Below are 115,343 nucleotides of genomic sequence, written 5' to 3'. Positions count from 1 at the left end.
TCCGTGCCCTGATGGAAAAGATCCTGGGCAAGAGCCCCTACCAGAGCCCCACGGACATGGGCGTCAATATGGTCGGTTTTGCCATTACCGATGACGATGCCTGCCGCGACGCTTCCAAGATGGAGATCGTCCGCCGCTACTTTACCGCGGTCGAAAATGTGCGCCGTACCGGCGTGGGCGATGAGCAAGTCGACCGTCTCAAGATCATTATGAAGAAGGCCGGTATCGACAAGAATTACTCGCCGGCACGCTCGGCCGCCCTTACCAGGGAGCAGCTGACGGGTGGCCCCGTAGGCGCCATGGTCATGCCCGATGGCTCCGTGGTGACCGGCAAGACTTCCACGCGCCTGGGCGCCGCGAGCTCGCTCATCATGAATGCACTTAAGCATGTCTCGGGCGTTGACCTTGAGCTCGAGGTCATTAGCGATGAGGCGATCGAGCCTATCAGCAAGCTCAAGACGCATTTCCTGGGTAGCAAGAACCCGCGCCTGCACACCGACGAGACGCTTATGGCGCTCTCGATCACCTCGGCAACGAGCGAGACGGCGGCCCGCGTCCTTTCGGGCCTGGAGCAGCTGCGTGGCTGCGATGCCTTCTTTAGCGTGATCATCTCGCCGACGGACGAGACGGTGCTGCGCAAGCTGGGCGTCAACGTGTGCTGCGAGCCCAAGTTCGAGCGCCGTGGTTTCTTCCACCGCTAAGCCTGGATAAATTGGTCTGAAAGGGGCGCATCGGGTATACATTCGGTGCGCCCCTTTATCAACAAAGCTACCGTTTAACCTAAAATTAGCCCGTTTACCTGCCTATAAGTGATTTGGGCGGTATACAATAACCCTAATTGTTTCATCCTTTTGCGGGGATGCCGCATGATGGATGTTGCCGGCCATCATGGGGTGTGCCGGTCGCGCACGGTGCAAGTGATGTCCGTGCTCGGTTTGAGGAGGCTGCCATGGCTGGCAAGGGTCGTGCGAGTGTCAACGATATGAAGCGTGTCGAGGTGCAGGTGCTGATGGAGATCGCACAGCAGTCCGAAGACAACGGCGGATTTTATGGCTTTTCGCGCAAGACGCTTGCCGAGCGTGTGGGGGTGTCTCCGTATCGCGCCCGCGCGGCAATTGAACGTCTGGAATCCGAAGACATCATCGAGGTCGTCTCGCGCTACAGCGACGACGGCGGCCAGCTCGCAAATGGTATTTGTCTCACGGAGCGTGGCGAGTGGTATCTAGAGGGCATCCGTGCCGGTATGCTCGTGCAGGACTTGATCAAGGACTAATTCGCCGATCGATAACAAGGCGCATTCATAGTCGAAACGACGCCGCCTGGGCAACCGGACGGCGTTTTGTTTCGAGATGGAGAAATGCGATTGCGCGTAAGAAAAATTGCGTGCGGCGCGCGTCGCGAGTATTACAATGAAGACCCGTAAGATGTGTATGGACAACTTCTACGGGAAGCGCAGGTAACTCAATATGACCAAGCATGTGTTCGTGACCGGCGGCGTGGTTTCGTCTCTGGGCAAGGGTATTACCGCGGCCTCGCTGGGCCGTCTACTCAAGTCGCGCGGCTACAAGGTAACGATGCAAAAGGCCGACCCGTATCTGAACGTCGACCCCGGTACCATGAGCCCGTTCCAGCATGGTGAGGTCTTTGTGACCGAGGACGGCTACGAGTCCGATCTGGACCTGGGTCACTACGAGCGCTTTATTGACGAGAACCTGACCCGCGATTCCAACTTTACGACTGGTGCCATCTATAAGAGCCTGATCGCCCGTGAACGTCGCGGTGACTTTTTGGGCGGCACCGTGCAGGTGATTCCGCACGTCACGAACGCCATTAAGGATAAGTTCCGTCGTATTGAGGAGCAGACCGGCTCCGACGTGGTCATCACTGAGTTGGGCGGCACCATCGGCGACATCGAGTCGCAGCCGTTTGTCGAGGCCATTCGCCAGTATCGCAAGGAGGCCGGCCCCGAGAACGTCTGCTACATCCACGTGTCGCTCGTCCCCTATATCGCCGCCGCCCACGAGGTCAAGACCAAGCCGACGCAGCACTCCGTTAAGGAGCTCCGCAGCTTTGGTATCCAGCCCGATATTATCGTTCTGCGCTCCGACCACCATATCGACGATGCCATCCGCGGCAAGATTGCAAGCTTCTGCGACGTCGACACCGACTGTGTCTTTACCAACGAGGACTGCGCGAGCATCTACGATGTTCCGCAGCTGCTCGCCGAGCAGGACTTTGACCTGCGCATTTGCGAGCGTCTGGGTCTTGACCCGCGTGAGCGCGACATGAGTCAGTGGAACGAGTTCCTGCGCAAGCAGAACCATGCCAACCAGCACGCCGACAAGGTGAAGATCGCCGTCGTGGGCAAGTATACGCAGCTGCCCGATGCCTACCTGTCGGTTATCGAGGCCCTGCACCACGCGGGTGTGTTCTACGATCGCCACGTTGACGTGCAGCTGGTCGATGGCGAGAGCCTCGACGAGCAGAATGTCTCCGAGGTCCTGGGTGATGCCTCGGGCATCTTGGTCCCTGGCGGCTTTGGCAAGCGCGCCCTGGAGGGCAAGATCCTCGCGGCCGAGTTCGCCCGCGAGCACAAGATTCCGTATCTGGGCATTTGCCTGGGTATGCAGGTTGCCGTGTGCGAGTTCGCCCGTAACGTGGTCGGCCTTGCCGGCGCCAGCTCTTCCGAGTTCGATCCGGATGGCCCGTATAGTGTCATCGACCTGATGAGCTCGCAGGAGGACGTGACCGAGAAGGGGGGCACCATGCGTCTGGGTGCCTATCCGTGCAAGCTTGCCGCCGATACCCTCGCGCGCGAGGCATATGGCGAGGAGCTCGTCTACGAGCGTCACCGTCACCGCTTTGAGTTCAACAACGCCTTCCGTGACCAGCTCGAGGGCGCTGGTCTGGTTATCTCGGGTCTTTCGCCCGACGAGCGCCTGGTCGAGATGGTCGAGCTGCCGCGCGACGTGCATCCGTGGTATGTGGCAACCCAGGCTCATCCCGAGTTCAAGAGCCGCCCGACCAACCCGCAGCCGCTGTTCCGCGAGTTCGTGCGCGCCTCGATCGGCCAGCATGAGGGCGTCGATCGCTTGCAGGTGACGCCCAAGAACCTCGCTACGGACTAAGGGTGCCGGCGAACCAAGAACATACCGAAGCTACTCCCTCGTCGCTCGCTGTGGCGGCGGGGGAGTATCTCGATTACCTTGCGGTCGAGCGGGGTTTGGCACGCAATACGATTGCGGCCTACCGTCGTGACCTGACGACGTACTGCGCCTATCTGGAGCGGGCTGACGTTGCGTCTTTTGAAGAGGTGACCCGTCAGGTCGTGGAGGGCTTTGTTGCCGATCGCCGCGACGGAGGCTATTCCGACGCCTCGGTGGAGCGCGCGCTTGCTGCCGTGAAGGGCCTGCATGCCTTTTTGGTGTGCGATGGGGCCGTGGCCCAAAACCCGACGGCGGCGTTGCGCCTGCCCAAAAAGGCAGATCGCCTGCCGGAATACCTTTCGGTGGAGGACGTCTCGGCACTGCTCGATCAAGACTTTCCCGAGGGCGAGATGGGACTGCGCGATCACGCCATCTTGGAAGTGCTTTACGGTTGCGGCTTGCGCGTGAGTGAGCTGGTTGGGCTCGATGTGGGCGATATCCATATCGATGACGGGTTTGTCCTGGTGCGCGGTAAGGGCTCCAAGGAGCGTCTGGCCCCGTTGGTGGGAAGCGCGGCTCGTGCCTTGGCACACTATATAGGTGACGGGCGCACGCTCCTGGCCGCCCATGCTCACGGGACGGAGACCTCGGCGGTCTTTTTAAATAAGAACGGACGTCGCCTGTCGCGCCAGGCCGTGCATGCGATATGCGAGCGGTATGGGCGCCAGGTGGGGCTGGTTGGGCTCCATCCCCACACCCTGCGCCACTCCTTTGCCACCCACATGCTCGCGGGCGGTGCCGACCTGCGTGTGCTGCAGGAGATTTTGGGCCATGCCGATATTTCGACCACGCAGGTCTACACGCATGTCGACCGCACGCAACTGACCGAGGTCTATCTGGCGGCGCATCCGTTGGCACATCGCTAGCACCTCGCTGACCTGCATATTTATAAATGTTAAAGGGGACGGGCCCCAGATTGCCGAGACGCACTTTTGCGCACATGGGCAATCTGGGGCCCGTCCCATTTTTCGCCAGACACCGACGCGTTGGTGGGCCGTGTGTACCGTGGGTGGGGGAGTTTGGGGGCGATGTGAACGGTGTGTAAAGGGACGTAAAAATCGCCTCAAGGTCAACTTGAAGGTTGAGGTTCGCGGGCGTGGTTCTACAGGTGGCATCCCGCCTTTGCTGCAAACACAACATATTGTGTTTTCGAACATATGCTCGGGGGTGTTTTACAACATATTGGGGGTGGAGTGGTGGGGTGAGGTGGGGGAAGGGGTGGGGAAAGGTGTTGAAAAATGGGGCGGTTCCCCATATTATTGATGACGTCGACAGGCGGGGTGGTTCCCCGCGTACGTGCCATCTGAGTAACCGAGGGGAGGGCGCACATGGGAATGACGGGTGCATACGAGCGCAATCTCGATGCAAAAGGTCGTCTATCCCTGCCTGCACCCCTTCGTGAGGAGCTTGGAGAGCACGTTCGCGTGTTTAAAGCCCTGGATGTCGATGCTCTGTACGTGTTCTCTGCCGAGGCCTTCGATAAGTGGGTCGAAGGACTCTTCGCGGGTCGTGAGGGCCACGAGGGTTTTAACCCGCGTGACATCAACGACCAGAAGCTCATGAGGGCGATCAACAAGCGCACCACGTCGATGGATGTGGACAGCGCGGGTCGTATCGGTCTTTCTGAGTCTCTCCGCAAGCAGGCGAACCTCGACCGCGAGGTCACGGTTGTGGGCAACTACGACCACCTTGAGGTTTGGGACCGCGCTACGGCCGATGAGGACGATGATGACGAGGCCCTGCTGGACCTCTTCTTCTCGTAAGGGCAAGGCACGAGTAACGGATGGAGCGTGGGATCTTGACACAAGAATATCGGCATGAACCTGTCATGCTCGGCGAAGTGCTTGAGTCGCTGCAGCTAAAGAGCGGTTCCGTCGTCTGCGACTGCACCCTTGGCGGTGCCGGCCATTCGGTAAAGATGGCCGCGCAGGTGGGGGAGACCGGCCTTTTGCTCGGCGTCGATCAGGACGACATGGCCCTCGAGGCCGCTGGCGCCCGTCTGGACCGCGAGGTTCCCGGCGTACCGCACCAGCTGCTGAAGGGCAACTTCGGCGACTTGGACGAGCTGCTTTGCTCGGCCGAGGTGCCCGGGGTCGATGGCTTCCTGTTCGACTTGGGCGTTTCGTCGCCGCAACTCGATATCCCTGGCAGGGGCTTTTCGTACAACGAGGACGCCCCATTGGACATGCGGATGGATCCGGGTAACAACACCTTAAACGCAGCTGAGGTCATCAACACCTATAACGAACACGACCTCGCCCGGATTCTACGCGTCTATGGCGAAGAGAAGTTCGCCTCGCAGATCGCGCGTGAGATCGTGCGCCGCCGCGAGCATGAGCCGATCGAAACCACCGGTCAGTTTGTCGAGATCATCAAGGCTGGTATCCCCGCTGCCACTCGTCGGCATGGCGGACACCCGGCCAAGAAAAGTTTCCAGGCCATTCGCATCGAGGTCAATCACGAACTCGATGTGCTCGAGCGAGGGCTTGACGCCGCCACAAGGTGGCTCAACCCGGGCGGACGCATCTGCGTCATCTCGTATCACTCGCTCGAGGACCGTATCGTAAAGAACCACTTTAAGGAGATGAGCCAGGGGTGCACGTGTCCGCCGGAGATTCCGGTGTGCGTGTGCGGCAACGTGCCGATACTCAAGGTCATCACCCGCAAACCCCTGGTTGCCCAACCCGATGAGGTTGCGCGCAACCCTCGGGCGAGATCAGCCAAGATCCGCGTGGCGCAGCGTCTGTAGACGCGACCGCGCGATATTGGACCTCCCGCTCGTACCACAAACGAAGCTTAAACACACTACCAACGTACTCGGGATGGGAGGCGGCATATCATGGGCTACAACACCTCAAACGCAGCACTCGCCTATGATATGAACGCCATGCCCGCCTATCGTGAGGCACCGCAGGCCCCCGTTGCTCCCCGCGAGCAGCGCACGCCGCGCTTTGATGTCTACACGGGCGCGGGCCGTCAGGCAAACCAGGCGGTAAGCCCGGTTTTCATGAGCGTTCTTAAAACGTTTTGCATCATTGCGGCCATCTTCATGACGATCGGTGTCGCCCGTGTGGCGCTCGCCGGCGTTACGGCCCAGGTGCTCAACAGCAACGCCGCGCTTACCAACACGCTCGAGAAGGCGACCGACGAGAGCTCCGACCTGGAGGTCATGCATTCGGTCTATGGTGCCGACACGCGCATTCGCGACCTTGCGGGCGCTTATGGCATGGTGGAGCCCAGCGAGAGCGTTACACTTGATTTTTCGCAGGATGCAGCCGCGGGCGCCAGCTCGACCGCGACCGCTCAGTAACAAGACGGTAGCTGAGTATGACAAATGACTATCGCCGCGGCTCCGACGGGGGTCGCGGTTCTGGACGTCCCTCATCGCGGGGACGTTCTGGTTATCAAGGAACGGGTCGGCCATCTTACAACGCGAGGCCGTCCTATGGCAACGACCCCGCGTCGCGTCTCCGTGGCTCGAGTGGTCCTCAAATGCATAACACCAGACCGCGCAAGAGCTCGTCGACCGAATGGCTCACGGGCACGCCGCTGCCCCGTCGCAAAGCCGTCATGGGCTTTATCGGGCTTGGCTTGGGTTTAGGCGTCCTTCGCCTTGCCGACTATCAAATCGTGGAAGCCGATAAGTTACGCGACCGCGCCGATGCACGTCGCTTGCTCGCGCAGACGCTATATGCCAAGCGCGGTACCATCTACGACCGTAACGGCAACGTGCTGACGTCGTCGGTCGAATGCCGCAACATCGCCGTGAATCCTCAGCTTATCGAGGACGTTGACAAGACGGTATCGGCACTGGTCAAAGCTACGGGCATCGATAAAAAGACCTGTCGCGAGCTCGTTGAGTCGGATGGCACCTGGGTGTATATCAAACGTCAGGTGGACGAGGATGATGTCGCGGCGCTGGAGAAGAAGAACCTGCCAGGCGTGCTCTTTGAGCAGGCCATGAAGCGCGTGTACCCCTACGGCAACCTGGCATCGCAGGTGCTTGGCGTGGTAAACGTGGACAACGACGGTCTGACGGGCCTCGAAAAACAGTACAACAAGCTTTTGACCGGAACCAACGGTTCGCTGGTGCGCGAGCGGGCGAGGGACGGTAGCTATATCGCGGGCGGCGCCTATAAGAAGGTTGCCGCGGTGGACGGCGTGGACATCGTGACGACGCTCGATGTCAATATCCAGCGTGCCGCCGAGGACGCCCTGGCCGAGGCGGTCGAAAAGACCAAGGCCAAGAATGGCTCGGCCCTGGTCACCGATCCCACGACGGGCGAGATTCTGGCGGCATGCTCGTATCCGACATATGACCAGACCGATCTGGAAAACGCCAAGACCGAAGACATGAACTTGCGCCTGGTTACCGATGCCTACGAGCCCGGCTCGGTCTTTAAGACGCTCGTGGCCGGTGCCGGCTTCGATTTGGGCGCCGTGCGTTCGAGCACGTCGTTTGAGGTGCCGGCGAGCATTAAGGTTGGCGACGATACCGTTACCGACGCCGATAAGCGCGACTACACCATGACCATGGACGTGCGCGAGATGATGCGCCGTTCGTCCAATGTGGGCTTTGTCCTGGTGGGACGCAAGATCGGTGCCGATGATTTTGCCACCTATGTGGACAAGTGGGGTATCGGTCATAGCTCCGGTGTTGATTTTCCGGGTGAGAGCCTGGGCATCGTCAAGGAGCGCGACCAGTACGACGGCGCCACGCTGGGCTCGATGAGCTTTGGCCAGGCGCTGTCCGTCTCGCCGATTGAGGTCGCACGTGCCGTGGGCGGCATCGCGAACGGCGGCGTGATGATGACGCCGCACTTCTATAAGTCCAGCAAGGGCGATGAGAAGGACTGGGGCGAAGGCGAGCGTGCGATTTCGGAGGACGCTGCCGCCCAGGTGACATCGTGCATGCAGACGGTCGTGTCCGAAGGCACGGGCGTTGGCGGTGCGGTCGATGGCTATGACGTGGCGGGCAAGACCGGTACGGCCGAGCGTGCTGACGAGAACGGCGGTTACCTCAAGGAGAACTACATGTCGTCCTTTATGGGCTTTGCGCCGGCACAATCGCCCAAGGTGCTGTGCTATATCACACTCGATGGAACGCCGAGCGGCTCGGATGCCGCCGCGGTGCCATTCCAGTCCATTATGGCCAACGCGCTCGACGTGCTGGGAATCCCGCGGACGAAGTAGGGGGTTGCAATCTTGAGCGTGGTCTGCCGTTTGATCTGAAGGGTGTTCACATGCCCTGCACCACGCGCGCATGGCACTGGGATACAATACGCCGATAGCATTATTAGGTTTACAGGGGAGCTGCAATGATAGAGATCGCCGTCAACAACCTCGCGGCCTCAACGGGGGCCCGAACCGTGACGGAAGAAGTCGACCGGGTATGCCGCGGGTGCGTTATCGACTCGCGTCAGGTCGAGGAGGGGACGATCTTTGTCGCCTTCCCCGGCGAAAAGGTCGACGGCAATGATTTTGCCTCCCGTGCCATCGAGTCGGGTGCCGGTGCCGTCGTGATGACGCGCGAGCCCGATGCCGAGCTGGTTTCGTTGGCGCAGGATAAGGGATGCGCCGTCTTGCTGACCGACGACCCCGTGGAGTTCTTGCTGCGCCTGGCGCACGTATATCGCTTGGAGCTTGGCTGCCTGGTCGTCGGCATTACCGGTTCGATTGGCAAGACGACGACCAAGGACGTGCTCGCCGCCGTACTCGCCAAACGTTATCGCGTCTGGGCCACCAAGGGCAATTTCAACAACCTGATCGGCATGCCGCTCACGGTACTTTCCGCTCCGGCCGATACCGAGGTTCTGGTGCTCGAGATGGGCATGAACCATTTTCATGAGATTGAGCGCCTGTCCCAGTCTGCCAACCCCAATCTTGCCATCGTGAGCAAGATTGGAACCTCCCACATCGGTATCCTGGGCAGCCGCGAGAACATCGCCCGCGCCAAGTCCGAGATCGTCCAGGGCATGTGCGCCGCCGGCGACTTCTCGCCGTTGCTGGTTTTGGGTGGCGAGGACGACTTTACGCCGTTCATTCGCGATACGTTCGCCCAGCCTGCGGGCATTGACGTGATGCTGGCCGGCGTCTCGGACGACGACGAGGTCCGCGCACGCGACATTCGCGTCGACGACGAGGGCCATCCGGTCTTTACGCTCGACTTTGGTCAGGGCGACACGGTCGATACCATGCTGGCCATTCCCGGCGTGCAGTCCGTGCCCAATGCCGTTAAGGCCGCCGCGGTCGCCTATCGTCTGGGCGTGACGCCCGAGCAGATCGATGCCGCCTTTAGGGGCCTTACGATCACCGGTCACCGTCAGGAGATCAAGCGCGCCAAGAGCGGAGCACGCATCATCGACGACTCCTATAACGCCAGTGCCGAGTCTATGGCTGCCGGCCTCGATTTGCTGTGCTCGCTCATCTGTGACGGTTCGCGCATGGCGATCCTGGGCGAGATGGGCGAGATGGGCGACGAGGCCCCCCGCATGCATGAGCTCGTGGGCGCCTATGCCGCCGCTAAGAAGCTCGACATGCTCGCGTGCGTCGGCGGCGAGCTGGCTCAGCTCATGGCCGATGCCGCACGCATGATGGGTATGGATGAGGACCGCATCCAGGTGTTCTCCGATTATCAGCAGGTGCTCGACCGCATAGGCGGCGCGCTTGAAAATCATGATGTTGTACTGGTCAAGGGTTCCCGTTTTGTTGAGCTCGACCGCTTTGTGGAAGGTGTGTGCTAGCCCATGTTCGGCAATCCCTCGTATCCTACGTATCAGGCCTTTTTGGGACTTGGCATCGCTGCCGCCATTGCGTTGCTGCTTATGCCGTGGTGGATCAAGCTGCTGAAGGTCGAGGGTATCGGCCAACAGGTCCGAGCCGACGGCCCCAAGCGTCATTTGATTAAACAGGGTACGCCGACCATGGGCGGTGTCATCATCCTTGTCGCGATCTCGCTGACCTGCCTGCTGATGGGCAAGCTCACCACCGAGCTCGTGCTCGTGCTGCTTGCCACACTGGCCACCGGCGTTCTGGGTCTCATCGACGACCTGACCTCCGTCACGCATGGTCGCTCGCTCGGCCTGACGCCTCACGCCAAGATGATCGGCCTGACCATCATCTGCGTCACTTTTACCGTGCTCGCCGTCAATTGGTGCGGCGTCGCCCCCGAGATTCGTTTTCCCGGCGGCCTGACAATTGACCTCGGTGTTCTTTCGACCACCATCTGCGGCCTTTCGTTCCCGTGGCTCTACATTGTATTTTGCTGGCTGATGATCGCCGGTCTTTCCAATGCCGTGAACCTGACCGATGGTCTGGACGGCCTTGCCGGCGGCACTTCCATGATCGCCATGCTCGCCATGGCCGCTATGGCGTTTTTGCACGGTGACGTGAACCTGTCCATCTTCTGCACGGCGTGCGCCGGTGCCTGCCTGGGCTTTTTGTGGTTCAACTGCTACCCGGCGAGCATCTTTATGGGCGATACCGGCTCGCTTGCCCTGGGTGCCGCTTTTGCCTGCACCTCCATCATGACCAACACCGAAGTCGTTTCCCTCATCATCGGCGGTCTGTTTATCGTCGAGACCCTGTCGGTCATGATCCAGGTTGTCTATTTCCACTTTACGCACAAGCGCGTCTTCCTTATGGCGCCCATTCATCATCATTTCGAAAAGAAGGGCTGGGCCGAGACTAAGGTCGTTATCCGTTTTTGGATTATCGCCGCTGCCTTTGGTGCCGTTGGCCTTGCCCTGTTCTTCCAGTTGGGATAGTGGTCTTTCATGCCTCTTGCTGATGTCTTTAGCCTGCTCGTTTTGGGTCAGGGCAAATCCGGTCTCGATGTCGCCCGCTGGGCGCTGGCACATCCCGAGCGCGTAAGTGCCGTTACCGTGTATGGCGGTGGCACCTCTGAGCCCAATGACGCCACGCGTGCGCTCGAGGCTGCTGGTGCGTCGTTTGTCTATGGGACCGAACAGGTCGAGGGCGCCTATGACGTATGCGTGACGTGCCCGGGCATCTCGGAGTTCTCGGGCTTCTTTAAGGCCGGGCGCGAGCATGCCGCCCAGATTATGGGTGAGCCCGAGTTTGCCTATCGCCTGTCGCCCGATAACTGGATTGCCATCACGGGCACCAACGGCAAGACGACCACCACGTCGCTGGCTGATTATCTGCTTAAGGCTGCCGGCGAGGCCAGCGTTGCTGTCGGCAACATCGGCGAGCCGCCGGTCAACGAGATTGACGGCCGAGCCCACAACGAGTGGTTTGTGGCTGAGCTCTCGAGCTATCAGATTGCTACGACAACCGAGCTCCACCCCCGCGTGGCGGTGCTGCTCAACATCACTCCCGACCACTTGGGCTGGCATAAGAGCCATAAGAACTACGCGCTTGCCAAGATCAAACTGTTTGACAATATGGTCGATGACGATCTGGCGGTTGTCGACGTCGAAGACGCCGGCATTCACGAGTTCGATGAGTACATCTACACGCCGGGTCGTCGCATCTGCAAGGTTGCCTTTGACGAGCCTGAGGGCGAGGATGCCGCCTTTGTGCGCGACGGCAAGATGGTCGTGCGCCTGAAGGGCGTCGAGACCCCGCTCATCGCTACATCCGAGCTCAAGATCTCGGGCCATCACAATGTTATCAATGCCCTGTGCGCCGCCACGGCTGCCTTGGCGGTCGGTGCCGATGTCGATGGTGTCTGCCGCGGTCTTGCCTCGTTCCAGCCGCTCGAGCACCGCGTGGAGCCGTGTGGCGAGATTGACGGCGTGCGCTACGTCAACGATTCCAAGGCGACCAACACCGATGCGGTCGAGAAGGCACTGACGGCATTTCCCGATGACGACGTGATCTTGCTGCTCGGCGGCCACGATAAGGGCACGCCGCTTGCGGACTTTGCCCGCGTCGTTATGGACAACGTGCGCTCGGTCGTCTGCTTTGGCGATGCGCGCGAGCGCTTCACCGCCGCTATGGACGAGGCCGATGTCGATGGCGATGTGGATATCGCCCAGGCGGATGACCTACGCGACGCCGTGGACGTCGCCCGTTCGCTGTCGAGCCGTGGTGACGTGATCTTACTTTCTCCTGCCTGCTCTTCGTTCGATGAGTTCTCGGGCTATGAGGAGCGCGGCCGCGTGTTTAAGGACTACGTGGCCCAGCTTGCCGCTGCAGCGAAATCACAAATGGAATAGGGGTTGCGGTGAGAGAGGAGAGCCCCCGACAAGGTATGAGGAGGCCCGACTCGGACCGTGCTTCCTCACGTCGCACCACACCGCGTTCCAGCCGCGGCGGGCAGTCGTTTAGCGAACGCTATATTGCCGGCGTTCCCGCCCGTATCATGCGCCCCCGTTTGATATTCATGGCCTGCTTGTTTACCTTGGTATGCTTTGGCCTGCTGATGGTGTACTCGGCGTCTTCGGTCGAGGCGCTGCACGAGAATGGCTCGGCGACGTTTTTTCTGGGTCGACAGGCCGCTTTTGCCGTGGTTGGTGTTCTGGCGTTGATTGCCATCGTGCGCGTTTTGCCGGACAGCTGGTTTGGGGAGGATGTGCTCAGGATCTTCCTCATAGGCATGATAGGGCTACTGTTTCTGGTGTTCTTGGTGGGCAGCGGCAGCCGTGGCGCCACGCGCTGGCTCAACATCGCCGGCATTCAGTTCCAGCCTTCCGAGTTTTTAAAGCCATTTGCCATTGCGTATTCGGCTATCATGCTTGATCGCTTTTTTTCGCCCGGTGGCAACATCAACGAATTCCTTCGCAAGATGGGCATTTACCTGGGCATTTCGCTCTTTCTGATCTTTATCCAGCCCGATTTCGGTACTGTCCTGATCATCCTGTTGACCCTCATGTGCATGGCGTTGTTTGCGGGTCTCGACCCCAGATTTATCATCGGCGTGCTAATCTTCGGCATTCTCGTGATCGTGATTGCGCTTGTCGCAGAGCCGTACCGTATGGTGCGTATTCAGGTTGCCTTGAACCCTTGGGCCGACGAGTATGGTGACGGCTATCAGGCCACGCTTGCCATCATGGCCTTTGCCTCGGGCGGTCTGTTCGGCCGTGGCATCGGCAACTCAACCATGAAGTACTCGTATCTGCCCGAGGCGCACAATGACTACATCCTGGCTATCATTGGCGAGGAAGTCGGCTTTGTTGGAACCGTGCTGTTCTTCTTGGTGTTTGCGATGCTGATCTACTCGGCGTTTCGCATTGCCGAGCAGGCGACCGATCGTCGGGGCGCGCTCATGGCGTCTGGCTCCGCGGTCATTCTCGCGGTGCAGTTTTTGATTAACGCGCTGGGCATCCTCAACGTGTTTCCCATGACGGGCAAACCGTTGCCGTTTATTAGCTACGGCGGTTCGTCGATTATTGTGTCGCTCATGCTTGCCGGGTTGATCCTGCGCGTTTCGTACGAGAGCGCCCGCCGCGATGAGTATGACCGCCGACGTGAGAGCTTTGCCGTTATGGATGAGAGTACCGCCGGCGTGCCCCACGTGCGCGGCGAGCGTTCTTCGCGTAACGGTTTTACCGTCCTGGATGGCTCTGCGACCGAGCCGGCAGCCCGCCCGCGTCAGCGAACGGCGCCGCAAGGTCGTCCTCAGCGCCCCAGCCCTCGCAACGCGGGCGGCGGATATAATCGAATCGATTTGAACTCGGACCCGTCGGCGCGCTTGCGCACCGACGACCAGGGACCGCGTGTACGAAGGGACTACCATGACCGATAAGATGACCGTTGCTATTGCAGCCGGCGGTACGGCAGGACACATCAACCCCGCGCTCGCCTTGGCCGAAGAGCTGCGTGACCGTGGCCACCACGTTGTGTTCGTGGGCCAGTCGCGCAAGCTCGAGGGTCGTCTGGTCCCCGAGGCTGGGTTTGATTTTGTGCCCATTACGGTCACGGGCTTCGACCGCTCCCGTCCTTGGACGGCGCTGACCTCGCTGTGGCGTGTCAATAAGGCCAAGCGTGCGCTCGCCAATCATTTCTCAAAGGTCGGCAAGCCCGATGCCGCCATTGGTTTTGGTGCCTATGTCGAGGTTCCGCTGCTGGGGTGGTGCAAGGGCGCAGGCGTTCCGTATCTGCTGCATGAGCAGAACTCTGTTCCGGGCCTGGCCAACAAGATGATGAATTCCCACGCCGCTCGCGTGTGCATCTCGGTGCCGGCAGCGCGTTCGGTCTTTGAGCGCGAAGGTGACCCTGACCACGTGCTCATGACCGGCAACCCCGTACGTCGCTCGGTGATCGAGGGCGATCGCGCTCGCGGCCGCAAGGCACTTGGCGTTCCCGAGGACGCTACGCTGCTGCTCGTCTTTGGCGGTTCACTTGGCGCCCAGCACCTCAACGAGCGCGTGGCTTCGCTCAAAAACGAGCTGCTTTCGCGCAAGAACCTCTATGTGTTGCATTCGACGGGTGCCGACGGCTTTGAGGAGACCGAGCGCGCTTTGGCGCTGACGCCCGAGGAGGCGAAGCGTTACCGCGTCCAGCCTTACATCGACAACATGGGCGATATGCTGGCTGCTGCCGATTTGGTGCTCTCGCGTTCGGGCGCATCGAGCGTGGCCGAGATCGCTGCGCTCGCCGTGCCTTCGGTGCTCGTGCCGTACCCGCATGCGACTGCCGACCACCAAACCACCAATGCCCGTTATCTGGTCGACGCCGGGGCCGGCGTGCTCTGCGCCGATGCCGATATCGACGGTTCTGCCTTTGCCGATGAGCTGCTGCACCTGGTCGATGACGCGGCGGCACGCGACGCCATGCGTCAGGCGGCGCGTGGTCTGGCCCAGGATAGGGCCGCCGCTCTTCTGGCGGATGCGGTAGAGGGTTTGCGTTAGTTAGACGGGATATCGTCGGTCGCCCTCGCGCTGATGCGGTAGGTGCGGTACAGTTAACGGGTTACAGGCAGTGTTTACGCAAGGAGTACACGAGCACATGGCTGATTCCCAGACTGCAACCTCCGCGCCCGAGTTTAAGAGCGCCCACTTTATCGGTATCGGCGGCGCCGGCATGAGCGGCATCGCCCTCGTTCTGCACGAGCGCGGTTATGCCGTTACCGGCTCCGACCTTAAGACGTCACGCTATATCCGCCAGCTTACCCGCGCTGGTGTGAAGGTGCATGTGGGCCATGAGGCCGCCACGATCGACGAGGTCAAGCCCGACGTGGTTGTTGTCTCCACCGCTATTCCGGAGTCCAACCCTGAGCTCGTGCGCGCTCGCGAGCTGGGCATTCCCGTGTGGCCTCGTGCCAAGATGCTCTCTGCTTTGGGTCACGGCTACACCACCGTCGCTGTTGCCGGCACGCATGGCAAGACCACCACGTCTTCGATGTGCGCCACCATGCTCGACCGCATGGGTCTGGATCCGAGCTTCTTGATCGGCGGCATTGTCGAGGGCTATGACACGAACGGCAAGAACGGCTCGGGCGACTATTTTGTCGCCGAGGCCGACGAGTCCGACAGCTCCTTCCTGTTCCTGAACCCCAACGTGGTCATTGTGACCAACGTCGAGGCCGACCACCTCGATCACTACTCGGGTATCGAGGAGATCGAGGCGACTTTCGCCAAATTCATGAGCCTGGTGGGCGAGGACGGCACCGTCATCGTCTGCGGTGAGGACTCGCATCTGGTCGAGCTCGCCAAGTCGACGGGCCGTCACGTGCTTTCCTACGGCTTTGCCGAGAGCAACGACATCGTCTGCATGCACCCGGATGTCAAGGGCATCCAGAGCGACTTTATCGTTCGCTTTGAGGACGGCACTGAGCACGCTGTGGAGATCAAGAGCAATCCCGGTCGCCACAACATGCTCAACGCCACGGCGGTGCTCACCGTCGCCCATGTTCTGGGCCTTGACATCGACGCCGCCGCCAAGGCGCTCTCGAGCTTTGAGGGCGTCCGCCGTCGCTTTACCCACGTGGGCGATATCGATGGCATCACCGTGGTCGATGATTACGGCCATCACCCCACCGAGATCAAGGCGACGCTTGCTGCCGCTTCGTCGCTGGGCTACAAGCATGTCGACGTCGTGTTCCAGCCGCACCGTTATTCGCGTCTGCAGGCCCTGTGCGACGACTTTGCCGATGCATTTGCCAATGCCGATAAACTGCTGCTGATTGATGTGTTCTCGGCTGGCGAGATGCCCATTCCGGGTGTTACCTCTAAGATGCTCGCCGATACCGTGCGCGCCAAGCATCCTGGCAAGGAGGTCGTGTACTGCTCCAGCCGTCTTGAGCTCAATCAGGAGCTCGAGCAGATGGTGGGCGAGGGCGACCTGCTGCTCACCATGGGTGCCGGTGACGTTACGACCGTCGGTCCCGAGTTTATCGAGTATCTGACTGCCAAGAAAGACGCTTAAGTCTAATGGGTCTGTTTAACGCCGTCATGGCGCTCTCGGGCATGATCGACACGGATGTGATCGAGGACGAGCGCCTTGCGCGTCATACGAGTTATCGTATCGGCGGCAAGGCCGACCTCTTTGTGACGTGCCATAGCTATCATGCCCTTCGCCGCGCCGTGGCGGTGCTCGATCGCGAGCAGGTGCCGTGGGTCATCATCGGCAAGGGCTCCAATCTGCTGGTTGCCGATGGCGGTTATCGCGGCGCCGTCATTTCGCTCGGACGTGAGTTTCAGCGCACGGTTGTTGCCGATGACGGTTGTACGCTGACGGTCGGTGCGGGCGTGATGTTTGCGCGCCTGGTCAACGATGCCCTGTCGCGTAGCCTCTCGGGCCTTGAGTTTGCCGTTGGCATCCCTGGCTCGGTCGGCGGTGCGATATCTATGAATGCCGGCACACGGACCGAGTGGATTGGCTCGCTGGTTGAGGATGTCGTAACGTTTGACCCGGTATCCGGTATCAAACATTATGCGGGGTCCGAGATCACTTGGGGCTACCGCGAATGTAGCCTTCCCCGCAATGAGATCATCCTCGAGTGCGTGCTCAAGCTTAAACCGGCGCCCAAGGCCGACATTCGCGAGCGCATGGAGCGGTACCTGACGAGGCGCAAGCGTACGCAGCCCATGGGTCGCGCATCCTGCGGGTCGGTCTTTCGCAACCCGCCCGATGCGAGTGTGGGCAAGCTTATCGAGGATTGTGGATTAAAGGGTTTTTCGATTGGCGGCGCGGAAGTTTCGCCCGTTCACGCTAATTTTATCGTTAATAACGGAACTGCCTCGGCCGATGACGTTGCCGCGGTTATCAGACATGTGCACGGAAAGGTGAGGGAGGCGTATGGCATCGAGCTCAGACCGGAAGTTAAATTCCTCGGCTTCTAGAGCATCGAAACCCACCTTCCGCCGCGCCGGAGGGCGTTCCGGCGCGCCTGCCAAACCTCAACGCAATACCGTCGCGCATTCTAAGTCTGTCGGGCATGCTCGACAGACCAGTCGTCCGGTCGTCGGCTCGCAGCTCGGTAATCGTCCGGCCGCAAAAAAGTCCTCGCGTCCCTCGGTGACGTCAAAGCCTGTTATGGGCGCCAAACCTGCCCGTCCCATGGCAACTCCTAAGCCCTCGACGGGAACTAAAGCGCCGCGTCCAGGTCGCACGCTGGGCGCATCGAAACCGCGCTCGCTGACATCGGTGCCGGCTACCGCCAAGAAGCCTTCGGGTAAAAAAAGCGTCAACCCGTTGTCTTCACTTGGGGCGATGGTAAATAAAACATCAGATGCCGCTTCTGTCGTTACAGGCAAAGGCAAAATCGTTGGCGGCGTTCTGGCCGTCTTGGCCGTGCTCGTCGTCGTTGCCATCGTGGTGATTAACTCTGGATTGTTTACCGCCACTGATATTCAGATTCAAGGCAGCGAGCATGTGACGAAGCACGATGCTATCCAGCTGATCGATTTGCCCGAGGGAACGTCGCTTTTTAACGTCGATCCCGATCAGATTACCGAGGATCTCAAGCAGAACCCGTGGGTCTCGGGCGTGGATGTCCAGCGTCAGTTCCCGCATACGCTCATCATTACGCCGATGGAGCGCAAGGTCATTGCAATTGCCTATATCAGCTCCGATGACCTTGCTTGGGCCATCGGGGATGATGACACCTGGATCGCCCCGCTGTCGACGTCGGTCGAAGTGGACGATCAGGGCAACGTCATCACGACGGGGCAGGGCTCAAATACCTTGACCGGAATCGATGCTGCACTGGCGCTCGCTAAGCATTATGGCGCGGTGTTGTTGACTGATGTCTCGGCGGATGTCGCTCCGGTTTCCGGCCAGGCGGTGAGCTCCAAGGCCGTTAAGGCTGGCTTGGATTATGTGCGTGGTTTTTCGAGCGAGTTCTTGGGACAAGTCAAGGATATTTCCACGCCTTCGGTCGAAGCCATCTCGGCAAACCTCAATAACGGCATTGAGGTGTCGCTGGGCGATTCGGACGATATTGCCAAGAAGGAACGCGTAGTCACCAAGTTGCTTTCGCAGGTAGAGGGCGTAACGTATATCAATGTGCGCTCTCCGGGCAACTACACATTTAGGAATGCTCCGACCTCGTAGCGCTGGTTGATGCTTTGTTGAGTGGCCATACCACGCCGTTTATCTGGTTTGTTTGGTTTTCACGGTCAATTATTTGACTGATACGTTCATAATGTGCAACCATAATACGGTTTACCTTTGCATTTACTTTCAACCTGAAGGTTAATGTGCGCAGGGGTCGACCCATGCTATGGCTATAACCTTTGTTCGGAGGACCGACATGCACGAGACAGAGATCAACAACTACCTTGCCGTCATTAAGGTGGTCGGCGTCGGCGGCGGCGGTACCAACGCGGTCAATCGAATGATCGAAGAGGGCATCCGCGGCGTCGAGTTTGTTGCCATCAACACCGATGCTCAGGCACTCGCGATCTCTGATGCCGATATCAAGGTGCACATCGGCACCGACCTTACCCGCGGCTTGGGCGCCGGCGCCAACCCCGAGGTTGGCCGCAAGGCTGCCGATGAGTCCCGCGATGACATTGCCGAGGCGCTCGCTGGCGCCGACATGGTGTTCATCACCTGTGGCGAGGGCGGTGGCACCGGTACCGGCGCTGCTCCCATCGTTGCCGATATCGCGATGAACGAGGTCGGCGCGCTGACCGTCGCCGTCGTGACCAAGCCCTTCACCTTCGAGGGCCGCAAGCGCAAGAAGAGTGCCGAGGAGGGCATCAAGACTCTCTCCGATTGCGTCGACACCATGATCGTTATCCCTAACGACAAGCTGCTCGACATCGCCGAGAAGAAGACCACCATGCTCGAGGCCTTCGCGATTGCCGATGGCGTTCTCTCCCAGGGCACCCAGGGCATCACCGACCTCATCACCGTCCCCGGTATCATCAACCTGGACTTCGCCGATGTTAAGACCATCATGAAGCAGGCCGGTACCGCCATGATGGGCATCGGTACCTCTTCTGGGGACACCCGTGCCGTCGACGCTGCTCAGCAGGCTATCTCCAGCCCGCTGCTCGAGAGCTCTATCGATGGCGCTACCCGCGTCCTGCTTTCTATCGCCGGTTCCAAGGACCTGGGCATCCAGGAGATCAGCGATGCTGCCGACGTTGTCGCCAACGCCGTCGATCCCGAGGCCAATATCATCTTCGGTACCGTCGTGGACGAGTCCCTGGGCGATCAGGTTCGTATCACCGTCATCGCTACGGGCTTCTCCGACTCCAACGTCAACCGTCAGGACGAGCTCTTTGCTGCTCAGCAGTCTCAGAGCAAGGCCGCTGCCTCCGCCGAGCCGCAGCGCACCGCTCCGGCCGCCAGTCCGGCTCAGGCCGCCCCGACCCGCAACGTCGGTGGCACCGAGCTTCCTAACTTCGGCAACGATCAGTTCGAGCTTCCCGACTTCCTGAAGCGCGGCAGCTTCTAATCGGTTGTTCTCAGCGTTTTGTATGGGGATGCGTCCATTTGGATGCATCCCTTTTTTGTTTCGCTTTTGTAAACGAAAGCCTCCAATCTCTTTACGTTCCCTTTACGTTTGCCCTTGGTGCAGCGGGTATCCTTTTAAGGAAGTATGACAGCCGCGTACATGCGGACTGCAGCGGCGATGCCGCGGTACTTGTGTTATTAGGAGGCTTTAGTATGGCAGCACGTGCGGACAGAGTTTCGCGTGTCGACCATGATGGAGTTACGTTGGTGGAGGGCACGACGTCAAATGTCCGTTTTGCCTTTACCGAGCGCACCGGTGGCGTTTCCGAAGAACCGTACTCCTCGCTCAACTTGGGCTCGCATGTAGGCGATGACCCCTTTTCCGTTCAAGAAAATCGTCGTCGTGCGCTTGATGCCATGGGAGCTGCCGAGTGCGAACACAACCTGCTTGTTCCCAATCAGGTACATGGGGATCGCATCGTTACGGTGACTTCGAACGGTGCTGATGATCTTGAGATCATTCGCGAACAGATTGCCGAGGGCTGCGATGGCATTGTGTGCACCGCGCGCGAGGTCCCCGTGCTGCTTTGCTTTGCCGATTGTGTGCCCGTGGTGCTGGTTGTCCCCGGTGGTTTCGCTGTCGTCCATTCTGGCTGGAAGGGCACGATAGCGCACATTTCCGCCAAGGCCTGCCAAGCGCTCTGCGAGGCAACAGGAAGCGAGGCGTGCGATGTCTCGGCATATATCGGCCCGCATATCCTGGGTGACGAGTACGAGGTATCGCAGGAGCTCATGGATCGCTTTGCCGCCGAGTTCGCATGCATCGATGCGAGCGCCTCTCGCATGCTTGATCTTTCTGCCGCGATTCGCGAGGCGCTTGAAGGCATCGGTGTCGCCACGGCAAATATCGTGGATACCGAGCTTTCCACCGTGCGTCAGAATGACCGTTTTTTCTCCTACCGTAACGAGGGCGGCACCTGCGGGCGCCATGCTGCGATCGGCGTGATGCTATGAGAAAGATCGTATCGCTCCTGAGCGCCGCGGTGCTCACGCTCACGCTGTGCGCCTGCTCTTCGGGATCCTCCACCTCTTCCATTACTGTGGCTGGCTCCACGACGTGCCTTCCCATCGCCGAGATTGCTGCCGAGGGTTTTAAGGAGGAGACCGGCATCGACGTGCTGGTCTCTGGCCTGGGCTCATCTGCTGGCATCGAGGCCGTCAGCGCCGGCACGGCCGATATCGCCAGCTCCTCTCGTGGCCTCAACGCCGACGAACAGGACCTGGGTCTGACCCCGATCGTAATCGCGCACGACGGCATCGCGGTCATCGTGAATGAGGACAACCCTGTTGAGAACCTCTCGACCGAGCAGCTCCGCGATATCTACGCCGGCAAGATCACCAACTGGAAAGAGGTCGGTGGCGAGGACCTGAAGATTCAGGTTATCAACCGCGACGAGGCCTCCGGTACGCGTGAGGCTTTCCGCACTATCGTGATGGACGGCACGCCGTTCGATCGCCGTTCGGCCGTTCTTTCGGGCACGGGCCAGGTGCGCGACGTGGTATCTCGTTCGCGTGGGGCCATCGGCTACATTTCGCTGGGCTTCGTCGATAGCCTCAGCGCCAAGACCTCGGTCAAGGCCGTCTCGGTCAATCATGTTGAGGCGTCCGAGAAGACGGTCGCGAGTGGCGGCTATCCCATCTCGCGCGACCTTTACTTCTTTGTGAAGGGTGTGCCTTCGCAGCAGGCGCAGGATTACATCGACTATGTGACGTCCGAAAAGATGGACAAGCAGATTCGCGAGGCGGGCTTTATTCCCGTCACCAACGACGAGAAGGGGAGTGAGTAGCATGGAAGCACAGGAAAACTCCCAGACTGAGCAGAATGTTCAGACGCCCAAGAAGCGCGAGCTGGCGCTCGTATCGCGCAGTACCTATATCAAGGAGAAGGCGCTGCAGTGGATCTTCTTTGCCTGCGCGTTCCTGGCGGTCGTCACCGTCATCCTGATTTTTGTCTTTACCACGTACTCGGCCCTACCCGTCTTTACCGATATTGGCCTGGCAGACTTCTTTAGCTTTACATGGGCACCTTCCGAGGGCCACTACGGCATTATGTCGCTGCTTGCCGGCTCGGGTCTGGTGACTGTCGGCGCCCTTGCCATGGGCGTCCCCCTGGGCGTGGGCACCGCCGTGTATCTGGTTGAGATTGCCAGCAAGCGCGTGCGCAAGCTCATCAGCCCCGCCGTCGACCTGCTGGCGGGCATCCCCTCCATTATCTACGGCTTCTTTGGCATGATCATCATTCGCCCGTTTATCGCTCAGCTGACTGGTGGCCTTGGCTTTGGTGCGCTGACGGCTTGGTTCGTGCTCGCCATCATGATTGTCCCCACCATCACCACGCTTACCATCGATGCCCTTAACTCCATTCCCATGGGCATCCGCGAGGCATCCTATGCCATGGGTGCCACCAAGTGGCAGACCATCTACAAGGTCGTGCTGCCGGCGGCCAAGCTGGGCATCGTGGACGCTATCGTGCTGGGCATGGGTCGCGCTATCGGCGAGACCATGGCCGTGCTTATGGTCGTGGGTAACGCCCCGGTCATCCCGGACAGCATCTCGAGCCCCATCTCGACGCTCACGAGCCAGATCGCGCTCGATATGAGCTATTCCTCGGGCCTGCATCGTTCTGCCCTGTTTGGCATGGGCGTGGTCCTGTTTATCATCTCCGCCGCGCTGGTGGGCATCGTCCGTTTGATTTCCAAAAATAAGAGGGGGTAGGCTATGTCCGATTCCGTTGACACGACGGTCGATACGACCTCGTCGCGCGAGCGCATCAAGCGTGCCCTTTCCCACGGTAAGAAGGGCCGTATCAACAAGGACCTATCAAACAAGATCATGCTCGGCGTGTTCCGCGCCGCGGCATATATCACCACGCTGGTGCTGGTCGCCATCATCGCCTACGTGGTCGTTAACGGTCTGCCGCATATCTCGCTCGACTTTATCTTCGGTTGGCCCCAGGGCGTAAACGCCGAGGGCGGAATTTGGCCCACGATCGTCTCGACTGTCTACGTGACGGCGCTCGCCATGCTCATCTGCACGCCGATCGCCGTGCTGGCCGCGGTCTATCTGGCCGAGTACGCCAAGCAGGGCAAGGTCGTCGAGCTCATTCGCTATGCCGCCGACGCCCTGGCATCGGTGCCCTCCATCGTTATGGGTCTGTTTGGCTACGCCTTGTTTGTCGAGGCCATGGGTCTGGGCCTTTCGATGATCTCGGCCGCTCTGGCGCTCGCACTTTTGATGCTCCCCATCGTCATGCGCACCACTGAGGAAGCCATTCGCGCCGTACCGCGCTATATCCGCTGGGGCGCATATGGCCTGGGCGCCACCAAGTGGCAGGTTGTCTCCAAGATCGTGCTTCCTTCTGCCTTTGGCCGTATCGCCACCGGCATCGTGCTTGCCGTCGGTCGCGCCATCGGCGAGACCGCGGTGGTGCTCTACACCATGGGCCAGGCCATCAACCTGCCGATCTCGCCGCTCGATTCCGGCCGCCCCATGACGGTTCACCTGTACCTGCTCGCCAACGACGGCATCAACATGAACGCAGCTTACGGCACCGCGCTCCTGCTGATGGTGATCATTTTGGCCTTCAACCTGTTTGCGCGCTTCCTGTCGCGCAAGCGCCGCTAGTTAAGGAGTCCCATGTCCGTTTATCAGTCCGCTCCCACGCTGGAGCAAGCGGCCATCACGGCCAAGGATTTCAACTTTTGGTACGGTGACTTTCATGCGTTGACGGGGCTCGACCTCAATATCGCCAAAAATGCCATCACCTCGTTCATCGGCCCCTCGGGCTGTGGCAAGTCGACGTTTTTGCGCTGCATCAACCGCATGAACGACCTGATCGAGGGCACGCGCGTCGAGGGCACCATGACGCTCGACGGCAATGATATCTATGCCGAGGGTGTCGACCCGGTCGACCTTCGCCGTCGCGTGGGCATGATCTTTCAACAGCCCAACCCGTTCCCTAAATCCATCTACGAGAATGTTGCTTTTGGCCCTCGTCTGCAGGGCGTGACTAGCAAAAGCGACCTCGATGACATCGTGGAAGAATCGCTCAAGCGCGCCAACCTCTGGAAAGAGGTATCCAATCAGCTCAACAAGGATGGTTTGGCGCTCTCGGGCGGTCAGCAGCAGCGTCTGTGCATCGCGCGCGTGCTTGCGGTGCAACCCGATGTCCTTCTGATGGACGAGCCCTGCTCCGCCATCGACCCCACGTCCGTCTCTAAGGTCGAGGATCTGATGGCCGAGCTGGCGCCCGAGATGACGATCATCATCGTCACGCATTCAATGCAGCAGGCAGCTCGTATTAGCGACTACACCGCATTCTTCTTGCAGGAAGTTGCCGGCGAGCCCGCCACGCTCATCGAGTATGGTCAAACCGACGCGATCTTCACCAGCCCGGTGGACTCGCGGACGGAAGACTATATCACCGGCCGCTTTGGCTGATCGGTGCGACTAGTCCCAAGCCGATCGGACCTGGTCCGGTGCGTATTCACTGTGCGGGCGGCATGACCGCACCCAACTGATTGGAGTGAACCATGCGCAAACTGTTTTCCCGTCAGCTCGTCGAGGCCCGTCATGAGATGCTGAGCATCTACGAGGCCGTCGATCTGGCCCTCCACGATGCCGTGAAGGCCTATGTGACCGACGACCGCAAGCTCGCCACCAAGACCAAGAAGCGCACGCTTTCGATTGACGCACGCTGCGCCAACTTGGAGGCCGTCTGCTACAACCTGATCGCCACGCAGTCGCCGGTCGCCTCCGACTTCCGCTTGCTTCAGACGATCATCTATGTCGACTTTAACCTGCAGCGCATGACCGATAAGGTTCGCCAGATCTGCCGTGCCGCCAGCCACATGGTCAAGGCCGATATCTCGCTGCCCAAGGAGCTTGTCGGCACGGTCGAGGCCGAGGCTGAGGCCGTCTACCAGGTGCTGGGCTCTTCGCTTTCTGCGCTCGTCACCAACGACATGTCCATCATCTGCAACTTGGCCGTCGAGGACGAGCCAGTGCACGCCGCCTACGAGAAGTTCTTCCGCACCTTTAACCGTATGGATACGGGCGACTTTATGGACGACGACAGCAACTATGACGACCTGCGCCGCGCCATCATGGTTTCGCGCTACCTCGATCGCATCGCCTCGATTTCCATCGATGCCGCTTGCCGTCTGACTTTCCTGTTGACTGGTCAGCGTATGAATGCCGGCGATATCGCCCGCACTGATGAGGATGAGCTCGAGAGCATGCGCGTGCCTTCGGGCGAGGGCGTTATCATGAGGCCCGCCGTCGACGCTCGCTACGTTGCCAAGGTGCCCGTTAACGAGGTCGGCGAGGGTCTTCGCTATCTGCTCGATCATCTTGAGGATGAGGACGATGGCGAGGACGACGAGGAGTAAGTAATTCCGTTCGTCGAAAGATTGTAAATACCTAAGTGAGCGCGGCCTTGCACATGCGGGGCCGCGCTCTTGCGTTAGCATGGGACTACTTGTTTGGCTGTCAGCGGAGGCGATTGGCAATGGATAACTATTTGGACTTGATGCGCGCTCGCCGCGAGCAGATTCTGGAACGTTTTTATGCGGCGCTCGATCGCGCGGGCCGTCCCCATGACGCCGCGCGCCTCATTGCCGTGTCCAAGACCGTTGGTGTCGATGAGACCGTTGCCGCCATCCAGGCGGGGTATCGCCATTTTGCCGAGAACCGCCCGCAGGAGCTGGTTCGCAAGCTCACGGGTCTGGCGGAGCATCCGGAGCTGCCCGAGGTGCGCTTCGATATGATCGGCAACCTGCAGACCAATAAGATCAATGCGGTGCTGGGCTCAACCGAGCTGATTCACTCGGTGGGTTCGCTGCATCTGGCGCAGGCGATCTCGAGCCGTGCTGTCCGCAAGATTGAGGCAGGCGAGCTCGCCGGCCCCCAGCGTGTGCTCATTGAGGTCAATGTAAGTGGTGAGGAGTCGAAGGGAGGCTTTTCGCCCGATGAGATTCGCGCCGCCGCGGGTGAGCTTGCGGAACTTGAGGGAATTTGCGTACAGGGGCTTATGACTATGGCGCCCCGGGGGAATAAGGATGTGGCACGCCGCACCTTTGCGGGGCTTCGTGAGCTGAGGGATGAGCTGGAGGCGGCGCATCCCGATTTGAACCTGCCTGAGCTTTCCTGCGGCATGAGCGAAGACTTTGAGCCTGCCCTTGAGGAGGGCTCTACGCTCGTTCGCCTGGGCAGGGTAGTATTTAGCCCGGAGTTTGCAGTAAAATAAGGCTCTGAAGTGCGCACTGATTATCGGGGCGCCTGCACTAAACCGCGAGAGGACACAACCATGGGCTTCCTTGACGAGATTAAAAATAAGATGCACCTGGGCGGCCAGCAGGGTTACGACCAGGGTTATGGCCAGGACGACGACTACGGCTACGATGACGGCTATGACGATGGCTATCAGGGCAACGGCTACAGCGGAGCTTCGGGCGAGGGCTTCTACACCCAAGACGAGCCGAGCAACGGCCTGCTTGGTCAGACGCGCCGTGGTGAAGCTGAGTCGGTTGCCGTGTATACACGCTCCGGGCAGCTGGTCGGCGATGACTCTCGCCATGCCACGACGTATAACCCGCCTTCGCGCTCGCAGGACAGTGTTGCGAGCGGTTATCGTCCCGGTGCCTATGACACGCCGTCGAGCTACGCCGAGAACACCCGCGCCCGTGCCGCCGCTGCGCCCGCGCCTGCACCGAGCGATGCCTCGGCCTATGCGAGCAATATCATCAACGCCACACCGCAGCTGCCGGCCTATGTCCTGCGCCCCGAGAGCTATGACGACGTGGAGACCGTGGTGCGCCGCGTTCGCACCAAGCAGCCTGTCGCACTGATTTTTGTGGGCGTACGCACCGAAGTTGCCAAGCGCGTCTTGGACTTCTCTTACGGCTTTGCCTGCGGTCTGGGCGCCACGGTCAAGGAGGTGGGCGACCGCGTGTTCATGGTGCTGCCCGCCGGTTGCGAGGTCAAAGATTCCGATCTCAAGAAGCTTCGTGCCGACGGCTACCTTAAGTAAAGACAAGACGAGGAGATTCCCATCAACATCTACACTATCGTCCAGCTGGTCAACACGCTGTTCAACTTCTATTCCACGCTCATTGTCGTCTACTGCTTTATGACGTGGATTCCCATGAAGCAGGGTGGTTTGCTTCAGGATATTGCCGCGGTGCTTGATAGCGTGTGCGGTCCGTGGCTCAACCTGTTCCGTCGTTTCATCCCGCCGATGGGCGGTATCGATTTTTCGCCGGTCGTTGCGATTATTGCGTTGCAGTTGGTGCAGAGGCTGGTTCTGCAGCTTCTTATAGGTATACTCGTGTAGAACTGACTTAGTAACTTACGTCGGGCGTGTAGCGCCGAGGCGATGAAAAAGGAGACTTGTTATGGCTATTACCCCTGCAGACATCCAGGCTCAGACTTTCTCTGAGGCCAAGCGTGGCTACGATCCTGCTGAGGTCGACGTCTTCTTGGAGACGCTGTCCTCCGAGGTTGACGCTATGCTCGCTAAGATCGTTGACCTTAAGGGTCGTCTGACTGCTACCGAGCAGCAGCTTGCCGATGCACAGGCTCAGCTTGCCCAGGCTCGGGATACCGCCGACCAGGCCGTTCCTGCCGCCCCCGTGGCTGCTCCCGCCCCTGACTTCTCCGCTCAGGAGCGCCAGATTTCCGCTGCCTTGATCGCTGCCCAGCAGACCGCTGAGACCATCGTTAACGATGCCAACGAGAACGCTGAGCGTATCCGCAACGAGGCTGACGCCAAGGCTCGCGAGGTTATCCGCCAGGCTCTGACTGAGAAGCAGGCCGAGCTCGAGGAGATCGATCGTCTCAAGGCTTCCCGTGAGGAGTTCAAGGCCGAGTATCTTAAGCTCATCCAGCACTTCATGGACGATGCCCAGAACTCCTTCCCGGCCGACCTCATGGCCTCCACGCCGGTCGGTTCTGCCGCTTCTCCTGCAGTGACTGTTCCCGCCGAGCCGCTGCCCGTCGCTGACCCGGTTGTCCCCGTGGCCGATCCCTTTGCCCCGATCGACAACTTTGCTGCCGACGACCTGGACTAACATTCGGCCTACAATTTAGTGCCTAGAAAGGACCCGCAGCTTGCGGGTCCTTTTTTATGACTGTGCCGGGGTGCGTAACATAAAAACCAAGCCCTGCACATAGTGGCGCAGAACTCGGCGAACGGATGAACGGTCAAGGGTAGGCTTTAAGGCATGTCCCAAAAATCTACTTGAGGAGGAAGTCGGGGAGGGGAATGGTGCGGGCCTCGCGATGCTCGGGATCGGCGATGTGGTCGGCAGGATAGCCACAGACGAGCATGTGATAGGGATAGACGCCCTTGGACAGATTGAACTGTTCTTGTGCCACCTCAGGCTTAAAATGGCATACCCAGCACGTTCCCAGGCCCTGCTCGGTGGCCTCCATCATCATCTGATCACACACGATGGACGTATCGATTTCGCTGGAATTCATCTGATCATACGGGCGCACCCAAGCGTCATCGGTAACGCTGCAAATAAGGAAGACAAGCGGAGCCCCAAAGATAGACCCATCACGAGCAAACCGAGGCTGACAAGCAGCAGCCTTCTCCAGAAGCTCAGGCGTATCCAACACCATCACACGGGTTGGATGGTTATTACAAGCAGAAGGAGCAATACGCCCAGCCTCAACAATGGCATCCACCACAGCCTGCTCCACAGCCCGATCTTCAAACTCACGACAAGAATACCGACCCCGAGCCAGATCCAAATAACTCACAACCAAGCCCTCCAAATTCAGTGTATCAACCCAAAGCAAAACAAAGGGTACCCAAAGCCCGATCCAGCCAAACGTTTAAGGCGGTCCCAAAGTTCCCAATCGGGCTCAAAGGCCCTGTCAACAAAAGCCTCATTGCTTTCAAAGTATCAGCCAAAGTTCCCAATGGTGGTACGTAAGGCGAAGGGCCGGCCACGGTTTGCTTTCGAACGACTCTGCAAAGCAGCCGGAGTGAGAAAGCAAACCGTGGCCGGCCCTTCGCCGCCGGGACACGTACCCCCAATTAACTGTTCTTCATGACAATCGAATCCACAACATCGGCCACATTCTCGCAGCAGTCGGCGCAGTACTCCAGGAAGGCGTACACGTCACGCCAAGCGATGACCTCGAGCGGGTCCTTGCCGTTAACGTGCAGGTTGCGCATGGCGTTGATGTAGAGCTCGTCGGCCTCGGACTCGATGGTGTTGATCTGGATGACGAGCTCGCGCAGGGTCTTGGACTTGCGGTAGTTGGGCAGCTCGACCATCAGGTCCTTCATGGCGCGGCAGGCGTCGGTCACCTTGTGGGCGATGACGATGGCATCGGGGTGGATGCTCTGGATGTTGGTGAAGTAGACGCGCTGCACGACGCCCTCGATACGATCGAGCACGGTGTCGAGCGAGCAGCTCATCAGGTCTAGATCCTCGCGCTCAAGCGGGGTGATAAAGGCGGTGAGCAGGGCGTCTTCGAGCTCGTGGTGCTTCTTGTCTGCCGCATGCTCAATCGCATGCATCTTATCGAGCATGTCGTGGATCTGCGCAGGGTCAAAGTTCTCAAAAATCTTGGTGAGCAGCTCTGCGGCCTGGACGGCTAGGTCGGCGCAGGCGACGTAGTTGTCAAAGTAGAACGAATCGGGTTTCTTTGCCATGGGTGGTCCTTTCGAGGTGAAGATGGGCGGGCGAGGTAATGCAGTCCGGATGGACGTTCGGTTTGACTAGAGGAACATCATGAACAGCTTGGCCATGACAAAGCTGATGAGTCCGCAGGCGGGGAAGGTGAAGAACCAGGTGAACATCATGTCCTTGACGACACCGAAGTTGATGGCCGAAAGGCGCTTGACGGCACCGACGCCCATGATGGCGCAGGTCTTGATGTGGGTGGAGGACACGGGGATGCCGGTAAGGGTGGCAAGCAGCAGGTTTGCGGCGCCCGCCAGGTCGGCGGAGAAGCCCTGGTACTTTTCGAGCTTGACCATGCTCTGGCCGACGGACTTGATGATACGCTCGCCGCCCACGCTGGTGCCGATACCCATAGTGGCCGAGCACAGCAGCATAATCCAGATGGGGATGCCTGCATCGCCGACGCTCGTCTGGCCGCTGGCAAAGGCCACGCCTAAAAAGAGCACGCCGATGAACTTCTGTCCATCCTGCGCGCCGTGCATAAAGCTCATGGCCGCAGCGCTCGCGATCTGAGCGTATTTAAAGAAGACATTGGCACGTCGCCTGTTGGCGGCGGCGAAAAGAATCGAGACGAGCTTGCACAGGACCCAGCCCATGACAAAGCCCAGGCCGATGGAGAGCGCCAGGCCGTAGATGACCTTCATCCACTCGTGGACGTTGACGCTGCTCGCGCCGCCGAGGGCGATAGCGGCACCGGTCAGGCCGGCGATAAGGCTGTGGCTTTGCGAGGTGGGGATACCAAAACGCGACGCTGTGGCGCCGTAGACGACGATGGAGAACAGCGCCGCGCAGAGGCACGCGAGCGCCATGGTGCTGTTTCCGCCAAAGTCGACGATATGCGAGATGGTATTGGCGACGCTCGCGTTAAAGTGCGTCATGATGAGCACACCGAGGAAGTTGAATGCGGCGCTCATGAGAATGGCGGCGCGGGCGGGCATGCAACGCGTAGTGACGCAGGTCGCGATGGCGTTGGGCGCGTCGGTCCATCCATTGACGAAGATGGCGCCCAACGCGAGGATCACGGTGACGGCAAGGACTGGGTTCGACACAATTTGGCCGAGGAAGGTTGAGAACGTTACGTCCATATATGGGCTTTCTCGAAGTTTGCAGACACGTTACAAAAACATGATAAATCGTATCACCTCCTGTGGGTTTCTTTACCGAGTTCTGATGGGAGAAGTGAACTTTTTGGCACTAAAATTGAATATTAGCCCTGTTGACCGCGGGTGTTCTTTTTGCTAACACGCCATGCGGACACGTGCGATTACTACGACACTCCAAAACCACAGTCTGTTCGCTTTACAACATGCAAACATGCGTTCGATAATAGGAGGCATGGAATATCGACAGACAGATGGCAAAACTCGGCGCGTGCACAAGCAGTATGTGGACGTCGTGGCTCGCATCCTCGCGGGCGGACAGGTCGTGCCGGTCACCGTCTGCTGGGTCGACGGTCGTTGCTTTACGATTGACGAGATTGTCTCGACCACTGGGTTTGGCCTGACGGTTCACGGCATCCGTACGGCAACCTATAAGGTGCGTTTTGGCGGGCACGCGACCGAGTTGTATCTGGAGGACCAGACGCGCGAACGACCAGATGGTTCGCAGGCCCATCTGATGCGTTGGTGGGTGTGGGCATTCGACCGTACGCTCGAGGGCGAGCGCCGTGGGTAAGGACGTACGGCATTCGGGTACAATGACAGGAATCTTGTCACCTGCTGCGCCGTCTTTCACGGCACTTTTTGAAAGGACGAACCTATGAACGATATCCAGGGCTATCAGAACGGCCCCGTCGAGAGCGGCGCAAGCCGCGCCAAGGAGATGTCGCCGCGCGCGTACAATCTCGCCATGTCTGCCCTGATCTTCTTGGGCTTTTGCGCCATGGGCGCCGGCGTCTACTTTACGAGCACCATGTCGTTTGCGCGCATGATGATGAGCGGCGCCGCCCTGCCGCTGGTCTTTGGCTCGTTTATTTTGACCATCGTCGGCATGGTCATGATGTCGGCCGCCGCCAGCAAGCAGTCCGTGGGCCTGTCCCTTGTGGGCTACGTAATCTTTGCGAGTACCTTTGGCCTGACCGCGTCGTTTGGCCTTGCCAACTACGACCTGCCCACCATCAACACTGCCTTTATCGCCACGGCCGCCATCACCTTTGTCTTTGGCGCCTTGGGCGTGACGTTCCCCAAGTTTTTCCAGCGCGTATATGGCATCGGTTTTGGCATTCTGCTCGCAACTATTCTGGTTGAGATCGTGCTGATGTTCATGGGCGTCTCGCAGACCATCACCGACCTGATCGTGATCGTGGTGTTCGCCGGGTTTATTGGCTATGACACCTATGTTGCCACGACGGTGCCGCCCACACTGCCCAATGCCGTGCTTATGGCCTCTAACCTGTTCGTGGATATTATCAACGTGTTTTTGCGCATTTTGAACATCCTCGGCCGTCGCGATTAAAGCGCGGCATTGCGACGCTTCCTGCCGGACACGGTAAAACGATGCGAAAGGCGGTCCTTCGGGGCCGTCTTTTTTGTGCGCGGCGGGGTATCATGGATGGGAAAAAGCCGATAGCGGCAGCGACAGGAAAGGTGGCCACGTATGGCAGACGTCGACAACAGGAACCGTAACCGCAGGTCCAACCGAGCGGGTCAGCCCAATCCCAAGCGCGAGGCCCGTGCCAAGGCCGCCGAGCGTCACGTGGCAACTGTGTCCGAAGCGTGCGCCAAGGATATCGAGCGTTCGCTTGCCGGTGTTCGCGAGTTTGACGGTATGCCTGCCGGCTTTGTCGCGGCGATGAAGGCCAAGGTTCAGAGTGCTGTGGCCACCGAAGAACAGGTTGCCGAGGACGTCGAGGGCGCGGAGGCTGCCGAGGTCGAGGCAGCTCCTGAGCCCGTCGAGGAGCCTGCCGAGGAAATCGCCGAAGCTGAGTCCGCGCCTGCTGAGGAGCCTGCTGCGTCCCTGCCTGAGGTCACCGTGCTCGATGCCTCCGCCACGCAGGCCATCTTGGACAACGGTCGTGGCTATGCGCAGTTCTGCGACATGGCCGTGCTCGCCTTTGCCTCGTTCACCAACCCGGGCGGTGGCTATATTCAGGGTTATCTGGGCCAGGAGGCCACACTGTGCGCCGATTCGTATCTGTACAACGTTCTCGATAAGCAGCGCAAATGGTACGGCGAGAACCGTCGCCGCAACATCAACTGCGAGCTCTATCGTAACCGCGCCCTAGTGGTGCCTGCGGTGCGCTTCGACCGCAACCACGTGCATGCATACGCCGACGTGATCGTGGCCGCCGCGCCCAACGTTAAGCGCGCCCGCCAGGAGTATCGCGTGAGCGACGATGCTCTGCTGGATGCCCTGCGCGACCGCATTCGCTTTGTGCTTGCCATCTGCGACGAGCTAGGTCGCGAGAAGCTCGTGCTGGGCGCTTGGGGCTGCGACAACAACGGCTTTGACGCAGAGGCCGTGGCCGAGCTCTTCCGCAAGGAGCTCGCGTCGGGCGACTTTAAGGTCAAGCAAGTCTTCTTTGCCGTGCCTTCTACGCGCTGGGATGAGGATTTTGCCAAGTTCGAGCACGTGCTGGCAAACTTCCCCGAGCGCAACGAGGAGTCCTATGCCCAGGTTGCCGCTCGCGCTGCGGCAGCTCGCGCCGCCGAGCAGATCCAAGCTGCTACCGAGGATGATGAGGACGAGGACGACTGGCGCAAGTACCTGTAATCGGTACGTGCTGACAGATGGGTCGAGCCGGCGGGAGAGGCTGCTTCCGTCGGTTTTTTACTGAGCGAGGGGCTTACGATGAAAAACGTTCTATGCTTTGGCGACAGCAACACCTATGGTTACGATCCGGCGGGCATGCGCGACGGCACCGCGGTGCGCTATGCGCAGGATGTGCGCTGGTGCGGCGTGGCCCAACGTGACTTAGGCGAGGGCTGGCATGTAATTGAAGAAGGCCTCAACGGCCGCACGACGGTACGCGACGACATGTGCCATCTGAACACCAATCTTAACGGCATCCGCGCACTGCCGATGCTGCTCGAGGCCCATAAGCCGCTGGATGCGATCGTTATTATGCTGGGAACCAACGATTGCAAGACGGTCTTTGGTGTGACGGCCTCCGATATTGCCCGTGGCACCATGGCGCTGATTCGCGCCGTCCGCGCGTTTCCGTGGACCGACGCTGCGCCTTGTCCGCGCATTCTGCTGATGGCGCCTATCAAGATTAAGCCGCAGATCGCCGATGTATATATGACCGATTTTGACGAGCGTTCCGTCGAGGCCTCGGAGCATTTTGCTGAATACTATGCGCACGTAGCCGAGCAGTTTGGCTGCGACTTTTTGAATGCAGCGGAGTTTGCCGAGCCGGGCGATATCGACTATCTGCATATGATGCCCGAAAGCCATGAGAGCCTGGGTCACGCCGTGGCGGCCAAGCTCCAAGAGATGCTCGGAGAGTAGCGCGACCCCAAGCCACCGCAAAGGGGACGGGCGCCTTTGCGGTGGCTTTGGACTGCGAATCTTAATACTGCCACATGTGGTTGACGGGGCCGGAGCCTTTGCCCATGTCAAAGCCGGCGGCCAGAGCGCCGGTTAGGTAGGCCTTGCCGGCGTTGACGGCGTCGGCAAGATCCATGCCCTGAGCCAGCGCGCAGGCGATGGCGGACGAGAGCGTGCATCCGGTGCCGTGCGTGTTGTCGGTCTCGATGCGCTTGTGGCGGAACCACGTGGTGAGTGGATCTCCCAGATGGTTGCCCTCGTCATCGAGTGGCGCGGGTTCGGCCAGTACATCGTTGGCCTCGTTGACAAGATGCCCACCCTTAACGAGGGATGCGCAACCAAAGCGGCGGGTGAGGAGCATGGCAGCATTTTGCTGCGTGCGCTCGGAGTCGACCTCATAGTCGAGCAGTGCCATGGCCTCGGGAATATTGGGCGTGATAACCGTCGCTAGCGGGAACAGGCGGCGGGTGAGCGCCTCGGCGGCATCTTCGGCAATCAGCCGCGCGCCCGAGGTGGCGACCATGACGGGGTCGACGACCACGTTCGTTGCGTTCCAGGCGCTCAAGCGGTCGGCGATGACTTCGATAATCTCGACAGAAGAAACCATGCCGATCTTGACGGCGCTGGGGCGGATATCGTCAAAAACGGCGTCAATTTGCGCGGCTACGATATCTGGCGAGATATCCTGCACGGCGGTAACGCCCAGGGTGTTTTGCGCTGTGATGGCGGTGATGGCCGTCTCGGCATACAGGCGGTGCGCCGTGATGGTCTTGATGTCGGCCTGAATGCCGGCGCCGCCGCTGGAATCGGATCCCGCGATGGACAGGACGGCAGGTACCTTACTACGATCCATGTTCGCTCCCTTGTTCGGTCGGAATCAAATGGGTCTTTAAGCCAGCATTATAAAGATGCCCGGGCCGACTCTATGCCGAACCCGGGCGGGCGATGCAATCTCTACGCAAGTGTAAGTAAATGTTCACAAGTCAACAATTGACAGGCACCAGCTCGCCGCCAGAAGCGGCCGCGGCGACAGGGTTAGTCCTCCATGCCGAGGTCGATCGTGGTGCCCTCGAAGATCTTGTTGACGGTGCGGACGGCGCACATCTTGCCACACATGGTGCAAGTGCCCTCGGTGGCGGCGGGGGACTCCTCGTAGCGCTTCTTGCCCGTAACCGGGTCGAGCGCGCACTTCCACATGGCGTCCCAGTCGAGCTTGCGGCGTGCCTGGCCCATCTTGTCGTCCATGTCGCGGGCGTGGGGCACCTTTTTGGCGATGTCGGCGGCGTGTGCGGCAATCTTGGTGGCCATGAGGCCGTCGAGCACGTCCTGGGCGTTGGGCAGGCACAAGTGCTCGGCCGGCGTCACGTAGCACAGGAAGTCGGCGCCGGAGCTGGCGGAGATAGCGCCGCCGATGGCAGCGGTGATGTGGTCGTAGCCCACGCCGATATCGGTCACCAGCGGCCCGAGCACATAGAACGGGGCGTTGTGGCACAGGCGCTTCTGCAGCTTCATGTTGGCGGCGATCTCGTCGAGCGCCATGTGGCCCGGACCCTCGACCATAACCTGGACGCCGGCGGCCCATGCGCGCTTGCACAGCTTGCCCAGCTCGATCATCTCGGCGGTCTCGGTGGCGTCGTTGGAGTCGTAGAGGCAGCCCGGGCGACAGGAGTCGCCGAGCGAAATCGTCACGTCGTACTCGTGGCAGATTTCGAGCAGCTCGTCGTAGAACTCATAGAACGGGTTCTCGTTACCGGTGACCTCCATCCAGCCAAACAGCAGCGAGCCGCCGCGGCTCACGATGTTCATGAGGCGGCCTGTCTCCTTAAAGGTCTTTGTGACCGACTTGTTGATGCCGCAGTGGATGGTCATAAAGTCCACGCCGTCCTCGGCGTGCGCGCGCACGACCTCGAACAGGTCGTCCTTGGTAAGCTTGACCAGCGGCTTTTCCATGTAGCCGATGGCGTCGTACATGGGGACGGTACCTACCATGAGCGGCGTCTCGTCGATGAGCTGCTGGCGGAACTGGCGCGTCTTGCCCGAGTTGGAGAGGTCCATGATGGCGTCGGCGCCAAAGTCCTCGGCGATCTTGACCTTCTTCCATTCCTCGGCGGCATCGGCCTTGTCGCCCGAGATGCCCAAGTTCACGTTGACCTTGGTGGACAGGCCCTCACCGACGCCAAAGGCGCGCATGCCTTTTTTGATGTGCACGATGTTGGCAGGAATGGCGATGCGGCCGTCGGCCACGCGCTCGCGGATGTACTCGGGGTCGCGATGCTCGCGCTCGGCGACCTCCTTCATCTGCGGTGTGATCTGCCCGGCGCGGGCGAAGTCGATTTGCGTGACGAGCTTGGGCTCGGTCTGTGTGCTCATTGGCACGGCTCCCTTCGTTGGCATTACCCATATCAGGTTTGCGGGTCAGGGCGGGCGCGCCCAATCTCAGCCTGCCGTCTTGTCCTGCAAGCCCCCCGTTTATGTAATGGGCTCAAGTATAGCTCGAATGGGTACGATTGGCCTAACGAGCGTGCCTGTGGGGAGGCGAACATGGAAGACAAGCATCTATATCGAGAGACGCAATGGGATGTATCGGCCGAGGAAAGCCGTGCGCACCATGGCCTTGTCGCGATCGGTTTTGCGGTGCTTGCCGTGCTGGTGATTGCCTTTTGTATCTGGACGTTTGGTGGTCGCGGCGGCGCTGCATGGGAGTTCGAGGCTGATGATAGCCTACCGATTATGACGGTGAGGAGTACTGGCGGTAATGCCAATACGCTCGCCGTTCCGGGCGATTATTGGTACCCGTGCGATGAGTTTGTGCAGTTGCAGCTGAGTGGTGGGTCTATTCCTGGTGAGGAAATCGAACGCGTGACGTATGATGCGACGTTCAAAACGTTGACGGTGAAGCTCAAAGATCAAGGGGATGTGGCCACGACGATGGATATCGCGCTGACGGAATGGCGCCTGGAGCCCCCGTCGGGTGTTGCGGTGTCCGAGGTCGAGCACGTCAAGATTGTCTATCAGGACGGTTCGACAAACGGGATTGCAAAGGCCGACGGTCTAGCTGAATAGGTGTCGAGCCTAGCAGCCAATTCATAAAAGTTGCGGTGGAATAGTTCCTGATTGTGCGAAAAAGGCTCAAATAGGAATTATTCCACCGCAAGTTATATAGAGAAGGCTGAGCGGGTCAGTGTTGGGTGCCGGCTCTAGAGCATCTGTTCGTTGATGAACACGAGGGTGCCTAGGTATGAGAGCTCGGGGACGTGGCGATAGCCGATGTTGAATGCGGTAAGTTCGCTTGCATCCTCGAGCTTGTTTTCTGCCATCCACCGCACCATGGAGCCGCGCGCCTTTTTGCTGGCGGTCGACCGTTGGATGGGCTTCCCGTTGCGGATACCCTCGCCAAAGAGGCACGTGACGGCTGTGGCGTCGCCCGCGAGGTGGGGCAGAACGGCTTTGGCATACTCTACGCTGGCGAGGTTGACGATCGTGGTGTTTGAACCTGCCGGGGCGATAACCCGCGCGAGCTTGTCGCTCCAAAACGCGTAGAGGTCTCGGGCATCGTCAACGGCGAGCTTCGCACCCATCTCCAGCCGATACGGTTCGACGGCATGAAAGGGGCGTACGCATCCGTAAAGGCCCGAGAGGATCCACAGATGGTCTTGCAGCCATGCGAGCTGCGCGGCATCCATCACCTCGGGTGCCATGCTCTGGTATTGAATGCCGTGATAGGACATGACGGCGGGGGAGGTATTGCGGGCGATATCGGGATTGTCGAGGTCGCCGTTTTCCAAGATGGGCTCGAACTCATGCAGGGTGTTGAGGCAAGGCCCCAGCAGTTTGTCACTCACGTTCCATAGCGCCTGCAGGCCGCCGCTGCCTTCATTTCGCTCAATATCTAGCAACGCGCGATGCAGTCGAGCCGTCTCGCGCGCAAAGGGCGGAATGCCCAGGACTTCAAAAGCATCTTGGGCCGAGCGCATCTGCTTGGCGGGCGAAATGATGACCTGCAGCATGGACTCTCCTCTGTCAAAAAGGAAGTTGCGGTGGAATACGGTCTGTTTTGGCCGTTTATAGGCCAGTTTAGTCCGTATTTCACCGCAACTGATGAAGGGTTGGTTAGGCGCGCTCGAGGAAGGCCTTGTAGCCGCGATAGGCCTCGTAGATGTCGGCCTTGTTGGCGACCTCCCACAGGGCGTGCATGGACAGGACGGCAACACCGGAGTCGATGACATTCATGCCGTACTTGGCCATGATGTAGGCGATGGTGCCACCGCCGCCCGCGTTGACGCGGCCGAGCTCGCAGGTCTGGAAGTCCACGCCGGCCTCGTCCATGATGTCGCGGACGAGGGCCACGTACTCGGCATCGGCGTCGTTGGAGCCGCCCTTGCCGCGGCTGCCCGTGTACTTGTTAAAGCACAGACCGCGACCCATAAAGGCTGCGTTCTTGGTTTCGAACTTGCCGGCGTAGCCCGGGTCGAAGCCGGCGGACACGTCAGAGGAGAGCATGCGGCTGTGGGCGAGTGCGCGGCGCAGGGCCAGCGGGCTATCCTCGCCGGCGAGCGTCATGATCTCGGCGACGGTGTTCTCGAAGAAGCGGCTCGTCATGCCGGTGGCGCCCACGGAGCCGATCTCCTCCTTGTCGACGATGAGTGTGATGCTCGTGCGCTCCACGTTGGCGACGTTGATCTGGGCGAGCATGGACGGATAGGCACAGACACGGTCGTCGTGGCCATAGCCCAGAATCATGGAGCGGTCGAGGCCCATGTCACGGGCCGGGCCGGCGGGCACGACCTCGATCTCGGCGGAGAGGAAGTCCTCCTCCTCGACGTCGTACTGCTCCTTGAGGATGTCCAGGAACATCTGCTTGACGGGCTCCTTGGGGGCGTCCTTGTCGTCCTCGTCAAACTTGACGGGACGGCCGCCCACGATCACGTCGAGGACCTCGGCATCGACGGCGTCCTTGGCGGGCTTGGCCATCTGCTCGCTCGAGAGGTGGATCAGCAGATCGGAGATGGTAAAGACCGGATCGTCGACCTTGTCACCGATGTTGATGTCGACGGTGGTGCCGTCCTTTTTGCAGATGACGCCTACGAGTGCGAGCGGGGAGGCCACCCAGTGGTAGCTCTTGACGCCGCCATAGTAGTGCGTGTCGAGATAGGCCATGTCGCCGGCCTCGAAGGCGGGGTTCTGCTTAAGGTCCAGGCGCGGCGAGTCCACGTGGGCGCCCAGGATGTTAAAGCCCTGCTCGAGCGGGGCGGTGCCCAGGTTGACGAGCATAAGGTCCTTGCCGTGGTTGGCGGCGTACACCTTGTCGCCTGCCTTGAGCTCGCGGCCTTCGGCGATTACGGTCTCCAGGTCGACGTATCCCGCCTTCTCGGCCATCTTGATGCCTGCCTTGACGCACAGGCGCTCGGTCTTGTTCTCACTCAAAAACTGCTTATAGCCGCGGCAAAGCTCCTCGAGCTCCTCGATTTGCTGTGGTGTGTACTTTTTCCATGCGCAGGGACGCTCCATGACGCAGGCTCCTTTCGGATCGATCGTGCTGGTTGATGTACCGTGAGCCATCGTATCACGCGCGGGCTCACGGTGGCAGGGGCTGATGTGCGGTAGTCGCGGGGCGGGGAGCGTGTAAACTGGAGTGAGCAAACCGTGCCCAGCCCAAAGCGAGGTATTCAATATGTCTGACAAGCGCCGCACTTTTGCCGTTATCGACGGTAACTCACTCATGCATCGCGCCTTCCACGCCGTGCCGCCGACCATGAACGCGCCGGACGGTCGCCCCACCAACGCGATCTTTGGCTTTCTGAACATGTTTCTCAAGATGATCGATGCCTTTAACCCCGACGGTGTGGTCGTGGCGTTTGATAAGGGCAAGCCGCGCGTGCGCATGGAGATGCTGCCGCAGTATAAGGCGCAGCGCCCGCCCATGGACCCCGATCTGCACGCGCAGTTTCCGATGATCAAGGAGCTGCTCGGCGCGCTCAACGTGCCGATTCTGCAGTCCGAGGGCTGGGAAGGCGACGATATCCTGGGGACCATGGCGCGCCTGGGCGAGCAGGCCGGCTGTGACATGCTGCTGGTGACCGGTGATCGCGATATGTATCAGCTCGTGACCGAGCACGTCAACGTGGTCTCGACCCGCAAGGGCCTGTCCGACGTGGCGATCATGACGCCCGAGAGCGTGGACGATCTATATCACGGCATCACGCCGGCGCTCGTGCCCGATTTTTATGGTCTGAAGGGCGATACGTCCGATAACATCCCCGGCGTACCGGGCATCGGCCCCAAAAAGGCGAGCGCGCTCATTGCGCAGTACGGTAGCCTGGACGAGGTCATCGCACACGCCGACGAGGTCAAGGGCAAGATGGGCGAAAACCTGCGCGCACACATCGACGACGCGCTGCTGAGCCGTAAGGTGGCGACCATCCGCACCGATGCGCCCGTTGAGCTCGATTTTGAGGCGACGTCCTTCCCGGCGTTTTCTGCCGATGAGGTTTCCGCGGCGCTGGGTACGCTTGGTATCACCGCCATGCAGAACCGTTTCTTGGCGCTGATCGGCGGCGAGGGCGGGGCTGCGGCCACTGCCAGCACGTTTGAGATTCCCCACGTTATGCGCGCTGCCGCCGGCGATGCCGAGGCGCTCGCTGCCGCTGCCGCAGAGGTTTCGCGTGCGATCAAGGCAGGCGAGTGGGTTGCCGCCGTGGTGGACGATGACAAGGAGGAGGGCGCGCTTTTTGGCCTGACACGCACGCTGTGGCTGGCGACGCCCAAAGGACTGCTTGCACTTGAGGAGGGCGATGGCGGTGCGCCTGCCGTGGTCGATGGCTTCAACTTCGCTCACGGCGTGATTGCCGGCGTGCTTGCGCGCCTGTTTATGGAGGGCCGCGTGGCGAGCCCGGATATGAAAGCGCTGCTGCATGAGCTTTCGCCCATCGATTCCTCCGAGCCCGAGCTCATGGATCCGCTGGCAGTTGATTCCACGCGCATCTTCGATACCGTGGTTGCCGCCTACCTGTTGGATTCCGACCGCTCCGAGTTTGACGAGGCGTATCTGGCCGATACCTATCTGCAGATGGCGCTGCCTGCGGCGCGCGGTGCAGAGGGTGCCGGTGAGGACGCTCCTGCGCCCGCCGCTCGCACGGCGGCCTTGACGCTGGCGCTGGTCGCACCGCTGCGCGACCGCATGGCCCGTGAGAACGCCACCAACGTGTTCGACGGCATCGAGATGCCGCTTGTGCCGGTGCTTGCCAAGATGGAGCGCGCGGGCATGCTCGTAGACCCCGACCGTCTGCATAGTCTGTCCGAGGGCCTGGCGACTCAGATTGCCGAGGTCGAGCGCAGCATTCGTGACCTGGCGGGTGACGAGACCTTTAATATTGGCAGTCCCATGCAGCTGTCGCATGTGCTCTTTGATGTGATGGGGCTTCCGACCAAGGGCCTCAAGAAGACTAAGCGCGGCTATTATTCGACCAACGCCAAGGTGCTGAGTGACCTTGCCCGCGACCACGAGATCGTGCGCCTGATTTTGGACTGGCGTGAGAAGTCCAAAATCAAGTCCACCTATCTGGACACGCTGGGCCCGCTACGCCGTGGTGACGGTCGTGTGCACACTACGTACAACCAGACCATCACAGCAACGGGGCGTCTGTCCTCGAGCGACCCGAACCTGCAGAACATCCCGACGCGCTCGGAGCTGGGTCGTACCGTCAAGACGGCGTTTTCGGCAGGCGAGGGAAGCGTCTTTTTGGCGGTGGACTACTCGCAGATCGAGCTGCGTCTGCTGGCGCATCTCTCGGGTGACGAGCACTTGGTGCGCGCCTTTAACGAGGGCGAGGACTTCCATGCCGAGACGGCGGCGCGCGTGTTTGGTGTGCCGGTGTCCGAGGTAACGCCCGACTTGCGCAGTCGCGCCAAGGCCGTGAACTTTGGCATCGTGTATGGCCAGCAGGCCTACGGCCTGTCGCAGTCGCTGCATATCTCGATGGCCGAGGCACGCGACATGATCGACCGCTACTACGAGGCCTACCCGGGCGTGCGCACGTTCCTCGACAACGTGGTGGCACGCGCCAAGCAGACGGGCTACGCCGAGACCATGTACGGCCGCCGTCGTCATATTCCGGAGCTCAAGGCCAAAAACCCGCAACTCCGCGGCTTTGGCGAGCGCACGGCCATGAACCATCCTATGCAGGGCACCGCAGCAGACATCATCAAGATCGCCATGGCCCGCGTAAGTCGTCGCTTGGAAGAAGAAGGCTTTGCCGCCCACATGATCTTACAGGTGCACGACGAATTGGACTTTGAATGCCCCATCGACGAAGTCGAGCGCCTAACCACCATGGTCCGCGACGTCATGGAACACGTAGTGGACCTCCGCGTTCCCCTAATCGCCGAAGCCAGCACCGGCATAACCTGGGCCGATGCCAAGTAAAGACATACCAACAACCCCAAAGTAACCAAAACAGAAGGGGGCTCCTTGCCAACAAGGAGCCCCCTTCATTCCAAACTATCAGCCAAGTATCCAGACGCCAAGACGCCATCCATGCGGCAAGCAAGTCACCGCAGGACCTGGCCGGGCGATGCGGGTAAGTTTTTCGTAGATTCCGCACGAGCCGAAGGCCACTTAATGTGGCCTTCGAGCGAGCCCAGGACCTGACCGAACGAAAAACTTACCCGCGTCGCCCGGCCAGGTCCGACAGGTTGCGTTAACGAGCCGCCAAGATGGCGTCGATGAGCGTCAGTACGCCCCCGTCGTTGTTGCTCGGAATGCGCCACTTGGCGTGCACGTTCATGTGCTCTTCGGCATTGTCCACGATAAAGCTGTGACCGACGCGCTCGAGCATGGGGATGTCGTTGTACGTATCGCCCACGGCGGCAGCATCGGCAATATCGATGCCCAGGTGCTCGCACAGGTGAGCGATGCCGGCGCCCTTGTCGACGCCCAGGTTCATAAAGTCGATCCACTCGCGCCCAGCGTTGGTGACGTAGAGCTTGTCCGAGAACTCGGGGCTATAGGTCTCGCGGAAAGCGGGCTCGGCGTCGTAGCCTGGGAAGAAGACCGAAATCTTGTTGGACTCGAAATCGATGCCCTCAAAGCTGTCGACGTAGTTGATTGTGTTGTAGTAGACGCTGATCTCGTCGTGGTATTGATGGTCGCGGGCAAGCACGTAGAACTCGTCGAAGCAGCACAGGACGGGGACAGCGCGAGGATCCTCCGAGGCACGGTTCAAGACCTGCTGATACAGCTCCACGTCAATATTGCTCTTATAGATATAGCTGCCGCGACAGATCACGCAAGCTCCGTTGTCGGGACAAAAGGCGAGGCGGTTCTTGATGCCCTCGAACATCTCCTCGAGCTTGGGGGCGGGACGTCCGCTGGCGGGGCAGAATACGATGCCGGCGTCGGCGAGCTTGTCCAGGCGCTCATCAAGACCCTGGGGCAGCACGCGCTCGTCGGTCAGCAGCGTCTTGTCCATATCGACGGCGAGAATCTTAATGTTTCCGATATTGGCGTCCGATTCGTAAGTTTGCATAAAAATGCGCCTTTCGTTTCGAGATTGTTTCAGACGTTATAACCATCAACTAGTAGTTGAGCGTATTTTCGCAGGAATGGTGCGTATTTGCACCACGCTTCACAAAGTAATGAAAAAACTTTTCAGAAATTTGAATTTGTCGCTTGTGCTGCGGGCACTTTAGCGTAATATAGCGACCATCGAAAACGGAGACGGAAAACAACCGCTTACCGAGTAAAAGGTACCGTTTACGATATTTGAATTGCGCCCGGCGATACGTGAAAGGAGAGGCAGATGCAGTTCGTAAAGATCATCACCACTGCAGACAATGCCATCCGACGCCAGCGCGCAATTTCCCGACGACGATAACAATCGTCTCTGTCCGCATGGGGCGAATTGCCTCAACAGAGTCATTTTGAGGTCGTTGGGTCTTAGCACGACATAGCCGCATGTTTCTAGGGCATGCCTGTGATGCATTCTGCTGAATAACCTGATATTGCACGGTTTTTGACCTCAAGGTGACTTGCAACTGACCGATGTTCTAACTAGCTACCAAGGGCGAAAGGAAACAGCCATGAGCAAGGAAAAAGTCGTTCTCGCATATTCCGGTGGTCTTGATACATCCGTATGTGTCAAGTGGCTCCAGGACGAGAAGAATCTCGATGTCGTTTGTGTCTGCGGCAACGTGGGCCAGGAAGAGACCGGACTGGATGCCAAGAAGCAGAAGGCGCTCGACCTGGGCGTTCTCGATTGCCAGGTGCTCGACCTGCGCGACGAGTTCTCCGATGAGTTCCTGACCAAAGCCATCGCAGCAAACTCCATGTACGAGAACAAGTACCCGCTGCTCTCCGCCCTGTCTCGCCCGCTGCTTGCCAAGAAGCTTGTTGAGGTCGCCCACGAGTTTGGCGCGACCTACGTCGCCCACGGCTGCACCGGCAAGGGTAACGACCAGGTCCGTTTTGAGGCCGCCGTCAAGGCCCTCGACCCCGAGCTCAAGGTTATCGCCCCGGTTCGCGAGTGGGACCTGAAGTGCCGTCCCGACGAGGTCGCCTATGCCCACGCCCACAACGTGCCGGTTCCCGAGGGCGCCAACGACAACCCCTACTCCATCGACGACAACCTGTGGGGTCGCGCCATCGAGTGCGGTCACCTGGAGGACCCTTGGAATGAGCCGCTCGATGACGCTTGGGTTATGACCAAGAACCCCGAGGACACGCCTGACACCCCGACCTATACCGAGATCGAGTTTGAGGCCGGCAAGCCTGTCGCCGTCGACGGCAAGAAGATGAAGCTCTCCGAGATCGTCATCGCCCTCAACAAGATTTCGGGCGACAACGGCTTTGGCCGTCTTGACCTGGTCGAGGATCGTCTGGTGGGCCTCAAGAGCCGCGAGTGCTATGAGGTTCCCGGCGCCCTGACGCTCATCACCGCCCACAAGGCGCTCGAGGACATCTGCGTCGAGGGCGACCTGCTCAAGACCAAGATCAAGCTCGAGCAGGATTGGGCCACCGCCGTGTACAACGGCCAGTGGTACAGCCCGCTCAAGAACGCGCTCGACGCCTTTATGGCCGATACCCAGAAGTTCGTGACCGGCACTGTCCGTCTGAAGTTCTTTAAGGGCAACTGCCATGTCGTCGGCCGCAAGAGTCCCTTCAGCCTCTACGACTACGGCCTGGCTACCTACGACCGCGACACCACGTTTGACGAGAAGGCCAGCGCCGGCTTTATCGAGATCGATACGCTGTCGCTCAAGACGTGGGCAAAGGTCCAGGGCCCCAGCTCTGCTGCCGCCCAGGCCTAGCGCCTCCTTCCCTTGGTATCCGCGCGGCCCATCCGCGTGATACATAACGGGCGCACGGGGTCCCTACCTTTCGTTATGCTTGCTGACACTTCTTAACATCGGTGGCCCCTACGTTCCGCCCGCATATATGATGCCGCGACTGTGGCTGAGTCCGAGCCCCGCCGGGGTTGTCCGGCGGGGCTCCTTCTATCAATTTGGCGGCTCTGCGCCTATATATGAGGAGTATCCATTATGTTCAATGCTATCGCGCATGCTTTACTTGCCCTCGCGCCCGAGTTCGATGCTGCAAGGGTCGAGGACGTCCCTATGAGCCTGAAGGCCTGGATCGATGGTTCGCAGGGCAACATCCGGAGGGAGACGTTGGGCGCCAAGTGCATGGCGCGTCACTTCTTTGCAAATTAGCTACATGGCACCGCACACGGTGGGGAATGTGTAAAACTAGCGGTTGAAAAATCGCTTTAGCGATATGGCGCATTGCTTTGGGCGCTTGTTTTGGTATTTGGAGAAAGGGGACGGTTCCATGGCTCTTTGGGGCGGTCGTTTTGAGGCAGGCGTGGCCGAGGTCACGCAGGAGTTTGGCGCGTCGCTGCCGGTCGACAAACATCTCTATAAGCAGGATATCGCCGGCTCTAAGGCGCATGCCAAAATGCTGGCGGCCCAGGGCATCATCAGTGCCGAGGACGAGCAGGCGATTGCCAAGGGCCTGACCGGAATCGAACAGGATATCGATGCTGGCAACTTTACCTTCGATATCAACGATGAGGACATTCATATGTCCATCGAGAGCGAGTTGACGCGCCGCATCGGCGAGCCCGGTAAGCGCTTGCATACCGGCCGTTCGCGCAACGACCAGGTGGCGACCGATACGCGCCTGGGCGTCAAGGCGCTGGCCAAGGAGCTCATGGAGGCCAATCTTGAGCTGCGCCATGTGCTGGTGGATGCGGCTAAGAAGTACGACAAGGTGATTCTGCCGGGCTACACGCATATGCAGCACGCTCAGCCCGTGCTGCTCTCGCATCATCTGCTGGCGTATTCCTGGATGTTCGCGCGCGACTTTACGCGCCTGAAGGCCGCCTTTGATGCCGCCGACAACTGCCCGCTGGGTGCTGCCGCGCTTGCCGGTACGAGCTATCCGCTCGATCGCCAGATGACGGCTGCCGAACTTGGCTTTGCGGGCGTGATTCCCAACTCGCTCGATGCGGTTTCCGACCGTGATTTCCTGCTCGATCTGCATTACGCCGGATCCGTCATGGCGATGCACCTGTCGCGTCTTTCCGAGGAGATCGTGCTGTGGTCGAGCTCCGAATTTGGCTTTATCACGCTTTCAGACTCCTACTCCACCGGCTCGTCTATCATGCCGCAGAAGAAGAACCCCGACTTTGCCGAGCTTATCCGCGGCAAGAGCGGTCGCGTGTACGGCAACCTGGTGCAGCTGCTGGTAACCATGAAGGGCTTGCCGCTTGCTTATAACAAGGACTTGCAGGAGGACAAGGAGAGCGCGCTCGATACCGCCCATACGCTCATGCAGTGTCTGTCGGTTATGGCCGGTATGATTTCGACTTGGACCGTCAACGAGGATGCCATGGCGCGCGAGTGCGGCGTGGGGCACCTTGCCGCCACCGATGTTGCCGATTACCTGGCTAAGCGTGGTCTGCCGTTCCGCGAGGCACATGCCGTGGTGGGCCATCTGGTCCTGATGTGCGAGAAGCGCGGCTGCAATCTTGAGGACCTGCCGTTTGAGGTGTTCCAGGAGGCAAGCCCGCTCTTTGAGCGCGACATTACCGAGGCGCTCGACATCCCGTCGATTGTCGCCGCGCGCACGACCGAGGGCGGCACCGCTCCTGCCGCCGTTGCCGCGCAGCTTGGGCGCGCCGGGGCTCAGCTCTCGTCTGACGAGCGTGCGTTTGGTTCGCTGACCAAGGTTGTCGAGATGGGCCACGGGGCAAACTAGGGGCTTGATCGGCGCAATCATCGTCGTTTCCAGATAAATCGTTTTTGCTCTTACGGGTGTTCGCTTATGCGGGCGCCCGTTTTTGTTTTCGCAGGGCTGAGCTTGTCGAGAACTTCTGTAGGACCTTTGGGTAGGTTGTGAAGGTGTTACGCTCGCGGGCGGCAATCGACCGTCTGCTCTGTTCATTGTGCTCTGTAGCTGGGCGAATGATACTCTAGTCGGGCTTCGAAACAGAAGTGACACATATGGAACGCTTCAATAAATAATAGCGTTTCAATAAACGTCTTCTTGTTTAACTGCAGCTAAAACTCTGTTACGATGCAGTCCAGGCGGGTGCCGGAATGGGACTTGGGCACGCGCGAACCTACTTGAAAGGCTACCTTATGGCTATCGAGAAGACCTTCATCATGATTAAGCCCGACGCCGTGCGCGACCGCAAGATCGGCGAGATTGTTGCTCGCATTGAGCGCAGCGGCCTTGTCATCGAGCGCATGGAGATGACCACGCTCGAGCGCGCTACCGTCGAGGAGCACTACGCCCATCTGGCCGACAAGCCCTTCTTTGGCGGTCTCTGTGACTTTATGACGAGCGGTCCGGTCGTCAAGATGGTCGTTTCCGGTCTCTCCGCTGTTGCTAAGATGCGCACCCTCATGGGCGCTACTAATCCGCTTGACGCTGCTCCTGGTACCATCCGCGGCGACTTTGCCGTCGATGTCAACGCCAACGTGATCCACGGCTCCGACTGCCTGGAGAACGCCGAGATTGAGATCAAGCGCTTCTTTGGCTAAACCAGCTTTGACTCCTTAAAGCTGTTAGCGTGTGGCTTGGGCGCCGCGGAACTCCATCCGCGGCGCCCTTTTATTCCAAAATCTATGAAGGGGCCCGCTCGGTCATGAGTTCCGAGCGGGCCCCTGCTGTTAGCTTGTGACACTGAGTGGTTTAGGCCTCGTCGACGACCTTGAGGCCGCGCGTGTGGTCGATCTCGTTGAGGAGGTTAACGCGACGCTCGTGACGACCGCCCTCAAACTCGGCGTCGAGCCACTCGTCGACAATCATCTTGGCGAGCTCGGAGCCCACGACGCGAGCACCAAAGGCGAGCACGTTGGTGTTGTTGTGCATGCGCGAGAGCTTGGCGCTGAAGGGTTCGGAGCACACGACGGCGCGTACGCCCTCGACCTTGTTGGCAGCCAGACTAATCCCGACACCGGTTCCACAGATGAGGATGCCCAGGTCGACGTCGCCGTTGGCAACGGCCTTACCCACCTTGTAGCCGGCGATGGGGTAGTCAAAGCTCTCGGAGGTGTCGGTGCCAAAGTTCACGACCTCGCAGCCGCGCTCCTTCAGGTGCTCGGAAATGATGTTCTTGAGCTCGACGGCGGCGTGGTCGTTACCGATACCGATCTTCATGGATGGTTCCTCTCTTGTCTGTGCGGCGCAAATGCTAAAGGTGTTTACCGCGTTCGACTGCATGATAGCGCGACTTTTGCGTAAACGCTCGGGTGTTTTTTGGTCAAACGCTTTAGCATGCAACAAGACCGGCTTCTCATGAATGAATGCTGTCAGTTTGTGCTTGAGCGCCGTCCGCCGGAACCATGGTTGCGGTTTTTGATGCATTGTTATCAAATAAAGGAACTAACCATTCTTGAGAGCCCAGCCCGTTATGCAAGCAGGAGATACCTATGCCTACCGATTCCGTCCGTGATGCCGCGTTTTGCGATGTTTTGAACCGCGAGCTTGTCTGCGCGCTCGGCTGTACCGAGCCCATTGCCGTTGCCTATGCAGCAGCGCTGGCGAGCCAGACGCTCGGTTGCGATCCCGATCATATGGATGTTGCCTGTTCGGGCAACATCATCAAGAACGTTAAGAGCGTGACCGTGCCCAACTCGGGCGGTATGCACGGTATTGAAGCCGCGGCCGTGCTGGGTGCCGTGGGCGGCGACGCTAAGAGCGCGCTCGAGGTGCTCGAGAGCGTCGATGATGCGGATCGCGCCCGCGTGGCCGAGCTGCTTGCCGATGCGGACTACTGCGATGTGTCGCTTGTCGAGGGTGTGCCCAACCTCTACATCAAGGTGACTGCGACGGCCGGGGGCCATACCGCGGTCGTCGAGATTACCGATCACCACACTAATGTCACGTGCCATACGCTCGACGGTATTCCGGTATGCGGTAAGTCGGCGGGGGAGTGCGCCGCCTGCGCCGAGCGCGTGGTGGCCGAGCGTGCGGCAGATAACGCCGATACGCCCATGTCCATTGATTCCATCATCGACTTTATCGAGGACGGTGACATTGAGGGCGCCCGCGCTGCCGTTGAGCGTCAGATTGAGCTGAATGGCGCAATCAGTGCCGAGGGCCTTGCGCACGCTTGGGGCGCCGAGGTGGGTCGTACGCTGCTGGGTGCTCGTGCCGATGACGTCGCCTGCCGTGCCCGTGCCCGTGCGGCCGCCGGGTCCGACGCCCGCATGAACGGCTGCGCGCTGCCGGTCGCCATTGTGTGTGGCTCGGGCAACCAGGGCATTACCTGTGCACTGCCCGTTATGGAGTATGCCGAGTACCTGCGCTGCGACCACGACCGCCTGGTGCGCGCCGTGATGCTGTCCGATCTCATTGCCGTGCATATCAAGAGCTATATCGGTGCGCTCTCGGCGTTTTGCGGTGCTATTTGCGCCGCGTGCGGCGCCGGCGCTGCGATTACCTGGCTGTGCGGTGGCACGCGCGAGCAAATCGGTGCGACGGTCTCCAATACGCTCGGTAACGTTGGCGGCATCGTGTGCGATGGAGCCAAGGCGAGCTGCGCCGCCAAGATTTCCGCTGCCGTTGATGCGGCGATTCTGGGTCACGATATGGCTATGCAGGGCCGTGGCTTCCGTGCCGGAGAGGGTCTGATCCAAGATACTGTCGAGCAGACGATCGCCAGCATGGGCTATGTGGGGCGCGTGGGCATGAAGGACACCGACGTCGAGATCCTCAACATCATGATCGGCAAAACCCAGGTCTGTTAAGACAGTTCGTCGGCTACTTGGTGCTCGTAGAAGGCCTCTACTACGGCGTTAAAGTCGCGGGCGAAGTCTTCCATGGTCCCGCGCCAGGTGGCTCGGCTGGGCTTGCCCTGGCCCACATAGGCGGTTTGGATGCCGCAATCGGGGGACGGGAAGTCGCGTTTGGGATCGTTGCCCACCATAAGGACCTCTTGCGGCTCGAGCCCCATCACCTGAAGCTGCTCTAGATAGTAGGTGGCATCGGGCTTGCAGCGGGTGGCGTTTCCCATGTGCGTCACGAGCTCAAAGGGGGCGTCGGCCAGGTCGCCCCAACCCATGCGGCATTCGATGGCCCCCTGCGGAAAGCTGGGGTTGGTAAAGAGCGCGCAGCGCAGCCCCGCGTCCTGCACGGCCTGAAGTGCGGCGTGTGCGCCCGGCATAGCATGGGCGTTGATGACGTCGTCATTCTTGTGGGGAAGAACTTCTCGATCGTAGTAGGTAAATGCCTCGTAGATCATGGGGTCGGAGAGGCAGATACCACATCTGCGCTCGACCTCGGTCTGGTAAAACTCAAGATTGGTGCGATTGTCCGTGCCGCTGCGGCGATTGGCATTGAGGTCGACCAGGATGGTGCCGAGACGCGCCATCGTGCCACCACGGCTGCGACGTCCGATGTCCGCGAGCATCGACGAGACTTCCTTAAAATAGCGAAGGATGAACGCGTTGAGGTTGATGCTAAGAAGCGTCTCGTCCATATCGAAAACGACTGCTTTGAGCACGCGGGCACCTTTCTCGTAAATATGATCTAGAGTCGTTGGCTCCGGATACTTTACCCCAAAGCCGAATGCCTGGCTGGTTATCGTCAAGTTGTGGAGACGTGTGTTCATAAGATTACGAAAAAGTCTCCACACGAGTAAAAAATCGCAGTTCACGCTTGAAATCGAACTGATTTCCCCGTAACCTATACGAACGTGATTGCATAAGCGTCACATTAGTATCTGTCGGCTCCCGAGTGTTCCTAAACGTTGTGTGCTTGTCGCACCCTTCTGTAGGTCCTAGCAATCGGGGCCCCGTAGTTCGAAAGGGGTCCACCTTTGAGTGAGATTCAGAACTCGTCCATTTTCTCTCTTGACGATGTCAACGAGGAGGAGATGAACAACCTCATCGACGGTACGATTACCGACTTTGATGAGGGCGATCTCGTTAACGGCACTGTCGTTAAGATCGAGCATGACGAGGTGCTCGTTGACATCGGATTCAAGTCCGAGGGCGTTATCCCGGTCCGCGAGCTGTCCATCCGCAAGGACGCTAACCCTGCAGACATCGTTGCACTCGGTGATCCCATCGAGGCCCTGGTTCTCCAGAAGGAGGACAAGGACGGTCGTCTGGTCCTCTCCAAGAAGCGTGCTGAGTACGAGCGTGCTTGGAACCGCATCGAGGAGAAGTTCAACTCCGGCGAGAACGTCGAGGGCGAGGTTATCGAGGTTGTCAAGGGCGGCCTGATCCTCGACATCGGCCTGCGTGGCTTCCTGCCCGCTTCCCTCGTCGACCTCCGTCGCGTCAAGGACCTCACCTCTTACATGGGCACCCGCATCGAGGCCCGCGTCATCGAGATGGACCGCAACCGCAACAACGTCGTCCTCTCCCGTCGCGTCGTGCTCGAGGAGTCCCGTAAGGCCGAGCGCTCCGAGATCCTGTCCAAGCTCAAGTCTGGCATGCGTCTCCAGGGCACCGTTTCCTCCATCGTCGACTTCGGCGCCTTCGTCGACCTCGGCGGTATCGACGGCCTCATCCACATCTCCGAGCTCTCCTGGAACCACGTCAACCATCCTTCCGAGGTTGTCAAGGTCGGCCAGGAGGTCGAGGTCGAGGTTCTCGACGTCGATCTCAACCGCGAGCGCATCTCCCTGGGTCTCAAGCAGACCACCGAGGATCCGTGGCGCGCACTGGTCAAGAAGTACCCCGTCGGCGCTATCGTCGAGGGCACTGTGACCAAGCTTGTCCCGTTCGGCGCTTTCGTCGATCTGGGCGAGGGCATCGAGGGCCTGGTGCACATCTCCGAGATGGCCAACAAGCACGTCGATCAGCCTTCTCAGGTCACCCATGTGGGCGACAAGGTTCAGGTCAAGGTCATGGAAATCGACCTCGACCGTCGTCGTATCTCCCTGTCCATGAAGTCTGCTGCTGAGACTCTGGGCGTCGAGATCGAGGTTACCCCGCTGCCTTCCGAGAAGAAGGACGAGGAGACCGACGCCGAGTAAATCGGTTTGACGATCACTTGTTTTAAGGGATCCGTCCGTAATGGACGGGTCCCTTTTTGCATTTGGCACCGAGATGCGCAATGCTGCCGGGCTGTCCACAGGCTATTGGATTGTCGGTGCATGAAAAAAGCCGACATCCCGCCTCGGGGAGGAGGCGGGAACGCACCGAGTAGACGGAGGGGTGCGGAGCGCGGTCGCGTCTCGACTGACAACGTTGCCCATCGACGGGATTATTGTAGCGCATGGGCGCTTCTTGGTTTATCGTGTCGAGCGCTTGTGTTGTGCCGTTGCCTGTGGCGGCGGTGTGCTACACTCTTGCACTGCTGAGTGGGCCAGACGGTCGCGCGATGTACTGCTTGCGGTACGCGTGAGGAAAGTCCGGGCTCCAGAGGGCGGGATGCCGGCTAACGGCCGGGCGGAGTGATCCGACGGAAAGCGCCGCAGAAAAGAAGACTCCCACCTGCGCCGCAAGGCGTAAAGGGAAAAGCTGAAACGGTGGTGTAAGAGACCACCAGCGTCGTGGCAACATGGCGGCTTGGCAAGCCCCATCCGGAGCAAGCGCGAATAGGAACGCTATGGGCCGGCCCGGTCCGCGTTCGGGTAGCGTGCGTGGAGCTGCACGGTAACGTGCAGACAAGATAAATGACCGTTCACGACAGAACCCGGCTTATCGGCCCACTCGGCACTTTGTTGACGCTGCGAACCCGTCAGCGCGGCAATCTGCCTTTCAAACCTTCGGGCATGACCATAAGGTCAATGCCCTCGGCTTTCAAGGCACCTTGCTCGCGCTGACGGGTTCTCGCTTTCGTTGACGGAATCATCGGCGTTGCCATTCTTTTTACTAGGGTTATCGTATTATTGAGGCTGTTTGTTGCCGCGCTTAGTTTTGTTGAGGGGCTTTGTTGGACAGCTATTTTACTCTGCAATCGAATATTGAGGCTACGGGTGAGTTCGTCGATCGTAAGAGTCGGTTTATTGCCCAGCTGGTCCATATTGAGTCCGAGGACGAGGCGAATGCCTTTATCGAGATGGTTCGCAAGCGTCATTACGACGCTCGACACAATGTTCCCGCGTGGATTTTGGTCGATGGACGCGAGCGCCAGAGCGATGATGGTGAGCCTAGCCGCACGAGCGGTATGCCGACGCTCGAGGTGCTGCGCGGTGCGGGACTTAAAAACGTATGCTGTGTTGTGACACGTTATTTTGGTGGCACGCTGTTAGGGCCCGGTGGCTTGGTGCGCGCCTATACCGCGGCGACGCAGGCGGCGGTGGCCGCGGCTCAGGAGGCCGGGCAGATCGTCGAAATGACGAGCGTCGTGCCGGTTGATGTACGTGTGGCCTATCCGCAATACGACCAGGTGCTTCGCTTGGCGCAGGATTCGGGTGCCAAGGTTGCGGATACCGATTACGCGGATGCCGTGACGATTCATTTGGTGTTTAAGGCGGGGGAGCAGGAGCCATTTTGTGCCAAGATGCGCGAGCTTATGGCGGGGCGCGAGGAGATCGAGGCCGGCGCTCCCGAATTTGCCGAGTTCTAACGACGACGGCCGGCGTGCTTTTGGATGGATCCCAAGCGCGCCGGCCGTCTTTTATGTTGCTGCCGTCTACTCGGCGAGCTGCTTTAGCACATCACAGGCGATCTCGACGGCATCGTCGATGCAGCCGGGGCAGCTGCGGAGCGGACCCTTATCCGATCCGACGCCCTTGAGCGTGCCGCAGACGGTCGTCGTGTTCTTCTCGCCAAAACGTTTGGCGATCTCGCGCGACAGTTTGTAGGTCTGGCCCTTGGTCTTGGGGTTTTCCATGCCATCGCTCATTACAAAGCCCATGATGGCCACAGCGCCCGAGATGGCACCGCAAGTTTCGGTCATGCCGCCCATGCCGGCGCCAAAGCCCTCGGTGAGGGTAAAGGCGACCTGGGGGTCGAGCCCCACAGCGGGCGCGAGCGTGCAGGCGACGGCCTGCGCGCAGTTAAAGCCGCGGGCGTGGTATTCGGCAGCCTGAGCCTGGCAGGTGGCAGTGTTGAGCTGAGTGGTATCAATCTGCTTCATCGGTGTCTCCTTGATTGCGGTGTACCCGCCTATGGTACCCTTGCTGGCGCATTCGCTTATCGAGACCGCAGTGCATATCTCATTGTTTTTCGCCATCGAACACTTTCTTAAGATTTGGGACAAATAAACCTGATTAATTTGTCCCATAACCTATCGGCGGGATGGGTTGAGAGGGGTGCGGGGTAGCGGTATCGTGAACCGAATAAAAACAAAACCCAAGTAAGGGAGTTGGATATGTGCGAGCAGACTATCGGTACCACGTGCGTTCAGGGCGGCTATCATCCGGGCGATGCGGAGCCGCGCCAGGTGCCCATCTACCAGTCCACCACGTGGAAATACGACACGTCCGAGCACATGGGCAAGCTGTTTGACCTGGAGGAGTCGGGCTACTTCTACAGCCGTCTGCAGAATCCCACGTGCGATCTGGTTGCCGCCAAGATCTGCGAGATGGAGGGCGGCACCGCTGCGATGCTCACGAGTTCGGGCATGGCCGCGAACTTCCTCGCGATCTTTAACGTGGCCGGTGCCGGTGATCACGTGGTCGCGAGCTCTGCTATCTACGGCGGTACGTATAACCTGCTCGCCCACACCATGGGCCGCATGGGCGTGACTTGCACGTTTGTCGCCCCCGACTGCACCGATGAGGAGCTGGAGGCAGCCTTTGAGCCCAATACCAAGCTCGTCTTTGGCGAGACGATTGCCAACCCCGCCCTTGCCGTGCTCGATATTGAGCGCTTTGCCAAGGCCGCGCATGACCACGGCGTGCCGCTGATGGTCGACAACACCTTCCCGACGCCCGTGATGTGCCGTCCCTTTGAGTGGGGCGCCGACATCGTCACGCACTCTACCACCAAGTACATGGATGGGCATGCGGCCTACCTGGGTGGCGTGATCGTCGACCACGGCCAGTTTGACTGGATGGCCCATGCAGACAAGTTCCCGGGTCTCACCACGCCCGACGAGAGCTATCACGGCGTGACCTATGCCGAGAAGTTCGGTCGCGAGGGTGCCTTCATTACCAAGGCAACCGCTCAGCTCATGCGCGACCTCGGCCCCATGCAGAACCCGCAGGCGGCGTTTTTCCTGAATAGCTCGCTCGAGAGCCTGCATGTGCGTATGCCGCGTCATTGTGAGAACGGCCTGGCCGTTGCTAAGTTCCTGCAGAGCCATCCCAAGGTGCGCTTTGTGAGCTATCCGGGCCTGGAGGGCGATAAGTACTATGACCTGGCTCAGAAGTACATGCCCAACGGTACCTGCGGCGTCGTGAGCTTTGGCTTTAACGGTGGTCGCGCGGCGGCCGAGACCTTTATGAAGAGCCTTAAACTCGCCCAGATCGCCACGCATGTGGCCGATGCTCGCACCTGCTGCCTGCATCCCGCTAACGCCACGCACCGTCAGATGAACGATGAGGAGCTCATCGCCTGCGGCATCTCCGCCGACATGGTGCGCCTGTCGTGCGGCCTCGAGGACACGGCCGATCTGATTGCCGACCTTGAGCAGGCACTCGAGCAGTGCTAGGCTAGCCTTCGCACAAGTCGCCGATGCTGGCAGAAAGCTTCGGTGACCTTTCGTTCCGATTCCGTAGGCGGGACCCCAATCGTGACTGTTCGCAGGCGATTGGGGCCCCGTTTTTGCGTTGTACCACTCGAAAGGATGGATATGGAGAAAACTGCAGAGCAGCTGCGCCGCGAGCGCATTGCCCTAGAGGGCGACACCCATGGCAAGAACAAATGGGCGATTCTGTTTACCGTGCTCATCATGACGTTTATGGTGTGTCTGGATTCGACCGTCGTGACCGTGGCGCTGCCCGTGATGCAAAAAGAGCTGGGTGTGGGCCTCGATCGCATTCAGCTGGTAAGCTCTGTGTATCTGCTTGCGACGTGCGTGGCTATGTTGCCGTTTGGCCGTCTGGGCGACGTGCGCGGCAAGGTGAATGTGTTTCAGCTGGGCGTCATCGTCTTTTCGGTCGGTTCGCTGCTGTGCGGCCTTTCGGCCTCGCTCGAGGTTCTTATCCTGGCACGCATTGTTCAGGGCGTCGGTTGCGCGGCGGCCATGGCTAACAACATGGGTATCATCACCGAGTCGTTTCCGGCGCGCGAACGAGGCCGTGCCATGGGCATTCTAGCGACCTTTGTGGCCCTCGGCATGATGTGTGGCCCCGTGCTCGGCGGCATGCTGGTGGCAAGCTTTCCTTGGGAGAGCATCTTCCTCATCAACCTGCCCATTGGCGTCATCTCGTTTATCGTGGGGCTCTACACACTGCCGCATGTTAAGCCGGAGGCCGGCGAGCGCCCCATGTCGCTGGCGGAGGCCGCGCGTCGCTGCTTTGCAAATTCGGCCTTCACCATCAATCTTGCCTGCATGCTCATCGTGTTTGTTGGCATTGGCGCATCCGAGTTTATCCTGCCGTTCTATTTTCAGGACGCCCACGGCTTTGGTTCCGACATTTCCGGACTGCTCTTTTTGGCGCTGCCAATGGTGAATGCCTTTATCGGCCCGCTTTCGGGAACGGTTTCGGACCGTGTTGGCTGCGAGGGTCCCACGGCGGTCGGCCTGGGCGTGTACGTGTGCGGTCTCTTTGCAGTAAGCACGCTCGACGAGCACTCTTCTATCCCTGTGATCGTGTGCTGCGTCGCATTTATGTCGTGCGGTACGTCGATTTTCCAGAGCCCCAACAACTCGCTGTACATGGGCTCGGCTCCGCGCGAGGCACTTGGCTTTGCAGGTAGCTTGGGCAGCTTGGCGCGCTATGCGGGCATGGCGCTGGGTATTACGGCAGGTTCGCATATCCTTTATGGGCAGATGAGCGTGGCGATGGGCGAGGCCGTGACCAGTTTTGTTGCAGGCCGTCCGGATGTATTCCTATTCGGCTTTCGCTCGGTGTTCTACGTGCTTATGGCTGTGGCCGCTGTGGGCTTTGCGCTTGCCATGGTGCGTTTGGTGAAGATGCGCGCCCGCCATTAGCGTGTTGGGAGGCTGTCTGCCACGATTCGCGCCGTCCCAAAAAGACTGGTTTGTGGTGCGATGCGGCTTGTGGGGCGGGCGGGGGTCGGTCCGTGGTAGACTATCGAACAACGTTTATTAATCGCGCGGTATCGTTGCCGCGAGAAGGGGTTGCGCCATGCAGGAGCTTGAGGATCGTATTCGCCATGACGGCATCGTAAAGGCCGGTAACGTCCTTAAGGTTGATGCCTTCCTCAACCACCAGTGCGACGTTGAGCTGTTCGACCACATGGGCGCCGAGTGGGCCCGTCTGTTCAAGGATGTCGAGATCAACAAGATCCTGACGATTGAGGCTTCGGGCATTGGCATGGCTTGCATCGCAGCTCAGCATTTTGGCGGCGTACCGGTGGTCTTTGCTAAGAAGGCACAGTCCATCAACCTCGATGGCGAGCAGTATGCCACGACCATCTACTCCTTTACCAAGCAGAAGGAGTACCCGGTCATCGTTGGCAAGCGCTTCCTGTCCGAGGGCGACAAGGTCCTGATTATCGACGATTTCCTGGCCAACGGCTGCGCACTCGAGGGTCTTATCAAGATCTGCGAGGCTGCGGGTGCCGAGGTTGCCGGCATTGGCATCGCGGTGGAGAAGGGCTTCCAGGGCGGTGGCGATAAGCTCCGCGAGCGCGGCTTCCGCGTTGAGAGCCTGGCCCGTATCGCCGATATGGACTGCGATACCGGCGAGATCACCTTCGCTTAAGCGCGCAACACAAGCGATTGGTATGCGATGTGACAAAGGGACTTTCCCTTTGTCACATTTTTTTTGTATGAGGGGAGGTGTTGATATGGATGAGAACAAGATGGGATGGCGCGAGTATGCGCGCTATGCCGAGATGTCGGTTGAGAGGTTGGCACGCGACTGCGAGGTTCAGGTGTTTCGTGCGACGGGCCCGGGCGGCCAGGGTGTGAACACGACGGACTCGGCGGTGCGTATGAAACATATCCCTTCGGGAATTACCGTGACGGCGCGCGAGAGCCGTAGTCAGTTTCAGAATCGCGCGAGCTGCCTGCGTAAGCTGCGTGCAGAGCTTGAGCGTCGTGGCCGTCCGCCGCGCCGTCGCGTCAAGACCAAAGTGCCCCAGCGATCGCGCCAGCGCAGGCTCAACGACAAGCACTTCAATGCGATTAAAAAGGCTAACCGTCGCAAGCCGGGCGGGGAGGAATGATCTTCTCAATAAGTTGCGGTGAAATAGGGACTGTTTCGCGGCTTTAACTGCATAAACAGTCCCTATTTCACCGCAACTTAGGTGGGGTTAGCGGGTTGGGTGCCAGACTTGGAGGGCGCCGGGTAGGATGTCGACTTCGATGCGCGAGGCGACGATGGGCTCGCCGTCGGCCTGGATGGGGTAGTCGGGCTCCTCAAAAGTTAGCTCGGCATGGCGGCAGCGGCGCATGCGAACCGGTGGCAACTTGGTATGGTGGCCGTCCTTGGCCGAAAGGAACATAGGCAGGGCTACCGCGCGAGGGACGGGGCCGCAGGCGTAGCAGACGTCGAGCATGCCGTCGCAGGGGTCGGCATCGGGGCAGATGCGATAGCCCGAGCCATAGGTAGGACCAAGCTGAATCGCCATGATGATCGCCCTCACGCGCTCGGCGGGCGCGCCGTCAAAGCTGACTGTCATGGGGTAGCTGCGATAGCGCAGGCCAAACTGCTCAAGTCCCGAAAGGGTGTAGAGCGGAGCACCCGTCAAGCCGGTCTTTTTGCGCAGCTCGGTGGTGCCAAGGCCGATGGCGGCATCGATGCCGACCGAGAGCGTCTGGTCGTAGTACTCAACGGTAGCCTCGCCGCTGCCGCTCGCAGGGCTCCACGAGCGAATGCGCCCGATGTCCTGACGCTGCAGCTCGCAGGTGAGCAGCGCGCCAAAATCCTTACCGGAGAAATCGTCGATGCCGAGCGTTTGGGCAAAATCGTTGCCAGAGCCCACGGGTAGGATGGCAAGAGCGGGGCGGGTGTCCTCCTCTTGCGTCATAAGCCCGTTGACGACCTCGTGAATCACGCCGTCGCCGCCAAGGGCGATAACGGTGCGATAGCCCTGGGCCTGTGCGGCCAGCTCCTTGGCGTGTCCCGTGTGCTCGGTTAGCACCAGGTCAAACTGGGATGCGCGCGCGGTCATATCCAAAAAGCGTTGCAGGCGCTCGGCAACTTCGCGTGCCGCACCCGACTGGGCGGCTGGGTTGGCGATGATGAGCGTGCGACCAAAATCAGTTGCGTGCATGGGGCGACTCCCGGCGTGTGACATGACAGTGCGGTCGCGCTCAGGTCGAATTGCCCCCGATTGTGGCTGCACGGCGATTATTACATCTACTCTATCAGGTCGTTGTGGCGCTCGATAGCATCCGCTACCGTACCGCCCTCATCCACAATAAGCGAGCGGCGCTTGGGTGAGATGATGCGCTGGGCGGGGTACACGCCGCGGTGTCCGCCGGTTAGGTAGCTGATAAAGGCCACGATGACAAAGAACCCGGCGGCCGTGCCGTGGAACAGGTCGATGGCCATCATACAGGTGGTGATGGGCACGTTGAGGCCGGCGCAGAACACGCCGAGCATGCCGAGAGCCGCCAGAAAACTGGGGTCAAGCCCGGTAAGGCAACCGATCCAGCCACCGAGTGCCGCACCGATGCCAAACAGGGGCGTGACCTCGCCACCTTGGAAGCCCGCGCCCAGGGTAAGCGCTGTGACGACCAACTTGATGGCTGCGTCCGCCAAGGTGGTGTTGCCTGCAAATCCGGCGCCGGAAAGCCACGTGGAAAGGCCGGCGTAGTCCCAGGCGTCAAGGAGGGCATAGGCGGCCAAAACCACGAGTGCGCCCACGAGTGCGCGAGTAAGGTAATTGGTGATAAAGCGACCGTAAAGGCTTTTGACGGTTCGAACCGACCAGGCAAAGAGGCGTGCCGTCAGACCGAAGATAATTGCGCTGATAACAACGATGACAACCGTCCGTGGTGTCATGTTGGGAACGCTGGCGATGACATTCGCCTCGTACTCGGTTCCCAAGGCAAGCGACGTAAAGTAGCCGGTAAACGAGGCGACCAGGCAATAGATGCCCGCGGTGTAGTCGATCTTGCCGATAAAGCACATCTCCATGCCAAAGAAAGCTCCGGCAAGGGGCGAACCGAATACGGCGCCAAAGGCCGACGAGATGCCGGCGAGCATGAGGTCGTGGTGGTCGTGCTTTTTGAGGTGGGCGAGGCTCGAGATGTTGCTGGCGATGGTGCCGCCAATCTGCACCGCAGCTCCCTCGCGACCGGCTGACCCGCCCGTTAGGTGTGTGAGCGTGGAGCAGACGAAGGTGAGGACGGCCATGCGCATATGGATGAGGCGTGTGCCCAGAGCGGAGTCGATGACCAGGTTGTTACCGCGTTTGGCGGCAAGGCCGTGGTTTTTGTACACCCATGCGGTGGCAACGCCCACAACGGGAAGCAGCGCGTAGACCCACGCATGGTGCTCGCGATAGTCGGTCGCGATATTCAGCGAGGCCAAAAACGCCCAAGCGGCAACGCCCATGGCGAGCGAGACGATGACGACGAGTATGAGCAACTTGGCGCTCGCGAATAGGTTGCGGACGTTGCGGCGCGTGTCGACAGCCAAGAGATGCTCGGAGCGGGTGAGCTGATGCCTGCCTGCCATGATGACGTCGTTAAGGGAGAAAAAGCCGCCGGCGTCGAGCGGTTGGGAATGATCCTGCGCCTCGTTTGCGCTTTCGGGTTTGTCGTTATGAGCCATATGTTCCTCTTTTAGGTTGCAACGCAAGCATTATAAAACGCGGTAAACGCGACGAGCCGGTGGGTTGGTTTCTATTCTGTTTCGCGGCCTGCAACCGACAGGTGTATTTGCGGGTACGGGCCGAGTCGCGGTCGTGCGTCGGGGGATTATACTGAGACAAGCATAAAGAATCGGCGCCCCTGTTGTGCGCCGTGGCATTAAGAGGTGCATATGGCAGAGAAACTCATTCCGCTGGATGACGCACAGTCGATTGTCCTGTCGCACGTTACTCCGACCGATCTCGTCGAGATTCCCGTGTGGCAGGCCGCCGGTCTTCCTTTGGCCAAGGATGCGGTGGCCGATATCGACATCTCGCCGTTTGCCAACAGCGCTATGGACGGATATGCCGTGCGCTCGGCGGACTTGGTGCAGGCATCTGGCGATGCGCCAGTGACGCTCGACGTTATCGGACACGAGGCCGCGGGTCATGTGTTTGGGGGCACAATCGGCGCGGGTGAGACAGTCCGCATCATGACGGGCGCGCCGGTACCCGAAGGTGCCGATGCCGTGGTGAAGTACGAGATCGTCGACGTGCTCGATGGCGACGGCAACGAGGGCTCGCACGTTCGCTTCTCGGCGCCTGCCAGGGTAGGGGAGAACGTTCGCTCTGCCGCCGAGGAGGCTCATGCCGGCGATGTTGTGATGCACGCCGGCGAGGTCGTGGCTCCGGCGGGCGCGGGTCTGCTGGCAAGCGCCGGATACGCGAGTGTGAAGGTGCACGCTGCCCCACGCGTGGGCATTATCTCGCTAGGCACGGAACTGGTCGCACCGAGTAAGGTACCGGCGCGCGGTCAGATTCGCGATTCCAACTCCTCGGCGCTGATGGCCGAGGCACTCGATGCCGGCGCCGAGCCCGTGTTCTACGGCATTGCGCCCGATGATGAGCAGGCGATTGCCGAGCTGGTGCATCGTGCCGTGCAGGAGTGCGATTTTGTCATTACGAGCGGTGGCGCCTCGGCGGGCGATTACGATTTCGTGACGGCGCTCGTCCGGCGCGAGGGCGAGGTGCTGTTTGACCGCATCTCGATGCGCCCGGGCAAGGCCATCACGTTTGGCTTGCTCGCAGGTAAGCCCTACCTGGGGCTTTCAGGCAATCCGGCCGCGGCGTATGTAGGCTTTGAGATGCTTGCCCGTCCAGCGATTCGCAAGATGCGCGGCTTTGTCGAGGGCGTGCGTCCCGTGCAGCAGGCGACGCTCACACACGGCGTGAAAAAGCGACAGCATCGCCGCTTCTTCGATCGCGCCACGGTTTTGCGCGACCCCGAGACCGGTGAGTTGTTGGTGACCGAGGCCAAGACGCAGAATTCGGCGCTGCTTGGAACTATGCAACGCGCCAACTGCCTGCTGCGTATTGACGAAGGACCGTGCGAGCTCAAGGCGGGCGACGTCGTGGATGTCGTGCGTGTCGACCTGCCTGAGGGCACGGTGCTATAGGAGGAATGCTATGGAGTTGAAGATTTCGATTGTGACGTGCTCGGATACGCGCGATCTTGGCCAGGACGAGGCTGGAGCCGCACTCGAGGAACTCATCGTGGCGCAGGGCTGGACGGTCGCCTCACATGTGGTCGTGCGCGACGACGCCAGCGAGATCGGTGATGCCATTGTGGAAGCCGCAGATGAGTGCCACGCCAATGTCGTGCTCACCTGCGGCGGCACGGGGCTTTCGATGCGCGATGTGACGCCCGAGGCGACGCGTGCCGTCTGCGACCGCGATGTACCGGGTATTGCAGAGGCAATCCGTGCGTACTCCATGACCAAGACGCGCCGCGCCATGCTTTCGCGCGCCGTGTGCATGCAGCGTGGGTATACGCTTGTCATCAACTTTCCGGGATCTACGAAAGCGGCCCGCGAAAGCTGGGAGGCCGTGAGCGACCAGTTGGAGCATGCGGCCCAAATGACGGCGGGCGGTGGGCACGCCAAATAAGCGCACTACCTGCGGCGGAGCGACCTTACGGGCTGCTCCGCCTTTTTTATGCAGCGACAGTGCAGCCGTCTCGGGGTTATCGGTAAAAGAAAATTATCGGGCGAGAGCTATTCATCAGAAACATTATTCGCGTGAAAGTATAATCTAGTAACAGAACAAAGCTCGCGGCGGGGCGCCCGGGTGTAGTCTTCGAAAGGGTTGAACATGTTCGATATGGTTTCTCGCCGCGGATTCGTCTCGCTTTCTGCTGTCGCCGCTGCTGGCCTTGGCCTTGCCGGCTGCTCCGACAATAAGGCACCTGAGTCGACTGGCTCCGATGCCGGTTCCGCCAAGACTTCGTCCAAGAAGGCTGTCGAGCTTCAGGTCTTCGCTGCTAACTCTCTCGAGAAGGCTCTGCCCGAGGTCCAGGAGCTCTACACCGAGCAGACCGGCACCACGTTTGCCGACACGCAGTTCAAAGCGTCCGGCGACCTTGTCGAGCAGATGCGCGCCGGTGCCGCCGTCGACGTGCTCATCACGGCCTCCAAGGGCACCATGGACGACGCTGAGACCGCCGAGCTCGTCGACGCCGGCACCCGTGAGGATATGTTTGTCAACGACCTTGTGATCATTCGCGCCGAGGGCTCCGACACCATGGTCGAGGCCATCGCCGACGTCGCGAATCTGGACGGTAAGATCGCCATTGGCGACGCTAAGACCGTCCCCGCCGGCAAGTACGCCAACCAGGCTCTGGCCTCCGTGGGCCTCTATACCGGCGCCGAGGGCGACGACGGCGAGTATGTTCCCGAGATCGCCGACAAGGTCGCACTGGCCGACAAAGTTGGTACCGCCGCCGCCTATGTGTCCACAGGCGACTGCGTGGCCGGTTTTGTCTACAGCTCCGACATCTTCCGCTACGACGGCATCGAGGAGGCCTTTGTGTGCCCCGAGGATTCGCACAACTCCATCGTGTATCCGGGTGCTGTTGCCGAGAGCTCCGAGCACGCCGACGAGGCCAAGGCATTTATCGACTTTTGCCTGTCCAACAAGAAGGCCCAGAAGATTTGGGCTAAGTACGGCTTTGAGCTTTCCGAGTAGTGCGGCTTGGCGCGATAATTCCATCGTTTCGTGTTTCACTCCGTCCTTGTATTCGCTTGGAGCTTTTCGTGCTTAATGGATTCCGCATGCTTGTCGCCTGTGCTTTGACCTTCGCGCTTTGCTGGGTGCCGGGATTTGCGTTTGCTGGGGTCGCTGAGGACGGGGCCCAGGTTGCTGCGACCGCTCATGGGCTTTCCTATGGGATCGAGGGTTTTGAGCGGTTGGCCAAGGGGACCGCTCGTGCCATGGAGGGCCAGCCTGAGGGCTACCGGTTTCCCGTTGACGAGGACGTGGACCTTGTAGTGGCGCCTGCTGCCGATCGCGTTGTGGTGTGGATATCGCCCAAGGCGGCCGAGAAATATGGATTGGATCCGCAGGACAACGAGTGCGTATCGGGTCTCAAGGCCCTCGTCTGTGAGCTCGACAGCGCAAACTGCATGGGAGGTGCGCAGCTAGGGGACGTTGATCTTCCTTGGTATGTTACGGCGGAAACAACGTTTGATGCCGGCGGGTATACCTATGGCTTTGATGTGCGTGGTGCGGATGGGGACCGCTATGTGGTGATTGCATCGGCCTCGGGTGATGCCAAGGGCGGCGCGCGTTGGCTTGATAGCGCTCAAATGGTAGAGGCATCGTCTGTCGTATTGCGGGATGAGCAGGGGCCCTTGACCTCTCTGGTCTCCTTTTTAGGCGGCATCGACTACCGCCCGTTTTGGGTATCTATCAAAACGAGCGGCCTTGCCCTGGTGATTGCCTTTGCACTGGGCCTGTTTGCCGCGTGGAAGACTATGGGTACCTCGAGTCGCATCAAGGGCCTGCTCGATTCGGTCTTTACGATTCCTATGGTGCTGCCGCCCACGGTCTGCGGCTTTCTGCTCCTCATGCTGTTTGGCCGCTCGACCGGGGTGGGCCAGTGGCTCATCGCGCACGGCATCTCGATCGTCTTTACCTGGCCCGCGGCGGTCATTTCGGCTGTCGTTGTGTCGTTTCCGCTGGTCTACCGCACGGCGCTCGGAGCCTTTGAGAGCCTCGACACGCAAATGCTCGACGCCGCGCGAACCTTGGGATGGTCCGAACGTCGCATCTTTGCCAAGCTCATGATGCCGCTCGGCTGGCCCTCCATCGCCGCCGGCACGGTGCTCGCCTTTGCCCGCGCGATGGGCGAATTTGGCTGCACGCTGTTCTTTGCGGGCAACTACGCCGGCATTACGCAGACCATTCCCATTGCGATTTACTTTGAGTGGATGGGCGGCAATACGTCGGTGGCTCTCTTTTGGGTCGTGGTCGTAATAGCGTTCAGCTTCCTGGTCATCCTATTCATCAACATGTACACGGCGCATTCTCAAAAGTATCGCGAGCGCGGTCTCTCCCGTGCAGAGCGCAAACAGGCCAAAGATCTCGCCGGACAGGGCGATTCGCTCGACCCGGTCGGCGGCGATGCGCTGCGTATCGATCGCGAGGCGTTGGCCGAGCTTATGCGCGATGACACGGTCGCAAAGGGAGGTCGATAAGCCATGTCGCTCGTTTTGGATATTAAGAAACGTTATCCCGGGTTTGCGCTCGACATGCAGCTTGAGGCCGGCGAGGAGCGCGTGGCGCTGCTGGGCGCCTCGGGTTGCGGCAAGAGCTGCACGCTGCGCTGCATTGCCGGTGTGGAGACGCCCGACGAGGGCAAGATCGTCGTCAACGGCGTGACTTTTTTTGACTCGGCCGCGGGCATTAACCTGTCGCCCCAGGAGCGAAAATGCGCCCTACTGTTCCAAAACTATCAGCTGTTTCCCAACATGACGGTGGCCGATAACGTGTGCGCCGGCGTAAAGGATGCGGGCGACGCTGCGGCGCGCAAGCAACTTGCCGAGCGCTACCTGAGTATCTTTGGACTGGCCGACTTTGCCGACCGCTATCCCGCGCGCCTCTCGGGCGGCCAGCAGCAGCGTGTGGCGCTTGCCCGCATGGTGGCGGCGCATCCCGGCATCTTTATGTTCGACGAGCCCATGAGCGCACTCGATTCCTATCTTAAGAGCGCCCTCGAACAGAACATGCTCGACCTGTTCGATGTATGCAACCGCACCGTGCTCTACGTGAGCCACGACATCGACGAAGCGTGCCGCCTGTGCGAGCGTATCTGCGTGATGCATGACGGGCATGTTGAGGAGATCGGCTCCGTCGAGGACGTGGTCCGCCGTCCGCAGACGCTGGCGGCGCTGCGCCTGACGGGCTGCAAGAACACAAGCCGGGCGCGCAAGATCGGCGACGAAGAAGTTGAGGCCCTCGACTGGGGCATGACCTTTAACGTGGGTCGCGAGGTTCCCGATAATGTGGCGTACCTGGGCATTCGCGCAAGCTACTTCCATGTTGACAATCGTGCGGAGCGGGGTCGCAACAGCTACGACCTGCATGTGGCCCGCGTGAGCGATTCACGTTTTGAGCGCCTGGTGCTGCTGGACGTGCCGCGCGCCGACGCGCCGACGCGCCTGCAGTGGAAGGTCAACAAAGTGCGCATGCCTGTCGACGAGCTGCCGCAAGCAGGCGAGACGCTGCGCATGCATTTTGATGCCAGCAGGATCCATTTGGTTTGTCGATAGCGCCGGGTAATGCCGTCGGGGAATATAAGCCTCGGCGGCTTTGTTTTTGCCGTTCGCCGAATGAGGGATGGCAAACTCTTATCAATTAAGATAATTATTTATTAAACGACGGCACACGAGGCTGTCGTACGAATGTCAACGGTGTTCGCATGGTCGACGACCGTTGATATAGTTGACCTTAACTTGTAAAGGAGGGTGCGCACATGCCGCAGATGACATACATTCGCCGCGTTGCCGCGCGTGCCCTATATATGGCTCGGAGCCGCATATGAGCAGGTATGTTCACGGCTCCGGGAGAGACGACGCACAACTAAATAATCAGCTGCAAAGCAGGTTCCCCAAAATTCCGGGTTTAGGCGCGGTCGGGTTTTCGCCACCCACCGTGCAGCAATACCGTAGCTATTCATTTTTGATTCGAGAGGGGAACCGTCATGGCTGAAGAATTTGATTTCCATCCGATGTGGGAGAGCCTCGGCATGAATCTTGCCGACCACGACATGCTGCTGGGCGCCGTGGGCCAGATGTACGGCGATATGTTCCTGACGCAGAACAATCGCCCCAAGTCCACGTCCTACCTGGATTTTGTCGCCACCAACATCCACAGCGGCCGTATTAAGGAGATGCTCGACAAGAAGGAGGCCGGCGAGGCCACCAAGATCGTCGGTTCGTTCTGTGTGTACGTGCCCGAGGAGATCGTACTTGCCTGTGACGGCATTCCAGTTGGTCTGTGCTCGGGTGCCGACTGGGCGACCGACAAGGTCGAGGAGCATCTGCCGCGCAACACCTGCCCGCTCATCAAGAGCTTTGCCGGCTTTAAGCTGGGCGAGGTCTGCCCCTACATTGAGTCGAGTGACTTGGTGGTAGGCGAGAACACCTGCGATGGCAAGAAGAAGGCCTACGAGTTCTTTGCCACGCAAAAGAACATGTACGTCATGGATATTCCCAACGTGCACGACGAGTCGACGCTCGTGACCTGGAAGGCCGAGGTTAAAAAGCTTGCCGCCAAGATCGAGGAAGAGTGCGGCGTCACGATTACGCCTGAGCGCCTGAAGGCTGCCATCCACGCCGTCAACGAGAAGCGTCGCGCCCTGCAGCGTCTGGCTGCGACCCGCGCTGCCGATCCGGCGCCCATCAGCGGTCTCGACAGCCTGCTGACCGTTCAGGCCGCCTTTATGGATGACACGCCGCGTCTGACCGGCGCCATCAACGAAATGGCGGCTGAGTGCGAGCAGCGCGTTGAGGCCGGCGAGGGTGTGGCGCCCAAGGGCACCAAGCGCATCCTGTACACCGGTACGCCCATGGCCGTGCCCAACTGGAAGCTGTTCAACCTCATCGAGAAGGCCGGCGGCGTCGTGGTGGGCGAGGAGTCCTGCACGGGCTCGCGCTACTACAAGGACCTGGTCGACGAGTCCGGTGAGACGGTTGACGAGATGCTCGACGCCATCGCCGAGCGCTACTTTAAGATCAACTGCGCCGTCTTTACGCCCAACGACCAGCGTATGAAGGACATTGTCCAGATGGCCAAGGACCTGCATGCCGACGGCATCGTCGACGTGGCCTTGCAGTTCTGCACGCTCTACGAGATGGAGTCGTTTGCCGTGGAGAAGGCCGCCGAAGAGGCCGGCATCCCGTTTATGCACATCACGACCGACTACGCCGGCGAGGATGCAGGCCAACTGCAAACCAGGATTGAGGCTTTCTTGGAAACCATTTAGGGCTATCCGGTCCAGCGGCTTCCCCAAGCACCCGATCTTGCCGTTCAAACCATCGCTTGCATACCAAAGTACGCGGCGCTCCTCTTTCACGGCAACCTCGGGCACCTGGGAAAGCCGTTTCCTTGGTTGGTTAAAAGGTTTGTTAAGGAGTTATATGTCGGAAAATATTGAGCAGCCGTTGCCGTCCACGTTTGAGGAGTTCAACGAGCAACGCAAGGCGGCGTTTATTCGCGTCAAGGATAATAAGCAGGCGGGTAATCGCCTGGTCGGTTTTCTGTGCAGCTACACGCCGCTCGAGATTATCGATGCCGCGGGGGCTGCGAGCGTGGCGCTGTGCGGCACGTCCGACGAGGTGATTCCCGAGGCCGAGAAGGTGCTGCCGGCAAACCTGTGCCCGCTCATCAAGTCTACGTATGGTTTTGCCTATTCGCAAAAGTGCCCGTTTACGTACTTTAGCGACATGATCATCGGTGAGACCACCTGCGACGGCAAGAAGAAGATGTACGAGCTGCTCAACGAGCTCAAGCGCACGCACATTCTGCATCTTCCGCAGGGCCGCGATCGAGCCTACGAGCGCGAGGGCTGGTACGAGGAGTGCCGTCTGCTCAAGGAGGAGCTCGAGAACTTCTACGGCATCGCGATTACCGACGATGATCTGCGCGCTGCCGTCCGTCGTCGCAACCGCTTGCGTGCGGCCCAGCTCGAGATGTTTGCGCTGCAGGCCAACCAGCCGGCGGCCATGAGCGGCGTCGACCTGATGAGCACCATGTTTGCCGGTACGTTTAGCTTTGATATCGAGGCCTATACGCAGCAGCTGGAGCAAAAGGTTGTCAAGCTGCGCGAGGCCTACGACGCGAGCGAGCGCCCGGTTGCGGCGGATGCCAAGCGCATTCTGATCACCGGCTGCCCGGTGGGCGGCGTGATCAACAAGATCGGTCGCACCATCGAGTTCAACGGTGGTGTGGTCGTGTGCATGGACGACTGCTCGGGCGAGCGCACGGCGGCCATGATGATCGACCCGGAGGCTCCCGACATCCTTCGCGCCATCGCCGACCGTTACCTGGATATCAACTGCTCGGTCATGACGCCCAACGACGGTCGTATGGAAAACACGCTGGCCATGTGCGAGAAGTATCACGTCGATGGCGTAGTGGAGAGCGTGCTCCAGGCGTGCCACACCTTTAACGTGGAGAGTGCGCGCATGCAGGAGGCTGTCGAGGGTGCGGGCATTCCGTACATGAAGATCGAGACCGACTACAGCAACGGCGACATGGGACAGATCGAGACCCGCATCGCCGCCTTCATCGAAACCCTCTAGCTTCCTCAGGCACCGGATCTTGCTCCTCAAACCGTCGCTTGCGTACCCAATGTACGCTGCGCTCCTCTTTCGGGGCAATCTCCGGCACCTGAGAAACCTAGAGCTAAGGCGCCTGAACGCGCCGCTACCTTTGATGTTTAGATTGGGAGAGAGCCATGATAGGGATCGGGATCGATATCGGGTCTACGGCGGCTAAGGCTGCTGTGGTCGATGGAGGGGGTTCGGTGGCGTGGACGTGCGTGCAGCCAACCGGGTTCTCCTCGGTCGATGCTTCCGAGCGGCTGCGCGAGGCACTGGCAGCGGCGGGTTATGACGTGGCTGCCGACGACGTGCGCGTGGTCGCGACTGGCTACGGCCGTGTTGCCGTGCTCTATGCGCACAAGGTCGTGACCGAGATCACCTGTCACGGCACCGGTGCCGTGCGCCTGTTTGGCGACCACGGCACCGTGATCGACGTGGGCGGCCAGGACACCAAGGTCATTCAGCTTAAAAGTGGCCGCGTGGCCAAGTTTGCCATGAACGACAAGTGCGCCGCCGGCACGGGGCGCTTTTTGGAGATCATGGCCGACCGCCTAGGCATTTCCCAGCAGCAGATGGCGGACCTCGCTCGCATCGGCGAGCCCACCAAGATCAGCAGCATGTGCACGGTGTTTGCCGAAAGCGAGGTTATCAGCCTGATTGGTCGCGGTGAGCCGCGCGAGAACATCGCCCGCGGTGTGATTGAGAGTGTCGTGTCGCGTGTGGCCACTATGGCCGGGCAGGCAGCGGGCGCTCCGTACTATCTGACGGGAGGGCTGTGCGAGAACGCCTACGTTGTGGAGCGGCTTGCCGCGCAGCTGGGGTCGCCGGTCACCACCTCGCCCCAGGCCCGCTTTGCCGGTGCCATCGGCGCGGCGATTCGCGCACAGGCGCTCAATTAATGCATCCGCCGCAGGCTCGCATTCATGCGTATACTGGGAGAAATGATTGACCGAAGAGAGGAGGTATCGATGGCTGACGATCAGATTAAGCTCACGTCCATGACTGCTGCGAGCGGTTGAGCCGCTAAGTTGGCTCCTGGAGCCCTCGCCCAGGTCCTGGGCGATTTACCCAATGTGCATAACGACAACTTGCTCGTAGGGTTCGATACCTCCGACGATGCGAGCGTCTTCCGTGTTGGCGATAACTTGGGCCTCGTTCAGTCCGTCGACTTCTTCCCACCGATGGTCGACGACCCGTTTCTGTTTGGCCAGATCGCCGCGGCCAACTCGCTGTCGGACATCTACGCCATGGGCGGGCGGCCGAGCCATGCCATGAACCTGCTCTGCATACCCAGTTGCCTGGGCGTTGAGGTTGCCGGGCAGATTTTGGCAGGCGGTGCCGACAAGTGCGTCGAGGCGGGTTGTTCCATCGCGGGCGGTCACACCATCAACGACGACGAGCCCAAGTACGGCCTGTCCGTGAGCGGTTTTGTCGCGCTCGACCGCATGCTCGCCAACAGCGGCGCGCGCGTGGGCGATGTTCTGCTGCTGACCAAGGCGATCGGCTCGGGCATCATCACCACGGCCATTAAGGGCGAGCTCATCGAGCAGGACGAGGCCGCAGCCATGTTTGACTCGATGCGCACCCTCAACGAGGCCCCGATTCGTCTGGCCGAGGGACTCGAGCTTCACGGCTGTACCGACATTACGGGCTTTGGCCTGATCGGGCACGTATGCGAGATGGCCGAGGGCTCGGACGTGCAGATTGAGCTTGCGTCGGGGGCGGTGCCGCTCTTTGATCAAGTGCTTGACATGGCGCGTTTGGGCATTATCCCCGCGGGCTCCTACCGCAACCAGGACTTCTTTGGCCCGCGTGTGACGGCCGACGAGGGCCTGGAGCCGGGCATGCTGGATGCGCTGTACGATCCGCAGACGTCTGGTGGCCTGCTCATCGCGGCACCTGCTGCCGATGTGGATGAGCTTGTGCGCCGTCTGCATGCCGAGGGACGTATCGCCGCCGTCGTCGGTCGCGTGTGCGAGCCGGTGCCAGGCGGTCCTGCCGTTCGCGTTGTGCGCTCGTTGATATCGTAAAATCGGCCGCCCGCATTCTGGGGCGGTCACATTCGAAAGGAAAAACTATGTCTACCAAGATTGAAGTCAATGCCATGGGCGATGCCTGCCCGCTGCCCGTCGTCAAGACGCTCAAGGCCCTCAAGCAGCTCAATGGCGAGGGCGCTGTGGTGACCTCGGTCGACAACGAGACCGCCGTCAAGAACATCTCCAAGATGGCGCAGGAGAAGGGCTGCACGGCCTCGGTCGAGAAGGTTTCTGACGCCGAGTGGCACGTGACCGTGGCGACCTCTGGCGCCGTTGCCGTGGCTGATCCCGAGCAGGATGGCGCCGCCTTCTGTGATGCCAGCGCCGGCAAGGGCAAGCTCGTCATTTCCGTCTACACCGACTGCATGGGCCGCGGCGACGACGAGCTGGGCCACAAGCTCATGAAGGCCTTTATCTTTGCCGTGACGCAGCAGGAGGAGCTGCCCGCGACCATGCTGTTCTACAACGGCGGCGCCAAGCTCACTGTCGAGGGCTCGCCGGTACTCGACGACCTGAAGGGTCTGGCCGAGCAGGGTGTCGAGATCCTCACCTGTGGTACCTGCCTCGACCACTATGGCATTAAAGACCAGCTTGCGGTGGGCGAGGTCACCAACATGTACGTGATCGTGGAGAAGATGGAGCAGGCCGTGCGCGTCGTGCGCCCGTAGCGTATTGGTTGGAGTTGCCATGAGGGAGAAGCGCCCTGCGCTTGTCATCACGTTTCCCACCACGGCGGCCGCCATGGGGTGCGAGACCCTATGCATCGAGCGCGGCCTCCCCGGGCGCACGATTCCCGTGCCCGGGGAGGTCGCTGCCGGCTGCGGCTTGGCGTGGAAGGCGCTGCCTTCGGAAGAGGACCTGCTGCGCGGCGAGCTTGCCGCGGCGGGCGTCCCCACCGAGGGCTTTACGGTGATCGACATGTGGGAGGTCGTGCGATGATCTACCTGGATAACGCTGCGACGACCATGCATAAGCCGCAAACGGTCATTGATGCCGTGACGCAGGCGATGTGCTCGCTCGGCAATGCCGGGCGCGGCGCGACGTCGGGCGCGCTCGATGCGGCGCGTACCATTCACGGCTGCCGCGCCAAGCTTGCGCGCTTGCTGGGCTGCCCGCGTGCTGACCATGTTTGTTTTACGCCCAACTCCACCGCGGCGCTCAACACCGTCATCAATGGCGTGGTGCGCCCCGGCGACCGTGTGGTCACAACGGTGCTCGAGCACAACTCCGTGCTACGTCCGCTCAATCGCCTGGCGGTAGAGCAGGGCGTGACCGTTGAGCATGCGGGCTGCGACGCGAACGGCGTGCTCGACTACGACGAGCTCGAGCGGTTGGTCACGCTGGGCACGCGTGCTGTGGTGGTGACGCACGCCTCCAATGTGACCGGCAACGCGGTCGACATTGCGCGCGTGGCGGCCATGGCCCATGCGGCCGGTGCGCTGGTGATCGTCGACGCCTCGCAGTCTGCCGGTACGGCGCATATCGATATGCAGGCCGTGGGGCTTGACGTGGTGTGCTTTACCGGCCATAAGGGGCTCATGGGACCTCAAGGCACCGGTGGCCTGGCCGTGGCGGAGGGCATTGACGTGGCGCCGTGGGCCATGGGCGGCACGGGCGTGCACAGTTTCGATGCGTTGCAGCCGCTTGAGTGGCCCACGCGCCTTGAGGCGGGCACGCTCAACGGCCACGGTATCGCGGGACTTTCTGCCGGCCTCGACTATATCGAGGCCCAGGGTGGGGTCGAGGCGATTGCTGCCCACGAGCGCGCACTCGCTGATCGCTTCCTTTCCGGTGTGCGCGAGATTCCGGGGATTAAGCTCTACGGTGCCTTTGACCAGCCGACGCGCTCGGCGATCGTTTCGCTTAACGTGGGAGATGTCGACTCTGCCGAGATCTCGGATGCGCTCATGCAAGGGTGGGGGATTGCGACGCGCCCCGGCGCCCATTGCGCTCCGCTCATGCACCGCGCGTTAGGTACCGAGCGCCAGGGTGTCGTCCGCTTCTCGTTTGGGTATTTCAACACTACCGAAGAAGTCGACACGGCTATCGATGCTCTGTGCGATTTAGCCTGCTAAAGCTGCTAGACCGTTTATACTTGCGGGACGGGTCTTTTGCCCGTCCCGTTTTTGTTTCGACCCGAAAGGTGTGCCTATGGCCTCATCCGCACCGCGCGGTCTGCGCTCCGACCATGTCGTTACCGTCGGCATCGCCCTATTCTCGATGCTCTTTGGCGCCGGCAACCTCATCATTCCGCCATTGCTGGCACTTCAGGCCGGCACGGCCACGCCGCTTGCCATGATCGGCTTTTTGATTGCCGCTATCGGTCTGCCTGTTATGGGATTTATCGCCGTCGCGCTCGCCGGCACGGCCCGCGAGCTGGCTGGGCGCGTGCATCCTAAGTTTGGCGAATTCTTCGTTGCGGCGGTGTATCTGGCCATCGGCCCGTGCCTGGCCATTCCGCGCACAAGCTCTACGGCCTTCGAGATGCTGGTGCCGCTACTGCCCGAGGGCGTTTCGCTCGGCACGGCTCGCCTGGTGTTTGCCGTTGGCTTCTTTGTCGTCGCGTTTGCGCTCACGCTGCGTCCGGGCGTTATCACGCGCGTGCTCGGGCGCATTACGGGCCCCGCGCTCATTGCGCTCATCGTGCTGGTCGTGGGTGCTGCCGTGATCTCGCCGCTGGGACCGGCTGCCGCGCCGCAGACTCCCTACAATGCCGGTGCTACCGTGCAGGGCTTTTTGACCGGTTATCAGACCATGGATCTGCTTGCGTCGCTCGCCTTCGGCATCATCATCGCCGAGACCATCCACGAGTTGGGTGTTACCGATGACAAGCGCGTGGCCTTTGAGATTTCGCGCTCCGGTGTGATCGCCGGCGTGCTCATGGCCGTCATCTACTGCGGTTTGGCCCTTGCCGGTATGCAGCTCGGCACCGTGATGTCCGACGCCACCAACGGCGCCGCCATTCTCGCCCGCTCGGCCTCCATGCACTTTGGGCTTGCCGGCACGGTCGTGGTCTTCGCCATCTTCTTCCTCGCCTGCATGAACGTGTGCATCGGCCTCATCAGCTGCTGCGCGCGTTACTTCTGCGAAACGTATGTGGTTAAAGGGGGAGCGGAGGCCTCCGAGGAGGCCATGCGCCGTCCCTTTGCGATTCTCGCCTTTGTGTTCGCAGCGTTTTCGTGCGTGCTCTCCAACGTGGGCCTCGACGTGATCCTTATGTTCTCGGTGCCCATGCTCAACGCCTTGTATCCCGTCGCCATCGTGCTGGTCCTCATGGGTTTGGTACACGGCTTTTGCGACGCTCATCCGCAGGTGTGGGTCTGGGTCGGCGGCGTGGTTGCCGTGCAGAGCGTGATCACCTCGGTCCGCGATGCGTTCTTTGCGGGCGCGTGGCTGCCGTTTGATGCGCTACCCCTGGCAGACATCGGTGCCGCGTGGGCGCCGGTTGCCGTGGTGGCGTTTGTGATTGGTCTGCTCCACAGCAAGTTTGTCGCACATTCGAGGAGCTAGGGTTTCTGCGCTTGCACAGGCGGGGAGTCTCCCCTATAATTTCCTTCGCTTTGGGACACGCAAGGTTTAGACCTTAGCTGCTCAACACCTTCGGGACGTGGCGCAGTTTGGTAGCGCGCCTGCTTTGGGAGCAGGATGTCGCAGGTTCAAATCCTGTCGTCCCGACCATATCTTGCGGGCGTAGTTCAATGGTAGAACCCCAGCCTTCCAAGCTGATGACGCGGGTTCGATTCCCGTCGCCCGCTCCATAAGATAGTTTTAACGGCTTTGGCTCTATTTGGTGCCAGAGCTGTTTTCATATACATGTCAGGGACCCCACATCCCCTCCTAAGTTGCGGTGAAATAGTTCCTGGATTAGCCGCAATAGCTGTTATCCAGGAACTATTTCACCGCAACTTATTGAGGCCGAGCGGGCTGGGTCGATGATGGGTTCTGTTGTCGAGAAGATGAGGGCAGCCGGTCAGGAGTCTGTGTAGGGTTTTGTGGTTGGTATACCGTAGCCGCGCATCATGGAGCCGAACGCTTTGACATCGAGGGTGTCTGAGAGCTTGAAATGAATGACGTTGTGGCCCATGGCACGCAGGTTCGCGTCGCGCATGAGGGCAGCTCGATAGGTTTTTGCCGCAGTATGTTCCGGATTATTTTGGGCATCGTCCTCAAACTTGCCTAGTCCATGCAGCTCAGCCAGCATCCAAGAGCCGTCTGGCATCTGCCAGCCGTAATCTGCCAAATAATAGCCGGCGTTTCCCGGTCGAGTGATTTCAACCTGAAGTTCGGGAGCGGCAACTCCCGCCAGAATCATTGCCGCCCGTGCCTCGGATTCTCCACCGTTATCCGATCTGCCATCCATGTGTTCAAAAACGTCAAATGCGCGCGCGATGCCGTGCAGTCCGCGGCAGTTCGCTTGTGCATATGCACGCAATTCTTCACGCTCGACACCGTACTCACGAGCCAACCCGTCGACATAGCCTAGTGCATATCGAAAAGCGCTCGTTCGGGCGATGTCGACCACCGTGCGATATGGATCCGTTAACGTAAACGGGCCGAGCTGCCATACGTCGCCCGGCCGCCAGCGTCGGTATTCAACGAATTCGTACATATCGCGTCTGGTGGAACGCGGCAGCAGCACTTGCACCTTGTCGAGAAGCGAATATGCAGAACCGACGCCATAGAGCAGTGCCGCCGTTGCTCCACAAAACACGGCATCCGGTTCAACGACCGCAATAGCGGATGCCAATTGAAAGATGCGATCTTCGACGCCGAGGTCATTCCAATACGCGGGGTCAGCGTAGACATGGTTGTAGAGTCGAATAATCATCTCTTTTTGCATGAGCGCGTAGGCACAGCGTTCGTCCCATTTTTTGGTAGCTACAAACAGATGCCCGCCATGATGGGCCTCGAATAACCGGAAGAATAGCTCTGCTTGCGATTTGGAACAGCGTTTATCATGACTCATTTTCGACCCCATGGTCTCGAGGGGGAGTGAATGACACTACGCTATCCCATATTTGGTCCGCCAGACCTTGCCATGAACTGACCAAAAGCTTGACGGGGCAGGTCAGAGCCATGAGTCGGAGCCAAACATATCGGCAAACGGTTGATTAGTGCCCCTCGGCGGCACTAAAAACCACCCTTACAGAAAGTTGCGGTGAAATAGTTCTTGAAAAGCTCGAATAAGCCTAAATCCAGGAACTATTTCACCGCAACTTAGGAGGGGATGGGGCTAGTGGCGGGATTGGTGGCGGAGCTTGTCGATGGTGGAGTCGGTGCCGTGTCCGCGGGCGTCGGTGCTTCGGCTGCGGGCGTCGGCGGCGGTTTGGCGCTGGCGGCGGTAGTCGATCATGCCTTGGATGATGGGCTTGCCAAAGCTCACGACACCATCGTTGTAGATGGCGGTTCGGGCTGCGAGGAGGCAGTCGGTAAAGTCCATATGGGTCTTGCCAAAGAGTTTGACGGCAAGGGCGACAACGGTGGGCTCGTCGACCATGACGTCATCGAGCAGCCTTTTCAAGGCCGCGGCAATCTCAACGCGGGGAACCTTATAGACGTCGCGCAGCGTGACCACGACGCGCGTGATGATTTCGGGGTAGACACGAGCGGTGCGCGTGGCGATGACCTTGGCGGCACGCGGTGACAGAACTTCGTCGTCGTCAAGCAGGTAGCGCAGGATGACGGTCTCGTCGATGATGGTGCTACTCATGGATATCTACTTCCTCGGGACCCAAAACCGACTCGTCGCTTTCTGTGGCTAGGTATTCAATCCAGGCATTGCGCTCCTCGGAGCGGCGATTGGGGTCCCCATATGCTTTGAGCAATCCATAGGCGGCCGTGCCGTCCTTGGAGCGCACGGCGACCGGCTGAAAGGGGAGCTTGCGCATCAAAATACTCTGCGCGACAAATAGACGGACAGCCTCGGCGAGCGATGTGCCCATAGCGTCGTAGAGACGCTCGGCATGCTGCTTGTCTTCCTCGCGAATGCGCACCTGCAGGATGGCTCGTTTTTGAGTCGATGACATCACTGGCCTCCCTTAATGAGCGTGCAATTTGAATAACAAATACAACATCGGCTAATAATAGCCAATCTTACAACCACTACTTTATTGCACTAGAGTAATTGAGTGTAAACGATATTACAAACGTACTACATCCTTTAGAAATGAGCGTGAAATCTTTCTTGGGCGTACGCATGTAATACACTCACCTTTATATCCTATCGAGAATAATTCCAACCTGCCAAAACCTCTGCAATACACCCGTATTGCAGGGCCTATCCTCAAGTTTGCCACCTGCAACTGCGTATATTTAACCTGTATATCGTTGGAGGAATTCTATCGAAGTGCCTGTTTCGCCGCATGTGCTCGATACGTCGATGCCGGACCACGGGCGGTCCGGGGTAACGTCGACAGGGTCTCTCCGGCATGGGATTCAGGAGGGAGTGAACAACATGGGCAATAAACGAGTCGTGGCTGATTCTTCACGCTGCATTGGGTGCCAAACCTGTATGGCGGCGTGCATCGAGGCACACGATATTCCCGGCAACATCGCCGCACCGCGCCTGCGCGTGACGCGTACGTACGAGATCTCCGCACCGGTGGCATGTCACCACTGCGAGGACGCTCCGTGCGCGAAGGCCTGTCCTACGGGCGCCTTGTTCTTTGATCCAAAGAACCATCGCATCGGCGTTAACGAGGACAACTGCATCGGCTGCAAGAGCTGCGTCATGGCATGCCCCTTTGGCGCCGTGAGCGTTGCGACCACGCAGGTTCCGGTCTTGATGGGCGACGTTCGCGTGGGTTCGCAGACCAAGAGCTTCGTGCTCAAGTGCGACCTGTGCGTGGACCGTCCCGGCGGTCCGGCGTGTGCCGAGGCGTGCCCGACCAAGGGCCTCACCCTGGTAGACGAGGAGCGCCTGGCGGAACTGACTGCCGAGCGTGCCCGCGCCACCATCGAAAACGAGGCGTAGGCGGGTGGCTATACAGGCCCAATGATTGTCAAATTAGTACCGAGTAATCGGTAGCAGAAAAAGGAAGGAGGGTGTCATGGAGAAGCATAAAGTGATCTGCCCGTACTGCGGCGCCGGTTGCCAGTTTAACCTCCTGGTCCAAAACGGCCAGGTCGTGGGCACCGAACCGCTCAACGGCATCACCAACCAGAGCGAGCTGTGTCTTAAGGGCATGAGCGGCTACGACTTCATCAACGACACCAAGATCTTGACTCCTCGCGTACTTCACCCGATGATCCGTCGCACCAAGGGCGCGGATCTTGAGCGCGTAAGCTGGGACGAGGCACTGGATTTCACCGCATCTAAGATGCAGGCCATAATTGACGAATATGGTCCTAACGCTGTCATGACCACCGGCTCTTCGCGAGGCGGCGGCAATGAGGCGAACTACGTCATGCAGAAGTTTACGCGTGCGTGCATCGGCACCCACAGCGTGGACAACTGCGCCCGTACTTGACACGGCCCTACTGTCCTCGGTCTGATGGACACGGTTGGTTCAGGTTGCATGTCATGCTCCATCCCCGGCATGGAGGATGCGGGCTGCATTTTCCTCTTCGGCTATAACCCTGCCGATTCGCACCCCATCGTCGCAAGGCGTATCGTGCGAGCCAAAGAAAAGGGTTGCAAGATCATCGTCGCCGACCCGCGCCATATCGAAACCGCGCGTATCGCCGATCTCTACCTTCCGATCAAGAACGGTTGCAACGTTGCGTTCCTCAACGCCTTTGCAAACTGCTTGGTCAACGATGGCCTCTACGACAAGGAATTCGTCGCCGAGCACACGAACGGCTTTGACGAGTGGTGGGAGACCATCAAGAACTACACTCCCGAATCCGTGCAGGACATCACGGGTGTCGAGCCCGCGTTGATCCACCAAGCTGCCGAGATGTACGCCACGGCGAAGCCCTCTGCCATCATTGGCTGGGGCATGGGCGTATGCCAGCAGAAGCAGAACCTGAAGACGGTGCACACCATCGCCTCCATCGCCTGCGTTGCCGGCCAGATCGGCAAACCCAATTCCGGCCTCGCGCCCGTGCGTGGTCAGAACAACGTCCAGGGCTCCTGCGATATGGGCATGCTGCCCAACCTGTACCCTGGCTACCAGAAAGTCACCGACCCCGCAGTGCGTGCCAAGTTTGCCAAGGCCTGGGGCGTACCCGAGGAAAAGCTCCCGCTCGAGGAGGGCTACAAGCTCACCGACCTGGGCCACCTGGTCGACGAGGGCAAGGTGCACTGCTTCTACAACTACGGCGAGGACCCGGTGCAGACCGAGCCCGATTCGGCCGGTATGCGCAAGACTCTCTCCGAGCTGGATCTGTTCATTTGCCAGGACATCTTTATGACGCAGACGACCATGCTCGCCGACGTCATCCTGCCCGCTACCTCTTGGGGCGAGCACGAGGGTGTCTTTACCGCATCCGACCGTAGCTTCCAGCACTTTGACGCGGCCGTTCCGCCCAAGGGCGAGTGCCGCCACGACTGGGAGATCTTCGCGGACCTGTCCACGCGTATGGGTTACCCCATGCACTACGACAACACCGAGCAGATCTGGAACGAGTGCATTAGCCTGTGCCCCAACTTTGTGGGCGCAACCTACGAGAAGATGGCTCCCGAGGGCGGCTACGCCCAGTGGCCCGTCAAGAGCACCGATGTGAACGACCACGGCACGCCCGACATGTTCGCTGGTGGCAAGTTCACCACCAAGGACGGCCGCGCCAACCTGATGGCGCACGACTGGGAGGCGCCCTCCGAGCTTCCCGACGATGAGTACCCGCTCATCCTGTGCACCGTCCGCGAGGTCGGCCACTACAGCTGCCGTTCGATGACCGGCAACTGCAAGACGCTGGCACTGCTTGCCGACGAGCCCGGCTTTGTCCGCATGAATCCCGCGGACGCCGAGGCACGCGGCATCAAGAATGGCGACATCGTCTCGATCCACAGCCGCCGCGGCCAGGTATACAGCCGAGCCGACGTGAGCGACCGTATCAACAAGGGCACGGTCTATATGACCTACCAGTGGTGGATCGGCAAGTGCAACGAGCTGACCATGCACAAGGTCGACCCGGTCTCGCATACGCCCGAGGACAAGTTCTCCGCCTGCCAGGTCGACGCTATCGCCGACCAGGTCTGGGCCGAGGGCGAGGTCGAGCGTCAGTACACCGAGCTCAAGCAGGCTCTGGTCGACGCCGCCGCTCCCCAGGACGTTGAGCCCGGCGCCGCCAAGTTCGACGACGAGACACACGTGAATCAAATCGTGTAGTCCCGTTCTCGTTGGCTTTTTGGGCCGGGCGTCCCGTACGTTCGGGAGCCCGGCCCGTTATTTTGAAAGGAAGTGGGGATGAACCGCTTCATCGACATCAACCCGGAGAGGTGCATCGGCTGCGGAACATGCCAGTCCGCCTGTGCCGACGCCCACCGGATGCAGGGTCTTCAGGATACGCCGCGCCTGGCGCTCGTGAAGACCGGCGGTATTTCGGCCGCCCTTGCCTGCCACCATTGCGAGGGTGCCCCCTGCGCCGAGGTTTGCCCGGTGAATGCCATCGAGCACGATGGCGATCGCATCCACGTCAAGGAGCAGGAGTGCATCGGGTGCAGGCTGTGCGCCATCGCGTGCCCCTTCGGAGCCATCCATCCCGATGGCACGTCTATCGCCGGTGTCGCAGGCATGTGCGATCCGACGCCTTCGTATCCTAAGTCCCTGAGCAGCCTTCTTACGTGGGCTCCCGGCCAGTACACCTGCGCTGTCAAGTGCGATCTGTGCGCCTTCGATCCGGACGGCCCGCATTGTGTGGCGGCGTGCCCCACCAAGGCGCTGACCGTCATGGGCGGCGCGGCCGATCGCGAGCTCGACGAGGCCAAGCGCCTGCGCTCGATCGAAAACGGTCCGGCCGTCGACGTTACCGCTGTGGCCCAGGGCCTGTCCGAGAAAGCAGAAGAGAGCGTAAACAATGGATAGCATGACGCTGTTTATCGCATCGCTTGCCGTCTCGTGCATCGGTGCGCTCGCCTCGGTTCTGCTGATCAAGGCCGATAACGCCGCCAAGACCGCCGGCTGCCTTATCGGCGCCGTCGCGGCCGTGCTGTCGTTCATCGCGGGCCTCGAGGCCGTGCTTGGCGACGTTTCGTCCCTCAACACGGTCTTCTTCTTCCCGTTCGCCCGTCTCGAGCTCTTGCTCAACGGCCTTGCGGGCCTGATCGTGGTCCTCATCTCGATTCTCGCCTTTGCGGGCTTCATCTACGGTCTGTCCTACTTCGACGAGTACCCGGGCAAGGTCGGGCGCGCCGGCTTCTTTATGAACACCTTCGTCGCCTCGATGATGCTCGTCATCACCGCCGACAACGTGTTCTGGTTCCTGGTCGCCTTTGAGCTCATGTCCCTTACGAGCTACTTCCTTGTCGTTATCGAGGAGAACAAGAACTCCATTAGGGGCGGTTGGCTCTACTTCGTCATCGCGCACGTGGGCTTCGTTCTCATCATGGCGAGCTTCCTGCTCATGACCAACGGCGTGGGCGGTTCCTTCAGCTTCAGTGATTTCCGTACGCATGACTTTGGACCCGCCGTCTCCTCCGCGTGCTTCGTCCTCGCGTTCTTCGGATTTGGCGCGAAGGCCGGTATCATCCCGCTGCACTCCTGGCTGCCCCAGGCGCACCCCGAGGCGCCGTCCAACGTGTCCGCCCTCATGTCCGGCGGCATGATCAAGATCGGCATCCTGGGAATCCTCAAGGTCGGTCTCGACCTGCTCGCGGGTTCGGGCGTCCAGCTCTGGTGGGGCCTCATGGTCCTGGTCTTCGGATCCATCTCGTCGGTCCTGGGTGTCGTCTACGCCCTCCACGAGCACGACATCAAGCGCCTGCTTGCCTATCACTCCGTCGAGAACATCGGCATCATCTTGCTCGGTGTCGGCGCGTCCATGACGGCGCACGCCCTGGGCAACGACGTCATCGCGACGATCGCGCTCATGGCCGCCCTCTACCACACGCTCAACCACGCCATGTTCAAGGGCGAGCTGTTCCTCGGCGCGGGCTCCCTGCTCTATGCCACGGGTACGCGCAACATGGAGAAGATGGGCGGTCTGTTCCGCCGCATGCCGGTCACGGCCGTCTGCTTCCTCATCGGTGCCCTTGCCATCTCGGCCATCCCGCCGCTCAACGGCTTCGTTTCCGAGTGGTTCACCTACCAGTCCCTGTTCAACATCTCGACGCTCTCCGACCCGGTCGTCATGGTGTTCGCCGTCGCCTCCGCGGCCGCCCTCGCCATCACCGGTGCCCTGGCCGTCACGTGCTTCGTGAAGGCCTACGGCGTCTCGTTCGCGAGCAGCCCTCGTTCCCAGGAGGCCGCGAACGCCAAGGAGTCCCCGGCTCCGATGTTGTTCTCGCAGATGCTCCTCGCGGCCATCTGCGTGGTACTGGGAATCGGCTCCCCGGTCATCGCCCCGGTTCTGGGCGACGTCGCCCAGAGCGTGCTTGCCGGCTCCGCCGTCACAGCCACCTCGGGCGTGTCTCTCGTGAACGAGATTTCCGGTGCCGCCACCTCCACCCCCGCGATCGCCATCGCGCTCGTGGTCCTCACCGGCCTCGCGTTCGCGTTGAGGTCCTGCCTCGGCGCCAAGGCCCCCGCTAAGAAGACCGACCCTTGGGCGTGCGGCTACGAGCCCAACGAGCACATGCCCGTCGTCGCCACGAGCTTCGCGTCCGACGTCGAACTCTTCATGGGCCCGCTCTACACCCTGCGCGAGGTATGCACCAAGATCTGCTGGTCCATCGCGCACGTGTTCCAGAAGCTCACCGGTGTCGCCCAGGGCGTCGAGCCCCTGCCCGACCGTTTCCTGGTCGATGCACCGAGCGAGGGTGCCGACAAGCTGGCCGGCCTCGCCTCCAAGATCGAGGGCGGCAACTACTCCGTATACATCTGCTACATCGTCGCGGCGCTCGTGGTCTTCCTCGTGCTCGCCGTGGTCATGGTCTAGAGAGGGGAGAGGATATTATGAACATCGTTCTTGCGATGGCGCAGGGCCTCGTGGTCATGCTGGTCGCGCCCTTCTTCTCCGGCCTCGCCCGTGTGATTCGCGCGAAGATGCACAATCGCCGCGGTCCGTCCATCCTTCAGGATTACCGGGACCTCGCGAAGCTCATGGCGCGTCCCGAGTCCGTGAGTTCCGACTCGAGCTTCGTGCTGCGCATCATGCCGCCGCTGTTCCTCGCGGTGTCGTTTATGCTCGCCATGGGCCTGCCCATGTTCACGCTCCAGAGCCCCATGCCCGTCTTTGGTGACGCCATCACCATCATGTACGCGCTCGCGCTGTCCCGCTTCTTCTTCGCGCTGTCCGGCGTGGATTCCTCCAACGCCTACGCGGGCTTCGGCGGTATCCGCGAGCTCCTCATGAGCGTGCTCATCGAGCCGTCCATGCTCATCGCGCTGTTCACCGTCGCCATCGTGTGCGGCTCCACGGACATTGCGACCATGGGTCAGCACATCGTTACGGGCAACGTCTCGAGCGTCGTCGCCGTTATCCTCGCCGGCGTCGCCTTCGCGGCCGCCTGTTACATGGAGCTCGGCAAGCTTCCGTTCGATCAGGCCGAAGCCGAGCAGGAGCTCCAGGAGGGCCCGCTCGCCGAGCTCTCCGGCCCGTCCCTGGCCATGATGAAGCTCGCCATGCGCATGAAGCAGGTCGTGGTCGTCGCTTGGTTCACCTCCATCTTCATCCCCTGGGGAGAGCCCGCGACCATCGGCGTCACCGCTCTCGTGGGCGCCGTCGTCTTCCTCGTCAAGTGCCTGGTCGATTTCGTCGTCTGCGGCGTGCTCGAGAACTCCGTTTCCCGTTCGCGCTTCAAGGTGCTCGGTAACCAGACCTGGGCCGTCGTCGGCATCGCGGTCCTCGCGTTCGTCTTCGTCGTCGTAGGCGTGTAGGGAGAAGGGAGAAACTATGTCAATCGAATCGAGCTTGTCCCTCTTTGCCATGGTGGCGATCGCCGTCCCCATGCTGGGCTCCCTGCTCATCGTCATGCTGCCGCGTCCCTACGCTAAATGGATCTGCGCCTTTGCCGGCGGCATCGCCACGGTCGCTTCCGTTGGCTTGGCCGCGACGTTTGCCGGAAACGGCATGAACGCGGTCGATGTAACCTGGGCGAGTATGGGCCAGACCTTGGTCATGGGCTTCATATTCGACCGGATGAGCACGCTGCTCGCACCCGCGTTCGTCGCTATCGGCCTGCTCGTCGTCATCTATTCGTTCCCGTACATGAGCGATAAGAATAAGGAGCATCCCGACGCGCCCCGTCGTCGCTTCTACGTGTACTTCTCCACGTTCATCGGCGCCATGGCCGGTCTCGCCTACAGCTCCACCATCGTCGGCCAGCTCGTTTTCTTCGAGATCACCGGTGTGTGCTCCTGGGGCCTCATCAGCTACTACATGACGCCCACGGCCAAGAAGGCCGGTATGAAGGCGCTCATCATCACCCATATCGGCGCTCTGGGACTCTACATCGGCGCGGCCTTCCTGTTCGCCGGAACCGGCACGTTCGCGCTGAGCGCGATCTCCCAGCTCGATTCCGGTATGAAGACCGTCGTGCTGCTGCTCATCCTGTTCGCTGCTTGGGCCAAGTCCGCCCAGTTCCCGCTCTACATGTGGCTGCCCTCCGCAATGGAGGCCCCCACGCCCGTTTCCGCCTACCTTCATGGCGCGTCCATGGTTAAGGTCGGCGTGTGCGTGTTCGCCCGCGCTCTTGCGAGCGCCGGCGATATCCCCGAGATCGTCGGTTGGGTCGCCATCATCGACGCCGTCGTGACCATGCTCTTCGGCTTCCTCATGTACCTGCCCCAGAAGGATATGAAGCGCCTGCTCGCCTTCTCGACGATCACGCAGCTCGCCTACGTGTTCTTTGGCCTGGGCCTCTCCGTGTTCGGAAGCCAGATGGCGTTTAACGGCGCCGTCGAGCACATCTTCAACCACGCGTTCACCAAGACCCTGTTCTTCCTCATCGCTGGCTCTCTCAGCTTCACGCTGGGAACCCGTATGCTGCCCAAGATCCAGGGCCTCATGAAGAAGTACCCGGTCACGGGCGTGGGCTTTGCGGTCGCCGCGACCGCTATCGCCGGCGTGCCCCCCATGAGCACGTTCTTTTCCAAGTTCCAGATCATTTCCGGTGGCTTCGCGGTTGGTGCTACCAACACGGTCATCTTTGTCCTCGTGTGCGTCATGGTCGTCGAGACCGTCGCCACCTTCGCATGGTTCCTGCGTTGGATGGGTAAGGTCCTGCCCGGTGAGCCGAGCGAGACCGTGGCCGCCGGCCAGCCCCTTCCGCGCGCCATGGCGTTCGTGTTCGTCGTCCTCATGATCATGGTCGTCGTCGCCGGTCCTCTGTCCTCTAGTTGGATGGGTTAGGAGGTAGGACATGGGTTATTCGTTAGTCAATATCCTGGGCGGTCTTCTGATCGTGACCTCCACCATGGTGGTCGTCTCGAAGACCATCCCGTCCGCCATTAAGTGGTACGCGATCCAGTCGGTTGTCCTGGTGGGCGTGCTGCTCACCCTGGGCCTCACCACCGGTGCCACCGAGCTTCTCATGTGGGCCGCGTCGGCCTTCGTCACCAAGGTGATCCTCGTTCCGTTCATTCTCAACCGTGCCTACAAAAAGATGGGTTCGCCTGCCGATAGCACGCTGACCTCCTCCATCAAGCCGGCCTGGACCATCATCCTCACCGGTCTGGAGGTGGCCATCTGCTTCGCGGTGGTCACGCGCCTGAGCCTGCCCACCGCTGAGGTGGCTACTCCGGCCCTCGCCATCAGCTTCGCGCACTTCTTCGTCGGCCTCACGTGCATCATCTCCCAGCGCAACATCCTCAAGCAAATCTTCGGGTACTGCCTTATGGAGAACGGTAGCCACGTGACGCTCGCCCTGCTCGCGCCCACGGCCCCCGAGATCATCGAGATTGGCATCGCCACCGACGCCATTTTCGCCGTCATCATCATGTCCGCCGTCGTCGTGAGGATCTGGAACGACACCAAGTCGCTCGACTCCCACGACCTGACCGAATTGAAGGGGTAGGCCATGGATGTTTCAATGCTGACGGTCGCCCTGCTCGCTTGTCCCCTCGTGTTCTCCCTGATTATGGCTGCGCTCCCCAAGACGACGTCCTACAGCGTCTTTGCGGGGCTCAACACCATCTCCGTCGCGGCGACCCTCGTCCTTTCGGTCGTCACCGCGGGAACCATGCTCTCGAGCGGGCAGAATATCGACGCTTTGGGCCTGTGGCTCCATCTCGATTCGCTCTCGTCGATCTTCGTCCTTCTGGTAGGCATCATCGGGTTCATCACCGGCGTGTACTCCATCTCCTATATCAAGATCGATATCGAGGAGAAGACCATGCCGGCCGAGCGCACCAAGCAGTACTACGCGCTGTTTAGCCTGTTCGTTTTCACGATGCTGCTCGCCTGCCTGTCCAACAACATCATCCTCACCTGGGCGGCGGTCGAGGCCACCACGCTGTCGACCGTGTTCCTCGTGGGCATCTATAAGAACAAGCAGGCGCTCGAGGCGTCTTGGAAGTACGCGATGGTCTGCACCGCCGGCGTGGCCTTCGGCCTGTTCGGCACGCTGCTCATCTACGCGAACGCCGCCGATATCATGCCCAACGCGCATGAGGCAGCCTTCCTCACCTCCATCATGCCCTACGCCGACCAGTTCGACCCGATGCTCGTGCGCCTCGCGTTCGCGTTTATCGTGATCGGCTTTGGCACCAAGGCCGGCCTGTTCCCCATGCACACTTGGCTGCCCGACGCGCACTCCCAGGCTCCGAGCCCGGTCTCCGCGCTGCTCTCGGGCGTGCTGCTCAAGTGCGCCATGCTGGTGATCATCCGCTTCTACTCCCTGTCCATCATCACGGTGGGCGACACCTATCCGCGTACGCTCCTGCTCATCCTGGGCACGCTGTCCATCCTGGTGGCTGCCCTGTGCATCTTCAAGCAGGACGATATCAAGCGCCGCTTCGCGTACTCCTCCGTCGACAACGTCGGCGTGGTCGCGCTGTGCCTGGGTATCGGTGGCCCGCTCGGTATCGCCGCCTGCCTGCTGCACTGCATCTTCCACGGCTTCACGAAGGCGCTCGCCTTCTGCATGGCCGGTAACATCCAGCACATCTACCACACCCGCGACCTGAACAAGATCAAGGGCGTCGTCGAGATCGCTCCCGTCACGGCAGCGCTCACCATCATCGCCCTGCTCGCGCTCGCCGCCTTCCCGCCGTTCGCCCTGTTCATCTCCGAGTTCCTCACCTTCGTGGCCGGCGTTCAGTCCGGTCCCATCTGGGTGGTCGTGCTCGTGGCCATCGGTCTCACCGGCGTGTACTTCGCCCTTACCGGCATCGCGCTCAAGTCCATCTTCGGCAAGGCGCCCGAGGGCATGAAGCGCCACGAGGTGCCCGCCCTCATGATCATCCCCGAGATCGCCCTCGCGATCGTGGTCATGTGGTTCGGTATCGCCACCCCGGTCGCCATCACGAGCGGCGTCGAGGATGCAACGTCCGTCGTTTTGAACCAGAGCGTCGAAGAGCTCCACGAGGCCCCTCTCTACCGCATGGTGTTCAGTTCCCAGACCAAGACAAGTGAGGTGAATTAGCACCATGGCAGAACCTGAAAAGAAGGACTACGCTCGTCGTTGCGAAAGCCACGTCGAGGCCCTGCGCGCCGCAGTGCCGGGCGCTATCGAGAAGGTTGAGTGGCAGTGCGAGGACCAGCTGACGATCACCGTCAAGCTGGACCGTCTGCCCGAGGCCGTCCACTACCTGTACTACGAGCGCTACGGCTGGATTCCCGTGATTGTCGGCAACGACGAGCGCTCCCTGTGCGGCCGCTACGCCGTGTACTACGTCATCTCCATGGAGGGGGAGGACCCCGGCTGGGTTACCGTGCGTGCCGAGGTCGACCCCGCCAAGATGACGTTCCCGTCCGTGACGCCGTTCGTCCCCGCCTGCGTGTGGGGCGAGCGCGAGCTGCGCGATATGTTCGGCCTGATTCCCGAGGGTCTGCCCGACCGCCGTCGCCTGGTGCTTCCCGACGATTGGCCCAGCGGGCTGTACCCGTTGCGCAAGGATTCGATGGATTACCGTTTCCGCCCCGCCCCCGCGAGCGACATGGAAAACTACGAATTCTTGGCCGACACCAAGGGCAAGGAGACCACGCTCGTCCCCATGGGACCGTTGCACATCACCTCCGACGAGCCCGGCCACTTCCGCCTGTTCGTTGAGGGCGAGACGATCGTCGATGCCGACTACCGTCTGTTCTACGTGCACCGCGGCATGGAGAAGGTCGCCGAGACGCGCCTGAACTATGACGCCGTGACGTTCCTCGCCGACCGCATCTGCGGCATCTGCGGCTGCGCCCACTCGGTGGCCTATGCCGAGGCCGTCGAGCGCGCCCAGGGCATTCATGTCCCGCCGCGCGCCCAGTACATCCGCGCCATCATGCTCGAGGTCGAGCGTCTGCACTCACACCTGCTCAATATTGGCCTCGCATCGCACTACACCGGCTTCGATTCGGGCTTCCAGCAGTTCTTCCGCGTCCGCGAGAAGTCCATGGACCTGGCCGAGAAGCTCTCCGGTCACCGCAAGACCTACGGCCTCAACGTGATCGGCGGCGTGCGTCGCGACATTTTGGCCGAGCAGAAGCTCTCCACGCTCACGACCATCCACCAGCTGCGCTCCGAGGTTCAGGAGCTCGTCGACGTCTTGCTCTCCACGCCCAACTTTATTGAGCGTACGAGTGGCATCGGCATCTTGGACCGCAAGATCGCACGCGACTTCTCGCCGGTCGGCCCGCTCATGCGTGGCTCGGGCTATGCCCGCGACGTGCGCTTCGACCATCCCTTCGACGGCTACGCCGATCCGGACGTTCAAAAGATGCACGCCGCCACGGCTGACACCTGCGATGCCTTCGGCCGTACCGCCGTTCGCATCCAGGAGGTCTACGATTCGATCGATATGATCGAGACCATGCTCGAGAACTGCCCGTCGGGCCCCATCCTCACCACGGATTGGGAGTACACCCCGCACAAGTACGCCATCGGTGCCACCGAGGCGCCGCGCGGCGAGGACGTGCACTGGGCCATGCTCGGCAATAACCAGAAGTGCTACCGCTGGCGCGCCAAGGCCGCCACGTACAGTAACTGGCCGGTCCTGCGCTACATGTTCCGCGGCAACACCGTGGGCGATGCGGCGCTGATCGTTGGCTCGCTCGACCCGTGCTATTCCTGCACCGACCGCGTGACGGTGACCGATGTCGCCGCCAAGCGCGACCACGTGCTCGACAAGGAGCAGTTCGAGAACGTCTGGCGCGACAAGTCGCCGCTCGCGGGCGAGGGCACCATGGCCGCTCCGCTCGATGAGGAGGCGCTCTAATATGCTGAAGCTTTGGAAGGTTAACGCCAAGGCCGGCGACGCGACGGTCAAGTACCCGTTTGCGCCGTTCCCCACCAACAAGGACATGCGCGGCAAGCCCGAGCACAATGCCGAGCTCTGCATCGCCTGCGGTGCCTGCGGCGTGGCGTGCCCGGCCGATGCCATTCGCATGGACACCGACCTTGCGGCCGATACCATTACCTGGTCAATCGACTACGGCCGCTGCATCTTTTGCGGCCGCTGCGAGGAAGCCTGCCCCATGGAGGCCATCAAGCTCACCGAGGAGTTTGAGCTGGCCGTCATGAGCAAGGACGACCTCACCAGCAAGAGCGTCTATACGCTCGAGCACTGCTCGCGCTGCGGCAAGCCGTTTGCCCCGCACAAGGAGATCGACTACGCAAAGCGCCTGCTGCAAAAGGCCGGCGGCATGGAGGCCGAGCAGGCTGCCCGTACCGTCGGTATGTGCCAGGAGTGCAAGCGCGAGCTCGACGCCCTGCGCGCCGCCTCGGCCGTAAAGACCGGCAACGCTCATGGCATGGCTGCCAACGAGACGCTTGCGTCCGGTGAGCCCCAGGGCCCCGGCATGGAGTATCTGGGCGGCCACGGCGTGAACCCGGAGTATATCGACCGCGAGCTCAACCCCGATGCGCCCGAGATTCCCGCCGGTCCTGCACCGGTCGAGGGCATCATCATGGATTTTGATACGAAGGAGGAGTAACCATGGCCGAACCCACGCTTTTGCCCGAGCGGCTTCAGTACCGCCCGACCAAGATCGAGCTCGACGAGAGCATCGAGAAGGCCAAGGCGACCCTTCTTAAGAAGATTAAGCGCTCGGTGTACGTCTACCGCGTTGACTGCGGCGGCTGCAACGGCTGCGAGATTGAGATCTTCGGTTCCATCACGCCCGTCTTCGACGTCGAGCGCTTTGGCATCAAGGTCGTGCCCTCGCCCCGTCACGCCGATGTGCTGCTGTACACCGGTGCCGTGACGCGTGCCATGCGCATGCCGGCCCTGCGCGCCTTTGAGGCCGCACCCGATCCCAAGATCGTGGTGTCCTATGGCGCTTGCGGCTGCACCGGCGGCATCTTCTACGACAACTACTGCGTCTGGGGCGGCACGGATAAGATTCTGCCGGTCGATGTCTACATCCCCGGCTGCCCGCCCAGCCCCGCGCAGACCATCTATGGCTTTGCCATGGCACTTGGCCTGCTGGACCAAAAGCTCCATGCCGAGACCACGGTTGAGGCCGCCGGCGAGCAGGCCGATATCCTGCACCCCGGCGTGCCGTACAAGCTGCGCGTTGCCATCGAGCGCGAGGCTCGCGCCATGAGCGGCTACCGTTACGGCCGCGACTTGGCCAACGAGTTTATGGATACGCTCGAGGGCGCGCCCAAGGGCGATATCCGCGGTGCCATGGCGCTGCTCATCGATAAGCAGTACGATCCGCGCCGCGTCGAGGTGTACTCGGCGCTGCAGGATCTGGTGCTGGCCGGAGGCCGTTAGATGGAGCTCACGGACCGCTCTGGTTACTTTGCGGGCCCCGGCATGCTCGGCGGCTCTTTTGGCGATGCCTCGCGCGCAAGCGTCGAGGCCGCCGAGGGCGTCGCCGACCCCTGCCTGGGTCACGCGCCCGACCAGGTGGTCTTCTACGAGCTCACGCGTAAGTTTGTGGAGACCGAGGAAGACGTTCCCCAGGAGGCCTGCGACGTGCTGTACTACACGCTCGCCGTGGGCCACCACACCGGCGTGCTCGATTGCTTTGAGCCGCGCCTGTCGGTGCCGGTGAACGTGTTCTATTCGCTCGTCGACGCGCTGCCGGAGGGGGAGGCCAAAACCAAGTTCGAGGCCATCCGATCCTTTGGCGAGTGCCAGCTTGACAAGGCGGCGGTGCCGTCGCTGCTCGAGGCCTGCGACACGCTGCTCGACGAGCGCGGTTTTCGCGGCTCGGCCAAGGCCGGCATCTCGGTGTTCGACGACGACTTTGGCCTGCATGCCCAGCAGGTCGCGTTTCTGATGAAGTTCCGCGATCTGGTTGAGCGCGTGCGCGATGTGTCGGGCGTGTACCTGACGGGAAGGTTGCAGTAATGGGTCGCGTTGTGGATGGACGTGTGAACGGCGCCCCGTTTGCGGGTATCGTGCTCACGGCGGGAAGCGTGCTGCGTGCCGACGATGCCGCCGGCCCCGTGCTCTCCAAAAAGATGGAGGACGCGCCCATTGCCGGTTGGTACACCATCGACGGTGGCCAAACGCCCGAGGACGACATCATCGAGGTCAAGCGCGAGCGTCCGCCTCGCCTGGTCTTGGTCGATGCCGCCGACATGGCGCTGCCCGTCGGGTCTATCCGCCTGCTCGATAAGCGCGATGTGGCCCGCAAGTCGATGTTCACCACGCATTCGCTCCCTTTGTCGATTCTGATCGAGGAAATCGAGCAATCGTGCAAAGATATCGTCTTCATAGGGATTCAGCCGGGCGATACGGAGTTTTACAACCCTATGTCCCCGGAGGTCTTTGACGCCGTCGACGCCGTGTACGACGCCGTAGCCGCCAACGACTTTTCCCACTTTGTCCGCTTGGGACAAGAGCAATAGGAGCGCTTGTCCCTGCTGATTAGGAAAGAAGTGATTGACATGGCAGATTCCAAGGCGGAGTACCCCGCTCCCGATTGCCTGGCGCCCGCCGCGATCGAGGCCAAGACCGAGGCCGCCGGCGTGACCAAGGCTAACCTGCCGGTCGCAAAGGCCTTTGTTTTGGCGATGTTCGCCGGCGCGTTCATTGCCTTCGGCGGCCTGTTCTTTACCGTGTTCTTGAGCGATAGCACGCTGGGCTGGGGCGCCCAGCGCGTCGTGGGCGGCCTGTGCTTTTGCCTGGGCCTGGTGCTGGTGCTGGTGTGCGGCGCCGAGCTGTTTACTGGCAATTCGCTTATGGTCTGCGCACTCAAGAGCAAAAAGATCACCCTGGTCCAGATGCTCAAGGCTTGGGTCGTCGTATGGGTCGGTAACTTTGTCGGTGCCCTGTTCATCGTCTTTTTGGTGTACATGGCCGGCATTTACAAGCTCAACGGCGAGGCGGTCGCCAATTCCATGGTGAGCGTCGCCGCCGGCAAGGTGACGATCGACTGGGTGACGATCTTCTTCCGCGGCATCCTGTGCAACATCTTTGTGTGCCTGGCCGTGTGGATCGGTACCGCCGGCAAGACCGTGGTCGATAAGGTTGTGGGCATTCTGCTGCCCATCGCCGCCTTTGTGGCATGCGGTTTTGAGCACTGCGTTGCCAACATGTACTTTTTGCCCATGGGTGCCGTGATGCACGCGTGCGGCTATGGCGCCGACGTCGCCGGCGCCAATGCGCTCAACGCTGCGGGCATTGCGTTTAACCTGTCCGCCGCCACGCTGGGCAACATCGTGGGCGGCGCGGTTCTGGTCGCGCTCGGCTACTGGTTTATCTACGCCAAGAAGTCCGAGGCGTAAGATACCGTCTGTTTGACGTTGGGCCTCCCGCGGGGCGTTGCCGTGCGGGAGGCTTTTTTGGCCTGGGGCTCGTTCCCGGGCTGTTGGCCTGTTGTGTTTGGCTTGTGAAAGGGGTAATCGAGATGGCATCTGCTGTGAAGCGTGACGGTCGCGCCGTGGTGACCACATGCGGGGGATGCTATGCCGATTGCGCCTTTGCGGCACGAGTTGAGGACGGTCGCGTGGCGGCCGAGTTGCCGGTGCCAGGGCATCCGTGCGCGGCGCGTGCCCTGTGTGCCCGCGGACGGCATCGCCTGGCAATGCCGTTTGACGAGCGCGACCGCATTGTGCACCCCATGCGCCGACGAGCTGATGGCTCGGGGTTCGATGTGATTTCGTGGGACGAGGCGTTTGCTCAGATTGCCGAGCGCCTTTTGGGGATTGTTGACGGGCATGGTCCGCGAGCGCTGGGCATGACGCTCGGCGTGCCCTCGTTCGACCGTTACTGGGCGTATCGTTTTATGCATGCGCTGGGCTCGCCCAACGTATACGGTGCCGACGGCGCCTGCGAGGTAAGCAGACTTACCGGCTGGGAGCACAGTCTGGGCTATAGTCCCGCCTCCGACCTTGCGCACACCGATTGCATCATGTATCTGGGGCGCTCCATTGTCGATTCGTCGACGATGGGGGCTGTTGATGCGCTCAACGATGCCCGTCGCCGTGGGGCGAAGATTATCGTGGTCGACCCCCGGCGCAGCGGCTCGGCTGCGCTTGCCGACCGCTGGTTGCGCGTACGTCCTGGATGCGATCTGGCGTTGCTGCTGGGTATCGCACATGTGCTGATAGCCGAGGACCTGTACGATCACGAGTTCGTGGACCGCTACGCCACAGGCTTTGACGAGCTGGCGCAGGCGGCCAGTGCTTGGACACCCGAGTGGGCCGAATCGATGTGCGACGTGCCGGCCGCAGAGATTGTCGCCACGGCGCGCGATCTCGCTGCCGCCGCGCCTGCCGCTGTGGTGGATGCGGGTTTTCATGGTGGCATCGGCATCGCGTATGCCAATAGCACCCAGACCGCACGCGCTATCTGCTTGGTCGATGTGCTGCTGGGCTGTATTGGACATGCGGGTGGCGCGCTCAATCCGCCCACACCGCTTTCACTGGGCGACCTCGATCTCACGCGCTTTGCGACGCCGCCGGTGCCGCGCGAGCCCAAGCTGGGGTCCGAGCGCTATCCACTGGTCGATCCGGTGCGTGGGCTGTGCACGACCATCGGTCAGTCGATTCTTGCCGGCGATTTGCGTGGGCTCATCGTCTATGCCAGTAACCCCGGTGCGGGCTATGGCAATGCACAGGCTTGGTTGGGTATTTTGCAGCAGCTCGACTTGCTTGTGACGATTGATATTCGTTGGTCCGAGACGGCGCGTGCTTCTGACTTCGTGCTGCCCGACGTGACGTATCTGGAGGCCGACCGCGGTGTGGGCACAGTCGTGGGCGCCAACGATTCGCGCGTGTTCTACCGCAACGCCGTGCTGCCTGTGCAGCATGACGGCACACGTCCCGGTCGGGAGATTTTTGCCGGTCTGGCGCAGGCGTGTGGCGTGGGCGAGTATTTCCAGTTTATGTCTGACGATTTGACGGCTGCCCAGGTGGCGCCTTTTGGGATCGATCTGGACGAGCTCAAGGAGCGCGGCTGGGCCGATACGGGCGTGGCGCTGCCGTCGCGCACGGGTGAGCCGGTGATTCCGCTTGCCGGCGGCAAAATTGCGCTGGCAAGCGACGTATGGGAACGAGTCGGCATGGGTCGTGTGCCCAACTGGATCGCTCCCATGGTGGAGCCCGGCCCGGGGATGTTTCGCCTCATTAGTGGCAACCGTCCCTTTGAGTCGCATACCTCGCGCAGGCTTGCGGCTCAAGGTGCCGCCGAGGCTGGATCGGACCTGGATGCCGTGCAGATGAATGCCGATGCTGCTGCGCACATGGGCATCGCCGACGGCGAGATCGTCGAGCTCGTGAGCGATATGGGCCGCGACCGCGTGCGCGTGGAGACGACGCCGTATCTGCATCCGGCGTGTATCTTTACGTCGGCCGCCCCCGGCGGACGTTCGTTTGGCGCCGATGCCGACGGCGCTCAAGCCTTGGGCGTCGGCCCGCTCGACCATACACCGTTGCGTTGGGACCCGTTGACGGGCGCCGCGCTCACTCAGGAAAACGCCGTTCGCGTGGAAAAGATCGCGGCGCGCGAGGATAATAGCGAGTAATTGACTCAGCTAATGTATTTGACTGATCCACGTTTCTTTTGAAAGGCCGCACATGAGCGATAGCCAGAACATGTCCGATGAGGTACGCGCCCGACTGCGCGCCATTCCCTCCGTCAACGAGCTGCTCGCAGAGTGGCCAGTTGTGAAGGCTGTGGGGGAGACCTGCGACGCGGTGGTGCATGCTGCCGTGACGGCCGAGCTCGACGAGGAGCGCGCTGCGATTCGTGCCGGTGCCGCCCCGCGTTCCAAGCGCGACCTGGCCTCGGCCATCGAGTGGCGTGCGCATCGCTCTGCGCTGCCGAGCCTGCGCCCAGCAGTTAATGCCACGGGTGTGGTCATCCATACCAACTTGGGCCGCGCCCCGCTCGCGGAGTCGGTCGCCAAGGCCGTGGCCGAGGTTGCGCGCGGGTACAGCACGCTCGAGTACAGTGTGGACACTTGTTCGCGCGGGTCGCGCAAGGAGCACGCCGCGCAGCTGATCCGCTCGCTCACCGGTGCCGAGGACGCGCTCGTGGTCAACAACAACGCCGCCGCGGTACTGCTGGTGCTGGCGACCCATGCCGCAGGCAAGGAGGTTATCGTCAGCCGCGGCGAGCTTGTCGAGATTGGCGGCAGCTTCCGCATCCCCGATGTCATGGCGGCTTCGGGCGCCAAACTCGTCGAGGTCGGCGCCACCAACCGCACGCATTTGGACGACTATGAGCGCGCCATCACGCCCGATACGGCGATGATCCTCAAGGTCCATCCTTCCAACTATCGCATCGAGGGCTTTCACGAGGAGGTGGGCTCTCGGGAGCTCGCCGCCCTGGCCCACAAGCATGGTCTGCTGTTCTACGAGGACCAGGGTTCGGGCGCGCTGTTGCCCGATGACATCCTGGTGCGCGGCGGCGAGGAGCCTACGCCGGCTTCGGTTGCGGCGGGGCTCGATTTGGTGTCGTGCTCGGGCGATAAACTGCTCGGTGCAGCACAGGCGGGCATTATCATGGGCCGTCGCGATCTGGTCCAGGCCTGTGGGTCGCATCCGCTTATGCGCGCCCTGCGCCCGGGCAAGTTGGCGCTCACGGCGCTCGAGGCCACGCTGTGTATCTACATGGATGGCGCCGATGTTGCCCATCGTGAGGTGCCGGTGCTCAACATGCTCACGCTTCCGCAGGCCCATTTGGAGCGACGTGCCCGCAAGCTGCGAGATCGTATGGTCGCCGGGCTCGATAAGGCCGGCTGCCCGAGTGCTGTTGAGCTGGAGATCGTTGATGGGTCGTCGACTCCCGGCGGCGGTTCGCTGCCTACCGTCGAGCTGCCGACGACGTGCGTTGCCGTGCGTCTTGTTGATGAGCGCCTGACGGTCGACGCACTCAAGCGCTCGCTCGTTCAGGACTTCGACACGCCGGTCGTCACGCGCACCTCGCACGATCGCATTTTGTTTGATGTCCGCACACTCGTGGGCGACCGCGATATCGAGACGGCGGCATCGACGCTCGTTGCATGCGTTGCCAAGGCGGCGCGCCGATGAGTGGGGCCGAAGCGTTGGTGGAATGCCCTGTTATCGTTGGCACGGCGGGCCACGTCGACCACGGTAAGTCGGCGCTGATCGAGGCGCTGACCGGCAAGAATCCCGATCGCCTGGAGGTCGAGCGCCGCCGCGGTATGACCGTAGAGCTGGGCTTTGGCGAGTTGGCGCTGCCGAGCGGCAAGATCGTCGGCCTGGTCGACGTACCCGGCCATGCCCACTACCTGCGCGCCATGGTGCAGGGTGCGACAGGCATCGACGTTGCCGTGCTGGTGGTCTCTGCCGTCGAGGGCGTAATGCCGCAGACGCGCGAGCACGTGCACGTGCTGGAGCTGCTGGGCGTCACGCATATGGTGGTGGCGCTGACGATGTGTGACCTGGCCGATGCCGAGATGACCGAGCTTGCCGAGCTCGATGTCGATGACTTTTTGTCGGGTACCGTGTTTGCGGGCGCGCCGATGGTCCCCGTGTCGTCCAAGACCGGCGAGGGGATTGACGCGCTGCTGGCCGCGCTTGACGATCAGGTTGGTACCTGCTGGGATTCCTGCCGCGACCGTGCCGAGCGTACCGATGCCGCGCCGCGCTTGCCGATTGACCGCTGCTTTACGATCAAGGGCGCCGGCACCGTCGTGACGGGAACGCTGCACGATGCGCCGGTTGCGGTGGGCGATGTGCTCGTTGCGCTGCCGTCGCGCACGGCCTGCCGCGTACGTGGGATCCAAGTGCATGGCGACATGCAGCAGGCGCTGCCCGGTCAGCGTGTGGCGCTCAACCTGGTTGGCGATGGCGTCGCTGCGCTCGATCGTGGTGAGATGCTCGGCGTGGAGGGTCGCTTTGGCCAGACGCTGCGCTTTATGATGTCGTTTACGTATTTGGGTCGCGAGGGAGCCAAGCCGCGTGTGCTCGAGTCGGGTGCGCGCGTGCATGTGATGGCGGGTACGGCCGAAGTCGTCGGCCGCATCATGTTCATGGAGGGCGAGGCCCTCATGGCGGTGGGCGAGACGCGAGTGGTGCAGGTACGCTTGGAGGAACCACTTCCGCTGCGTGCCGGCGACCATGCCGTGGTGCTGTCCTATTCGCCGGTCATGCTTATTGGTGGAGGGCGTGTGCTGTTGTCGCGTTGCCGCCGTTCGCGCGAACTTACTGAGGGGGAGCGCGTGCTGTACGCGGCGCTCGAGTCCGGAGATATTGCGGGCGCGGTGGATGCATGGCTGGCGCTGCAAGCGCTGCCGGTTGCGGCTGCCGATGTTACCGCGGCGCTCGATCTTGTTGCCGGTGAGGCTGAGGCGGCGTTGCGCGAGTTGGTGGCGAAGGGCGCTGCTTGCGCGCTTGCTGGCTCGGATGGCTCGCTGTATGCAGATGCTTCCGCGCTCGATGCCGCGATGGGCACGCTGGCGGCGACCCTGTCAGCTATGCATGCGGCGGCTCCCAAGGAAACGGGCTTTACGCCCGGCGCCGTTGCGCATGCTGCTTGGCCTACCGCTGACGATGCAATTGCCGCAGCCCTGATTTCCGAGGGCTGCTTGCGCGGCGTGTGCGCCTCTGAGGGCGCCGAGGTGTTCGATCCGCACTCCGCTGCCGCCGCGGCGCGCGTGGTGCGCGAGGCCTGCGAACGCATCGTTGCCTTGCTGGACGAGGCCGGACTCGATGCGCCGACGTTGCCTGAGGTGGGCGAGCAGTTGCAGCTCGATCGCGACACCATGACGCGCGCCCTGCGCGAGCTTTCGCTCAACCGTTCCATCGTGAAGGTCGAGCGCGACGTGGCCCTGTCCGCTGCCGCCGAGGCCCATGCGCGTGAGCTCGTCGCAGCTGCCATTGAGGCGGCCGGTGGCGCAGCCACAACGAGCGTGCTGCGCGAGGCCCTGGGCGTGTCGCGTAAACGCGCCATCAGCATCTTGGAGCACCTGGATGCCGTGCGCTTTACGGTGCTCGACAAGGAGGCCGGCGGCCTGCGCTCCCTGCGCTAGATTGGCTGCTTGGTTTGGTAAAATACCTCCGCACTTGGGAACGGATGGGCTCCGGTGGGCTCCGCGGTCCTCAAAACCGTTGCGAGGCGTGCAAAACGTCTTGGATGTGTTCGATTCACATACGTTCCCGCCATACGCTACCAGCGCTTTTGTGCTCGCGGTCTTGCTGCGTGCCGCAAAAGCGCTGTTTTGTTTTTGCATGGGTTTGCCGTGCCGCCCACTTTATCGGCGACGGTATTTGGCTTCGTGTGCTGGGTTTTGAGCATGCCGATGGAGGTGTTTTGCCGTATGACTACCGTAAGACGGGCCGATCTTTCTTGTGTCATCCAGGCGGGCGGGTTGTCGTCGCGCATGGGCCGCGATAAGGCGCGCATGGCGTTTTGCGGCGAACCGCTCATCGAGCGCGTGCTGGGTCGGCTGGCGACACTTGCCGGCGAGTTGGTCGTGACGACTTCGCGTCCCGGCGAGCTTGCCTACCTTGAGGAGCTTATGTTTGATGGCCTGCGCCCCCGCGTGGTGATGGACGTCGACGGTCCCGCCGGTGCCATGCGCGGCATCGCGAGCTCGTTGGACGCGGCCCGATTGCCGCTCGTGGCGATCGTCGCCTGCGATATGCCGTTTGTCTCGCCGGAACTCATCGGCGCGCTTGCCGGTCATGTTGAGGCCGAGGCGCTCGATGTGTGCGTGCCGCGTGAGGAGCGGGGGATTGAGCCGCTTTGCGCCGTCTGGCGCCGTGACGCGTGTGCGCCGGTTGCCCATGAGCTGCTTGCCTGCGACCGCCAGCGCATTCGCTGCCTGATCGACCGGGTGAACGCCGGGTATTTGGACGAGCCTCAGATTGTCGCGGTCGCCGGCTCGACGCTCTGCTTCGAAAACGTCAATACACCCGAGGAGTTTACGGCGGCCGAGTTGCTTGCCTAGACGATTGGAGTTGCCATGTCTCACGATATCTGTCCCGATACGGGAGAACCTTGCACTTGTGACGGGTCCGAGCCTTGCACCTGCGGCTGTGGCGGCTGTGGACATACGGCCGAGGAAGAGGCAGCGGCGGCTGCGTATCGCGAGTCGCACCGCGAGTCCTCGTCCGGTGGCGCCCTCGATCACGAGCGCAAAATCATCGTGTCGTTCGACAGCACCTTCGATGTGATGGAATGCGAACAGCTGTGTCTTGCCGCCGGTGTGCCCGGGCGCATCATGCCGCTGCCCGGCTCCATCACCGCCGGCTGCGGGCTGTGCTGGGCCATGCCGTTCTCGGGCGATGCGCTCGCCGCCTTTCGCGCTGCCACCGAAGGCCGCGTAACCCCCGCCGACTACCACCAGCTCGTCCTCTAATCATCAAAACCACCACAAAGGTGCCTGTCCCCAATGTGGTGGTTTGGAACATGTGGACGAAACAGGTTTGAAACACGGGTTTTGCGCATCAGACACTCAAAAACGCTTCTACCTGCATCGTAATCAAAACGAAACATCCGCCCGTCGGCTTATGCGAAACTTTGCTGCAACAGTGCGATATTATTCATACTCGATAAAGTTCGCGGTGCATAGGGTGCCGCGACCAACATTTTTCGTTTCCCATCATTGGAGGAAGCATGAGCTACACGCAGAAAGTTCTCGAAGAGCTCAAGGCCCGCTATCCCGAGCAGCCTGAGTTCATCCAGGCCGCGACCGAGATTCTCGGCACCATCCAGCCGGCGCTCGACGCCCATCCCGAGTACGAGGAGGCCGCCCTGCTGGAGCGCCTCGTCGAGCCCGAGCGCATCGTCATGTTCCGTGTTCCCTGGGTCGACGATCAGGGCAAGGTTCAGGTCAACCGCGGCTATCGCGTCGAGTTCAACTCAGCCATTGGACCCTACAAGGGCGGCCTGCGCTTTAACCCGACGGTCACCCTGGGTATGCTCAAGTTCCTGGGCCTGGAGCAGATCCTTAAGAACAGCCTGACCACCCTTCCCATGGGCGGCGGCAAGGGCGGCTCCGACTTTGACCCCAAGGGCAAGTCCAACAACGAGATCATGCACTTCTGCCAGTCCTTCATGACCGAGCTCTATCGCCACATCGGCCCCAACACCGACGTTCCCGCCGGCGACCTGGGCGTTGGTGGCCGCGAGGTTGCCTACCTGTTCGGTCAGTACAAGCGCCTGACCAACGAGTGGACCGGCGTTCTCACCGGCAAGGGCCTCTCCTTTGGCGGCTCGCTCGCCCGTACCGAGGCCACCGGCTACGGCCTGGCCTACTTTGTGGACGAGTACCTCAAGAGCCGCGGCGACTCCTTCGAGGGCAAGAACGTCGTCGTTCATGGCTCCGGCAACGTCGCCATCTACGCCGTCCAGAAAGTCTCCCAGCTCGGCGGCAAGGTGCTGGCCTGCTCCGATACCCACGGCTGGGTCGAGGATCCCGACGGTATCGACTACACCGTGCTCGAGCATGTCTACAACAAGAAGCGCTCCGGCCACGACAAGGGCGTTACGCTCGCCATGTACGTTGACGAGAAGCCCAACGCCGTGTGGCACGAGGGCGACGGCCGCGGCGTGTGGCAGCTGCCCTGCGACATCGCGCTGCCCTGCGCTCGTGAGAACACGCTGCTGCTCGAGGACGCTCAGGCGCTCGTCGCCAACGGCTGCAAGGTGGTCGGCGAGGGCGCGAACATGCCCACGACCATCGAGGCCACGACCTACTTCCAGGAGAACGGCGTTGCCTTTATGCCCGGTAAGGCTGCCAACGCCGGCGGCGTGCTCGTGTCCGGCCTGGAGATGAGCCAAAACGCCGAGCACCTGTCCTGGACCTTCGAGGAGGTCGACGGCAAGCTCGAGCAGCTCATGCGCGGCATGTTCCACAACGTGGACGACACCGCCAAGGAGTATGGCCAGGAGGGCAACTTCGTCATGGGCGCCAACATCGCCGGCTTCCTGAAGGTCGCCGACGCCATGCTCGCCCAGGGTGTCTGCTAAGTCTTCGCTCGACATAGCATGTGATGAGGCTCCCAGTCATCTTGGCTGGGAGCCTTTTTTGATCCGCATACGACGGAGGAAAACGGTTCATTTTGTCCCGACACGAGCTGTGCCCCCTCGTTTGGTACACTTAAACGTACTGGACAAGTGAAGAGATGGGGGAGAACGTGCTCAAGTTCGGTACCTACGTCCGTGTTGGAAACGCGGCCGAAGCCTATGAGCTCTTACAGAAGAACCGCAACAACAAGATTGTGGGCGGCGGCATCTGGATGCGCCTGGGTTCGCGTCGCGTGGCGACGGCGATTGACCTTTCGGCCTGCGGACTCGATCAGATCGAGGAGACCGAGACCGAGTTTCGCATCGGTGCCATGTGCACCCTGCGCCAGCTCGAGCGTCATGCCGGGCTCAACGCGCTTGTCAACCATGTCTTTGAGTTCGCCGTCCACGACATCGTGGGCGTGCAGCTGCGCAATACCGCCACGGTGGGCGGCAGCATCTACGGCCGCTTTGGCTTCTCGGACGTTCTCTCCGCCTTCCTCGCGCTCGATTCTTACGTTGAGCTGACGGGCGCCGGCCGCGTGCCGCTCGCGGAGTTCGTTGACATGGGCTACGTGCGCGACGTTATTGAGCATGTCGTGGTCGTCAAGCACGATTACCGTGCGAGCTACGAGGCCGTGCGCAAGGCCGCGACCGACTTTCCCTCGCTGAACGTTACCGCCGCCTGGTGGGACGGCTCCTGGCATGTCACCGTGGGTGCCCGCCCGCTGCGCGCGACCCTGCTGCAGGGCGAGGCGTGCGGCCTGGTGAATGAGCGTCCTTGCGAAAACGAGCTGCGTGCCCTGGCCGCGTCCGTACGCGCGCTGAGCTACGGCACCAACCTGTGGGGCTCGGCCGACTACCGCCGCCGCATCTCGGCCCCGCTGGCGATTCAGGCCGTGCGCCGCGCCGCCGGTATCGAGCTTTCGGCCGCGCTTGCCCGCGAGCTCGAGACCGTGCAGGTGCCTAAATTTGCCACGGACGAGTATTCCTGCCGCCGCGTGCCCGGCGTCGATTCTAGCGAGGTGCGCTAATGGCTGCCAAACTCATCGATCTTTCCTTTACGCTCAACGGCCGTAAGGTCAAGGTTCAGATTGCCCCCGACACTATGCTCTTTGCGCTGCTGCGCGAGCAGGGCTGCGCGTCGGTGCGCTGCGCCTGCGAGACCACCAACTGCGGCCTGTGCACGGTGTGGCTCGATGGCGATCCGGTGCTGAGCTGCTCGGTTCCCGCCGCGCGCGTCGAGGGCCGCTCCATCACCACGCTCGAGGGCCTCAAGGCCGAGTCCGAGGCGCTTGCCCGTGCGATGGCTGCCGAAGGCGCCGAGCAGTGCGGTTTTTGCGCCCCTGGCCTTATCATGAACGTGCTGGCGCTTGCCCGCGCCGCCAAGGAGGACCCGAGTCTCGTCGCCACGCGTGAGGAGCTCTCGCGTCAGCTTGCCGGTAACCTCTGCCGCTGCAGCGGCTACGAGAGCCAGCTGCGCGCTATCGTGCGCTTCCTCAACGAGTCCGGCGTGCAGGTGGGCTTCGAGATGCCCGAGCTGCCCGTCAACGAGACGAGCTCCGACGGTGTCGCGTACAAGCAGATCACCCACAAGCAGCCCAAGAAGGACTCGAAGGCCCTGCTCGAGGGTCGTCCCGTCTACACCGGCGATATGGTGCCCGCCGGTGCGCTCATCGTCAAACTCAAGCGCAGCCCCTATGCCCGCGCCAAGATCCGCTCCATCGATACGTCGCGCGCACTGAAGGTGCCCGGCGTCGTGGGCGTCTACACCTACGAGGACGTGCCCAAGCGCCGCTTTACCATCGCCGGTCAGAGCTATCCGCAGCCGAGTCCCTACGACCGCCTGATTCTTGAGAACCTCGTCCGTTACCAAAACGAGGAGGTGGCGATCGTCGCCGCCGAGACTGAGGAGGCTGCCGACAAGGCGCTCAAACTCATTAAGGTCGACTATGAGGTGCTCGAGCCGCTGCTCGACTTTACCCAGGCACTCGATAACGACATCGTGGTCCACCCCGAGGGCGACGTGACCTTTATGTTCCCGCAGGGCGGCGACGTCCCGCGCAACCTGGTCTGCAGCGGTACCAGCGATTATGGCGACCTTGACGAGGCCTTCGCCCAGAGCGACATCGTCTTCACCCGCACCTACACCAGCCAGGCCACGCAGACCGCGCCCATGGAGACCTTCCGCGCCTTTGCGACGACCGACGCGTTCGGCCGCATCTCGGTGACCACCTCCACGCAGGTGCCCTTCCACGTGCGCCGCATGGTCGCGCAGTCGCTCGATATCCCGCAGTCGCAGGTGCAGGTCATCAAGCCGCGCATCGGCGGCGGCTTTGGCTCCAAGCAGACGGGCTGCTGCGAGATCTTCGTGGCGTTCGTTACCCAGCAGACCGGCCGTCCGAGCTACTGCTGCTACACCCGCGAGGAGACCATCACCGCGGGCAACTCGCGCCACCAGATGCAGATGACCGTTAAGCTGGGCGCCATGAACGACGGCACCATCACGGCCATCGACCTGCATACGCTGTCCAACGCCGGCGCCTATGGCGAGCATGCCACCACGACGATCGGCCTTTCGGGCCACAAGAGCCTGCCCATCTACAACCACGTGAAGGCGAGCCGCTTTAGCTGGGACGCCGTCTACACCAATACCAACCGTGGCGGTGCGTATCGCGGCTACGGTGCCACCCAGGGCCAGTTTGCCGTGGAGAGCGCCGTCAACGAGCTCGCCGATATGCTGCACATGGACCCCGCCGACCTGCGCCTTAAGAACATCGTGCGCGAGGGCGAGATCATGCCGCAGTACTACAACGAGAAGCTCAACGCCTGCGCACTCGACCGCTGCCTGCTGCGCGCGATGGACATGATCGGCTGGCGCGACAAGCCGCTAGCCGTCGACCTGGGCGACCGCGTGCGTGCCCTTGGCTGCGCGCTCACCATGCAGGGCTCGGGCATCTCTAACGTGGACATCGCCGGCATCGATATGCGCCTGGAAGAGGACGGCTTCATTACCATCGGTACCGGCGCCACCGATAACGGCATGGGCGTCGACACGATTCTGGCGCAGATTGCCGCCGAGGAGCTGGGCGTGGAGAGCTCGCTTATCGTGGTGCGCGGCGTGGACACCGACGTGTCGCCGTTCGACGCCGGCTCGTACGCGAGCTCGGGTACGTACGTGACGGGCCTTGCAGCCAAGAATGCCGCGACCGAGCTGCGCGAGAAGATCTGCGCCAAGGCCGCCCAGATGTGGGACGTGGACGCCGCCGATGTGGTCTTTGATGGTCAGTACGTGCGCCTGTCCGACGAGCGCGCCGCGCGCGAGCAGAACCGCTACCTCACGCTGCGCGACTTTGCCAACCTGTGCGTCAAGAACATCGCGGGCGGCGACGCACTGACCTCGCATGCCTCTGCCTGCCTGCCCGTTTCGCCTCCGCCGTTTATGGCCGGCATTGCCGAGGTCGAGGTTGACAAGGCCACCGGCAAGGTGACCGTGGTGGATTACGCCGCTGCCGTTGACTGCGGCACCGTGATCAACGAGGCGCTCGCGCGCGTCCAGGCCGAGGGCGGCATTGCCCAGGGTATCGGTCACGCGCTCTACGAGATTGTCGAGCACGACGACCGCGGCCGCCTGCGCACCGGCAACTTTATGAGCTACAAGCTGCCCACGCGACTGGATATCGGTAGCATCCGCGTGGCCTTTGAGCCGAGCTACGAGCCGACGGGCCCGTTTGGCGCCAAGTCGATCGGCGAGGTCGTCATCAACACGCCGCTCGCTGCCGTTGCCTCGGCCGTGGCGCACGCCACCGGCCATCAGGTTCGCTCACTGCCGATCACGCCCGAGAAGGCCCTGCTGGGGGAGTAGGCGAGCTGGGGGTAGCTAATTTGGGACGGGGCCATTTTAGCTACCCCAGCCGTTAATTGGCCAACCATTCGCGCTATCAGCCGGGGTAGCTAAAATGGCCCCGTCCCAAATTAGCTACCCTTCCCTCCGATGGGCACTCGTGGTGAGGTCGTGAGCCTGTAAAAGGTGTGCGTGCGCTTGCCGTTCGTATCTGCTATCATTCCTAGTCTGTGCGCTCATGCGGGCGTGGCGGAATTGGTAGACGCGCCAGATTTAGGTTCTGGTGGGATTCCCGTGAAGGTTCGAGTCCTTTCGCCCGCACCAACGCACCTGCGTCGGCTCCCGCCGTCGCGACTCTTTGTTGCATAAAGGTACCAGCACCTCAGATAAGCTGGGCAGTATGAGGAGGAACGTGTTGAACATCACCGCTTCTGACGTCAAGGACGCCAAGCTCACCGCTACGGTCACCATCCCGGCCGCCGACGTCGACGCCGCGATCAAGAAGGCCTACAAGGACACCGCCAAGAAGTACCGCTTCCCGGGCTTCCGCGCCGGCAAGGCTCCCCGTCCGGTCATCGACTCTGCTCTTGGCGCCGAGGCTACCCTCGCTCAGGCTACCAACGACCTGATCGCCGCCAACGAGCCCGTCGTCCTCAACGAGCTGGACATCGTCCCCACCAAGAACGGTGACTACAAGGAGCTCGACCTTGCCAAGGATCACGAGGACTACATCTACACCGTCGAGTTCTCCCTGCGTCCTGCCGCTGAGCTCTCCTCCTTCGACGCCGTCGAGATCGAGATGCCTCCCGCGGAGGTCACCGAGTCCGAGATCAACAACCAGGTCGAGATGCTCCTCAACTACCGCGCTACCTTCGAGGACGTCGAGGGCCGCGCCGTCGAGGCCGAGGACTACGTCACTGTCGACCTCAAGGCCGTCGAGAACGCCGACAACTTCGCTGCCGAGGGCCGCATGCTCATCGCCGGTAGCGACAGCAACCCCAAGGAGTTCAACGAGGCCCTGATCGGTGCCAACGTTGACGACGTCAAGACCGTCACCTGGACCGACGAGGTCGAGGAGGGCGAGGAGGCCGAGACCCACACCGTCGAGGTCACCGTCAAGGGCATCAAGGTCCGCAACACCCCCGAGCTCACCGACGAGCTCGTCAAGTCCGACTTTGGCTTCGACAGCATCGACGCCATGCGCGACGCCATCAAGATCGAGATCGAGCAGGACAAGGCTTCCCGCCTCCCGGCCGAGAAGGAGAACCGTTGCGTCTCCGCTCTCGCCGAGCGCCTGCAGCTCGACGAGATGGACGCCGACTACGAGCAGTCCGTCTTTGAGGAGCTCGGCCAGAACTTCCTGTCCAACCTCGCTGCCCGCGGCATGACGCTGGACACCTGGCTGCCCGCTTCCGGCCTGACCATGGAGCAGTTCATCGGCGACCTGCACAAGCAGGCCAACGACGTTGCCCGTGAGTCCCTGGCTCTCGACGCCCTCGCCCGTGAGCTCAAGATCGAGGTCACCGAGGACGACATCAACGCCGAGTTCGAGAAGGCCGGCGTCAAGGACGTCGAGGCTTCCAAGGCCGAGTTCATCGCCGATGGCCGCATGCCTGCCGTCCGCGAGTCCATCCGTCGCTCCAAGGCCGTCGACCACCTGGTCGAGAACGCCAAGGTGACCGAGGTCGACGAGACCGCCAAGGACGCCGAGTAATTCTCGCCACCTTGCCCGCGAGCGCATGCGTGCGCCCGTGATGGGGTAAAGTTATAAACCGGTTATCCGGTTGCTTCGTACGGTGCCAGCCAATGCATAGCATGCGGGCACCGTACGTTTGTCTAGAACCATTATTGGTCCGTAAGAGAAATGGAGATGCGTATGATCGCTAAGTTCGATTCCGCCCTCGTGCCATACGTTATCGAGCAGACACCGCGCGGCGAGCGCAGCTACGATATCTATTCGCGCCTGCTCAACGACCGCATCATCTTCTTGGGCGAGGAGATCAACTCCGTCAGCGCCAACCTGGTCGTTGCCCAGCTGCTGCATCTTGAGAGCCAGGATGCCGAGAAGGATATCTCGCTCTATATCAATTCGCCCGGCGGCGAGGTCTATTCCGGTCTGGCGATTCTGGACACCATGAACTTCATTAAGCCGCAGGTCTCCACCATTTGCGTCGGTATGGCCGCGTCTATGGCCGCCGTGCTGCTTTCGGCCGGCGCCAAGGGCAAGCGCTTCTGCCTGCCGCACTCCAAGGTCATGATTCACCAGCCCAGCGGCGGTGCCCAGGGCCAGCAGACCGAGATCGAGATCGTGGCCGAGGAGATCAAGAAGACCCGCCGCGAGCTCAACCAGATCCTGTCCGACGCCTCGGGCCAGCCCATCGAGAAGGTCCAGGCCGACACCGAGCGCGACAATTACCTGACCGCTGCCGAGGCCCTCGACTACGGCCTGATCGACCGTATCGTCACCTCGCGCGATCTCGCCGCGAAGGACGCCTAGGATGGCAGGTAACATGCAGGACAGCTTTGACGAGAACGGCAACCCCATCCGTTGCTCCTTCTGCGGAAAAGAGCAGGGCCAGGTTCGTCGTCTCGTAAAGGGCCCGACCAACATCTTTATCTGTGACGAGTGCGTCGCCGCCTGCTCCGAGATCCTTGAGGAGTCGCTGGCTTCGGACTTTATGGACGCCGCCCGCAACGGCAATCTCCCGGGTTTCCTCAACGACCACGGACAGGCTGCGTCCCAGCCCGCCGTTGACCCCGAGATCGAGGGCTTTGAGCTCGAGGACGACCGTCAGGTCATCACGCACGTGCCGACGCCGCACGAGATCTATGACGAGCTTTCGGCCTATGTTATGGGCCAGGAGGACGCCAAGCGCGCCATGTCGGTGGCCGTGTACAACCACTACCGTCGCGTGATTGAGGGCGGTGCCGCAGTGTCCGCCTTTGACGAGGCCTCGGGTATGGGTGGCCAGTTTAATGACGATATGGACGAGGTGGAGCTCGCCAAGTCCAATATTCTGCTGCTCGGCCCCACCGGTACCGGCAAGACGCTGCTGGCCCAGACGCTCGCACGCATCCTCGAGGTGCCGTTTGCCATCGCCGACGCCACCGCGCTCACCGAGGCCGGTTACGTGGGCGAGGACGTGGAGAACATCCTGCTCAAGCTCATCAACGCCGCCGATGGTGACATTGAGCGTGCGCAGGTGGGCATCATCTACGTGGACGAGATCGATAAGATCGCCCGCAAGGCCGAGAACCTTTCCATCACCCGCGATGTTTCGGGCGAGGGCGTTCAGCAGGCACTGCTTAAGATTCTTGAGGGCACGGTGGCAAGCGTTCCGCCCACCGGCGGCCGCAAGCATCCCCAGCAGGAGCTGCTGCAGATCGACACGACGAACATCCTGTTCATCTGCGGCGGTGCCTTTGTGGGACTGGATAAGATCATTGCCGATCGCGTGGGCAACAAGGGCGTGGGCTTTAACTCCGAGATCGCCGGCCCCACCTCGGTCGACGAGAATGACCTGCTGCGCCAGGTGCTCCCGCAGGATCTCAACGCCTTTGGCATGATCCCCGAGTTCGTGGGCCGTACGCCCGTCGTCACCCAGACGCAGGCGCTCGACGAGGACGACCTGGTGTCTATCCTGACCGAGCCCAAGAACGCCGTGGTGCGCCAGTACCGCAAGATGTTCCAGCTCGAGGACGTTGAGCTTGAGTTTGAGGACGCGGCGCTGCACGAGATCGCCCGCATGGCGCTTGCCCGCAAGACCGGCGCCCGCGGCCTACGCGCCATCTGCGAGGACGTGCTGCAGCAGACGATGTTCGACCTTCCCAGCGAGGAGGGCGTTGCCAAGGTTGTCGTAACCGAAGCCGCCGTCAAGGGCGAAGAACAGCCCCAGCGCATCTACGGCTAGACCTGCCTAAAACGTGTTTACAAATAGCCTCCGACCACCTGCGGTCGGAGGCTATTTTATATATACGCAATAACCCCAACTACCTGTGTTATTCTGTGTGTTTGTTTAAGCCTCAGCGAAGTCATTCAGACTGAAGTAATCGATACCTAAGGGGAGGAATGCAGACCCTGGCGGGCCTACATTCCTCCCCGGCGGGACAGGGAGAGATATATGGAAGAAATGCCCAAGAACTACGATCCGTCGACCAACGAGCCGGCGATCCTGCAGAAGTGGCTTGACGGCGGCTACTACAGGCGCCGCGAGGGCGTGGGCGACTGCACCGTCACCATTCCGCCTCCCAACGTGACCGGCAAGCTTCACATGGGTCACGCCACCGACGACTCCATCCAGGATGCCATCATCCGTATGGCCCGCATGCGCGGCAAGTCCACGCGCTGGGTGCTGGGCACCGACCACGCCGGTATCGCCACGCAGACCAAGGTCGACAAGAAGCTCAAGAGCGAGGGCATTAGCCGCCTGGAGATTGGCCGTGACAAGTTTGTCGACGCCTGCTGGGACTGGACCCACGAGTACGGCGGCATCATCGTCGAGCAGATCAAGCGCATGGGCTGCTCCGTCGACTTCGACAACGAGCGCTTTACCATGGACGAGGACTATGCCCAGGCCGTGCGCAAGGTCTTTTGCGACTGGTACCACGACGGTCTGATCTATCGCGGCAAGCGCATCGTCAACTGGTGCCCCAACTGCACTACCGCTATCTCGGACGACGAGGCCGAGTACAAGGACGAGAAGGGCCACCTGTGGCACCTGCGCTATCCGCTGGCCGAGCCGGTCAACGGCCAGGACTACATCGTCGTCGCCACCACGCGTCCCGAGACCATGCTCGGCGACACGGGCGTCGCCGTCTCCCCGAAGGACCCCGAGAAGGCCGCCTTTGTGGGTAAGACCGTCAAGCTCCCCATCGTCGACCGCGAGATTCCCATCTTTGAGGATTGGCACGTCGACGCTAACTTTGGCTCTGGCTTCGTCAAGGTCACCCCGGCCCACGACCCCAACGACTACGCCATGGGTCAGGCCCACGACCTGCCGCAGATCAACATCTTCGACGAGCATGCGGTGGTCGTCGAGGGTTACGGCGAGTTTACCGGCATGAACCGCGACGAGTGCCGCGAGGCCGTCATCAAGTGGTTTGAGGAGCACGACCTGCTCGATCACGTCGACGAACTCGATCACTCCGTCATGCACTGCTACCGTTGCGACTCCGCGCTGGAGCCGTGGCTTTCCGAGCAGTGGTTTGTGGCCGTCGATAAGCTCAAGGGGCCGGCGCTCGACGCCGTCAACTCCGGCAAGGTCACCTTCCACCCCGCGCGCTGGACGCAGACCTACACCACCTGGATGGAAAACCTCAAGGACTGGTGCATCAGCCGCCAGCTGTGGTGGGGCCACCGCATCCCCGTGTTCTACTGCGAGGACTGCGGCTGGGAGGACGCCCTTACCGAGGACACCGACGTGTGCCCCAAGTGCGGCGGCCATCACGTGCATCAGGACGAGAACGTGCTGGACACATGGTTTAGCTCGCAGCTTTGGACCTTCGCCACGCAGGGCTGGCCGCAAAAGCCGGAGCTGCTCGAGGGCCATCACCCCACGACGGCGCTCGTCACCGCGCGCGACATCATCGCGCTGTGGGTCGCCCGCATGGTCATGAGCTCGCTGTACTTCCTGGACGAGGTGCCGTTTAAGGACGTCGTCATCTACCCGACGATCCTGGCCAAGGACGGCAGCCGCATGTCCAAGTCCAAGGGCAACGGCGTTGACCCCATGGACCTCATTGGCATGTACGGCGCCGACGCCATGCGCTTCAACCTGCTCACGCTGTGCACCAACAACCAGGATGTTAAGTTCGACGCGAACATCGACAAGAAGACCAAGAAGCTTATCGACAGCCCGCGTACCGAGCAGGCCAAGAGCTTTGTGACCAAGATCTGGAACGCCAGCCGTTTCCTGCTCATGAACATGGAGGGCTACACGCCCGGCGAGCCCGTCGTGGAGACGCCGGCCGACGCCTGGATGTTCAGCCGCCTGGCCAAGGCCGTGAAGATGGTCACCGAGGGCATCGAGAACTATACCTTTGGCGACATGGCCCGCGGCGTGCAGCAGTTCTTCTGGAACGAGGTCTGCGACTGGTACGTCGAGGTTACCAAGGCCCGCCTGAAGGGCGAAGGCCGTCTGCAGGCTCAGCGCAATCTGATCTTTGTGCTCGACACCTCCATTCGCCTGATGCACCCGCTTATGCCGTTTGTCACCGAGGAGATCTGGGACAACATGCCGGCGAGTGTGCTCGACCTGGATGCCGAGGGCAACGTGAACCGCGCCGAGGCGCTCATGATCGCCAAGTGGCCCGAGCCCGCCGACTACGCCAAATATGTTGACGAGGACGCCGAGCGCGCGTTTGAGCTGTGCCGTACCGTCGTGTCTGCCGCCCGCGCCACCCGTTCGCGTTACCGCTTGAGCCCCAAGGCCGAGCTCGACGTTGTCGTGCGCGCCGGTGCCGAGGACATCGAGAAGCTCGAGAGCCTGCGTTCGACCATCGAGCCGCTGGCAAACACTGCCTCGCTGGTCATGGGCACCGACGTTGAGAAGCCGGCTGCGAGCATCGCCGTGGTCGACAGCGGCGTCGAGGTCTTTGTGGTGCTCGAGGGCAAGGTTGACCTTTCGGCCGAGAAGGCGCGCCTGGAGAAGGAGATCGCCGCGGCCCAGAAGGAGCTCGCCGGCTGCGAGAAGACGCTCGCCAACGAGGGCTTTGTGGCTAAGGCTGCGCCCGCCGTGGTCCAGAAGAAGAGGGACCGTGCGGCTGAGCTCAAGGAGATCCTGGTGGCGCTGACTGCTCAGGTTGCTGACTTCTCGTAGATCTTACTGAGGGGCGCGTCCCGACGCTTTGCTCTCCGCTGCGGACACCTATTCCGCCGTTCTAACGAACGGCGGCTGGCTCGACGCTGCAAACGCCTCTGATGGCCAATCTGCCGTTCAACTTCGGGCGCATGGGCATAAGCCCTATGCGCCCTTGTTTCACGGCACCTTGGCTTATCAGAGGCGTTTTCGCTGACTATCCTCAACCTATACTGTTTTATTTTTCTATGAATGGCGGTTCTGAAAATGCCTAAGCGTTCTGGCTTGTATACCGTTCCTTTTGAGTTTGATTTGCTTTCGTTTGATGAGGCTGTGGGGCTTGCTGCTGATACGGGGCGGATTTCTGGGGATGCTGGGCCTCTGCTTGAGACGGTTGTCGATATGCTCGATGAGCTGGGACGTCCGGACGAGTATTTCGATTGCATTCAGGTTGCCGGTACCAATGGCAAGACTTCGACCACGCGTTTTTCGGCTGCCATCCTTCGTGGTGAGGGGTTAAAGACCGCACTGTATACGTCGCCGCAGTTGGTGCACTATCCCGAGCGCATGGAGGTTGATGGGCGCGTCGTGAGCGATGGGTCGTTTGCCCGCGGCGTTTCTGCCGCCGTCGAGGCGGGGCATCGCGTGAATGCTCGTCGTGTGGCGGCGGGGGAGCGCGCCTATACCATCACGCCGTTTGACCTGCTGACGGCTGCCGCGCTGGTGGTGTTTGCCGAGGCTGCAGTGGACGTTGCTGTGCTCGAGGTTGGCATGGGCGGCCGTTGGGACGCCACGAGTGCGACCGATCCCGTCGCCGTTGCCATTACGGGCATCGGGCTCGACCACACGCGCATCCTGGGCGACACGCTCGAGGCCATTGCGGGGGAGAAGGCTGCCGTCATCAAGCCCGGGCGCTTGGTTGTGCTGGGCGAGGGCACGCACGAGCCGAGCGTTCAGCGCGTGATGGATGCGCGTTGCCGCGAGTGCGGCGTTGTGCCGCTCGTGGTGAGCCATACGACGACCAAGGCGCCGGCGCATGTAGGCGATGCGGTGGAGTTCAGCTGCACCACGCCGCGTGCGATCTATACGTCAAGTATGGTCAAGCCGGCGTACCAGCCGCAGAATGCCGCGTGCGCGATTATGCTGTGCGAGGGGTATCTGGGTCGCGAGCTCGACCACGATGTGCTTGATGGTTCGCTCATGGGCTGCCCCACGCCGGGTCGCTTTGATGTGCTGGGAACCGATCCGCTCAAGTTGATCGACGCTTGCCATAACCCCCAGAGCTGCGAGAACTTTGTGAGCGCGCTGGACGAGATCGACCCGTGCGTGGAGAATCGCCCCACGCTGCTGTGCGCCGCGCTGGCCGACAAGGATGTGGCGGGCATCGTTGATGTGCTGATCCCGGCCTTCCCGCGCGTGGTCGTAACCCAGACCGATTCTGATCGCGCCCTACCGGCAGAGGAGCTTGCTGCCCTGGTGGATGCCGGCAAGCTCGCGGGCGTGTACCCCAGCGTATCCGAGGCCCTTTCGGCTTTCGATGCCGCAGGCGAGCCTTTCGTAGCAGCAGGCACCATCACCCTAGCCGGCGAAGTGGCAGGCTTGCTCCGCTAGATCCCTTCCGCAGGATAGCTAGTTGACCTGCTCGCCATGAAATGGGCCTATCTACTACGTTTGACCGGCTGCCCTCAACCATGCCGAGAATCGCAAAATCAAAACCGACGCTCCTATAAGTTGTCAAGAGGCAGTTTGCGGGAGCGTTCTCTCCAATTCGCACAGGAGCTCGTAATACCTCCTCTCCAGTTTCGTCGACCGCCGTTTCCCCCGTTCCAAGTGCCCGAGTGTGGCTGCGGACAGGCCGAGCTCCGCGGCGGCTTTCTTCTGAGTC

99 protein-coding genes, 4 tRNA genes, 1 other RNA gene, 1 pseudogene and 1 riboswitch (1 of these 106 running past the window's edge) are annotated in these 115,343 nt (G+C 61.0%); of the genes and pseudogenes, 89 read left to right on the top strand and 16 right to left on the bottom strand.

Annotation, left to right across the window (positions count from 1 at the left end; genetic code table 11):
• From AAAX59_RS01310 to AAAX59_RS01180, 27 genes are all read left to right on the top strand, one after another.
• On the top strand, nt 1-701 hold the 3' portion of the coding sequence (locus tag AAAX59_RS01310; protein ID WP_349070146.1) for a DUF1846 domain-containing protein. It extends 781 nt beyond the left edge of the window; only the last 701 of its 1,482 coding nucleotides appear in the window; its start codon lies off the left edge, out of view; its stop codon occupies nt 699-701.
• A gap of 248 nt (nt 702-949) precedes the next feature.
• Entirely contained in the window at nt 950-1,273 is a 324-nt protein-coding gene (locus AAAX59_RS01305; protein WP_349070144.1) for a hypothetical protein, read from the top strand.
• A 193-nt stretch (nt 1,274-1,466) separates the two neighbouring features.
• Nucleotides 1,467-3,128, top strand: a complete 1,662-nt coding sequence (locus AAAX59_RS01300; RefSeq protein ID WP_035137945.1) for a CTP synthase — start codon at nt 1,467-1,469, stop codon at nt 3,126-3,128.
• 2 nt (nt 3,129-3,130) lie between these two features.
• On the top strand, nt 3,131-4,072 hold the full coding sequence (gene xerD, locus AAAX59_RS01295) for a site-specific tyrosine recombinase XerD (RefSeq protein WP_349070142.1): 942 nt from the start codon (nt 3,131-3,133) through the stop codon (nt 4,070-4,072).
• Between the two features lie 462 nt (nt 4,073-4,534).
• Nucleotides 4,535-4,969, top strand: coding sequence for a division/cell wall cluster transcriptional repressor MraZ (locus AAAX59_RS01290; RefSeq protein ID WP_035137949.1), 435 nt, complete (start codon nt 4,535-4,537; stop codon nt 4,967-4,969).
• 20 nt (nt 4,970-4,989) lie between these two features.
• On the top strand, nt 4,990-5,955 hold the full coding sequence (gene rsmH, locus AAAX59_RS01285) for a 16S rRNA (cytosine(1402)-N(4))-methyltransferase RsmH (RefSeq protein WP_349070141.1): 966 nt from the start codon (nt 4,990-4,992) through the stop codon (nt 5,953-5,955).
• Nucleotides 5,956-6,045: 90 nt separating this feature from the next.
• A complete protein-coding gene (locus AAAX59_RS01280; RefSeq protein WP_195919276.1) occupies nt 6,046-6,516 on the top strand; it encodes a hypothetical protein in 471 nt (156 codons plus the stop codon).
• 182 nt (nt 6,517-6,698) lie between these two features.
• Nucleotides 6,699-8,399: a penicillin-binding protein 2 gene (locus AAAX59_RS01275; protein WP_349070140.1), complete on the top strand. Its 1,701-nt coding sequence runs from the start codon at nt 6,699-6,701 to the stop codon at nt 8,397-8,399.
• Between the two features lie 125 nt (nt 8,400-8,524).
• Complete coding sequence (gene murF, locus AAAX59_RS01270; RefSeq protein ID WP_349070138.1) at nt 8,525-9,949, top strand: UDP-N-acetylmuramoyl-tripeptide--D-alanyl-D-alanine ligase; 1,425 nt, start codon at nt 8,525-8,527, stop codon at nt 9,947-9,949.
• A 3-nt stretch (nt 9,950-9,952) separates the two neighbouring features.
• Nucleotides 9,953-10,972: a phospho-N-acetylmuramoyl-pentapeptide-transferase gene (mraY, locus tag AAAX59_RS01265; protein WP_117746963.1), complete on the top strand. Its 1,020-nt coding sequence runs from the start codon at nt 9,953-9,955 to the stop codon at nt 10,970-10,972.
• Nucleotides 10,973-10,981: 9 nt separating this feature from the next.
• A complete protein-coding gene (murD, locus tag AAAX59_RS01260) occupies nt 10,982-12,388 on the top strand; it encodes a UDP-N-acetylmuramoyl-L-alanine--D-glutamate ligase (protein ID WP_349070135.1) in 1,407 nt (468 codons plus the stop codon).
• A gap of 35 nt (nt 12,389-12,423) precedes the next feature.
• Nucleotides 12,424-13,917: a putative lipid II flippase FtsW gene (gene ftsW, locus AAAX59_RS01255; protein WP_138339768.1), complete on the top strand. Its 1,494-nt coding sequence runs from the start codon at nt 12,424-12,426 to the stop codon at nt 13,915-13,917.
• A complete protein-coding gene (gene murG, locus AAAX59_RS01250; protein WP_138339767.1) occupies nt 13,907-15,022 on the top strand; it encodes an undecaprenyldiphospho-muramoylpentapeptide beta-N-acetylglucosaminyltransferase in 1,116 nt (371 codons plus the stop codon). Before ftsW ends, murG begins: the two co-directional genes overlap by 11 nt.
• Nucleotides 15,023-15,119: 97 nt before the next feature.
• Complete coding sequence (gene murC / locus AAAX59_RS01245; RefSeq protein ID WP_138339766.1) at nt 15,120-16,538, top strand: UDP-N-acetylmuramate--L-alanine ligase; 1,419 nt, start codon at nt 15,120-15,122, stop codon at nt 16,536-16,538.
• Nucleotides 16,539-16,543: 5 nt separating this feature from the next.
• Nucleotides 16,544-17,455, top strand: coding sequence for a UDP-N-acetylmuramate dehydrogenase (murB, locus tag AAAX59_RS01240; protein ID WP_138339765.1), 912 nt, complete (start codon nt 16,544-16,546; stop codon nt 17,453-17,455).
• A gap of 217 nt (nt 17,456-17,672) precedes the next feature.
• Complete coding sequence (locus AAAX59_RS01235) at nt 17,673-18,668, top strand: FtsQ-type POTRA domain-containing protein (protein ID WP_349070133.1); 996 nt, start codon at nt 17,673-17,675, stop codon at nt 18,666-18,668.
• 199 nt (nt 18,669-18,867) lie between these two features.
• Nucleotides 18,868-20,022, top strand: a complete 1,155-nt coding sequence (ftsZ, locus tag AAAX59_RS01230; RefSeq protein ID WP_055251674.1) for a cell division protein FtsZ — start codon at nt 18,868-18,870, stop codon at nt 20,020-20,022.
• Nucleotides 20,023-20,234: 212 nt separating this feature from the next.
• Complete coding sequence (locus tag AAAX59_RS01225; protein WP_215694140.1) at nt 20,235-21,035, top strand: polyphenol oxidase family protein; 801 nt, start codon at nt 20,235-20,237, stop codon at nt 21,033-21,035.
• The gene (locus tag AAAX59_RS01220) at nt 21,032-21,868 is read left to right on the top strand and encodes a phosphate ABC transporter substrate-binding protein (RefSeq protein WP_349070130.1); all 837 of its coding nucleotides are present in this window, start codon (nt 21,032-21,034) and stop codon (nt 21,866-21,868) included. Before AAAX59_RS01225 ends, AAAX59_RS01220 begins: the two co-directional genes overlap by 4 nt.
• Nucleotide 21,869: 1 nt before the next feature.
• Nucleotides 21,870-22,796 carry a phosphate ABC transporter permease subunit PstC gene (gene pstC, locus AAAX59_RS01215; protein WP_349070128.1) on the top strand — a complete coding sequence of 309 codons (927 nt, stop codon included), beginning with the start codon at nt 21,870-21,872 and terminating at the stop codon, nt 22,794-22,796.
• A gap of 3 nt (nt 22,797-22,799) precedes the next feature.
• A complete protein-coding gene (pstA, locus tag AAAX59_RS01210) occupies nt 22,800-23,705 on the top strand; it encodes a phosphate ABC transporter permease PstA (protein WP_349070127.1) in 906 nt (301 codons plus the stop codon).
• 12 nt (nt 23,706-23,717) lie between these two features.
• Nucleotides 23,718-24,521, top strand: coding sequence for a phosphate ABC transporter ATP-binding protein PstB (gene pstB / locus AAAX59_RS01205; RefSeq protein ID WP_089571588.1), 804 nt, complete (start codon nt 23,718-23,720; stop codon nt 24,519-24,521).
• Between the two features lie 92 nt (nt 24,522-24,613).
• The gene (locus tag AAAX59_RS01200) at nt 24,614-25,471 is read left to right on the top strand and encodes a PhoU domain-containing protein (protein ID WP_349070126.1); all 858 of its coding nucleotides are present in this window, start codon (nt 24,614-24,616) and stop codon (nt 25,469-25,471) included.
• A 119-nt stretch (nt 25,472-25,590) separates the two neighbouring features.
• Nucleotides 25,591-26,328, top strand: a complete 738-nt coding sequence (locus tag AAAX59_RS01195; RefSeq protein ID WP_349070125.1) for a YggS family pyridoxal phosphate-dependent enzyme — start codon at nt 25,591-25,593, stop codon at nt 26,326-26,328.
• Nucleotides 26,329-26,388: 60 nt separating this feature from the next.
• Nucleotides 26,389-27,111: a cell division protein SepF gene (locus AAAX59_RS01190; protein WP_022094497.1), complete on the top strand. Its 723-nt coding sequence runs from the start codon at nt 26,389-26,391 to the stop codon at nt 27,109-27,111.
• A gap of 15 nt (nt 27,112-27,126) precedes the next feature.
• A complete protein-coding gene (locus AAAX59_RS01185) occupies nt 27,127-27,414 on the top strand; it encodes a YggT family protein (protein ID WP_040358293.1) in 288 nt (95 codons plus the stop codon).
• A gap of 61 nt (nt 27,415-27,475) precedes the next feature.
• The gene (locus AAAX59_RS01180; protein ID WP_349070124.1) at nt 27,476-28,150 is read left to right on the top strand and encodes a DivIVA domain-containing protein; all 675 of its coding nucleotides are present in this window, start codon (nt 27,476-27,478) and stop codon (nt 28,148-28,150) included.
• Between the two features lie 166 nt (nt 28,151-28,316).
• Here the strand turns inward: AAAX59_RS01180 and AAAX59_RS01175 are convergent, their stop codons facing one another.
• The 3 genes from AAAX59_RS01175 to AAAX59_RS01165 all read right to left on the bottom strand — a co-directional run bounded on the left by AAAX59_RS01175 (nt 28,317) and on the right by AAAX59_RS01165 (nt 30,867).
• The gene (locus AAAX59_RS01175) at nt 28,317-28,847 is read right to left on the bottom strand and encodes a nitroreductase family protein (protein WP_349070123.1); all 531 of its coding nucleotides are present in this window, start codon (nt 28,845-28,847) and stop codon (nt 28,317-28,319) included.
• A 280-nt stretch (nt 28,848-29,127) separates the two neighbouring features.
• Nucleotides 29,128-29,751, bottom strand: coding sequence for a DUF47 family protein (locus AAAX59_RS01170; RefSeq protein ID WP_055309822.1), 624 nt, complete (start codon nt 29,749-29,751; stop codon nt 29,128-29,130).
• Nucleotides 29,752-29,817: 66 nt separating this feature from the next.
• Entirely contained in the window at nt 29,818-30,867 is a 1,050-nt protein-coding gene (locus tag AAAX59_RS01165; protein ID WP_006234237.1) for an inorganic phosphate transporter, read from the bottom strand.
• Nucleotides 30,868-31,117: 250 nt separating this feature from the next.
• Here AAAX59_RS01165 and AAAX59_RS01160 point away from each other — a divergent pair, with 250 nt between their 5' ends.
• The 4 genes from AAAX59_RS01160 (at nt 31,118) to AAAX59_RS01145 (ending at nt 34,231) form a co-directional block, all read left to right on the top strand.
• Entirely contained in the window at nt 31,118-31,456 is a 339-nt protein-coding gene (locus AAAX59_RS01160) for a hypothetical protein (RefSeq protein ID WP_006234236.1), read from the top strand.
• 84 nt (nt 31,457-31,540) lie between these two features.
• Nucleotides 31,541-32,236 carry a Bax inhibitor-1 family protein gene (locus AAAX59_RS01155; protein ID WP_349070121.1) on the top strand — a complete coding sequence of 232 codons (696 nt, stop codon included), beginning with the start codon at nt 31,541-31,543 and terminating at the stop codon, nt 32,234-32,236.
• Between the two features lie 141 nt (nt 32,237-32,377).
• Nucleotides 32,378-33,493, top strand: a complete 1,116-nt coding sequence (locus tag AAAX59_RS01150) for a TIGR02452 family protein (RefSeq protein ID WP_349070120.1) — start codon at nt 32,378-32,380, stop codon at nt 33,491-33,493.
• A gap of 78 nt (nt 33,494-33,571) precedes the next feature.
• Complete coding sequence (locus AAAX59_RS01145; protein WP_349070119.1) at nt 33,572-34,231, top strand: SGNH/GDSL hydrolase family protein; 660 nt, start codon at nt 33,572-33,574, stop codon at nt 34,229-34,231.
• A gap of 61 nt (nt 34,232-34,292) precedes the next feature.
• Here AAAX59_RS01145 and thiD read toward each other — a convergent pair whose 3' ends face one another.
• Both thiD and thiC read right to left on the bottom strand, forming a co-directional pair.
• On the bottom strand, nt 34,293-35,123 hold the full coding sequence (thiD, locus tag AAAX59_RS01140) for a bifunctional hydroxymethylpyrimidine kinase/phosphomethylpyrimidine kinase (protein ID WP_055286100.1): 831 nt from the start codon (nt 35,121-35,123) through the stop codon (nt 34,293-34,295).
• Nucleotides 35,124-35,305: 182 nt separating this feature from the next.
• Nucleotides 35,306-36,640 (bottom strand): phosphomethylpyrimidine synthase ThiC, encoded by a 1,335-nt coding sequence (gene thiC, locus AAAX59_RS01135; protein ID WP_117820371.1) that lies wholly within the window; start codon nt 36,638-36,640, stop codon nt 35,306-35,308.
• A riboswitch (TPP riboswitch) is annotated at nt 36,633-36,748 on the bottom strand. Its footprint overlaps the gene before it by 8 nt.
• Before the next feature lie 63 nt (nt 36,749-36,811).
• Here thiC and AAAX59_RS01130 point away from each other — a divergent pair.
• Complete coding sequence (locus AAAX59_RS01130; protein WP_349070117.1) at nt 36,812-37,333, top strand: hypothetical protein; 522 nt, start codon at nt 36,812-36,814, stop codon at nt 37,331-37,333.
• Between the two features lie 134 nt (nt 37,334-37,467).
• Here AAAX59_RS01130 and AAAX59_RS01125 read toward each other — a convergent pair whose 3' ends face one another.
• Nucleotides 37,468-38,277 (bottom strand): YaaA family protein, encoded by an 810-nt coding sequence (locus AAAX59_RS01125; RefSeq protein ID WP_225093442.1) that lies wholly within the window; start codon nt 38,275-38,277, stop codon nt 37,468-37,470.
• A 103-nt stretch (nt 38,278-38,380) separates the two neighbouring features.
• Complete coding sequence (locus AAAX59_RS01120; RefSeq protein WP_349070116.1) at nt 38,381-39,778, bottom strand: aminopeptidase; 1,398 nt, start codon at nt 39,776-39,778, stop codon at nt 38,381-38,383.
• Between the two features lie 163 nt (nt 39,779-39,941).
• Here AAAX59_RS01120 and polA point away from each other — a divergent pair, with 163 nt between their 5' ends.
• Complete coding sequence (gene polA / locus AAAX59_RS01115) at nt 39,942-42,692, top strand: DNA polymerase I (protein WP_349070114.1); 2,751 nt, start codon at nt 39,942-39,944, stop codon at nt 42,690-42,692.
• Between the two features lie 274 nt (nt 42,693-42,966).
• Here polA and AAAX59_RS01110 read toward each other — a convergent pair whose 3' ends face one another.
• Entirely contained in the window at nt 42,967-43,794 is an 828-nt protein-coding gene (locus AAAX59_RS01110; RefSeq protein WP_349070113.1) for an HAD family hydrolase, read from the bottom strand.
• A 553-nt stretch (nt 43,795-44,347) separates the two neighbouring features.
• Between AAAX59_RS01110 and AAAX59_RS01105 the strand changes: the two genes are divergently transcribed.
• The 4 genes from AAAX59_RS01105 to ndk all read left to right on the top strand — a co-directional run bounded on the left by AAAX59_RS01105 (nt 44,348) and on the right by ndk (nt 48,313).
• A complete protein-coding gene (locus AAAX59_RS01105) occupies nt 44,348-45,574 on the top strand; it encodes an argininosuccinate synthase (protein WP_035138001.1) in 1,227 nt (408 codons plus the stop codon).
• Between the two features lie 231 nt (nt 45,575-45,805).
• On the top strand, nt 45,806-45,976 hold the full coding sequence (locus tag AAAX59_RS01100; RefSeq protein WP_158550218.1) for a hypothetical protein: 171 nt from the start codon (nt 45,806-45,808) through the stop codon (nt 45,974-45,976).
• Between the two features lie 118 nt (nt 45,977-46,094).
• Nucleotides 46,095-47,525 carry an argininosuccinate lyase gene (argH, locus tag AAAX59_RS01095; protein ID WP_349070112.1) on the top strand — a complete coding sequence of 477 codons (1,431 nt, stop codon included), beginning with the start codon at nt 46,095-46,097 and terminating at the stop codon, nt 47,523-47,525.
• A 383-nt stretch (nt 47,526-47,908) separates the two neighbouring features.
• Nucleotides 47,909-48,313: a nucleoside-diphosphate kinase gene (gene ndk, locus AAAX59_RS01090; RefSeq protein ID WP_006234152.1), complete on the top strand. Its 405-nt coding sequence runs from the start codon at nt 47,909-47,911 to the stop codon at nt 48,311-48,313.
• A 151-nt stretch (nt 48,314-48,464) separates the two neighbouring features.
• Here ndk and rpiB read toward each other — a convergent pair whose 3' ends face one another.
• Nucleotides 48,465-48,932 (bottom strand): ribose 5-phosphate isomerase B, encoded by a 468-nt coding sequence (gene rpiB / locus AAAX59_RS01085; RefSeq protein WP_006234151.1) that lies wholly within the window; start codon nt 48,930-48,932, stop codon nt 48,465-48,467.
• Between the two features lie 272 nt (nt 48,933-49,204).
• On the opposite strand from rpiB, the gene AAAX59_RS01080 reads away from it, so the two are divergent.
• On the top strand, nt 49,205-50,524 hold the full coding sequence (locus tag AAAX59_RS01080; protein WP_349070110.1) for an L-serine ammonia-lyase, iron-sulfur-dependent, subunit alpha: 1,320 nt from the start codon (nt 49,205-49,207) through the stop codon (nt 50,522-50,524).
• Here the strand turns inward: AAAX59_RS01080 and AAAX59_RS01075 are convergent.
• Nucleotides 50,521-51,279, bottom strand: a complete 759-nt coding sequence (locus AAAX59_RS01075) for an HAD family hydrolase (protein WP_349070109.1) — start codon at nt 51,277-51,279, stop codon at nt 50,521-50,523. The two genes, AAAX59_RS01080 and AAAX59_RS01075, sit on opposite strands and share 4 nt — an antisense overlap.
• Nucleotides 51,280-51,594: 315 nt before the next feature.
• Between AAAX59_RS01075 and rpsA the strand changes: the two genes are divergently transcribed.
• The 3 genes from rpsA to AAAX59_RS01060 all read left to right on the top strand — a co-directional run bounded on the left by rpsA (nt 51,595) and on the right by AAAX59_RS01060 (nt 54,299).
• Nucleotides 51,595-52,761 carry a 30S ribosomal protein S1 gene (gene rpsA / locus AAAX59_RS01070; protein ID WP_022095232.1) on the top strand — a complete coding sequence of 389 codons (1,167 nt, stop codon included), beginning with the start codon at nt 51,595-51,597 and terminating at the stop codon, nt 52,759-52,761.
• A gap of 324 nt (nt 52,762-53,085) precedes the next feature.
• Nucleotides 53,086-53,447: RNase P RNA component class A (gene rnpB, locus AAAX59_RS01065), an RNA gene on the top strand.
• Between the two features lie 213 nt (nt 53,448-53,660).
• Entirely contained in the window at nt 53,661-54,299 is a 639-nt protein-coding gene (locus tag AAAX59_RS01060) for a YigZ family protein (protein WP_349070107.1), read from the top strand.
• 66 nt (nt 54,300-54,365) lie between these two features.
• On the opposite strand, the gene AAAX59_RS01055 is transcribed toward AAAX59_RS01060, so the two are convergent.
• Nucleotides 54,366-54,812, bottom strand: coding sequence for a C-GCAxxG-C-C family protein (locus AAAX59_RS01055; RefSeq protein ID WP_349070105.1), 447 nt, complete (start codon nt 54,810-54,812; stop codon nt 54,366-54,368).
• A 234-nt stretch (nt 54,813-55,046) separates the two neighbouring features.
• On the opposite strand from AAAX59_RS01055, the gene AAAX59_RS01050 reads away from it, so the two are divergent.
• The 4 genes and pseudogenes from AAAX59_RS01050 to AAAX59_RS01035 all read left to right on the top strand — a co-directional run.
• Complete coding sequence (locus tag AAAX59_RS01050; RefSeq protein ID WP_117629414.1) at nt 55,047-56,330, top strand: O-acetylhomoserine aminocarboxypropyltransferase/cysteine synthase family protein; 1,284 nt, start codon at nt 55,047-55,049, stop codon at nt 56,328-56,330.
• Nucleotides 56,331-56,471: 141 nt separating this feature from the next.
• Nucleotides 56,472-57,776, top strand: a complete 1,305-nt coding sequence (locus AAAX59_RS01045) for an MFS transporter (RefSeq protein ID WP_349070103.1) — start codon at nt 56,472-56,474, stop codon at nt 57,774-57,776.
• Between the two features lie 157 nt (nt 57,777-57,933).
• Complete coding sequence (locus tag AAAX59_RS01040; RefSeq protein WP_117790618.1) at nt 57,934-58,512, top strand: xanthine phosphoribosyltransferase; 579 nt, start codon at nt 57,934-57,936, stop codon at nt 58,510-58,512.
• A 154-nt stretch (nt 58,513-58,666) separates the two neighbouring features.
• Nucleotides 58,667-58,978 (top strand): annotated as a pseudogene (locus tag AAAX59_RS01035) (peptide chain release factor-like protein); the annotation flags it as partial.
• A gap of 87 nt (nt 58,979-59,065) precedes the next feature.
• On the opposite strand, the gene AAAX59_RS01030 reads toward AAAX59_RS01035, so the two are convergent.
• The gene (locus AAAX59_RS01030) at nt 59,066-60,028 is read right to left on the bottom strand and encodes a diacylglycerol kinase family protein (protein WP_349070099.1); all 963 of its coding nucleotides are present in this window, start codon (nt 60,026-60,028) and stop codon (nt 59,066-59,068) included.
• Between the two features lie 86 nt (nt 60,029-60,114).
• Nucleotides 60,115-61,536, bottom strand: a complete 1,422-nt coding sequence (locus AAAX59_RS01025; RefSeq protein ID WP_349070097.1) for a chloride channel protein — start codon at nt 61,534-61,536, stop codon at nt 60,115-60,117.
• Between the two features lie 210 nt (nt 61,537-61,746).
• Here AAAX59_RS01025 and glp point away from each other — a divergent pair, with 210 nt between their 5' ends.
• The 15 genes from glp to AAAX59_RS00950 all read left to right on the top strand — a co-directional run bounded on the left by glp (nt 61,747) and on the right by AAAX59_RS00950 (nt 76,009).
• Nucleotides 61,747-63,009 (top strand): gephyrin-like molybdotransferase Glp, encoded by a 1,263-nt coding sequence (glp, locus tag AAAX59_RS01020; protein WP_195503888.1) that lies wholly within the window; start codon nt 61,747-61,749, stop codon nt 63,007-63,009.
• A gap of 10 nt (nt 63,010-63,019) precedes the next feature.
• Entirely contained in the window at nt 63,020-63,499 is a 480-nt protein-coding gene (locus AAAX59_RS01015; protein ID WP_349070095.1) for a MogA/MoaB family molybdenum cofactor biosynthesis protein, read from the top strand.
• A 204-nt stretch (nt 63,500-63,703) separates the two neighbouring features.
• Nucleotides 63,704-64,576 carry a molybdate ABC transporter substrate-binding protein gene (gene modA / locus AAAX59_RS01010; protein ID WP_349070093.1) on the top strand — a complete coding sequence of 291 codons (873 nt, stop codon included), beginning with the start codon at nt 63,704-63,706 and terminating at the stop codon, nt 64,574-64,576.
• Nucleotides 64,577-64,644: 68 nt separating this feature from the next.
• A complete protein-coding gene (gene modB / locus AAAX59_RS01005; RefSeq protein ID WP_349070091.1) occupies nt 64,645-66,087 on the top strand; it encodes a molybdate ABC transporter permease subunit in 1,443 nt (480 codons plus the stop codon).
• A 3-nt stretch (nt 66,088-66,090) separates the two neighbouring features.
• Nucleotides 66,091-67,161: an ATP-binding cassette domain-containing protein gene (locus AAAX59_RS01000; protein WP_349070089.1), complete on the top strand. Its 1,071-nt coding sequence runs from the start codon at nt 66,091-66,093 to the stop codon at nt 67,159-67,161.
• A gap of 431 nt (nt 67,162-67,592) precedes the next feature.
• The gene (locus AAAX59_RS00995) at nt 67,593-68,876 is read left to right on the top strand and encodes a double-cubane-cluster-containing anaerobic reductase (protein ID WP_195544610.1); all 1,284 of its coding nucleotides are present in this window, start codon (nt 67,593-67,595) and stop codon (nt 68,874-68,876) included.
• A gap of 154 nt (nt 68,877-69,030) precedes the next feature.
• On the top strand, nt 69,031-70,194 hold the full coding sequence (locus tag AAAX59_RS00990) for a double-cubane-cluster-containing anaerobic reductase (protein WP_349070087.1): 1,164 nt from the start codon (nt 69,031-69,033) through the stop codon (nt 70,192-70,194).
• A gap of 155 nt (nt 70,195-70,349) precedes the next feature.
• A complete protein-coding gene (locus AAAX59_RS00985) occupies nt 70,350-71,114 on the top strand; it encodes an acyl-CoA dehydratase activase (protein ID WP_349070085.1) in 765 nt (254 codons plus the stop codon).
• 69 nt (nt 71,115-71,183) lie between these two features.
• Complete coding sequence (gene selD, locus AAAX59_RS00980) at nt 71,184-72,245, top strand: selenide, water dikinase SelD (protein WP_349070084.1); 1,062 nt, start codon at nt 71,184-71,186, stop codon at nt 72,243-72,245.
• Nucleotides 72,246-72,292: 47 nt separating this feature from the next.
• Entirely contained in the window at nt 72,293-72,919 is a 627-nt protein-coding gene (gene yedF, locus AAAX59_RS00975; protein WP_349070081.1) for a sulfurtransferase-like selenium metabolism protein YedF, read from the top strand.
• Nucleotides 72,920-72,938: 19 nt separating this feature from the next.
• Nucleotides 72,939-73,190 (top strand): DUF3343 domain-containing protein, encoded by a 252-nt coding sequence (locus AAAX59_RS00970; protein ID WP_349070079.1) that lies wholly within the window; start codon nt 72,939-72,941, stop codon nt 73,188-73,190.
• Complete coding sequence (locus AAAX59_RS00965; protein WP_349070076.1) at nt 73,187-74,326, top strand: aminotransferase class V-fold PLP-dependent enzyme; 1,140 nt, start codon at nt 73,187-73,189, stop codon at nt 74,324-74,326. The genes AAAX59_RS00970 and AAAX59_RS00965 overlap by 4 nt, the downstream gene beginning before the upstream one ends.
• A gap of 76 nt (nt 74,327-74,402) precedes the next feature.
• Nucleotides 74,403-75,761 carry a branched-chain amino acid transport system II carrier protein gene (gene brnQ, locus AAAX59_RS00960; RefSeq protein ID WP_195239647.1) on the top strand — a complete coding sequence of 453 codons (1,359 nt, stop codon included), beginning with the start codon at nt 74,403-74,405 and terminating at the stop codon, nt 75,759-75,761.
• A 91-nt stretch (nt 75,762-75,852) separates the two neighbouring features.
• Nucleotides 75,853-75,929, top strand: a tRNA-Pro gene (locus AAAX59_RS00955).
• A 6-nt stretch (nt 75,930-75,935) separates the two neighbouring features.
• Nucleotides 75,936-76,009: transfer RNA gene (locus AAAX59_RS00950), tRNA-Gly, on the top strand.
• A 212-nt stretch (nt 76,010-76,221) separates the two neighbouring features.
• Here the strand turns inward: AAAX59_RS00950 and AAAX59_RS00945 are convergent.
• From AAAX59_RS00945 to AAAX59_RS00935, 3 genes are all read right to left on the bottom strand, one after another.
• Nucleotides 76,222-77,217 (bottom strand): hypothetical protein, encoded by a 996-nt coding sequence (locus AAAX59_RS00945; protein ID WP_349070074.1) that lies wholly within the window; start codon nt 77,215-77,217, stop codon nt 76,222-76,224.
• A gap of 267 nt (nt 77,218-77,484) precedes the next feature.
• On the bottom strand, nt 77,485-77,961 hold the full coding sequence (locus AAAX59_RS00940; protein WP_349070072.1) for a hypothetical protein: 477 nt from the start codon (nt 77,959-77,961) through the stop codon (nt 77,485-77,487).
• Nucleotides 77,954-78,277, bottom strand: a complete 324-nt coding sequence (locus AAAX59_RS00935) for a type II toxin-antitoxin system RelB/DinJ family antitoxin (protein ID WP_138112252.1) — start codon at nt 78,275-78,277, stop codon at nt 77,954-77,956. The genes AAAX59_RS00940 and AAAX59_RS00935 overlap by 8 nt, the downstream gene beginning before the upstream one ends.
• A gap of 353 nt (nt 78,278-78,630) precedes the next feature.
• On the opposite strand from AAAX59_RS00935, the gene AAAX59_RS00930 reads away from it, so the two are divergent.
• The 29 genes from AAAX59_RS00930 (at nt 78,631) to AAAX59_RS00790 (ending at nt 115,069) form a co-directional block, all read left to right on the top strand.
• A complete protein-coding gene (locus tag AAAX59_RS00930) occupies nt 78,631-79,224 on the top strand; it encodes a 4Fe-4S dicluster domain-containing protein (RefSeq protein WP_349070170.1) in 594 nt (197 codons plus the stop codon).
• 76 nt (nt 79,225-79,300) lie between these two features.
• The gene (fdhF, locus tag AAAX59_RS00925; protein WP_349070069.1) at nt 79,301-81,523 is read left to right on the top strand and encodes a formate dehydrogenase subunit alpha; all 2,223 of its coding nucleotides are present in this window, start codon (nt 79,301-79,303) and stop codon (nt 81,521-81,523) included.
• Nucleotides 81,524-81,601: 78 nt separating this feature from the next.
• Nucleotides 81,602-82,219: a 4Fe-4S dicluster domain-containing protein gene (locus AAAX59_RS00920; RefSeq protein WP_349070066.1), complete on the top strand. Its 618-nt coding sequence runs from the start codon at nt 81,602-81,604 to the stop codon at nt 82,217-82,219.
• Nucleotides 82,212-84,230 carry a hydrogenase 4 subunit B gene (gene hyfB, locus AAAX59_RS00915; protein WP_099431573.1) on the top strand — a complete coding sequence of 673 codons (2,019 nt, stop codon included), beginning with the start codon at nt 82,212-82,214 and terminating at the stop codon, nt 84,228-84,230. Before AAAX59_RS00920 ends, hyfB begins: the two co-directional genes overlap by 8 nt.
• 17 nt (nt 84,231-84,247) lie before the next feature.
• A complete protein-coding gene (locus tag AAAX59_RS00910; protein ID WP_349070064.1) occupies nt 84,248-85,171 on the top strand; it encodes an NADH-quinone oxidoreductase subunit H in 924 nt (307 codons plus the stop codon).
• Nucleotides 85,172-85,187: 16 nt separating this feature from the next.
• Nucleotides 85,188-86,645 carry a hydrogenase 4 subunit D gene (locus AAAX59_RS00905; RefSeq protein ID WP_349070062.1) on the top strand — a complete coding sequence of 486 codons (1,458 nt, stop codon included), beginning with the start codon at nt 85,188-85,190 and terminating at the stop codon, nt 86,643-86,645.
• Nucleotides 86,646-86,655: 10 nt separating this feature from the next.
• On the top strand, nt 86,656-87,309 hold the full coding sequence (gene hyfE, locus AAAX59_RS00900; RefSeq protein WP_035138044.1) for a hydrogenase 4 membrane subunit: 654 nt from the start codon (nt 86,656-86,658) through the stop codon (nt 87,307-87,309).
• Between the two features lie 3 nt (nt 87,310-87,312).
• Nucleotides 87,313-88,878 (top strand): hydrogenase 4 subunit F, encoded by a 1,566-nt coding sequence (locus AAAX59_RS00895; RefSeq protein WP_035138046.1) that lies wholly within the window; start codon nt 87,313-87,315, stop codon nt 88,876-88,878.
• A gap of 4 nt (nt 88,879-88,882) precedes the next feature.
• The gene (locus AAAX59_RS00890; RefSeq protein WP_118206179.1) at nt 88,883-90,655 is read left to right on the top strand and encodes a hydrogenase large subunit; all 1,773 of its coding nucleotides are present in this window, start codon (nt 88,883-88,885) and stop codon (nt 90,653-90,655) included.
• Nucleotide 90,656: 1 nt separating this feature from the next.
• Complete coding sequence (locus AAAX59_RS00885) at nt 90,657-91,373, top strand: formate hydrogenlyase complex iron-sulfur subunit (protein ID WP_117820335.1); 717 nt, start codon at nt 90,657-90,659, stop codon at nt 91,371-91,373.
• 2 nt (nt 91,374-91,375) lie between these two features.
• Nucleotides 91,376-92,158: an NADH-quinone oxidoreductase subunit B family protein gene (locus AAAX59_RS00880; RefSeq protein WP_349070060.1), complete on the top strand. Its 783-nt coding sequence runs from the start codon at nt 91,376-91,378 to the stop codon at nt 92,156-92,158.
• The gene (locus AAAX59_RS00875; RefSeq protein WP_349070058.1) at nt 92,159-92,740 is read left to right on the top strand and encodes a formate hydrogenlyase maturation HycH family protein; all 582 of its coding nucleotides are present in this window, start codon (nt 92,159-92,161) and stop codon (nt 92,738-92,740) included.
• Nucleotides 92,740-93,243, top strand: a complete 504-nt coding sequence (gene hycI, locus AAAX59_RS00870; RefSeq protein ID WP_349070056.1) for a hydrogenase maturation peptidase HycI — start codon at nt 92,740-92,742, stop codon at nt 93,241-93,243. Before AAAX59_RS00875 ends, hycI begins: the two co-directional genes overlap by 1 nt.
• A gap of 39 nt (nt 93,244-93,282) precedes the next feature.
• The gene (locus AAAX59_RS00865) at nt 93,283-94,122 is read left to right on the top strand and encodes a formate/nitrite transporter family protein (RefSeq protein ID WP_349070054.1); all 840 of its coding nucleotides are present in this window, start codon (nt 93,283-93,285) and stop codon (nt 94,120-94,122) included.
• 122 nt (nt 94,123-94,244) lie between these two features.
• Nucleotides 94,245-96,362 carry a molybdopterin-dependent oxidoreductase gene (locus AAAX59_RS00860; RefSeq protein ID WP_349070052.1) on the top strand — a complete coding sequence of 706 codons (2,118 nt, stop codon included), beginning with the start codon at nt 94,245-94,247 and terminating at the stop codon, nt 96,360-96,362.
• A gap of 52 nt (nt 96,363-96,414) precedes the next feature.
• Complete coding sequence (selA, locus tag AAAX59_RS00855; protein ID WP_349070049.1) at nt 96,415-97,872, top strand: L-seryl-tRNA(Sec) selenium transferase; 1,458 nt, start codon at nt 96,415-96,417, stop codon at nt 97,870-97,872.
• Nucleotides 97,869-99,836, top strand: a complete 1,968-nt coding sequence (gene selB, locus AAAX59_RS00850; protein ID WP_349070048.1) for a selenocysteine-specific translation elongation factor — start codon at nt 97,869-97,871, stop codon at nt 99,834-99,836. Before selA ends, selB begins: the two co-directional genes overlap by 4 nt.
• Nucleotides 99,837-99,872: 36 nt before the next feature.
• Nucleotides 99,873-99,969, top strand: a tRNA-Sec gene (locus AAAX59_RS00845).
• A gap of 155 nt (nt 99,970-100,124) precedes the next feature.
• Nucleotides 100,125-100,757 (top strand): molybdenum cofactor guanylyltransferase, encoded by a 633-nt coding sequence (locus tag AAAX59_RS00840; RefSeq protein WP_349070046.1) that lies wholly within the window; start codon nt 100,125-100,127, stop codon nt 100,755-100,757.
• 15 nt (nt 100,758-100,772) lie between these two features.
• Nucleotides 100,773-101,168, top strand: a complete 396-nt coding sequence (locus AAAX59_RS00835) for a DUF3343 domain-containing protein (RefSeq protein ID WP_349070044.1) — start codon at nt 100,773-100,775, stop codon at nt 101,166-101,168.
• 257 nt (nt 101,169-101,425) lie between these two features.
• The gene (gene gdhA, locus AAAX59_RS00830; protein WP_022095186.1) at nt 101,426-102,781 is read left to right on the top strand and encodes an NADP-specific glutamate dehydrogenase; all 1,356 of its coding nucleotides are present in this window, start codon (nt 101,426-101,428) and stop codon (nt 102,779-102,781) included.
• 167 nt (nt 102,782-102,948) lie between these two features.
• On the top strand, nt 102,949-103,851 hold the full coding sequence (locus AAAX59_RS00825; protein WP_199409459.1) for an FAD binding domain-containing protein: 903 nt from the start codon (nt 102,949-102,951) through the stop codon (nt 103,849-103,851).
• Complete coding sequence (locus tag AAAX59_RS00820; RefSeq protein WP_349070041.1) at nt 103,851-106,682, top strand: molybdopterin cofactor-binding domain-containing protein; 2,832 nt, start codon at nt 103,851-103,853, stop codon at nt 106,680-106,682. The genes AAAX59_RS00825 and AAAX59_RS00820 overlap by 1 nt, the downstream gene beginning before the upstream one ends.
• 219 nt (nt 106,683-106,901) lie before the next feature.
• A tRNA-Leu gene (locus AAAX59_RS00815) sits at nt 106,902-106,985 on the top strand.
• Nucleotides 106,986-107,073: 88 nt separating this feature from the next.
• Nucleotides 107,074-108,375 carry a trigger factor gene (gene tig, locus AAAX59_RS00810; protein ID WP_349070039.1) on the top strand — a complete coding sequence of 434 codons (1,302 nt, stop codon included), beginning with the start codon at nt 107,074-107,076 and terminating at the stop codon, nt 108,373-108,375.
• Nucleotides 108,376-108,537: 162 nt separating this feature from the next.
• Complete coding sequence (locus AAAX59_RS00805; RefSeq protein WP_022095182.1) at nt 108,538-109,158, top strand: ATP-dependent Clp protease proteolytic subunit; 621 nt, start codon at nt 108,538-108,540, stop codon at nt 109,156-109,158.
• A 1-nt stretch (nt 109,159) separates the two neighbouring features.
• Complete coding sequence (gene clpX / locus AAAX59_RS00800) at nt 109,160-110,572, top strand: ATP-dependent Clp protease ATP-binding subunit ClpX (protein WP_349070036.1); 1,413 nt, start codon at nt 109,160-109,162, stop codon at nt 110,570-110,572.
• Between the two features lie 210 nt (nt 110,573-110,782).
• The gene (locus tag AAAX59_RS00795) at nt 110,783-113,479 is read left to right on the top strand and encodes a valine--tRNA ligase (RefSeq protein WP_349070033.1); all 2,697 of its coding nucleotides are present in this window, start codon (nt 110,783-110,785) and stop codon (nt 113,477-113,479) included.
• Between the two features lie 246 nt (nt 113,480-113,725).
• A complete protein-coding gene (locus AAAX59_RS00790) occupies nt 113,726-115,069 on the top strand; it encodes a Mur ligase family protein (RefSeq protein ID WP_349070030.1) in 1,344 nt (447 codons plus the stop codon).
• Nucleotides 115,070-115,343 lie beyond the last annotated feature (274 nt).

Origin of the sequence: Collinsella sp. CLA-ER-H2 (assembly GCF_040092405.1) — a bacterium.
Taxonomy (GTDB): Bacteria; Actinomycetota; Coriobacteriia; order Coriobacteriales; family Coriobacteriaceae; genus Collinsella.
Note: the sequence above shows the minus strand (reverse complement) of the source record. Positions and strands in the feature narration are given on the sequence as shown.

Bases quoted from the DNA above. Each gene is read 5' to 3' on its own strand.
- AAAX59_RS01305 (WP_349070144.1), top strand. From the start codon at position 950: ATGGCTGGCAAGGGTCGTGCGAGTGTCAACGATATGAAGCGTGTCGAG.
- AAAX59_RS01300 (WP_035137945.1), top strand. From the start codon at position 1,467: ATGACCAAGCATGTGTTCGTGACCGGCGGCGTGGTTTCGTCTCTGGGC.
- AAAX59_RS01290 (WP_035137949.1), top strand. From the start codon at position 4,535: ATGGGAATGACGGGTGCATACGAGCGCAATCTCGATGCAAAAGGTCGT.
- rsmH (WP_349070141.1), top strand. From the start codon at position 4,990: ATGGAGCGTGGGATCTTGACACAAGAATATCGGCATGAACCTGTCATG.
- AAAX59_RS01280 (WP_195919276.1), top strand. From the start codon at position 6,046: ATGGGCTACAACACCTCAAACGCAGCACTCGCCTATGATATGAACGCC.
- AAAX59_RS01275 (WP_349070140.1), top strand. From the start codon at position 6,699: ATGCATAACACCAGACCGCGCAAGAGCTCGTCGACCGAATGGCTCACG.
- murF (WP_349070138.1), top strand. From the start codon at position 8,525: ATGATAGAGATCGCCGTCAACAACCTCGCGGCCTCAACGGGGGCCCGA.
- mraY (WP_117746963.1), top strand. From the start codon at position 9,953: ATGTTCGGCAATCCCTCGTATCCTACGTATCAGGCCTTTTTGGGACTT.
- murD (WP_349070135.1), top strand. From the start codon at position 10,982: ATGCCTCTTGCTGATGTCTTTAGCCTGCTCGTTTTGGGTCAGGGCAAA.
- ftsW (WP_138339768.1), top strand. From the start codon at position 12,424: ATGAGGAGGCCCGACTCGGACCGTGCTTCCTCACGTCGCACCACACCG.
- murG (WP_138339767.1), top strand. From the start codon at position 13,907: ATGACCGATAAGATGACCGTTGCTATTGCAGCCGGCGGTACGGCAGGA.
- murC (WP_138339766.1), top strand. From the start codon at position 15,120: ATGGCTGATTCCCAGACTGCAACCTCCGCGCCCGAGTTTAAGAGCGCC.
- murB (WP_138339765.1), top strand. From the start codon at position 16,544: ATGGGTCTGTTTAACGCCGTCATGGCGCTCTCGGGCATGATCGACACG.
- AAAX59_RS01235 (WP_349070133.1), top strand. From the start codon at position 17,673: ATGGCAACTCCTAAGCCCTCGACGGGAACTAAAGCGCCGCGTCCAGGT.
- ftsZ (WP_055251674.1), top strand. From the start codon at position 18,868: ATGCACGAGACAGAGATCAACAACTACCTTGCCGTCATTAAGGTGGTC.
- AAAX59_RS01225 (WP_215694140.1), top strand. From the start codon at position 20,235: ATGGCAGCACGTGCGGACAGAGTTTCGCGTGTCGACCATGATGGAGTT.
- AAAX59_RS01220 (WP_349070130.1), top strand. From the start codon at position 21,032: ATGAGAAAGATCGTATCGCTCCTGAGCGCCGCGGTGCTCACGCTCACG.
- pstC (WP_349070128.1), top strand. From the start codon at position 21,870: ATGGAAGCACAGGAAAACTCCCAGACTGAGCAGAATGTTCAGACGCCC.
- pstA (WP_349070127.1), top strand. From the start codon at position 22,800: ATGTCCGATTCCGTTGACACGACGGTCGATACGACCTCGTCGCGCGAG.
- pstB (WP_089571588.1), top strand. From the start codon at position 23,718: ATGTCCGTTTATCAGTCCGCTCCCACGCTGGAGCAAGCGGCCATCACG.
- AAAX59_RS01200 (WP_349070126.1), top strand. From the start codon at position 24,614: ATGCGCAAACTGTTTTCCCGTCAGCTCGTCGAGGCCCGTCATGAGATG.
- AAAX59_RS01195 (WP_349070125.1), top strand. From the start codon at position 25,591: ATGGATAACTATTTGGACTTGATGCGCGCTCGCCGCGAGCAGATTCTG.
- AAAX59_RS01190 (WP_022094497.1), top strand. From the start codon at position 26,389: ATGGGCTTCCTTGACGAGATTAAAAATAAGATGCACCTGGGCGGCCAG.
- AAAX59_RS01180 (WP_349070124.1), top strand. From the start codon at position 27,476: ATGGCTATTACCCCTGCAGACATCCAGGCTCAGACTTTCTCTGAGGCC.
- AAAX59_RS01170 (WP_055309822.1), bottom strand. From the start codon at position 29,751: ATGGCAAAGAAACCCGATTCGTTCTACTTTGACAACTACGTCGCCTGC.
- AAAX59_RS01165 (WP_006234237.1), bottom strand. From the start codon at position 30,867: ATGGACGTAACGTTCTCAACCTTCCTCGGCCAAATTGTGTCGAACCCA.
- AAAX59_RS01160 (WP_006234236.1), top strand. From the start codon at position 31,118: ATGGAATATCGACAGACAGATGGCAAAACTCGGCGCGTGCACAAGCAG.
- AAAX59_RS01155 (WP_349070121.1), top strand. From the start codon at position 31,541: ATGAACGATATCCAGGGCTATCAGAACGGCCCCGTCGAGAGCGGCGCA.
- AAAX59_RS01150 (WP_349070120.1), top strand. From the start codon at position 32,378: ATGGCAGACGTCGACAACAGGAACCGTAACCGCAGGTCCAACCGAGCG.
- AAAX59_RS01145 (WP_349070119.1), top strand. From the start codon at position 33,572: ATGAAAAACGTTCTATGCTTTGGCGACAGCAACACCTATGGTTACGAT.
- thiD (WP_055286100.1), bottom strand. From the start codon at position 35,123: ATGGATCGTAGTAAGGTACCTGCCGTCCTGTCCATCGCGGGATCCGAT.
- thiC (WP_117820371.1), bottom strand. From the start codon at position 36,640: ATGAGCACACAGACCGAGCCCAAGCTCGTCACGCAAATCGACTTCGCC.
- AAAX59_RS01130 (WP_349070117.1), top strand. From the start codon at position 36,812: ATGGAAGACAAGCATCTATATCGAGAGACGCAATGGGATGTATCGGCC.
- AAAX59_RS01125 (WP_225093442.1), bottom strand. From the start codon at position 38,277: ATGCTGCAGGTCATCATTTCGCCCGCCAAGCAGATGCGCTCGGCCCAA.
- AAAX59_RS01120 (WP_349070116.1), bottom strand. From the start codon at position 39,778: ATGGAGCGTCCCTGCGCATGGAAAAAGTACACACCACAGCAAATCGAG.
- polA (WP_349070114.1), top strand. From the start codon at position 39,942: ATGTCTGACAAGCGCCGCACTTTTGCCGTTATCGACGGTAACTCACTC.
- AAAX59_RS01110 (WP_349070113.1), bottom strand. From the start codon at position 43,794: ATGCAAACTTACGAATCGGACGCCAATATCGGAAACATTAAGATTCTC.
- AAAX59_RS01105 (WP_035138001.1), top strand. From the start codon at position 44,348: ATGAGCAAGGAAAAAGTCGTTCTCGCATATTCCGGTGGTCTTGATACA.
- AAAX59_RS01100 (WP_158550218.1), top strand. From the start codon at position 45,806: ATGTTCAATGCTATCGCGCATGCTTTACTTGCCCTCGCGCCCGAGTTC.
- argH (WP_349070112.1), top strand. From the start codon at position 46,095: ATGGCTCTTTGGGGCGGTCGTTTTGAGGCAGGCGTGGCCGAGGTCACG.
- ndk (WP_006234152.1), top strand. From the start codon at position 47,909: ATGGCTATCGAGAAGACCTTCATCATGATTAAGCCCGACGCCGTGCGC.
- rpiB (WP_006234151.1), bottom strand. From the start codon at position 48,932: ATGAAGATCGGTATCGGTAACGACCACGCCGCCGTCGAGCTCAAGAAC.
- AAAX59_RS01080 (WP_349070110.1), top strand. From the start codon at position 49,205: ATGCCTACCGATTCCGTCCGTGATGCCGCGTTTTGCGATGTTTTGAAC.
- AAAX59_RS01055 (WP_349070105.1), bottom strand. From the start codon at position 54,812: ATGAAGCAGATTGATACCACTCAGCTCAACACTGCCACCTGCCAGGCT.
- AAAX59_RS01050 (WP_117629414.1), top strand. From the start codon at position 55,047: ATGTGCGAGCAGACTATCGGTACCACGTGCGTTCAGGGCGGCTATCAT.
- AAAX59_RS01045 (WP_349070103.1), top strand. From the start codon at position 56,472: ATGGAGAAAACTGCAGAGCAGCTGCGCCGCGAGCGCATTGCCCTAGAG.
- AAAX59_RS01040 (WP_117790618.1), top strand. From the start codon at position 57,934: ATGCAGGAGCTTGAGGATCGTATTCGCCATGACGGCATCGTAAAGGCC.
- AAAX59_RS01030 (WP_349070099.1), bottom strand. From the start codon at position 60,028: ATGCACGCAACTGATTTTGGTCGCACGCTCATCATCGCCAACCCAGCC.
- AAAX59_RS01025 (WP_349070097.1), bottom strand. From the start codon at position 61,536: ATGGCTCATAACGACAAACCCGAAAGCGCAAACGAGGCGCAGGATCAT.
- glp (WP_195503888.1), top strand. From the start codon at position 61,747: ATGGCAGAGAAACTCATTCCGCTGGATGACGCACAGTCGATTGTCCTG.
- AAAX59_RS01015 (WP_349070095.1), top strand. From the start codon at position 63,020: ATGGAGTTGAAGATTTCGATTGTGACGTGCTCGGATACGCGCGATCTT.
- modA (WP_349070093.1), top strand. From the start codon at position 63,704: ATGTTCGATATGGTTTCTCGCCGCGGATTCGTCTCGCTTTCTGCTGTC.
- AAAX59_RS01000 (WP_349070089.1), top strand. From the start codon at position 66,091: ATGTCGCTCGTTTTGGATATTAAGAAACGTTATCCCGGGTTTGCGCTC.
- AAAX59_RS00995 (WP_195544610.1), top strand. From the start codon at position 67,593: ATGGCTGAAGAATTTGATTTCCATCCGATGTGGGAGAGCCTCGGCATG.
- AAAX59_RS00990 (WP_349070087.1), top strand. From the start codon at position 69,031: ATGTCGGAAAATATTGAGCAGCCGTTGCCGTCCACGTTTGAGGAGTTC.
- AAAX59_RS00985 (WP_349070085.1), top strand. From the start codon at position 70,350: ATGATAGGGATCGGGATCGATATCGGGTCTACGGCGGCTAAGGCTGCT.
- yedF (WP_349070081.1), top strand. From the start codon at position 72,293: ATGTCTACCAAGATTGAAGTCAATGCCATGGGCGATGCCTGCCCGCTG.
- AAAX59_RS00970 (WP_349070079.1), top strand. From the start codon at position 72,939: ATGAGGGAGAAGCGCCCTGCGCTTGTCATCACGTTTCCCACCACGGCG.
- AAAX59_RS00965 (WP_349070076.1), top strand. From the start codon at position 73,187: ATGATCTACCTGGATAACGCTGCGACGACCATGCATAAGCCGCAAACG.
- brnQ (WP_195239647.1), top strand. From the start codon at position 74,403: ATGGCCTCATCCGCACCGCGCGGTCTGCGCTCCGACCATGTCGTTACC.
- AAAX59_RS00945 (WP_349070074.1), bottom strand. From the start codon at position 77,217: ATGAGTCATGATAAACGCTGTTCCAAATCGCAAGCAGAGCTATTCTTC.
- AAAX59_RS00940 (WP_349070072.1), bottom strand. From the start codon at position 77,961: ATGAGTAGCACCATCATCGACGAGACCGTCATCCTGCGCTACCTGCTT.
- AAAX59_RS00935 (WP_138112252.1), bottom strand. From the start codon at position 78,277: ATGTCATCGACTCAAAAACGAGCCATCCTGCAGGTGCGCATTCGCGAG.
- AAAX59_RS00930 (WP_349070170.1), top strand. From the start codon at position 78,631: ATGCCGGACCACGGGCGGTCCGGGGTAACGTCGACAGGGTCTCTCCGG.
- AAAX59_RS00920 (WP_349070066.1), top strand. From the start codon at position 81,602: ATGAACCGCTTCATCGACATCAACCCGGAGAGGTGCATCGGCTGCGGA.
- hyfB (WP_099431573.1), top strand. From the start codon at position 82,212: ATGGATAGCATGACGCTGTTTATCGCATCGCTTGCCGTCTCGTGCATC.
- AAAX59_RS00910 (WP_349070064.1), top strand. From the start codon at position 84,248: ATGAACATCGTTCTTGCGATGGCGCAGGGCCTCGTGGTCATGCTGGTC.
- AAAX59_RS00905 (WP_349070062.1), top strand. From the start codon at position 85,188: ATGTCAATCGAATCGAGCTTGTCCCTCTTTGCCATGGTGGCGATCGCC.
- hyfE (WP_035138044.1), top strand. From the start codon at position 86,656: ATGGGTTATTCGTTAGTCAATATCCTGGGCGGTCTTCTGATCGTGACC.
- AAAX59_RS00895 (WP_035138046.1), top strand. From the start codon at position 87,313: ATGGATGTTTCAATGCTGACGGTCGCCCTGCTCGCTTGTCCCCTCGTG.
- AAAX59_RS00890 (WP_118206179.1), top strand. From the start codon at position 88,883: ATGGCAGAACCTGAAAAGAAGGACTACGCTCGTCGTTGCGAAAGCCAC.
- AAAX59_RS00885 (WP_117820335.1), top strand. From the start codon at position 90,657: ATGCTGAAGCTTTGGAAGGTTAACGCCAAGGCCGGCGACGCGACGGTC.
- AAAX59_RS00880 (WP_349070060.1), top strand. From the start codon at position 91,376: ATGGCCGAACCCACGCTTTTGCCCGAGCGGCTTCAGTACCGCCCGACC.
- AAAX59_RS00875 (WP_349070058.1), top strand. From the start codon at position 92,159: ATGGAGCTCACGGACCGCTCTGGTTACTTTGCGGGCCCCGGCATGCTC.
- hycI (WP_349070056.1), top strand. From the start codon at position 92,740: ATGGGTCGCGTTGTGGATGGACGTGTGAACGGCGCCCCGTTTGCGGGT.
- AAAX59_RS00865 (WP_349070054.1), top strand. From the start codon at position 93,283: ATGGCAGATTCCAAGGCGGAGTACCCCGCTCCCGATTGCCTGGCGCCC.
- AAAX59_RS00860 (WP_349070052.1), top strand. From the start codon at position 94,245: ATGGCATCTGCTGTGAAGCGTGACGGTCGCGCCGTGGTGACCACATGC.
- selA (WP_349070049.1), top strand. From the start codon at position 96,415: ATGAGCGATAGCCAGAACATGTCCGATGAGGTACGCGCCCGACTGCGC.
- selB (WP_349070048.1), top strand. From the start codon at position 97,869: ATGAGTGGGGCCGAAGCGTTGGTGGAATGCCCTGTTATCGTTGGCACG.
- AAAX59_RS00840 (WP_349070046.1), top strand. From the start codon at position 100,125: ATGACTACCGTAAGACGGGCCGATCTTTCTTGTGTCATCCAGGCGGGC.
- AAAX59_RS00835 (WP_349070044.1), top strand. From the start codon at position 100,773: ATGTCTCACGATATCTGTCCCGATACGGGAGAACCTTGCACTTGTGAC.
- gdhA (WP_022095186.1), top strand. From the start codon at position 101,426: ATGAGCTACACGCAGAAAGTTCTCGAAGAGCTCAAGGCCCGCTATCCC.
- AAAX59_RS00820 (WP_349070041.1), top strand. From the start codon at position 103,851: ATGGCTGCCAAACTCATCGATCTTTCCTTTACGCTCAACGGCCGTAAG.
- AAAX59_RS00805 (WP_022095182.1), top strand. From the start codon at position 108,538: ATGATCGCTAAGTTCGATTCCGCCCTCGTGCCATACGTTATCGAGCAG.
- clpX (WP_349070036.1), top strand. From the start codon at position 109,160: ATGGCAGGTAACATGCAGGACAGCTTTGACGAGAACGGCAACCCCATC.
- AAAX59_RS00795 (WP_349070033.1), top strand. From the start codon at position 110,783: ATGGAAGAAATGCCCAAGAACTACGATCCGTCGACCAACGAGCCGGCG.
- AAAX59_RS00790 (WP_349070030.1), top strand. From the start codon at position 113,726: ATGCCTAAGCGTTCTGGCTTGTATACCGTTCCTTTTGAGTTTGATTTG.